This window comes from Micromonospora sp. NPDC049359 (assembly GCF_044466585.1).
Classification (GTDB): domain Bacteria; phylum Actinomycetota; class Actinomycetes; order Mycobacteriales; family Micromonosporaceae; genus Micromonospora.
Genome location: NZ_JBITMW010000001.1, coordinates 453201 through 565645, shown reverse-complemented (window position 1 = coordinate 565645; position 112445 = coordinate 453201). Strand labels below are relative to the sequence as shown.

The window sequence follows — 112445 nt, the reverse complement described above, 5'->3', positions numbered from 1 at the left end:
TGGCTCGCGGGCAGGCCACGGCGTCGCTCGCGGGCGCCAGAGCAGAGCCGGCGCGCACGGCGACGCCGTGGTCTTCCCCCTGCACCCCCCGCAGGTCTGCCTCCACTCAACGCTGTCCGGCAGCGTTTGTCCCCTTCCCGGGCACGGATTCAACCGTCCGGGCGAGGATCATCGGCACGACGGGTGGCCCGGCAATCGGTCGAGTCGACGGTCATGGATGGAGATGGAGGTATCGCCCGCCGCGTTCTCCGCGGTGATCCGTCGTAGGGTGGGGGGATGGGCATGCTCTGCGCGGTCAGCTTCAACCGGTACGGGCGGCTCTACTACCTGGACCCGGGCGAGCTGCGCCCCCAGGTTGGCGACCGGGTGCTCGTGCCGACCGACGACGGACCCGAGGTCGCCGAGTGCGTCTGGGCCGCCCAGTGGGTGAGCGAGGAGACCGACGGCTTCCCCCGGCTGGTGGGGTTGGCCGGCGACGACGACCTGCGCCGTGACGAGGCGCTGCGCCGTCGTAAGGCCGAGGCGAAGGTGGCGGCCAAACGGCTCATCCGCGCGCACGGCCTGCCGATGAAGGTGGTGGCCGTCGACCATGTGCTCGGCTCCGCCGACGGCGGCGGCGAGCGCAGTACGGTCTACTTCACCGCCCCGCACCGGGTGGACTTCCGGTCACTGGTCCGCGACCTCGGCGCCACCCTGCACTGCCGGGTCGAGCTGCGCCAGCTCTCGGCGCGCGACTCGGCTCGGGTCCAGGGCGGCATCGGCTCATGCGGGCGTGACCTGTGCTGCGCGACGTTCCTCACCGACTTCGAGCCGGTGACCATCCGGATGGCCAAGGACCAGGACCTGCCGCTCAACCCGCTGCGGATCTCGGGAGCCTGCGGTCGACTGATGTGTTGCCTCAAGTACGAACATCCGCTGTACCAGCGCTTCCAGGAGACCGCGCCCGCCGTCGGCAGTCGGGTGACGACGCCCGAGGGCAGTGGTCGAGTGGTCGGCCACAGCGTGCCCCGCGACGCGGTGACCGTACGCCTCGACGCGGACGGCTCCCGCTGCTCCTGCTCCCGCGCCTCCGTCTGCGCCCCCCGCCAAGCCCACGACCAGCACTACACCCCCTAAAACCCCACCCCCACCCCCACCCCCACCCTCACCCCCACCCCGCCAGCCCGCGTTGATCAAGAGGTTTGCGTCAAAATTCGGGCTCCGGATGACGCAAACCTCTTGATCAACTAGTGGTCCGGTCAGGTGAGGACTACGGGGGGTTCGGTTAGGTGGGGGGTTAGGGGGGTTTTGGGGGTCAGCCAGCTTGCGGTGGGGGACTGGTCGGGGTTGACCTGCCAGTCTCGGGACACCCGGTCGACGCCGATGGCGTAGACGGTCAGCGTGCCGTCCGGGTCGATGCGCAGCCGCAGGAACGACTTGGAGTCCTCGATGCCCTGGCCGGCGAACAGTTCGTTGACGTTCACCCCGAAGGCGCCTGCCACCAGCAGATACGCTGCGACCAGCTGACTCGCCACCAGCCCGATGACCGGGCCGTACACCACCACGGCGGCGACCGCCGGCAGCGGCCATGGCCAGTCGTAGAACGGCAGCGCCAACCAGACCCAGGTGCCGCCGGCGGCCAGCGCCACATGGGCCACACCGTGGCCGACGCCGAGGAGCCAGTGCCGGGCGTGCCGCTTGCCGCTGGCGCTGGGCGGCTTGGCGAAGAGGATCGCCGCGATCACCGTCACCAGCACCATCAGCACCAGCGGAACGCTGAACAGCCGTTGGTCGCTGCTGTCGCCCCAGTTGGCCGTCGCGCCCGCCATGGCAAGCATCAGCAGGGTGTGCAGGGTGCCCAGCAGGGTCGCGAAGCCCGGGTTGCGGAACGGTAGTCGGCCGAAGATGCCCCAGCCGTAGCGGCGCGAGCGGGCCGCGTCTGGGTAGCGGGCCACCAGGTCGTACGGCTGGGTGCGGCTGGCCCGCCGGGCCAGCGTGTCGCGCGGTGGTACCTCGAGGCGCTCGGGCAGCTTGTGCGTGGGGTACAGATAAGCCCCACCACCGCCGCAGGTGATCAACTGCCGGTCGTGCCCGGCATAGCGGGCGTAGTGGTGCAGGTCGCCGGAGAGCAGCAGCCGCACCCGGGCACCGGTCGGGTCGATGATCGTCCGTACGAAGTAGTCGACCGAGTCGTACGCCGTCGGGTCGTCGGCGGCCTTGACCCACGTCGGCGACGGCGTCGCGATGATCACCTTTGACTCCGGGGTGAGCCGCCGGGCCACCTCGTCGAAGTAGGCCAACTGCGGATCGTCGAGGTACGAGCCGGACTGGTCGTCCACGCCGAGCAGCCACCAGCCGGCCGGCAACTCCACCGCGAAGTACGACCGTGACTGCCCGGTGCGCCAGCCGGCGAAGTTACGGTCCCGGGAGCGGACGAACAGCCGCAGGAAGGCGGTCAGGCCGTCGTACCAATCGTGGTTTCCCGGCACCGCGAACAGGGTGGGACGGTCGGGCGGCGTCGCCGGCAGCGCCGCCTGGTAGGGACCCTTGCATCGGTTCTCGTACTCGGCGTAGGCCGCCGACGGGTAGACCTGGTCGCCGCCCATCACCAGGGTCCGCGCCCGGGGCAGCCGGTGCCCGTCCACGGTCAGCTCCGGCTGCGCCAGCAGGTACGCGACGGAGTAGGTGGCGTGGAAGCCGTCGCCGAGGTCGGCCACGTAGTCGAGCCAGAGCCCACCGTCCGGCCCGGCCTGGCGGAAGATGTCGTCGCCGAAGGCGTTCTGCAACTCGCGCTTGTCGAGGTACGCGCCGAAGAGGATCGCCAGCAACGTCCGGATGCCGGTGCTGATCAACAGGAACGGCGCCAGCCACGGCACCGGCTTGCGAGGGGTGAAGCCCAGTTCCAGCGGGTCGGTGGAGCGTGGGCGGCGAGGAGCCGGCTCTCCGTCGGGTTGCGCGTCCGCCGGTGCCTGGTGATCGTCGCGTTCGTCAGTCACCCGCCGCAGCGTAGTACCGGTCTGCGTGCGCTGCTGTCTGGTAATTGGCCGGATGGCGGTGCTTGTCCGTTTGGCGGCGGCGGGAGCGTCGGGGTATCCCGCTCGGCCCAGGGGTACGGGGTGCCGTACACTTGCTGATCGTTGCCGCCTTAGCTCAGTCGGCTAGAGCGACGCACTCGTAATGCGTAGGTCGACGGTTCGATTCCGTCAGGCGGCTCGGCACGGAAGCCCAGGTCATCGACCTGGGCTTCCGCCGTTTCTCAAGGTCCAGGACACCGCCGCCGGACGCGCCAGCCCGCACCCTGCGACCGCTCCGTTCAACCGGTTGACGCCCGCTTCCAGGTCGTTATCGAACAGCCCGGCGTACACGTCAAAGCCGCCCGCAAACCGGCCGCGCTCGGACTGCTGGCGACGGAAGAGTCGGCATCGGCCGGCACGCCGGCTGGTTGCAGGTGCTTCCGGCGGTGATCTTCAACGGAGATCGGCTTGAGGGGGCGTGGCGGTACATGTCAGACGAGGAGTCCCTCATCGGCGCCGCGCTCGGGTCGGGCGACGCGGCGGGCGCGCGGGCGCTGGCCCGCCGGATCGGTGTCGCCTCACGGGTGCGGCCTGAGACGGCGGCCGGCGCAAGGATGCCCCGACAAGTTGCCACTGCGCATTTCCCGGCAAACGCCATCCCACCCGAAAATCCACTGAGGATGAATTGGCGTGGATCTCGTAACATTGATGGCGGACGTTCGGTCGAGGAGCGGGGAGTGGTGGCATGAAGTTCGACATGGGGGCTCAGACGCTCGGCAGTCTGACCAAGCAGACGCAGGGTTCCTCCGATGATCTCGGTTCTCTGATCAAGCAACTGATCACCGCGGCCGAGCCGTTGCAGGGCAACTTCAACGGGGCCGGGCGGGTGGCATTCGATTCGTTCAAGGCGAACGCCGATTCGATCACCGCCGAACTGAACTCCTCCCTGGGTGCGATTCTGGGCGGCCAGAGTGGAATGGACTCCTCGTTCGGTCAGGGTGACACCGAGATGTCCGACAATGCGAGGTCGTCCGAGGGCACCGCGAACTTCGACGCCGCCAGGTTCTCCAGCAGCCGCTGACACGGGGAGTGACAGTCATGACAGACCGACGCAGTTTCGATACCGGCACGTCGCAGCAGGTGCAGGGTGACCTCGCCGGCATCATCGGGCGGCTCGAGTCACTGATCTCGCAGCGCAGCTCCGACGTCGCGGCCGCGATGGCCGACTTCCAGGCCGATGGGGTGTCCGAGGAGTACCGGACGGTCGAGGACCGGTGGAACCGGGCAGCGGGCGAGGTCCGCACGATCATCGACCTGGTCAAGACCACCATGACGAAGAACGACGAGACGGCGAACACGACGCTGTCCCGGGCCCGCTCTGCGGTGCAGTCGATCGGTTGAGTCGTTATCCGACGAGTTGTTGACGAGGGAGCACGAGCGTGAGCGCGTGGGATATCTCCCCCGGTGGAGTGCGCGACGTCCTGACTCGTACACATGCCGCGGCCATGCCCTTCGAGGGGCAGATGACGAGCTTGAACTCGGCGTTGGAGGGATCCGCCACTGAGTCCAGTTCGGAGATCGTGGGCCAGGCGCTTCAGGGCTTCGTGGAGTCGATTCGGACGGATCTCGAGTTCGTGTTCACTCGCACGGGGGCGTGCATGCAGGCAGCGGCGCAGGCGACGAACGCCTACGTCGAAGGTGATCTGGAGATGGCCGCGAACGCGCAGCGCAGTGCCGCGGCGGCACCCGACCCGTCGGCCACGATGCCGGGGCCGGGCGGTGGGGCGGTGCCCCGATGATCAATCCGGGGGAGATTCCGCAGATCCCCGGCAACATGGATGCGCTGGCCACCCACGCGCAGACGGTTCGGACCGCTGGCGTCGACTTCGCCAACACCGGCCAGGCGGTCGACAGCACCTGGCAGGGGCTGGCGGCGGTGTACACGGCGCCAGAGGCGGCGCAGCTCTTCGCCGCCACCGGCCCGGTGCGTACGGTGTCGGCCTCGGTGGGCGAGGACATCCAGGCGGTCGGGGCCGCGCTGGCCACGTACGCCACCGAGGTCAAGGAGATCAAGGCTCAACTCGCCGCGCTGAAGGGCCAGGCCGAGGAGTTCGTCGGCTCGATCAAGGACGACGAGGACTGGCGCGAGGACCAGGGCAAGGTCGACAAGCACAACGGCCTGATCACCGCCGTGAACACGCAGGTGGCCGCGTTCTTCGAGGCGCAGCGCAAGTGCGCCAACACCATCAACGCGCTGTACGGCGGCCTCCAGTATCGGGCCGACAACGCCGACGGTCAGGCCGACAACGGCGAGTACGGCTTCACCGCCGACACGCTGAACGCCGCCGCCGGTGAGGACGGCGCCCTGCCCTGGGGTAGCAACGAGGAGCACGACCGCGGCTTCTTCGGCGACGTGGGGGCGTACTTCGTCGGCATCGGCATCAGTTTCGTCACCATGCTTCAAGACCTGGGCGGGCTGATCGGCCGGGATCCCACCACGGGTGAGTGGAGCTGGGGCACCGCCGGTCAGTCGTGGCTGGGGCTCGGCAAGTTCGTGTGGGCGGTCTCGATCTACGTCAACCCGGTGACGATCGTGATCGACCAGACGGTCGGCATGCCGTTCATGGAGCAGCGCGAGGCGGGCAACCTCCTGCTCAACGCGGGCAAGACCATCATCGCGTACGACACCTGGGGCGAGGACAAGTCGAAGGCCGCCGGCATGGCCACCTTCAATATCGTCTCAGCGATCGTGGGTACCAAGGGTGCCGCCTCCGGGCTGCGCGGCGCGGGCGCGGCGGTCAACACCATTCGAGGCAGCGCCACCGCCGCGCGGATCGGCGCCGCGTTGGTCCGTACCGGTAACTGGCTCGACAAGCTGCCCACCGTCGGCGAGGTGGCGATCAACTTCGCCAGGAAGTTCGACATCAAGATCCCGCAGCTCGGGTTGGTTCCGGCGATCGCCGGCGACGTGCCGATCGGGCGTGGCTTCGACGTCGAGATGCCCAACGTTCGCGGTGGCGACGCGATGCACATGGACGGCGGCAACGGGCCGGGCGGCCATCTGCCTGGCGGGAACACGCCGGGCGGTCACGTCCCCGGTGACCTGACGCCCGGTGGGCATATCCCGGACGGCAACGCCCCCGGTGGGCACATCCCTGACGGCAATACGCCGGGCGGGAACCTCCCCGAGGGCAATACTCCGGGCGGCAACATCCCGGACGGTAACGGGCCTGGTGGCAACCTCCCGGACGGCAACGGGCCTGGCGGCAACCTCCCGGACGGCAACGGGCCTGGTGGCAACCTTCCGGACGGTAACGGGCCTGGTGGCAACACCCCCGACGGGAACCCGCCGGGCGGAGGAAACGCCGATCGCGGGCGGGATCTGACGCCGGATGAGCAGCAGCGGTTCCTCGACCAGGCTGGCCGGCTCGATCCCGCAGCGCGGGCTCAGGTCCAGGACCTGCTCTCCCGCACCGATCTTCCGGACGGCATGGCCAACCAGGCGGCGCGGGACTTCATGGACCTCCAGGACTCCGGGCGGCTGGCGGGAGGCGTCGACCGACAGGGAGACATCTTCCGCGACGTGCTGAACAACCTCAGCGGGGACCGGTCTGCCTTCGAGGGGGCCGCGACGGAGCTGCGTGCCGCAAACGAGGTGCTGCAGAGCGGCGATCTGGCGCCCGGCAGCAAGATCGGTCTGAACGTCGTCGCCGGTGAACGGGTCAACCTGGGCAACGGCACGGTCGTCGACACCGGGCGCATCCCCGAAAGCGATCTCGTCTACCAGACCGCCGACGGCAACGTTCACGTGACGGAGGTCAAGGCCACCGCACAAACCGTGGCCAACAAGTTCCGATCCGAGCCTGCTCAGTTGGATCGCATGCTCGACTGGCGTAACGGTGCCCCGGGACGTGAGGTGAGCGTTCGGGTCGGCACCGATGAGGGCTGGACGGGACTTTTCAGCCGCGCTGGCAACGATCCTCCACAGATGGCGATTGAACGGCTCGCCGATCAGAACGTACCGATCAGCATCGGCGGGCGTACCTTGACCCCGCAGCAGTTGACCGCGCTGCAGGAGGCGGTGGAGCGGGCCGCAGCCGACCCGGCGCATCCGATGCGCAAGCCGGGCGCCTGGTTCGGCGAGCACCTGCCGAATCTCGAAGCGGCACGTGACTTCCTCAGGCCCTACGGAGTTGATTTCCTGTGACCGATCCCTGGGTTACCCCCGAAATGCTGGCCGCCGTGCCAGTCCCATGGCGACTGGCGGATCCCGTCGAGCGTGGAAAGGCGACGCGCGAGCTGCCGCCCAGCCCACCACAGCGGGCCGAAGCCCTGCGGGCGTTGGAGACGTGCCTCGCCTATCTGGTGGACGTCCGGGACCGTTACGGCGACGACACCGATTGGGGACTTCCCAAGGCGTTCTTCGACGACTACTGGTTCATTCTGTACACCCGGCTGAAGCAATCGATGCCGACTCTCGCCGACGTCACGCCCGAGAAGGTGCGCGCCTGGGCTGACGCGTACCTGGACTCGGAGGACGTCTTCGGCGTCACGTGGACGACGCCACCGGACGAGGTCATCGACAGCATTGGTCGATCATGGGCCTTCTTCATCCTGCAGGGAGCGACAGAGAGCCTGGTCCGCTGGTTCCGCAACGTGGGGCCCGACCAGTTGGACGATTCGGAACGAGCCCGGGTGGTCAGTCTCCTCAAGGAAGCCACACCTCGACTGCAGTGGCGTCTGACGATCGTCACCATTCCGGCGATTCTCGATCTCGACGGCTCGGCGGAGAAGGGCTACTTCGATCGTCTGGCGAACGATCCGGGCCTCCACGAGAAGACCCGCGCCGAGGCGGAGAGTGTGAGCGCGTTCATCGACCGCCAACACGAGCCGATCTAGTTGTCATGGGGGAAAGGGCGTGAGTGTTTCAAGCTACCTGGTGTGTCCGTCGCGCCAGTTGATGATCGGGCTTGGTAAGCGGCTGAGAGAGCCGAGTGGGACGGTCATCGGATACTCCATCGGTAACCACTTGACCTCCGAAGATCCCCAGCTCACGCAGGCGCTCTGGACGTTTCTCGCCGACACCGCCGGTGCCGGACTTGTCGTTAAATTCAGCGACGACGAGGACTTCGAGGAGATCGCGGGCTATCGCGAGCTCGGCGGGGATGAGCACGGCGACATCACGATCGAGGACTACGTGCGCACAGGCGTCTAGGGTTGCCTCGCCCTGAACCGACGTGTTGACGCGATATGTCGGCGGGGCGTCGGCGATACTGTCGAGGTGGAGTACGTGTCCAGGGCGCCGCGACCGCCGCTGGACGCGCTGATCGACGACCTCTATTACCTGGAGGGTTCGTCGCCGTACGCCCGGCTGATGTTGCCGCCGATGCCGGCGGCGCTGCTCATCGTCAACCTCGGGGCGCCGTTTCGCATTCGTGCCGGTACCGACATCGAGACGGTCGAGTACGCAGACGGCTGTGTCGTCACCACTCCCACCCGCGTCGTGGAGTTCGGGTACCCACTTCGGACCCGGTCCGTCGGCGTGCACGTCAAGCCGTGGGGACTGGCGCCGTTCCTACCGATGCCCGCGGTCGAGCTGTGTGACCGGCCGGTGACGTTGGAACAGGTGTGGGGCCGGCCCGCCATTGCCGAGCTGCGCGACCGGCTGGCTACGGCGGACGGGCCGCACCAGATGCTGACGCTGCTCGAGGACGAGCTCATGCGACGGCTGCGCGAGACCAGCGGCCTGGGGTTGGTTCGTCATACGAGCAGCGTCATCGCCGCGACCAGCGGGGCAGTGGCCATCGACGACCTGCGGGTCTCGGCCGGCGTCAGCAGCACGCACCTGGTTCAGCGGTTCAAGGATCACGTCGGCATTACCCCGAAGCGGCTGGCCCGCACCTACCGCTTCGCCGCCACCGTGCTCACGATCGACCCTGCCGGGCCGGTTGACTGGGCCGAGCTCGCCAGCGGCGCGGGCTACTTCGACCAGGCCCACTTCGGCCACGAGTTCCGAGCGTTCACCGGGCTCACACCGACCCGGTACGTCGAAGTCCGGCGGCGGTTTCTGCGCGAGCACCCCGGCCACGTGTTGGACGGTTGGCCGCTGCCGGTCGATTGATTTTCTACAAGAGCGGCAGCTCACGGCACGCTACCTTGGGGCGTCTCAGAGCAGAGGAGAGCCCGTGGGCAAGGTGGTCATGTACGGCTCGGTGTCGGTGGACGGCTTCGTCGCGGACGACAGCGACCAGCCGGGACCGCTCTTCGACTGGCTGGCGAACGGTGACGTCCCGCTGGACGAGAGCGGCATGGTGAAGGTCTCGCAGACGTCCTACGACTACACCCGGCCGTACTGGGACCAGATCGGGGTGACGGTCGTCGGCCGCCACGTCTTCGATCTGACGGACGGCTGGGACGGGAAGCCGCCGAGCGGGATCGACCACGTGGTCGTCGTGACGCACCGGCCGCCGCCCGAGAGCTGGGACCCCGCGACGCCGTTCCACTTCGTCGGCGGCGTCGAGGCGGCCGTGGCCCGAGCGCGGGAGCTTGCGGGTGACCGCGTGGTCGAGGTCGCCGCTGGCGACGTCGGTGGCCAGGTGCTTGCCGCAGGCCTGATCGACGAGGTACGCATGGACGTCGTACCCGTGGTGCTCGGCTCCGGGAAACGTTACTTCGGGTCGGTCGACGCGCAGCACCTGCTGGAGGATCCGGACGTGGTGATTCAGGGCAACCGGGTGCTCCACCTGCGCTACCGGGTGCGCCGCTGACCGGTGTGGTCAGGCGATCGGCGGGTCAGCCGCCCGAACCGCCGTTCAGGCCGTAGCGACGCAGCACCGCGCCGAGCGTCTCGTACGGCGCGCCCGGACCGCCGTCCAGTCGGTACCACCACGCCCGTCGGGCACCCCGCCCGAAGGGCCGACCCACGACAACCTCGTGCTCGGACTCGACGGGGTTTTCGTGGTGGCCGACGAGGATGCCCCACGGCAGCGCCGGCATGCTCGGTCGGCTCGACCGCAGCCCGCCGGACCGGCCCGGATGCACGGACACGATCAGGCTGCGGGCGCTACCCGCCAACTTCTCGGCGAGTCCTTCGAGCGTCGCCGCGTCGACGACCGACAGGGGCGGGCCGGCCAGCCGGAGTTGTTCGCGGACGCCGACGTCGACCCGTTCGACCGTCAGGACCCCGAGCGTCGTCGTCTCGTCGCCGCCGCCGACGATGGTCAGGCTGGTGGGTGCCGGCGCGCGCGTTCGACAGAATGCGGTGAGTTCGTGGCGTGACCACGGTTCGGTGACCGGTTCCGCGACGCCCCAACCGGTCGGCTCGGCGCCGGTGAGGGCGCGGACGGCGGCCTCGGTGCTGGCGCCCAGCCGCAGGGCCTCGGTGGCGGGGTGCATGGTGACGATCTGGATCTCCAGGCCACCCGTCCACGGTGTGTTCGTGGGCAGTGTTCCAGCGGTCTGCGCGGCGTCGGGTCTGGCGAAGCGGTGACCGTCCCAGCGCAGCGGCAGACCGGTGAGGCCGTCCCGGTACTCCTCGCCCGCCCGCACCACCCACTGGCCCTGCGCCTGGGCGAGCATCGTCTCGAACGGGTACGTGATGACGCCGTCCACCGGCGTGACGACCTGGAGCAGCAGACCGTCGCGTACCGCGTCGACGGCCGCCTGCGCGAGCCACGGTGCCAGGCCGACCACCGCCCGGTCCTGGTGCAGGACGACGGCCCGGTCGGTGATCGTGTCGGTCGCGCCGTTCATCGGCTCTCCCATGTCCGCCCTCCGGTGATCTCGACCAGCGCGGCGGTGAAGCGACGGGCGACGTCCGCGGCCTGCGGGTCCGCGCCCGGCGCCCGGCTCTCCACCCACCACACCGGCTCGGGTACGTCGTCGGCGGGCGCGAGGCCGAGGAGCCGCCGCGCCTCCCCGGGTACGCGCACGAGGCGCGCGGCCTCGACGCTCAGCAGGAGCCGCCCGTCGAGGGGATCGAACAGTTGCACCAGCCCGACCGCCTCGACGGTGTCCATCTTCAGCTCGGAGCCGGCCGCGAGCAGGGCCCCGAGCATCGCGGCCGCATCGGGCTCGGCGCGGCACAGCGCCACCGTGTCGAACGTCATCAGTGCTCCTTCGTCTCACCGGTGAACGCGGTCTGCACCATGCGGGGACCGTCGCCGGGGCGGATCAGTTGCGCGCGGCCGGTCGGCAGGACCATGGGCCGCACGCCGGAGAACAGTTGGCCCTCCGTCCGGTCGCCCGACATCAGCAGGCTGAGGCAGCCGGCCTCCCGTACGGCCAGCGGGAACGGCTCGAACAGGCCGCGTGAGGCACCGGCCACCCGGCGGGCCATCACGACGTGCAGCCCGGTGTCGCGGCCGGCCGCCACGTGCGGCACCAGCGCGCCGAGCGGCTGGGTGGCCGACGCGGCCAGGATGTCGTAGTCGTCGATGAGCAGCACGATCCGGGTACGCGCCGCCTCCGGCGACTGCCGTTTCGCCAGCTCGTCGGAGACCGCCCTGGAGAGTTGCTGGGCGAGCGCCGGGTTCGGGGCGTACCCGCCGCAGTAGGAGTCGGGCACCACGTCGGCGAGGGCACGACGCGGGTCGAACACGGCGAAGACGAGTTCCTCGGAGTCGTACTGCCCCATCAACTCCTCGGCGACCAGCCGCAGCAGGTTCGTCTTGCCCGTCCGGGGGTCCCCGAGCACGAGGAGGTGCTGGTCGCGGCCGAAGAGGTCGAGGGCGGCGGTGGAGAAGTCGTGCTCGTAGCGGCCGAAGGGAACCACCCCGTGACCGGAGGGAGCGCCGGCCAGGTCGGCCACGGGAAGCACGGCGGGCAGGACCCGCACCGGCGGCGGCAGGGCGCCCGTCCAGGCCGCCCGTACCGATCGGGCCGCCGCGACCAGACCGGCGACCGCCGGGTCGGCGACCCCGTCCAGGCGGGGAAGCGCCACCTGGGCGAACAACTTCTCGCTGGTCAGCGCCCGACCAGGCTGGTCCGGTGGTACGGCTCGGGCCTGCCTGCCGTCGATGCTGGATTCGGCGGGCTCGGTGAGCCGCAGCTCGACGCGGTTGGCGAAGGCGACCTGCTGGGCGGCGCGGACCTCGTTCCATCGCCGGGCCGTGCCGACCACGTGGATGCCGTAGCGACCGCCCCGGGCGAGCAGGCCGTGCACCTTGCCTTCGAGACCTTCGAACTCGGCGTTGAGCTGTCCGTACCCGTCGATCAGCAACACCACGTCGACGCAGCCGACCTCGGTGCGTACGGCTTCGTCGGCGTTCCGCAGGTCCTCGACCGTGTCGAACTGGTGGCGGGTGAAGATGCGCTGCCGCCGGGTGAGCATCGCGTGCACCTCGTCGACGACACGGCGAACACGCTCACGGTCCTCGCGTCCCGCGACGCCGCCGACGTGGGGCAGCTCGGCGAGCCCCGACAGGCCGTTTCCCAGCAGGTCGATGCCGTAGATCCCGACGTCGGTGGGACGGCGGGTGGTGGACAGGCTGAGCGCGAGGGTGCGCAGCGCCGTTGTCTTGCCGCTGCCGGGCCCGCCCAGGATGAGCAGGTTGCCGCCGCTCCCCGCGAGGTTCAGCACCCAGGGGCCCTGCCACTGGCGGGCCGGGTCGTCGAGTCGGCCCAGCGGAACCGGCAATCCACCGCCGGACGGCGGCCTCATCCCCAGGCGTACGCCATCGGGTGTGGTGCTCACCCCGCCGGCCATCTCGTCGAGGGTGAGCAGCGACGGCAGGGGCGGTAGCCAGATCGCCGGGACGCGCTGCCCGCTCGCCGCCATCTGCCGTACCACCGTGGACAGCAGGGTCGGTCCGGTGGTGCGCCGGGTGGCCGTCGGCTCGGCCGGCGCGCTCTCGTCGACGTCGGCGCGGGCGGTGCCGAACATCGGCATCGGTTTCGCCAGCGGTCCGACGATCGGGGCGAGCTCGGCGTCCGCACCCTCGTCGAGCGGGCCGGACACGTAGGCGGCCTTGAACCGCTGGTAGATCGACACGTCGACCTTCAGGTACCCGTTCCCGGGCAGCGGCGGCAGGTGGAACGCGTCGACCGTGTCGAGGACGGTGCGCGACTCGATCTCGGTGAGCGTACGCAGGCCGATCCGGTAGGCGAGATAGTTCTCCAGGCCGCGCATCTTGCCCTGCTCGACGCGCTGGCTGGACAGCAGCAGGTGCACGCCGATGGACCGCCCGATCCGACCGATGCGCAGGAACAGGTCGATGAACTCCGCCTTGGCGGCGAGCAGTTCACCGAACTCGTCGATGAGCACGAGGAGGTGGGGCAGTGGGGGTAGGTCGCTGCGCTCACCCTGGGCGCGGAGCATCTGGTACTCGGTGATGTCGGTGACCTTGCCGGCGTCGGCGAGCACCTGTTGGCGGCGCTGCACCTCGCCGTCGAGGCTCGTGTACATCCGCTCCACCAGCGCCGCGTCGGCCGCCAGGTTGGTGATCAGCCCGGCCAGGTGCGGTAGGTCGCTGAACGGCGCGAAGGTGGCCCCGCCCTTGTAGTCCACGAGGACCATCGCCATCCGCTCCGGCGGATGACTCGCCGCCAGGGCGAGCACGAGCGTACGGAGCAGCTCGCTCTTGCCCGAGCCGGTCGCCCCGACGCACAGCCCGTGCGGCCCCATGCCGAGCTGCGCGGGCTCCTTCAGGTCGAGCAGCACCGGACGCCCGGCGGGATCGACCCCGATCGGGACACGGAGAAAGTCTCGCTCGCCACGTGGCCGCCAGAGGCTGGTCAGGTCGAGGTCGGTGAGGTCGGACAGGCCCAACAGATCCTGGAAGTCGGCCGGTGGGGTGCCGGTGCCGTCGTCGTAGGAGTCGGCGGACAGTCGCAGCGGTGCGACGCTGCGGGCCAGTCCCTCCACGAGCGGACCCGGCGCCGCGTCGAGGGTGCCTCGTACGGTCATGGCGGGGGACGCGGTGAGGTCCTCCAGGGTGACCGAGTCGCCGTCGATGGTGATCCGGCGGGAGACGTCGCCGGGCTCGTGCAGCCGGTCGGCGAGCAGGTGGACCACCGTGACGCCGAGGCTGTCCAGTCCGACCGTCGGGTCGGGGCTGGCCAGCACGCGAGCCAGCTCACCGTGCGCGTCGTCGATGACCAGCAGGCGCGGCCGGGCCTTCGCCTCGGCTCGCCCGCCACCGTGGCGGAAGGCCTTGAGCGCGCTGGTGGCCCGCTCCTCCAGGTCGTCGCGGAGCAGTTCCACGAGCGTCTGCGCCGTCGTGACCAGCAGCGGGGTCGGGCCGGACGGGCCGATCGAGGTCCGGTCGAGCAGGTGGGGCAGCCACCGCGCCCACCGCCAGTCCCGGGCCCGTTCGGGAGTGGTGATGATCGCGAGCGTCACGTCGTCCGGTGCGTGGAACGTGGCGACCTGTACGAGGATCGCCCTGGCGACGGCCACCGCCTCCGCGTGGTTCGGCGCTATCACGCTGACGTCCCCGGCGCAGTCGAGGTTCGCCCGCAGGGGCAGCCCGGGTGTCAGCGCGAAGCGGCGGATCAGTGAACGCGCCTCGTGACGCATGAACGGATCGAGCGGGTTGGTGGGCGTGCTCTGCTCGCGCAGCTCGATGGGTCGCACCGGCAGCGCGCCCACACCCAGTCGTACGTGCAGGAAGTCGATGTCGGCGCGTCGGCGCTCCCAGAGCCGGGCGGGGCTGCGGATCACGTCGAGCAGCCGGTTCACGGGCGGGTCGAGGAGGCTGGCCTCCGTACGCATCCGCTGCTCGCTCTCGCGCAGCTGGTCCCGCAGCTCCTCCAGATAGTCCTGGTAGCGCTCGCGCTGCGCGCGGCGCTGTCGGCCGGCCTTGCCCAGCTGGGTGAGGTACATCGCTCCGGCGGCGCCCAGCGCCGCCACCATCACCACCGCGCCGAGGGCCGCGAACCCCGAGCCACGCAGGAACATCATCATGCTCATGGCCACGCCCGCGCCGGCCATCGGCAGCAGCGCCTGTAGCCCCATCGCGGACCGGCCGTCGGGCAGTTGCGGTGGCGGGTCCAGCACCAGCGGGTCCATCGTTGACATCGGGCGGGCCATCCGGGCCGGGCGGTGCACCATGCGCGTCGACATGCGGTCCTCCGGTCAGGTCTGCCGGGCGCGGGTCAGGGCCAACGCGGCCGCGCGGGTCACCTCCACGAGTGTCGCCTCGCCGATCCGTGACGGCGTGATGAGCGCGCCGGCGGCCAGGTGACGGTCGTAGGGCAGCGCCACCACCGGTACGCCGGTCTGCCCGATCAGCTCCCGTGCCGCGCGTTGGTCCAGCGTCGAGCGGCCGTGCGGGTTGCCCGCGCTCAGCACGACGACGACCCGGTCCAGCCACGCCCCGTACCCGTCGTCGACGATCCGACGGAGGGCCTGGTAGGTGCCCCGTACCCCGTCGGGTGTGGCCGCCGCGACGAGCACCACGGCGTGCGCGTCGGCCATCACCCCCGCCGGGGTACGGGCCTCCAGGCCGGGTGGGCAGTCGGTGACGGTGACGGCGAAGAGGCGCGATAGCGCGCGGGTGACCGCGGTGCACAGGTTCGCGTTGGTGGTGCCGCCCGGCAGCACCCAGAGGCCCGTCCCGGTGCGGGGTAGGAGTGGTGCCAGCTCGCGTAGGTCGCCGCCTCGTGCCGCGAGCAGGCCGGGTGCCAGCTGGTGCAGCGACGGCTCGCTCGGCACGCCGAGCCGCCAGGTCAGTGAGCCCTCGTACGGGTCGGCGTCCGCGGCGAGGACCGGATCGGCACGACGGGCCGCGAACACCGACGCCAGCAGCGCGGCGACCGTGGACTTCCCGGCGCCACCCTGCACGGAGGCCACCGCGATGCGCCGGCCGGTGTGTACGGGCGACTGCACCTCGGCCGCCAGGTCGGTGAGTTCCCGGTTCTGCCGGCCGCTGGCGAACATCTGGCTGGCGCTGCGCCAGGTACGCCGTAGCGCGGAGTCGCCGGAGGGGGGACGGCGTGCGATCGGCGGATTGTTCGGTTCGGCCACCGAGGGACCGGCCGGCGGTGCGGTTCGCGGCACCGGAGGAGCGCTCATGCCACCCCCTCTCTCAGAAGGTGTCGAGTAGGCGTGAGTAGAGCCCGAACACCCCTACGGCGACGGGCACCAGCGCCATCACGGTGAGGGCTTCGACGCGGTCAGCGACCTGTCGGCCCCGCGCCAGGATGTGTGGCGGCGGCCGGTACGCCAGGATCGCCAGGGACACCGCGCAGACACCGAGGGCCGCCACGGCGGTGGCCCACCACGTCTCGGGTCGCTGGTGTATCCAGCTCAGCAGCAGGCCACCCACGACGGTCAGCGTGCCGGTCACCAGCGCCACCACTTCGGCCGCCAGCGGGAAGGCGCGCATCCGCAGCAGGAGGGCCGCGGCCACGAGGACTGCCAGCGTCAGTGGCCACGGACCCGGCGTGGCCGCCAGGACGAGCCCGGCGAGCGTCGCCGAGGTCGCCGCCGCGATCGCCGCGACAGCCAGTCCTCTGTGCGCGGAGTCGACGGCGGCCTGTACGGATACGCGGTTCACCGGCTCGTCGTTGCTGCGTCGGTCGTCGAGGCGGGTGAGGCCCGAGGTGATCAGCGCGAACCGGGGTAGCAATCCCAGCACGCCCACCGACGCGATCGCCATCACCGCCGCGGTCCGCTCGTCGGAGACGCCGAACAGCAGCGGGGTGCCCCAGCCCGCGACCAGGAGGAGTGCTGTCCCGCCACCGAGGAGGCCGGCGCGGCCGTTGCCCGTCGCCGCGCCCACGGTCAGGACGGTGCAGCCGATCACCACGGCCCACAGCGCCAGCTGTCCGGCGCCGGTGTCGGTCCAACCGGGCACGGTGGTCGTCACGATCGCGGCGCCGCTCAGCAGCACCGCCACCCCGACGGCCCGCCTGCCCGCCACTCCGAGGAGGAGGCCGGCCAGGGCGACCGCGCCACCGACGACGCTGACCAGGGCGGGACCGAGTCGTGGGCCGGAGAACAGGGCGGCCGTGGTGGCGGCCACCAGGCAGGCGGTGGTGGCGGTCCACGTCCGAGGGACGTCACCCCAGCGGCCGCGTCGACGCGTGAGATCGTCGCCGACCTCGTCGGAGACGTCGTGGACGATCGCCGCGGGTGGTGCCTCCGAGATGGGATCGACCCGGAGCAGGGCGCCGTCGGGAACGGCGGCCTGCCGCAGACTGCCGGCGGGATCGAGCACCGTACCGTCGAGCGTGCTGATCTGGTAGCCGCGCGAATCGTCCGTCGGTGGGTGGCCCACGAGGGCGACGACCTCGGGCAGCAGCAGGCCGAGTGGTTCGTCGGCGGGCAACACGAGGTCGATGCGGCGGTGTGGCCCGGCCAGGGTCACCCGACTGAGGTGGCCGGCGGACGCGAGGGTCTGCGGACCGGTCATCGCTGGCCTGTCGGCTGAACCGCTGCCGGGTTGCGTGCCCGCTGTTGCTCGGCGACGACGTTCTGCAGGAAGGACCAGCCCACACAGACGGCGCAGGCCACCGCCGCGAGCACGAGACCGGCCCGCAGCCAACGGAAGCCGTCACCCGTGGCGCGGACGCGGCGCTGCCTGCCCCACAGCAGCAGCTCCCGCATGCGGGCACGGCGAACCGCGACCGACTCGATGAGCTGGGTGTCGAATTCCCGGGCCACGGCTCGATTCTATCCACGGCCGCTAATTCGATTGGGGGCGACGATCACGCGCTGCCGGTGAGCCTGCCACGCCAACGCGTCGACGATGATCAACCTATGAAGGGCCGGTGGCTCCGAGTGCGGCGGCCACTCGGGCCGCCTCGTGCCGGCCCTGGTCCCGTCCGGCGGCCACGAGCGCGGGTACCACGGACCGGTCCGTCACGCTCGTGCCCTGCGCCCGCTTGGAGGCCGTGTCGCGCAGCAGCAGCTCGACCGGGCGGCCCTTACCCAGGGCGGCGCGCTGCTTCTCGATCCGGGCCCACGGCCCGATGGCGGCGGTGCTGGGCGCGAGGGCGATCACCGGGCCGTTCCCGGGTGCGAGGTCCAGGTTGAGGCTGGATCGCATGCCGCCGTCCATGTACCGGTGACCGTCGATGGCGACCGGAGCGGCGGACTGCGGCATGGCGCAGCTCGCGGCGACCGCGTCCACGAGGGGTACGCCGTCGTGCCGCGTGAAGAGGCGCAGGACGCCGGACTCGACGTCGACGGCGGTGACGCGCAGGTCGGCGTCCTTCCAGTCGTGGTCGGGGAGGCGGGCCTCGGCGATCCGGCGGTGCCGCGACGGGTCGTCGATGGGTGCCGCGAGCGCGAGCTTGCCGAGGCGACGGGCGGCCTGCTCGGGGCTGCGGGCGAACAGCTGTGCCCGGGCGAGCCGCAGGAGGCTGAGCAGGCCCAGCGCGGGCCCGGTCTCGTGGGGTACGCCCTGACGCTGGCGCTCGTACAGCTCGGGCAGGGGTGTGCCGCTGGCGATCTGGGCGCCCACCACCGCGCCGGCGCTGGTGCCGAGAAGCACCGCGTCCGGGCCCACGGTCAGTCCCTCGTCGGCGAGGCCGGCGAGGACGCCCACCTCCCAGGCGATGCCGGCGACTCCACCGCCACCGAGCACCCAGACCGGCCGCGTGTCGTCCGTCATCGCCATCCTCCCGCCATGTTACCGCTAACGCTGTTCGCAGTTTGACGCTAGCAGGGGACCTGGAGGGCCGACAACTGCTGGCTCAGGGCTTCCGTCGGCCGAAGATGATCCCGCCGAGCTTGCTCTCCGGCGAGGTGACCGTCATCTCCGCCTCGACCGCGAAGCCGTTGTCGCGCAGCCAGGCCGTCATCCGGGCCGGCCGGCGACGGTGCACGTGGACCCGCATCGGGTGGCCGCCGTACCCCTCGGTCTTGAGCGTCGTCTCGTCACCCACGTGGAAGCCGACCAGCAGTGGGCCGCCCGGCCGAACCACCCGGCGAAAGTGCGCGAGGACCTGACCGAGCCGTTCGTCCGGAACGTGGATGAGCGAGTACCAGGCGAGCAGACCGGCCACCGAGCCGTCGGCCAGGTCGAGGTCGGTCATCGAGCCCATCTCGAACCGCAGGTCGGGGTTGTCGCGGCGGGCCACCGCCAGCATGCCGGGGGACAGGTCGATGCCGAACACGTCGAGACCCAGCTCGTGCAGGTGGGCGGTGATGCGACCGGTGCCGCACCCCACGTCCGCGACCGGACCGCCGCCCGCGGCGCGGACGAGTTCGGCGAACAGCGCCAGCGCGGCCCGCTCGTAGGGTGCGCTGGCCAGAAAGTCGCGGACGAGGTCGGCGTAGCTGACCGCTACCGTGTCGTACGAGGTGCGCGTGTCGGCCAGCCAGTCGTCCGCGTCCATCATGGAAGATTATCGGCCGACGGTCACCTGTGCCGGCCCCCTGGGGGCTCCACCTCTGTCGGGGGTTGCTGAGCGTACGGTCAGCGCCATGAACGACAGTCGCGCCGCCAGACCTCTTCTTCGCCGAACCTCGGACCTGCCCGCCTGCCCGGCGAACGGGGAGCAACGCGCGGTGGGTTCGGCGTCGGGTGAGCGTCGATGAACCGCCGCCCGGTGCTGTTGGGCGTCATCGCACTCGCCCTCGTGGCGGCCCTTCTGTCCGCGCCCGGGGGAGCACCCGTGACCGCTCACGCCGCAGCGGTCGCCTGTCCCACGCCAGCGCGGCCGACGATGAAGATCCTGACCGTTGGCGACTCGATCACCGAGGGCGCGACGATGGCCGGCTCGGTGAGCCCTGCCTACCGTGCGGAGTTGGGGCGACTGCTCACCGAGAACTGCGTCCCGCACACCTTCGCCGTCGCGGCGGTGGGGGGTACGACCTGCGGCTACTGGACGACACGGATGGCGGACCTCGTCAGCACGCACCAGCCCGACCTGATCCTGCTGAACTGCGGGACCAACAACAATCTGTCGACCGCCACGGCGACACAGATCACCGCTTTCGAGCGCACCTACCGGACACTCTTCGACATCGCACTGGACATGGACCCGGACGTCGTCATGTACCCGGCGTGGGTGCAGTACAGCGCCGGCCATGGCACGACCGGCTGCACGACCCCACCGGGCCCGAGCCCGGCCTGGCTCCCCGCGAGCGAGGCCGTCGTCAACGACGCGATCTACCGCAGCATCAAGGTCATCGACGAGTTCGGCGACCGCGTACCGACGTGGATCGACTACCAGCCCATCCCCGAAGGCTATCTGGACGAGTGTGGGGTGCACCCCACACCGGGTGGCTACGACGTGATGGGCAGGCTGGCTTACAACACCATCGCCCCACGGCTGGGTGTACCGCTCGCGCCACTGCCGTGTGGGCTGGTCGGCCGTCGGCCGGACCATCCGGTCGGTGACTGGACCCCCTGCAGGACGATGAACCTCAACTCGTGACGCGTGTCCGCTCGTCGCCGCCGATTCAGACGTAGATCTTCTTGGCGTACTCCGGGCCGTAGTGCCTCTCCAACTCCTCCAGGCTCTCGACGGGCGCCTCGACCTCCTTGATCAGGCGGGCGCGGGACGGCAGCACGTCGGGCTGCCAGGTCTCCGGCTGCCACAGCGCGGACCGCAGGAACGCCTTCGCGCAGTGGTAGAAGATCTGCTCGATCTCCACCACCACGGCGAGCACCGGCCGGTGTCCCTTGACGACCATGTCGTCGAACCAGGGAGCGTCGCGCACCAGGCGGGCCCGCCCGTTGATGCGCAGCGTGTCGGTGCGGCCCGGGATCAGGAACAGCAGCCCGACGTGCGGGTTGTCCAGGATGTTGCGGTAGCCGTCCGCCCGCTTGTTGCCCGGCCGCTCCGGCAGCGCGATGGTCGTGTCGTCGAGCACCAGCGCGAACCCGGCCGGGTCGCCCTTCGGGGAGACGTCACAGGTGCCGTCCGCGCCGGCCGTCGCCACCAGGCAGAACGGCGCGGCGGCGAGCCACTGCCGGTCGCGCTCGTGCAGGCGGGGGCGGTCCTTGTTGGCGGCCCGGGGGTGCGGCGTCCCGAGCAGCTCGCGTAGTTCCTCGTGCGTGGTGATCTCCACCGTCACGTGATCCTCCCTGAGCCGTTGACCAGGGTGGCGGGCGCGCCACCGTCGCCAGCCTAGGCCCGCGTGGCCATCGAGGTTTGCCCCTGGTAGCCGGGGGTACGGCCTCACTCGACACGCCCGCCGCACGTACCGTCCGCAGGAGCGCCGACCAGTGGAGGCCGGGACATGGAGAGTCGACTCAAGGTGCTGGGTCACCCAGTCCATCCAATGCTTGTCATGTTCCCGGTCGCGTTGCTGGTCACGGCGGTGCTCTTCGACATCATTGACACCGTTGGCGGCCCCGATTTCCTCGGCGAGGTCGCGTACTGGAACATCACCGTCGGTCTGATCGGCGGCCTGCTGGCCGCGGCGGCCGGTTCGTTCGACCTGCTGGCGATCCCGACGGGCACCCGCGCGAAGCGGGTCGGTCTGCTGCATGCGGGCGCGAACGTCGCGGTGATCCTGCTCTTCGCCGCCGTCTGGGCGGTCCGGCTCAACGCGGACTCGCGGGCCGCCGGCGGCGCGCTGATCGCCATCGAGGTGGTCGCGGTGGCGATCCTCGGCATCAGCGCCTGGCTCGGTGGCGAACTTGTCGACCGGCTCGGTGTGGGCGTCGACCCCGACGCCGATCTGAACGCGCCCAGCTCACTGCGACCCACCACCCAGCGGATCGGAGACGCGCGATGACCGAGCAGCAGGCCGGTGGTTTCGGTCGGGGGTGGCGCAGCCGGCAGCAGGGCTGGGACCCGATGGGCGAGTTGCAGTCGCTGCGCGCCGAGCTGAGCCGGTTGGTCGGCGGCCGGGCCGGGGCGTCCGACGTCGAGCTGACCGAGACCGCGGACGGTTGGCAGGTCGTCGTGCGGTTGCCCGGCGTCGCGCCGGAGGAGGTCGCCGTCGAGCTGGACGACCGCGAGTTGTGCGTGCGGGGCCGCTCCGAGGCGGAGGTCAACGCCGACCAGGGCATCCCCGGTGGCTTCGAGACCCGGGGCTTCGAGTACCGCGTCGACCTGCCGTCGCGGGTCGACCCGGAGGGCATCGACGCGGTGATGGACCACGGGCTGCTGCGGGTCCACCTGCCCCGGGCGGCGCGGCCCGCGCCGCGCACCATCACCGTCGGCCGCACCGGGCCGCGCTCCGGCGGCCTGTCCGGGGGTACGCCGGTTCCGGCCGACCCCGCCGCGGACCGGGAGCTGCACCACCCGGACGCGGTCGGCGAGATCGACCGGCCGTAGCGGGCCAGGTGGTCACCCCGTCCCTGCTCGGCCCGACGGCCGGGCGAGTCGACGACGTGCGGCGGATCGCGGTGCTGCGCGCCAACGCCCTCGGCGACTTCATCTTCGTCCTGCCGGCGTTGGAGGCGCTGCGTGCCGCGTACCCCTCGGCGGAGATCGTGTTGCTCGGAGCGCCGTGGCACGCGAAGCTCTGGCGCGACCGGCCCGGCCCGGTGGACCGGGTGCTGGTGGTGCCGCCGGGGCCGGGCATCCGCGAGCCGGTGGCCGACGAGTCGACCTCGACGGTGGACGACTTCGTGGCGGCGGCCCGGGACGAGAGCTTCGACCTGGCGGTGCAGCTCCACGGTGGCGGCGCGAACTCCAACCCGTTGATCAGTCGGCTCGGCGCCCGGGTGACCGTCGGGCTGCGCGCCGAGGACGCGCCCCCGCTGGACCGGTGGCTCCGCTACGTGTACTACCAGCACGAGGTGATCCGCTACCTGGAGACGGTGGCGCTGGTGGGCGCTCCGGCCACCACGATCGTGCCGACGCTGGCGGTCACCGACGCCGACCGGGCGGAGGCGGAGCGGGTGCTCGGCCCGCCGGAGCGACCCCGGGTGGCGTTGCATCCCGGTGCCAGCGACACGCGACGGCGCTGGCCGGCCGAGCGGTTCGCCGAGGTGGCGGACGCGCTGCACGACGACGGCTACGAGGTGCTGGTGACCGGTACGCCGGCGGAGCGGGACGTCGTGGACCGGGTGGTCGCGGCGGCCGGTGCGCCGGTCCGGCCGCAGGTGGGCACGCTCAGCCTCGGCGGGCTGGCCGGCTGCTACGCCGGTTGCGCGCTGGTCGTCTCGAACGACACCGGCCCGCTGCACCTGGCCGGCGCGGTGGGTACGCCCACGGTGGGCATCTTCTGGGTCGGCAACCTGATCAATACGGCGACGCCGCTGCGCGGCCGGCACCGGCCGATCACCTCGTGGATGGTGCACTGCCCGGTCTGCGGGGTGGACTGCACGCCCGGCATCTATCCGCACCGACCGGGCGACGGCGAGTGCCCGCACCGCGACTCGTTCGTCACCGACGTCCCCGTGGCCGAAGTGCGCGAGGCGGCCCGCGAACTGCTCAACCCATAGTTAAGCCCTCGTCGGCGAGGACGACCTCCCACGCCTCCACGTCCCGCTCGGTGACCGTGGTGGGGGTCTCCAGGTGGTAGGCGCCGCTGGGCAGGATGCCCGCCCCGCCGTGCCGGGTCAGCACCGCGAGCTGGGCGGCCACGTCCTCACCCTGGTGCCGCTCCTGCACCCGACGCCAGAAGTCGAACCCGCCGGAGTCGAGGAGCTTGGCCCGGTCGTAGAGCACGCAGCCGCCGATCCAGGACACCTTGTACGCCCGCCACGCGCCCGGCGGCAGCCCCACCGTGGCGGTGACGTGCAGCAGATTGGCCGCCGAGTGGATCCGGGCGCGTTCCCACTCGACGGTGCCCGGGCGGATCCGCTCCGGCGCGGGCGGTCCGGCCCACTCCTCGTAGTGCCCGTGCGTGTCCGGACGGACGTCGTCGACGTACGACAGACCGTGCACGCCGTTGCCCACGAACCCGCAGCCCAGCTCCTCGATCGCGGTGACCAGCCGGCGCAGCGCCCCCGGCTCCAGCCAGACGTCGTCGTCGAGGTTGAGCACGTACCGGGCGGCCGACGCGTCGAGCAGGTACGCGCGGTGCTCGGCCAAGCCCCGACGCGGCAGCCGGCGGGTCAGCAGCACCGGGTGGCCGGCGTGCCGCAGCGCCCGGACCATGGTGGCCGCGGCCGGGTGGGCGTACGCCGGGTCGCCGTCGGACTGGTCGCTGACCACCACGCCGAAGCCGGGCACCCCCTCCTGCGCGGCGAGCCCGGCCAGGGTGACGGCCAGCTCGGTGGGCCGGTTACGGGTCGGGATCAGCACGTCGACGAGCCGGTCGACGCGGAACTCCGCCGGCGTGCCGAGGGCGAGGGGCCGGTTCACGACGACTGGGTACGGGTGCTCAACGACGGATCGGAGGCGTACGACGACGGGTCCTGACCGTGGGACCGGATCCGTTCGATGATCGCCGAGGTGGACCGGTCCGCCACGTATCCGAGGGTCCGCACCTGACCGCCGAGCCGCCGTACCAGCGGCGCTTCCGGCACCAGCTCGGGCGGGTAGTCCCCGCCCTTGACGTAGACGTCCGGCCGGACCGCCTCGATCAGCGCGGCGGGCGAGTCCTCCTCGAAGACCACCACGTGGTCCACGCAGGACAGCGCGGCCAGCAGGGCGCCACGGTCCTCGACCGGGTTGACCGGCCGGTCCGGACCCTTGAGCCGGCGTACGCTGCCGTCCGAGTTGACCGCCACGATGAGCAGGTCGCCCAGGGCGCGGGCCTGCTCCAGGTAGCGCACGTGCCCGGGGTGCAGCACGTCGAAGCAGCCGTTGGTGAACACCACCGACCGTCCCGCCTCGCGGTGTTCGGCGACGATCGCGTCCAACTCGTCGGTGCCGACCACCGCCGGGTGCCCGCTGGCCTCCGGCGGCATGTCGAGCGCGGCGAGCAGGTCGTCGCGCAGGCACACACAGGTGCCGGTGTCGGAGACCGTGATCGTGGCCGCGAGCTGGGCGAGTTGCGCGGCGGTGGGCAGCGGCGCGGCGGCGGCCAGGGCCAGGGTCATCGCCGCCAGGTAGGCGTCTCCCGCTCCCACGGCGTGGCTCGCCGGGACCGGGGTGCTGTGGCTGCGCCGCCGCTCGCCGTCCGCGCCGCCGACCACCGCGCCGTCGGTGTCCAGGGTCACCGCGACCACGTCCGCCCCCGTGTGGGCGTGCAACTCCGCCAGGCGCGACTCGGCCAGCACGGCCCGGTCCACACCCGCTCCGGCCTCGGTGTTCACGGTGACGCCCGTCCCGGTGACGCTCAGACCGTCGCCGGTGAGGGCCACCCGACTCTCGCCCGGCGTGGGTTCGCCGACCGGGCCGGGACGGTCGTCGGCGCGGGCCCCGCCCGGGGCGGCCCCCACGCTCAACTCGGACGGCCCGTCGGCCGGATCGATGTCGGGGTGCTCCAGGTGCAGGTCGGTGCCGGCCGTCGTACGGGTCGCGCCACCGGCGCGGGCCAGCAACCGGGTCGCCTCGGCGAAGCTCGGGGTGACCACGGTCGGCGCGAGCCCCCGCCAGTCGGCGAGGTCGTGGGCGTCCAGCGCGACCGTGGCGTACCGCTCGCGGTTCTCGACCAGCCACGCGCGGACCGGCGCGGGCAGCGCCCCCAGGCCGTAGTCGCAGACCACCAGGGTCGGCGCCTCGCCGTCGGCGGCGGCGCGCAGTTCCTCGGTGGCGCAGTCCAGCGCCGTGAGCAGCCGGGTCACGCCGTCCGGGTCGAGCGCGTCGTCGGGGTCACCCGAATCCTCCCGGAGCAGGATCTGGTTGCCGGCCAGCATCCGCCGCTTCACGGGGGTGGGTCGGCCAGGTTGGTTGACGGTACGGTCCCAGACGCCGGCCCGGTCCAGACAGTCGTGCAGTTCGTCCCCGGCGACGTCCGCGCCGACCGGTGCCACCAGCACGGCCCGACCGCCGAGGGTGGCGACGTTGACGGCGGTGTTCGCCGCCCCACCGGCAGCGGAGATCCGTCGACGCAGGGTCAGGACCGGGGCGGGCGCCTCCCGGCAGAGCCGGTCGGACTCGGCGAACCGCCACTCGTCCAGCATGGCGTCACCGACGATCAGGACCGGACGCCCGAGCCAGCTCTCCACGACGGTGGCGAGCCTGCGCTGTTCCGCTGCTGCTCCTGCCATGCCTCCCCGGGTCCCCAGCGGCCCCCGGGCCAAACCTGGGCCGATGTGACGCCCCTCGTGGGGTGTTTCGGGCGGTAGGGCGCGGGAAGGGAACTGAGGAACCCCGGAGAGGAGATGTACCGAGATGGCAGCGACATTGCAGGGTAAGAGGATCGCCTTCCTGGCCGCCGACGGTGTCGAGGAGGTCGAGTACGTCCAGCCGCGCGAGGCGGTCGAGAACGCCGGCGCGACCGTGGAGCTGGTCTCGCTCAAGCCCGGTTCCATCCAGTCCTTCAACCACCTCGACCAGTCCAAGACGTACGACGTCGACGTCACCGCGGACCAGGCGGACGCCGCCGGGTACGACGCGCTCGTGCTGCCCGGAGGGGTGGCGAACCCGGACTTCCTGCGGTCGGATCCGGACGCGGTGCGGTTCGTGAAGGCGTTCTTCGAGGCCGGCAAGCCGGTCGGGGTGATCTGCCACGGCCCGTGGACGCTGATCGAGGCGGACGTGGTGCGCGGCCGGAAGATCACCTCGTGGCCCAGCCTGCGCACCGACCTGACCAACGCCGGCGCAACCTGGGTGGACGAGGAGTGCGTAGCAGACGGCAACCTGGTGAGCAGCAGAAACCCCGACGACCTCCCCGCCTTCTGCACCCAAATCACCAAATCCTTCGCCGCCTCCTAACCCCCCATTTCCCCGGTGATCAAGAGGTTTGCGTCATCCCGACCGGCGTGTCGTGACGCAAACCTCTTGATCACCGCGGCATAGGTCGGCGGTTGCGCGCATGTTCTGGGGTGTGCGGGAAAGAGGGGCGTATGACTGCCGACGCCTCCGCTGCCCCGGTGCTGAATCGCCAGCAGATCCGGCTGCTCATGCTGGGTCTGATGACCGGCATGTTGCTGGCCGCCCTCGACCAGACGATTGTCGGTACGGCCCTGCCGACGATCGTCGGTGAGCTGGGCGGGATCAACCACTACTCGTGGGTGGTCACGGCGTACCTGCTCGCCTCGACCGCGTCGACGCCCCTGTACGGCAAGATGGCCGACCTGTACGGGCGTCGCCCGGTCTTCCTCTTCTCGATCGGCACATTCCTGCTCGGGTCGCTGCTGGCCGGGCTGTCGCAGAACATGACCCAGCTGATCATCACGCGCGGCATCCAGGGGCTCGGTGCCGGTGGTCTGCTGACGCTGGCGTTCACGATCATCTCGGACGTGGTCTCACCTCGGGAGAGGGGCCGTTACCAGGGGCTCTTCGGCGCTGTGTTCGGCATCGCGTCGGTGGCGGGACCGTTGGTCGGTGGGTATTTCGCCGAGACCGACTGGCGGTGGATCTTCTACATCAACGTGCCGCTCGCGATCCTGGCCATCGTGGTCTGCTACCACGTGATGCGGCTGATCCCGTTCGAGCGGCGGGACCACGCGATCGACTGGCTCGGTGCCGGCCTGCTGGTGGCCGGGGTGAGCAGCCTCCTGCTCGCGCTGAGTTGGGGCGGCAACGAGTACCCCTGGGGTTCCGGGCTGATCATCGGTCTCTTCGTCGCCGGTGCGGTGCTGGCCGCGCTCTTCGTGCTTCAGGAGGCGCGGGTCGCCGAGCCGATCCTGCCGCTGCGGCTGTTCCGCAGCGCCACGTTCGCGCTGGCCAACTCGGCCGGCTTCGTGCTCGGTCTGGTGATGTTCGGGTCGATCATCTTCATCCCGCTGTACCTCCAGATCGTCAAGGGCGCCTCGCCGACCCGCAGCGGTCTGCTGATGCTGCCGATGATGGCGGGCATCATCGTCACCTCGATCGTCACCGGTCGGGCGATGAGCCGGATCGGCCGCTACAAGTGGTTCCCGGTGGCCGGGGCGGCGACCCTGCTGGTCGGCATGCTGCTGTTCACCCGGTTGCAGGTGGGTACGTCGCTCTGGGTGGCGTTCGGTTTCATGGTGGTGATCGGCGTCGGCCTCGGTCTGTGCATGCAGTCGCTCGTCCTCGCGGTGCAGAACGCGGTCTCCGTCCGCGACCTGGGCGCCGGTACCTCGTCGGCGACGTTCTTCCGGTCGCTGGGTGGTTCGTTCGGGGTGGCGATCCTCGGCACGGTGCTCTCGTCGCGGCTCAACTCGCAGCTTGCCGACCGGCTGCCCGCTGCGATCGCCCAGCTCCCACCGGAACAGCGGGCCGCGGTGGCGGCGAGCGGCGGCACGAACATCTCGATCAACGACCCCGCGACGATCATGGCGCTGCCCGGTGCCGTGCGGGCCGCTATCCAGGCGTCGTTCGTGGAGTCGCTGCACCTGGTCTTCCTGACCGCCGGACTCGTCGCCATCGTGGCGGTGCTGGTGACCCTGGCGATGCCCAACAGCGAGTTGCGGGGTGCCGGCCCGCAGGGTGCCAAGGGCGGGGCCGACCCGCTCGGCGGCGAGGCGCCGGCACCGGGCGGTAAGCCGCTGACCCGCGAGTCCAAGGAAGAGGCCGCCGCCGACATGGAGGCCAAGTCCCAGACGATGATCTGACCGCGCGGTCGCCCGGACCGCTCCCCGGCGGCCGGCCGGGTGGTTCGGGGCGGAGAGGTCCGGAGCTCTCCGCGGCGGCCGGCAATTGCCAATGAGCGTGATGCCTGTGAGTCATCAAGATGACTCACAGGCATCACGCTCATTGGCAGGTCCGCGCCCCGACGCATTCGGGTCAGAGCTACTTCTGGAACATCACCGAAGGGTCAGGCGGGGCGGCGGTAGGCGCCGTACCACCAGGTCGCCGCCAGTTCCCGCGCGGCCGCCGCGTCCGTCTCGGGGTCCGCGGTGGTCGTGCTGACGTGGTCGGCGAGGAAGCGGTCGCCGCCGATCACGATCAGCCGGCTGGCCGCGGACACGTCCAGGTCGGCGGGGGTACGTCCGGCCTGCTGCTCGGCCCGCAGGGCGTTCGCGGTGCGCGCGACGAACTGCTCCAGTCCGCCCGACCAGTACTCCCGCACCACCTCGTCGTAGGCGGCCACCTCGCTGACCGCCGCTAGCACCGGGGCATATGTCCGGTAGATTCGGATTACGTCGGTGAAGACCTCGGTCAGGCTCTTCAACGGATCATCGCTACCGGCCGGGTCCCACTGGCCGGTCCGGTCGAAGGAAGTGTCCCGCATCGTGCCGGCGAGGCGCATGAGTAGCTCGGTCTTGTCGCGGAAGTGGATGTAGAAGGTCGACCGGGCCACTCCCGCCTCGGCGGCGATCCGCTGCACACCGAGGTCGGTGAAGCGCACCCCCTCCCTCAGGAGCCGCTCGGTGGCTGCCAGCACCCGCGCCTCGACGGCGGCCCGCCCATCGGGGTTGCGCGGGCGGCGGCGGGTGATCGACGGCATGCCGAAATCCTAGGTGGCCGAGGGCCGGCCCGGCGACGTACGCTCGCTGCCGGACACACTGTCCGACATAGTGACCACGGAGCGCCTGACCTCGGCCTCCGCACCCACCACGAGGAGCAACACAGGTGAAGTACCGACTGCTGGGCACCACCGGGGTGTACGTCTCGGAGATCTCGCTCGGCGCGATGACCTTCGGTGGAAGCGGGCACCCGCTGTGGGGAACCCTCGGCGCGCTGGCGCTGCCCGAGGCGCAGCGAATGGTCGACACGGCTCTGGACGCGGGCGTCAACTTCGTCGACACGGCCGACGGCTACAGCGACGGTGAGAGCGAGGAACTGCTCGGCCAGGCGCTCGGCAAGCGGCGCCGGGACGTGGTGCTGGCCACCAAGGTGCACTCGCGTACCGGGCCCGGTCCGAACGACGTCGGCACCTCCCGGCTGCACATCATGCAGAACCTGGAGGACAGCCTGCGCCGGCTGGGCACCGATCACATCGACCTGTACCAGATCCACAACTTCGACCAGGTCACTCCAATGGAGGAGATGCTGCGCGCGCTCGACGACGCGGTCCGGCAGGGCAAGGTCCGCTACATCGGCTGCGCCAACTTCGCCGCCTGGCAGATCTCGAAGGCGTTGGGTATCTCCGCGCGGGAGAAGCTGGCCGGCTTCGTCTCGGTGCAGGAGTACTACTCGCTGCTGGGTCGGGACGTGGAGCGGGACGTGGTGCCGATGGCGCTCGACGCGAATGTCGGGCTGACCGTGTGGAGCCCGCTCGCCGGTGGTTTCCTCTCCGGCAAGGTGGGCCGGGATGGTGCCGTCGCCGACAGCGGCGCGCGCAGCGCCCAGCCCGGCTACACCAGTTTCACGCCGTTCGACTCCGAGCACGGCTTCGCGGTTGTCGACGTGCTCAAGGCCGTCGCCCAGCGGCACGACGTCAGCCCGGCCCGGGTGGCCATCGCCTGGCTGCTGTCCCGGCCGGCGGTCACCAGCGTGATCGTCGGTGCCCGCAAGCACGAGCAGTTGGTGGACAACATCGCCGCCACCGACCTCACGCTGAGCGAGCAGGATCTCGCCGAGCTGGACGAGGCCACCAAGCTGCCGGTCTCGTACCCGAACTGGATCCAGGAGGGGTTCTTCGCCGGGATGCGCCACCCGCAGTAGGACCTACTTGAGGATCAGTCGGTTCGTCTGCTCGAAGACGTCCAGGTCGGCCAGGGTCTCCAGGACCGACGCGGAGAGTGGGGACGGGAAGCGGTCACGGGCGAAGAAGCCCGCGTCGGTGGTCTCGTCGGTGACCCGGGTCAGTTGCCCGTCCCACTCCTCCACCTTGAACGCCGTGGTGAAGACCTGGTAGGTGTGCCCGTACATGTTGGTGCTGGTCCGGTCCGGGCCGGTGTAGAGCGCGAACGCGCAGACCCGTAGCGCCCGCAGGCCGGTCTCCTCGCGGACCTCGCGTACCGCGCAGTCGGCGATGGATTCGCCCAGCTCCATGGCCCCGGCGGGCATGGCCCACTGGCCGTTGTCGGAGCGTTGGATCAGCAGGATGCGGCCCGCGTTGTCGCTGACGACGGCGCGGGCGCCGACGAACATCAGCGTCCGGTCCCCGGCGAGCGCGCGTAACTGCCCCACGTACGAGTCGGCCCAAGAGATGCTCACCCGCGACAATTTACGGGGGTTCCCAACGTGTGACCGCCGACACTAGCTTGTTACCCATGCGTAGCACGATGATGGACGCTCCCCTGCAGGTCTCCCGCATCCTCGACCACGGCGCGGGGGTGCACGGCACGGCCGAGGTGGTCACCTGGACGGGCGCCGAACCCCGTCGGATGACGTACGCCGAGGTGGGCCGCACGGCGGCCCGCCTGGCCCACGCGTTGCGCGACGAGTGCGGGGTGACCGGCGACGAGCGGGTCGCCACCTTCATGTGGAACAACAACGAGCACCTGGTGGCCTACTTCGCGGTGCCCAGCATGGGCGCGGTGCTGCACACGCTCAACATCCGGCTCTTTCCCGACCAGGTCGTCTACATCGCCAACCACGCGCAGGACCGGGTGGTGCTGGTCGACAGCACGCTCATTCCGCTGCTCGCCCGGGTGATCGGCGAGCTGACCACGGTGCGGCACGTCGTGGTGGTCGGCGGCGGCGACCCGGCCCCGCTGGTGGCGGCGGCCGGCAACCGGATCACCGTGCACCACTGGGACGCGCTGCTCGCCGACCGTCCCGACGTGTACGACTGGCCGGAGGTGGACGAACGCGACGCCGCGGCGCTCTGCTACACGTCCGGCACCACCGGCAACCCGAAGGGCGTCGCCTACTCGCACCGGTCCATCTACCTGCACTCGTTGCAGGTCTGCATGCCGGAGGGCTTCGGTCTCGGACCGACCGACCGGGAGCTGGCCATCGTCCCGATGTTCCACGCCATGTCGTGGGGTCTGCCGTACGCGGCGTTCCTCTCCGGCGCGTCACTGATCATGCCGGACCGGTTCCTCCAGGCCGCGCCGATCGCCGAGATGATCGCCGCTGAACGGCCCACCCTGGCCGGCGCGGTGCCGACCATCTGGACCGACCTGCTGGCCTACCTGGACGACCACGACGTGGACAGCTCGTCGCTCACCGAGGTGATCGTCGGCGGTTCGGCCTGCCCACCGGCGCTGATGCACGCGTTCGACGAGCGGCACGGGATCGACGTCATCCACGCCTGGGGGATGACCGAGATGTCGCCGCTGGGGTCGGTCTCGCGTCCGCCCGCCGGGGTGGCCGGGGACGAGGCGTGGCGCTACCGCTACACGCAGGGTCGCGTGCCCGCGGGCGTGCAGGCGCGGATCGTCGGCCCGTCGGGCGAGCCGCTGCCCGCCGACGGCACGGCCGTGGGCGAGCTGGAGGTCCGTGGGCCGTGGGTGACCGCACGGTACGTCGGTGACGACGCCCCTGATCCGGAGAAGTTCCGCGACGGTTGGCTACGGACCGGCGACGTCGGCACGCTCTCCCCGGACGGGTACATCACGCTGACCGACCGCGCGAAGGACGTGATCAAGTCCGGCGGCGAGTGGATTTCGTCGGTCGAGCTGGAGAACGCGCTGATGGCCCATCCTGCCGTGCTGGAGGCGTGCGTGGTGGGTGTCCCGGACGAGCGGTGGGACGAGCGGCCGCTGGCGACCGTGGTGGTCCGTGCGGGCGCCTCGGTGACCGCCGAGGAGCTGCGGGACTTCCTGGCCGGCTCGGTGGCCCGCTGGCAGCTGCCCGAGCGGTGGGCGTTCATCGACACGGTGCCGAAGACCAGCGTGGGCAAGTTCGACAAGAAAGTCGTCCGTTCGCGGTACGCCGAAGGTGACCTGACTGTCCGGGAGCTGACAGCACCGTAACGTTTGACCGGGCACCGTCGCCTATGGGCAGAGGAGTACTCCTGACATTCCTCCCCAGAGGGCGGCCCCGGCGTTCGCACCGCGCCGGGGCCGCCCGCTCCACGCGGGTGACCCCGCACCGTCATTGTTGCGAAAATTGTTCGCCTCTGTCCCGATGACGGGGAAATCCGGTCCCCGACGACCCGTTCAGGCGTCGCTGGTGGTGATCAGCACCTTGCCGACCGCCGAGTCCTCGACCGCCTGGTGTGCCGCGGCCGTGTCGGCGAGCGGATAGCGGTGCAGCGGCAGACCGGCGTCCGCGCCCACCCGGATGCCGCCCTGGTTGGCGGCCGCCGCCACGTCGACGACACCCTGCGCCTTGGCCGCCTTCGGCTCCGTGTAGACCAGCACGAACTGCCACCGGGCGTTCACCACGTACAGCGGGCGGATCGGGAGCGTCATCTCGGTGCCGCCGTTGTCGGCGTACACGCAGACCGCCCCGCCGTTGCGGATCAGTTGCGCGTCCATCGCCGCGTTCTGGGCGGGCGCGACCTCCACGATCGTGTGGACCCCGTCGGGGGCGATCTTGCCGACCTCCTCGACCACGTCCTGCTCGCGATAGTTGATCACGTACGACGCGCCGGCCGACGCCGCGAGCTGCGCCTTCTCGGCACTGCTCACCGTGGCGATCACCGTGGCGTCGGCCCAGCGCGCGAGCTGGATCGCCGCGTTGCCCACCGCGCCCGCCCCGCCCTGCACCAGCACGATGTGGTCGGCCAGCGCGCCGGCGCGCAGCGCGTCCGGCATGAACTCGCCGGCCGTCAGACAGCGGTGCGCGGTGAGGAACGGAATGCCCAGGCTCGCCCCCAGCTCGAACGAGGCGTCGCCCAGCGGCACCGCCTGCCGCACCGGCACCAGCGTGTACTCCGCGCTGGTGCCCCACGGCCGCTGCCAGGCCGCCTCCCAGATCCAGACCCGCTCGCCGATCAGCTCGCCGCCGACTCCTTCGCCGACCGCCTCGACGACACCCGCGCCGTCCTGCCCCGGAATCTGCCACCCGTCCGGCGCGAACGCCCGGCGCGACTTCCAGTCCGTCGGGTTCACCCCCGAGACCGCCATCCGGACCAGCACCTCGCCCGGCCCCGGCTCGGGCACCGGCCGGTCCACCAGTTCCAGCACCGACGGGTCGCCGGTGCGCTCGTAAACGATGGCCTTCATCAGTGATCCCCTCGCTGGCCGGCGTGGCACGCCGCCGGCGTGCCGTCTGCTGCGGTACCCCGCACCGACCCCGTCATGCCAAACCGTCGATCAGCTGCGGGGTCAACTCACCGACCGACCCGAGCGTCACGGCCGCGAGCGCGGCGGCGTCCGGATCGAGGGGGTACGACGCGTGGGGCACCGCCACCACCCGCATCCCCGCCGCCGCGGCCGACCGTACGCCGTTGGACGAGTCCTCCACGGCCGCGCAGCGGGCCGGGTCGACGCCCAGGCGCTGCGCGACGCTCAGGTACACGTCCGGCGCCGGTTTGCCCCGCTCGGTCTCCTCGGTGGACAGGGTCGCGCCGAACGCGTCGGTCAGGCCGGTGGCCTCCAGTGCCGCGGCGATCAGCCGGGTCGGCGACGAGCTGGCCAACCCGAGCGGCCACCGCGCGGCCAACCGGCGTACCACGTCGACCGCGCCGTCGATCAACGGCACGTGCTCCCGGTAGCGCTGCGCCATCTCCCGCACCACCTCGTCGGCCACCTGCGCGGCGGTGCGCCGCACCCCCAGCTCACCGCTCAGGTAGTGGGCCCATTCGCCGGTGCTCATGCCCATCAGCCGGCGCTGGGTGTCGGGCTGCCAGGCGCCACCGTGTGCCGCCACGTACGCCCGCCGGACCTCCTCCCACACCGGTTCGGAATCCACGATCACGCCGTCCAGGTCGAAGACCACCGCATCCACCACGGACCCATCCTGCCCGACGGCGGGACCCACGGTCAGCCGGCCAGCGCGGGCAGCCCGATCGGGCTGTCGGGCGGGATCACCGTGTGGCAGGACCGGGCCAAGGGTTCCAGCAGCTCCCGAAGGCGGTCGGTGTCGCCTGGGCCGAGCGTCTGCCACGGATGCCCGGCGGACCGGTCGGTGGCGTCCTCGATCGCCTGGAATTCGGCATGGCCGGCTTCGGTGGGGGTGCCGTCCCCGGCCAGCCAGCCGCGCCGCGTCAGCCGCTCGCGGGCGGCCCGCCACTGCTCCTCGGACCAGCCCCGGCCGAGCAGGCTCTGGGCCGACATGTCCACCGCGACGCGCCAGGCCAGTACCTCCACCGGGTCCAGGCCGGCAGCCACCAGGGCGGCGATGTGTCCGTCGCCGCGCAGCTCCCGCAGCGTGGTGGCGGCCTGCCAGAGCCGGGCGAGGGGGTACTCCCCGACCGGCAGCGCCGCGTTGGCCGCCCCGAGCACCCGACCGGCGGTCTGCGCCGCCGAGGCGGCCCGCTCCAGCAGGTCGGCGGCCTCGGCCAGGTGCCCCTCGGGCAGCTCGTAGGTCAGCTCCGCGAGGGCCTGCACCGCGCCGGTCAGCCGGGCGCGCAGCGCCTCCGGCGGGGTGGCCAGCCGCCACACCGCGGGCAGGGCCCGGCTCACCATCGGCGGTGCGAAGCTGAAGAAGGCGGCGACGACCGGAGGGGCCTCGGCGGCGCCCAGCGGCGCGGCCCGGCCGGCGAAGTAGCCCCGCCAGTAGCCGCGCAGCCCGACCGCCTCGTACGCGGCGCGGGCCCGAGGGTGGAAGTAGGTGACCGCATGCACCGGCTCGAAGTACGTCCACATCACCCGGGTGGTACGCCCGAGATCCTCCAGCGCCGTCACAGGTACCTCCACCGTCCCGCGTCCGCGTCGTCACCCCGGACTGCGGCCGCCCGGGGTGACGCCGAACCTACTGCCGGAGGGTGACGGGCAGGAAGCCCCATGTGAACAAAGCCATCGCGCCGGGGTGACAACCGGGGCGATCCGGACGGGTCACTGGGCGGCGAGCACGTCCACCACGAAGCGCAGCGGACCGGTCGGCCGACCGCCTGCTTTGGCCTCGTCGTTGCCGTACGCCAGCTCGCCCGGGATGTCGAGCTGCACCCGGCTGCCCACGGTCACACCCACCAGACCCTGGTCCCAGCCGGGGATGACCTGGCCCACGCCGATCGGGAAGGTGGCCGGCTGGCCGGCGTTCCAGGACGAGTCGAACTCCTTGCCGTCCTTGTAGAAGACGCCCACGTAGTTGGTGGTGATGTTCTGCCCCTTCTTGACCGCCGGGCCGGTGCCCTTGATCATCGGGGTGACCGTGAGCTTCTTCAGCTCGCCCGTGCCCGCCTTCACCGTCGGCTTGCTGCCCAACGCCGGGTCCGCGCCCTCGGGAAGCTGCGGCGCGGGCGGCGCGGGCGGCGCGGTGGGGGCGTCCGGCGCCGCGGCGGAGGCGGACGGGTTGGCGCCGGAGGCGTTGCTGGGCTTGTCGTCCCGGTTCTTGTCGATCCAGACGAAACCGCCGATGAGCAGCGCCATCACGGCGACACCGACGATCCCGCCGGCCCAGGCCTGGCGGCGGCGCTTCGCCTCGGCCGCCTTCTGCGCCGCCAACTGGGCGGCCAGCCGCCGCCCCGCCTTCGTCGCCGGGCTCTGGCCCTCCGACCGGTTCTCCTGCGTGCGCTCGCTCACGTCGTCGACTCCCTGCTGCGAAGGTGTGGCCGGCACCCGGTGCCGGGGGGAAAGCCGACGCACACGGTACCCGCCCGGCGGCCCGCTGTGCCCGCCCCGGACGACTCGGATTGCCCAGAAACGCCGTCTGCGGGACGTTACTCCGGGACCACCATGAAGTCGGTCACGAACGAGGTGACCCTCCCGTCGGCGGTCCGCCCGATCCAGGTGCCGTAGCAGCCGTCGCCCCAGCCCGTGGCGACCGTGACGATGTTCGCGCCGGTGGCCTCGTCCAGCACGGCCGTGATCAGCCCTGGAACCGGCGACGAGGGCAGCCCGGCGGGGATGAAGACGTCCTCGATCCGCTCCTCGTCCCAGCTCTCCAGGGCGGCGAGCGCGGTCGGGTCGGCGAGCGTGCCGGCACCGGCGTCCACGCCGTACCCGAAGTAGTCGTCGGCGCCGAGCGCGGCGACGTCCTGGTCGCCCACCACGGCCTGCTCCCAGCGGGTCGTCGGCTCGGCGCGGATCACCAGTTCCAGCGCGGCCACCCGCCGGTCCACCTCGGCGTCCTCCCGCAAAACCACGGCCACCCAGGCGCGGGCGGGGTACCGCCCCGGCGCGACGGCCACCGTGTACGGCTCGGCCTCCGGTACGACCAGCGGATCGCACCCGACGACCCGACCGGTCGGCAGTACGACGTCGCCCAGCGGATGGGCCTCGACGAGGTACGCGCCGTGTTCGTCGGTGAAACGCGCCCCGGGCGTCAACAACCGGTCCAGGTCAGGGGTGTGCGGCATGGGGGCTCCTCCGGTGGCCGACGGCCGGCGGAGCGTACCCGGTCCGGCGGACACCGTCGGTGCCGCGTACCTCAGGCGCTCTTGCGGGGTGCGGTCTTGCGCGCGGCGGTCTTCTTCGCGGGCTCGGCCTTCTTCGCTGCGGTCTTCTTGGCGGCGGTCTTCTTCGCCGGCTCGGCCGCCTTCTTCTCGGCGGTCTTCTTCGTCGCGGTCTTCTTCGCGGGCGCCTTGGCGGCCTTCTTCTCGGCCGCCTTCTGCGCCGACCGGGCCGACGAGATGGGCGTCGGCTCGCCGCCGCCACCCCGCGCGGGCTGCTCGCCGCGCGCCGCCCGGGCCCGGTCCACCGAGGCCTTCAGCGCGGCCATCAGGTCCACCGCCGCGGCCGGCGCCTCCTCGACCTCCTCCGGCTGGACGACCTCCCGACCCTCCACCTTGGCGTCGATGACCTCCTGCAACGCGGCCCGGTAGTCGTCGGTGAAGACGTCCGGCTCGAACTCCCCGGTCATCGAGTCGATCAGGGAGCTGGCCATCGCCAGCTCCGGCGGACGCACCTTGAGGTCCTCGTCGAGGAATCCGAACTCGGGGGTACGGATCTCGTCCGGCCAGAGCATCGTGTTGAGCAGCAGCACACCTTCGCGGACCCGCAGGGTCGCCAACTGCTCCCGCTGGCGCAGCGCGACCTTGACGATGGCCACCCGCTCCGAGTCGAGAAGCGCGTCCCGCAGCAGCACGTACGGCTTGGTGGCCGTGCCCTCCGGCTCCAGGTAGTAGGCCTTGTTGTAGAGGATCGGGTCGACCTGCTCGGCGGGGACGAACTCCAGCACGTCGATCGCCCGGGAGCTGGTCAGCGGCAGGTCGGCGAAGTCCTCGTCGGTGAGGATCACCATCTCGCCGCCGCCGATGTCGTAGCCCTTGGCGATGTCGTCGTAGGTGACCTCCTCGCCGCAGACCGAGCAGGTGCGCTTGTAGCGGATGCGACCGCCGTCCTCGCGGTGCACCTGGTGGAACCGAATGTCCTTCTCCTCGGTCGCCGAGTAGAGCTTCACCCCGATCGAGACGAGCCCGAACGACACGGCTCCCTTCCAGATGGCACGCATCCTGCGCTCCCTTCCCCGATATCGACCATGCTCGCATCCGCAGGAACTCCACGCGAGGTGTTCGGCCTGCTACTACAGTCGGGTCGTGCCCGGCGCGCCGCTCAAGCCGATGCTCGCGATGACCGGGCCGCTCCCGGCGGGTGACGGCTGGGCGTACGAGTTCAAGTGGGACGGGGTCCGGGCGCTCGCCAACATCTCCGGCGGTGCCCAACACCTGTATGCCCGCTCCGGCGTGGAGATCACCGCCGCGTACCCCGAACTGGCCACCCTGTCCTCGCAGGTCGACGACGCGCTGCTCGACGGCGAGGTGGTGCTGCTGGGCGAGGGTGGGCAGCCGTCGTTCACCGCGTTGGCCGAGCGGATGCACGTCCGGGACCACGCCAAGGCCGCCCGGCTGGCGGCGGTGATGCCGGTGACGTACATGATCTTCGACCTGTTGCGCCTGAACGGCGACGATCTGACCGGCTGGTCGTACGAGCGCCGTCGGGAGGCCCTGGACGCGCTCGCGCTCGGCGGCGCGCGGTGGGCGGTGCCGCCGGTGTTCGCCGACGGCCCGGCCACCTACGAGGCCGCCGGGGAGCACGGTCTGGAGGGCGTGATGGCCAAGCGGGTCGGCGCCGTCTACCGCCCCGGGGTTCGCTCGCCGGACTGGGTGAAGGTCAAACTGGAGGTGACCGGCGACTTCGTCGTCGGGGGCTGGCGGCCGGGCGCGCGGCGCATCGGCGGGCTGCTGGTCGGGGTGCCCGGCCCGGACGGACGGCTGACCTACCGTGGTCGGGTCGGTGGCGGGATCGGCGCGGCGATCGAACGGCAGCTCCTCGCCGAGCTGGAGCCGCTGCGTACCGGCGCGTCACCGTTCGCGGCGGGCGTGCCGCGCGAGGATGCCCGCGGGGCCATCTGGGTAGCACCCCGGGTGGTGGTGGAGGTGAAGTACGGCCAGCGCACCCCCGACGGCCGGCTGCGCTTCCCCCGGGTGCTGCGGTTGCGCCCGGACAAGCCGCCGGAGGAGGTCGACGATGCCGGCTGAGAAGCTGCGGGTGGACGTCGAGGGCCGCGCGTTGGAGCTGTCCAACCTGGACAAGGTCCTCTATCCGGCGGTCGGCTTCACCAAGGGCGAGGTGATCGACTACTACACCCGGATCTCGCCGGTGCTGCTGCCGCACCTGGCCGACCGGCCGGTCACCCGCATCCGCTTTCCGAACGGGGTGGACGACAAGTCCTTCTTCGAGAAGAACAAGCCGGCCGCGACCCCCGACTGGGTACGCGTCGAGACGCTGCCCGCGCCCGGGTCGACGAAGGGCCGGGAGACCATCGACTACGTCGTCGCCGACGACCTGCCCACCCTGGTCTGGCTGGCCAACCTCGCCGCGCTGGAACTGCACACGCCGCAGTGGAAGGTCGACGAGCACCCGGACATGATGGTGGTCGACCTGGACCCGGGACCGCCGGCCGGCCTCGCCGAGTGCTGCCCGGTGGCGGTGCTGATGCGCGACCGGCTCGCCGACGACGGCATCGACTCGTACCCGAAGACGTCCGGCAAGAAGGGCATGCAGCTCTGCTGCCCGATCGCCGGCACCCAGTCGGCCGACGACGTCTCCGCCTACGCGCGTCGGATCGCGCAGGAGTTGGAGAAGGCGCACCCGAAGCTGATCGTGTCGAAGATGGCGAAGAACCTTCGTCCGGGCAAGGTCTTCATCGACTGGAGCCAGAACAACGCGGCGAAGACCACCGTCGCGCCGTACTCCCTGCGGGCGCAGTCGGTGCCGTCGGTATCGACGCCGCTGACCTGGGACGAGGTCGAGGCCGGCGGGCGCGGCCGGAAACCGGCCGTCCGCCAGTTCACCGCCGCCGAGGTCCTGGACCGGGTCGAGGAGTACGGCGACCTGCTGGCCGCGCTGCTCCACGGCGGCCCGGAACTGCCCGACTGAGACCAGGCCTTCAGGACGTCCGCTCGTGGCAGGTCAACATCGGCAGTTCAGTTCCCGTGCGGCGGGTCGGGCTGTCCGCGGATCAGCGCGGCGAGTTCGTCGAACAACCGGCCCTGGGCGGCCGCCTCTGCCGATGCCGGGTCCGTGTTCTGGATGAAGCCGTGCTCCAGGCCGGCCTCCTGCCAGTGCACCACCCGTGCCCCGGCCTGCGCCAACCGGTGGGCGTAGGCATCGCCTTCATCTCGCAGCGCGTCGTGCTCGGCGGTCACGATGAGCGCATCGGGCATGCCGTGCAGGTCTGCTGCCAGCAAGGGGCTGGCGGGCGCGCGATCCACAGGGTCGGGCGTCCACTGCGTAATGGCCCAGGCGAGGAAGTCGGCATCAAGCGCGTGACCGTCGCCCATTTCCACGATGCTGGCCTGTGAAAGCGTCAGGTCGGTGTTCGGGCAGATCAGGACCTGAAGGGCGGGCAGGGGATCGCCCGCGTCGCGCAGCCGCAGGCAGGCCATGGTCGCCAGGTAGCCGCCGGCACTGTCCCCGGCAACCGCTGCCGGGCGCGCCCAACGGAGCACCGACACCACGTCCTCGATGGCCGCAGGGTAGGGATGCTCCGGCGCACGCCGGTAGTCGACGGCCAACACCTCGACGTCGCACGCGTCCGCGATGCGGCGACAGGTTCGGTCATGGGTGTCCAGGTCACCCAGGACGAAGGCGCCACCGTGGGCAAAGACAACCAGCGGCCGCGCCCGCTCGGAGGGCCGGTAGTGGCGCAGAACGATCCCGTTCGGTCCACGGAGATCTTCGACCTTGGTCAACGCGGGACCTGGGGGACGGTTTGCGGCTCGCCGCCGCGCATCTGCGCGGAGTTTCGACACGTCGGGACGGATCATGGAGCATCTCGCTTCTGCCACGGGCCCATCCCGAAGAGAGTGCGGATGAACAGGGCCGTCGGGATGTGGTCAACGATAACGAGGGCTTCGACCGGCCGTTCGCCGCGTGCTCGTGACAACACCGCGCCGCCCGGCGCCCGCCTGATCGAGGGGCGCCGGGCGGTCGGCGGTCACTTTTGGCCGAAGACCTTCCGGCTCGCGCCGAGGCGCAGGAGCACCGTCTCGCCGGTGGCGTCCTTGACCCCGTCGTTGTCGGTGATCGCGTACACCTCGCCGTTGCCGGACACGGTCAGACCCTCCAGCTTCTCCTGGGTCCAACCGTTGGTGGCCCGGAGCGCGGGCAGCACGTCGACGGCGAGTTTCTTCGGGAGCACGGTCAACGGGCCGGTCGCCGCCGCGACCGGCAGCGGCACGGTGTAGATCCGCTTCACCGTGGCGGCCGGGCCGTTGAGCTTGTCCCGCTCGATGACCGCCAACCGGTCGCCGACCACGGTGATCTCGGAGAGCCCCATCCAGTCGCCCGGCACGGTGGTGCTCTCCAACTGGTAGCCGAACCAGCTCCAGGTGCCCGCCGTGACGTCGTACCGGCCGAGACGCACGATGCCGGCCGGGTCGGTGCTCAGCTCCCGCTGCACGGCCACCCAGACGATCTCCCGGCCCTGCCGGTCGGTCGTCGCCGTGACGCCCTCCAGGCCCTGCTTGCCCAGGCCGGCAGCGACCTCGGCGGGCAGCGCGACGCTCTGCCGGGTCACCCCGGCAGCGTCGAGCCGGACCAGCCTGTTCTCCGTGCCCTTGGCACCCTCGACGGCGAGCCAGAAGCCGCCCTGCGGGCGGGCGAAGATGCCCTCCGCGTCGTATCCGACCGGCGTGCCGGCCGCGTCCCGCACCGGCAGCGCACCGGTGATCACGGCGGGCGTGCGCTTCGCGTCGATGGTGAGGATCCGGGTCTGGCTGTACGCAGCGTCGGTGACGCTGTAGAGCTGGTCCCGCTTACCCGGCACCGCGCTCAACGCGCCGAGTGCGCCCCACCCGATCGGAGCGCCTGACTCCTCCGACGCGGAGACGATGCTCGGGAAGGCCGTGGTGCCCCTGCCGATCCGGAAGAGAGACACCGATGCCCGGACGTTGACCGACGCGTCGTCCGTCTCGCTGGAGACGGCGAGCAGGCCGCGCGACGGGATGGGCAGCAGGCCCTCCGGTCCGTTGGTGGTCGGCAGGATCTGCCGGAACACCGGCCGGGTGGGGTCGCCCAGTTCGTACACGGCGACGAAGTTGCTGCGCTCCGAGCCGACGAAGGCGTACCGCACGCCGTCGTACTCGGCGACGGCCACGCCCTCCGGCTCGGTGCCCTTTTTGCCGGCCCGGTCCTCGTTGTGCAGCCCGTACGTGACGGCGAGCCGCTCGAAGGTGTTGCCGGCGTCCCAGGCGACCCGCCCGGTCCGGCTGTCGAAGACCGACCAGCCACGCGTGCCGCCGTGCCAGTCACCCTCGTTGGCCGTGGCCAGGTAACGGTCGTCGACCCAGGCCACCGCGTCCGGCTCGCGCGGAACGTCGGTGATGCTGCCGGTCAGGTCGATGACACCGTCCTTCGTGGTGTCGACCCCGCTGATCGTGGCGGTGCCCGCGCTGAACACCTTGGTGATCCGGCCGGTGGGCAGGTCGATCAGGGCGACGCCGTTGTTCTCCTGAAGCGTCACGGCCAGCTCGTTCCGGCCGTTGATCGAGACGTACTCCGGCTCCGGGTCGGTCGGCGCGGCCAGCCCGGCGTGGACAAGCGGGGGCAGCGCGCTGCCGTCGGCACCGGTGAGCGCGACCGGTCGCAGCCGCCACCCGGCCGGGGACTTCCCGGTCAGGTCGACGACCTGCACGAAGCCGGCGGGCGCCTGGGGAAGGTCGCCCTCCTCGCCGCCCGGCGGGGTGGCCTCCTCGTCGCGCTCGTTCTCGATTGCGATCGCGGCGTACCGCTTGTCCTTGCTGACCGCGATCGAGTCGGGCTGACCGCCGAGGTCGAAGCTCGTCACCCGCTGGCGAGTTGCCAGCTCGATCACGTCGAGTCGGCCGGACGGCTCGGTGTAGCTGCTGCTGGTGTTCACCACCACCAGCACGTACCGGCCGACCACGGTCACCGAGGTGGGCTCGTCCTCGGCGTCGCCGAGCTGCGCCAGCGAGAGCGTGCCGAGGCCCTGTGGCCGGTCCGACCGGGAGATGTCCAGGAAGCCGATGCGCCGGGCCAGCGCATCGGTGTAGATCAGGGTGCGGCCGTCCTCGCTGACCGTCGAGATCTCGGCGACCGTCGCGGTCGCGGGGTCCTCGCCAGCCGGGCGGTTCTGGAAGACCGGGTACGTGGCAACCCGGTCAAAGGCGAGTGCCGGTCCCGGGTGGTGGTGTACGCCGGCCGTGGCGGGGGTGGCCCCGGTCAGGCTGGCGGCAGCCACACCGGCCGCGGTCAGCGCGGTGAGTGTTCTTCTGAGTGTCAAGGACTTCCTCCGTCGGTTCGTACCCGCTCGGAGGCTGGCACTCGCCGGGGAGCGTCAGCTTGCCGCGACGTGAACAGCGGGCGAAGCGCTGAAGCGACGTCAGCCGCTGCGACGGCGTTTAGTCGCCGCTGACCGTGATCATCGTGCCGCCTCCGCCGGATCGGCTGGTACGAGCGACTGGGCCAGCCGGGCGTAGCTGTCGCCTCCGTGGCCCGCCGCGATGGCCCGTTCGATGATCGATTGCACGGCCTGTAGCGGCGTGGGGTCGACACCGCGTGCGGCCGCGGCGTCCCGGACGTGGCCGATCGCCGAGCCGGCCGACGCGATGGTGGAGATGTCGGCGGCGAAGGCCCCGGACGTGAGTTGGTCGGCGAACCGGTCGGCCATGTCGGGCAACAGGCCACCGATTCCTCTGGCGAAGCGAGCGAACGCGGTCGGGGCGATACCTTCGGTGCTGGCCAGGGCGAAGGCGTGCGCGAGCCCGCCGACGGACATGGCGAACAGGTCGAGCAGCGCCATCTCGTACGCCGCCGCCGTGCCGACGTCCGCCCCGAGGTAGGCGCTGGATCCACCGAAGCTCTCCAACCGGGGAAGGCTCTCGTCGAAGAGGGTTCGCGGACCGCTGTAGAGAATCGTCGCGGCCGGTGTGCCGATGGTCGGCGCGGGCGTCAGGATGGCGCCGTCGAGGTAGCTGACGCCCCGCTGCGCGGCCCAGTCCGCCATGTCCCGTGCCTCGGCGGCGTGCCCGCTGCTGAGGTTGACGAATGGTCCGCTCGGCGGGCGTTCGAGCCCCGACAGGATGGCGCGGACCGCTCGGTAGTTCATGACGCAGGCGATGACGACCGATGCCCGTTGTGCCGCGTCGGCCACCGTCGGAGCGAGCACCGCCCCCTGGGCCACCAGCGCGCTCGCCTTGGCGGGTGAGCGGTTCCAGAGCACGGTGGGGTGGCCGGCGGCGAGCGACGCGGCGGCCAGCGCCCGGCCCATCGGGCCGAGCCCCAGCACGGCGACGGTGCCGGATTGATTGTCCAGGTTGGGGTGTGTCACGGCGACGACGCTAGACCTTGACGTTGACGTGAAGGTCAAGCCCTGATCTGCTGTCGGGGTGCGGATCAGCGAACTGGCGCGGGAGGCGGGCACCACCCCCCGCGCCCTGCGGTACTACGAGGAGCAGGGCCTCCTGCAGCCGGCCCGTCTCGCCAGCGGTTACCGCCACTACGACTCCCAGGCGCTGCGGGCGGTGCGGCACATCCAACTGTTGTTGTCCGCCGGCTTGAACACCGCGGCGATCGCCGAGATCCTTCCCTGCATCCCGGATGACGCCACCGTGCTGGCTCCCACCTGCCCCGAGCTCCTCGACGCTCTCGCGGTGGAGCGCGATCGGATCACCACGTCCATCGACCAGCTCGCCGGTGCTCGCGCGGTTCTGGACCGGCTCATCCAGGCCGGCGCCCGGGCCCGCGACCAGTTCTGAGCACCGTCCGGCCTGCGAAGGGTGGCCGCCGCGACAACCTTCTGCGGGCCCGCTGCGTGGTAGGGGCGTGACCGACCAACAGAATCCTCTGTCCGCGACGGACCGGTCCTACGTCGCGTTCGTCGAGGTGGCGTGGGAGCGACATATCCGGCTGGCCATGCTGCTCTGCGGCGACCGCTGGCGGGCCGAGGAGTTGCTCCAGGACAGCCTGGTCCGGGTCTACGAGCGGTGGCGGCGGCTGTCCCGACTCGACGACCCGCACGCCTACCTTCGCCGGGCGCTGGTCAACAACCACACCTCGATCTGGCGGCGCCGCCGCCGCGAGAGCCTCGTCGCGGACGTTCCCGACCGGGCCGCCCCGGGTGGCGGCAGCGACCCCGACGCCGACGTCCTGCGCCGGGCGCTGCTGGCGCTGCCGGCGAAGCAACGCGCGGTCGTGGTGCTGCGCCACTACGAGGACCTGAGCGAGCGCGAGGTCGCTCAGATCCTGGGTTGCTCGCTGGGCACCGTCAAGAGCCAGAACGCCCGGGCGTTGGGCGCGTTGCGACACCTCCTGAACAGATCCTTCGACTCGGTGAGCAGGTGACAGTCATGAACGACATCGACGACCGTCTGGTACGCGGCCTACACGACCTCGTGGACGGCGAACCGGATTCCGCCCCGGACGTGCCGGCGCTGCTCGAGCGCGGTCGGCGGGGTCGCCGCCGTCGGGCCACCGCCCTGGCGGGTACGACCTGCGCGCTGCTGGCGTTGGGTGTCGGCACCGCCGTCACGGTGACGACGAACGCCCCACCCGAGCGTCCCGGCGTCACCGCCCGGGCCGCGCGTCCGGAGCAGGTCTCGCCGGCGCTGCGCCTGGTCTCGGCGGCCACCGCCAGCGAGAACATCAGCTACCGGATGCGCCTGGACAACTCGGGGCCGGGCGGGCTGACCTACGAGGGCGCGTTCGACCCGAGGACCGCCACGGGGTACGTCCGGGTTCCGCACGACGACTCGATCCAGACCGAACTGCTGATCAACGGCACCCGGTACGAGGGCGCGGAACGGCCGCAGGGCGAGCTGCCGCCCGACAAGGGACCGGGCGAGACGTACGGCCGCTACGGGCAGCACCCCGGTAAATACGACCGCCTCGCGCTGCAGGGCGACGGGAACGCCGTGCTGGGCGCCGTCGCACCCGACCCGGCTGCCCTGTTCGCCGCGCTGAAGAGCGCGAACGCGACGGTCACCGAGAACCCGGACGGCAGCCTGCACTTCACGTACACGACGGCGGACCGGGACGGGTCGACCGGCACGACCGGTGACGTCACGCTGGATCGCGACGGCCGGATCGCGACGGTGGCGCTCACCGTCACCTGGGAGTCGACGGCGAAGGGCCGGCTGGACCGGGGGACGGTCACCTCGACGCTCGCGTTGTTCGACTACGGCGTCGAGGTGAAGGTCGACCGCCCGACCGACGTCGTCATGATCTCGGAATAGCGGCGGGTGGCCCGGCGTCCACGATGGTGGACGCCGGGCCGGACGTGGCAGGGCGCAGCCGCCACCACGCGCCGCCGACCAGGGCCAGGGTGACGACGGTGACCGCCACGTCGCCGGCCAGGGCCGCTGCCGGGCTCGCCGGGGAGTACGGCGGCACCAGGTACGCGAACGCGGCGGCGCTGACCACGTTCGCTGAGGCGGCGGCGAGCACGTGCCGCTGCCCCCAGCGCACGCCCCCCGACCAGTACACGACCAGCGCGCCGACCGCTGCCGCGACCGTTAGCGCGACGAGCACCCCCGGCCAGCCGGGCGTCGGGTCGGTGAAGAGGTGGGCGACGACGACCAGTAGGCCGACCCAGAGCGGGTGCGGCACCCGCCGGGCGCGACGCGGACGGGCTTGCCGCCAGCGGGGCAGCAGGGCCGCCGCGACCAGGGCGAGGACGACCGCCGTGGCGAAGCCCAGTTGCAGCGGGCTGGCCAGGAAGTTCTTGCGGCCCTCGGGCGAGGTGAAGACCAGCAGGCTGCCGAGCAGATAGAGCACTCCGACCACGGCGAGCCCGGGTCGCCCGAGCCACGGCCGACGCCGCCGCTTCGCGCCGAGGAACGACTCGACGAACACGATCGGCGCGCAGATGGTCAGCAGGATGTGGTTACCGACGTAGTCGTACGCCTGCCGGAGGCTGAACCCGAGCCCCGGCACCAGCGACGCCTCGGCGGCGGAGCGGGTGTCGGCGTACTGGGTGTCGTCGAGGTAGCCGGGGTTGAACAGCGACTGGTCCACCAGACCGGCCTGCAGGACGCCGAACGCGGCGGCGAGCAGCACGATCGCCGGCCATCCCGCGCCTAGGCGTCGGGCGGCCTCCCGGATCAGGATCGCCGCTCCGCCGTACATCGGGCCCAGGGCGATGATCACCGGGAGGAAGTCGTCGATGGCGAAGCCACCCCACGAGCACTCGGCCGCCCAGGGCGCGAGCAGCAGCAATGCCACCACCGGCACAAGCCGGCGGCGCAGCGGCGGACGGTCGGCACGGTCGGGTTCGGTCGGCACGGATGCTCCTCGGCGGCTCGGTCGGGGGTCGCCGGTCACCGTGCGCGAGCCAGCCGGCCAGCCGCTACGGCCATCGGCCGATGGCGACGGCGACCAAAGTCGTTGCGTAGGGTGGTGCGGACGTCGTCACCACCGGGAGCACGCGGATGCAGCCACACGCCACGGCCGACCTGACGGTCCCGCCCACCGCCATCGAGAGCCCGCTGCTCAGCTACCGCGACGAGGCGACCGGCGAGCGCGTCGACCTCACCGCCCAGCAGGTCGGCGCCTGGTCCGCGCGCAGCGCGAGCCTGCTGCGGGACGGCTGCGGGCTCGGCCCCGGCAGCCGCGTAGCGGTGTTACTGCCTGCGCACTGGCGTACCGCCGCGGTGTTGTTGGGGGCGTGGGCGTGCGGGCTGGCGGTGTCGTTCCGGCCGCGTGCCACGGCGGGCCTGCCGGTGCTGGAGCCCGGCGGCGACCGGCCGTTCGACGCGGTCTTCGTGACGCCGGAGCGCCAGGACGACTGGTTGGAGGACGTGCCGGACGCGCCGCACCGCTACCTGGTCGGCACCGGGCCGGGCCGGCTCGCCGACGTGCCGCTGGGCTGGTTGGACTGGTCCGCCGAGGTGCTTCGCCACCCGGACGTCACGCCCGACCACACCGCCATCCGCCCGTCGGACCAGGCGAGCGCGGACGGCACGACCTACGGGCAGTGGGGTGCGCTCGCCCGGGAGGTCGCCGGGATGCTCGACCTGCGCGCCGGTGACCGGCTGCTGGTGGATGCGGCCGAGCACGAGCAGCCGCTGAAGTGGTTGCTCGCGCCGCTCTCGGCCGGCGCGTCGGTGGTCATCAGCGCCAATCTCGACCCGGCCCGACGGGACGCGGTCGTCGCCGCCGAGCAGGTCACCCGGATCCTCTGACCTGCCTAGATCTGCGTTCTCGCTTCTTCGATCTGCCGCACGACGGCATGGGCGCCGTGCGCCTGCGCGATGGCGTCCGCCTCGTCGAGGGTCGCGAGCGCGTCCGCGTGGCGGTCCTGGGCGGCGGCGACGTAGGCCAGCCCGACCATGTTGGCGGCCACACCGGACAGCGCTCCGATATCTCGGCGCAGCCGTGACGACTCCTCCAGCCGCTCGCGCGCTTCATCCAGCCGGCCGGCCATGTGCGCCGCGATGCCCAGGTGTCGCAGGGCCTCGGCCTCGGTCGACCGGTCGCCGACCTGCGCCGCCAGTTGGCGGGACCTTTCCAGGTGCGGGACGGCGGTCTCGTTGTCGCGCCGGATGATCTGGTGCAGGCAGCCGATCCAGAACAGCGCCTCGGCCTGGCCGCGGGTGTCGGCGAGGGCCTGGTACAGCTCGTTCGCACGCTCGAACAACGGCAGTTCCGCCGGGTCCTCGACGGGGGGCGTGTCGCCCCGGGATCGTTCGTCGAGATACCGGGCGTGCAGGATCCGCCCGCGGGCCAGCGCGGCGTCGGCCTCCACCGCGTCCAGGTCCCGTTCGGCGTCGGCCAGTACGTGGCCATCGCCGCTGTACACGGCCTGTTCGTAGAGCTTCCGGGCCCGTTCGATGCGATCTTCGGCGTTCATCGCCGCCCCCGTCCTGGCATCGCCACTGCGTGCCGGATCAGCAGCCTAGTGGTCGAGGCCTGCACTGTGTGGACGGTCAGCGAGGGGTGGCGCGGGCATGCCCGCAACCGCGCGGAGCGACCCAATCAGCGCTGGCGGATCAGGTTCCGTTACATCGGCATATTCCCTGCTCAGAGGGGCTTTTGTCGATGTCGTCGACGTGTTCTCATACCGATGCGACGGCATCGTCGAACCCGCACCGCTCCCTCACCGAAAGGTGCACCGATGCAGAGCAGATCCCCCTTCCGGCTGGCGGTCCTCACCGCCACCGCCGCCACGTTCCTGGCGTCCGGCGGCGCGTCCGGGGCGCTGGCCACCGCCGCCCCCGTGACCGCGTCCCCGGGTGTCACCGCCTGCGCCAGCGAGCCGAGCGCCGCCCGGGTCACCTCCGGCGCAACGGCCAAAGAGCCGGAGCTGTACTCGAAGAACGAGGCCAACGCCTACGGCGTGATCAAGGACGCGCCGCGGCTGCCCAACGGCAGCGTGACCGTGCCGACGGTCTTCCACATGGTCTCCGACCACCCGTTCACCGCCGCCGAGACGGCCCGCTGGAAGACCCTCATCGCGGCGCAGATGACGGTCCTCAACGACTCGTACGCCGGGCGCACGTCGGCGGACGCCTCGGACACGCCGTTCCGGTTCTCGCTCGTCGACACGACGTGGACGGTGAACAGCGCCTGGTACACGGTCGAGCCGGGCAAGAACGAGCGCGACATGAAGAAGGCGCTCTACACCGGCGACTCGGAGACCCTGAACGTGTACGCGGCCAACATCGGCGGCGGGCTCCTCGGCTGGGCGTACTTCCCGAAGGGCTACAACAACGGCCGCGACTACATCGACGGCGTGGTGATGCTCGACGAGTCGATGCCGGGCGGCACGGCCGGCAAGTACGCCCTCGGTGACACGCTGACGCACGAGGTCGGGCACTGGCTGATGCTGGAGCACACCTTCGCGCACGGCTGCTCGGCGTCCGGCGACTTCGTGGCGGACACCCCCCGCGAGGCCGCCCCGCAGTTCGACTGTCCGATCGGCGCGGACACCTGCACCGCGCCCGGCCTGGACCCGATCCACAACTTCATGGACTACACGCAGGACTCCTGCATGGACATGTTCACCGCCGGCCAGGCCGACCGGATGAGCGACGCCTGGGTGGCGTTCCGCGCCGGCTGACGTCCCGGGGCTGCCGGGCAGCTTGCGCGTGTTGATCAACTTGAGCGTGTTGATCAAGAGGTTTGCGTCACCGGAAAGCTGATCGGTGACGCAAACCTCTTGATCATTTTTGGAAGAGTGCGCGGCGCCGGGGCGCGCGTCGCGAGCAGGGCGCGGTGTGGTCGGGCGGTAGGGCACAACGGCCGCCGGCGGGTAGTCGCTGGTCGCAGAAGACCCAGTGGCGTACGCACTGCTGGTCCTCGGCCGACACGGTCACCCCGCCCGGCTCGACGTGGGCGCTGAGCCGGGCCAGCACGCGGGCGGCGGTACGGGCGAAAATCCGGGCCCGGAACAGGTCGGGCGCGGTCACCGGCAGGTGGATCACCCAGCGCTCGGTCATCGGTCTTGGCTTGCTGCCGTCGGTGGTCTTTCTTCGCGTCGGTTCAGCAGCCGGCGGATCAGGTCGCGCACGGGGGACCGCCCTTCGTCGGGTCGCGTCGAAGTGGAGGGGGCGGCCTCCGCCGGTTGCGGGCGGCGGAGACCGCCCCACCCTGCGACCGCAGCCTCGATCGGCGGTACGGCAGCAGGGCCGCGCCGGGGGAGCGCGGAGGGTGGGGTCTCGGCGGCGATGCGAGACCGGTACGAGAGGCGCCAACCGACCGCAGCAGCACCGCATCACCGACAGTGACGCTATTGCCACCGAGTCACCTATGTCAAGCATGTCTCCGAGTCAGCTACCCACTTATGTCACTCGTGCTACGTGTGTTGCCTGCGTCGAAACGGCTGATCAATACTGGGTGGGCCAACCGACTGCAAGGGGCCCCACGTGCCTATCCCGCCCACGATGGACGAACTGCTCGACGCTCTGATGGGAAAGATCAAGGACGGGACGTACCCGCCTGGGTCGCAGCTTCCTTCTGGTCGGGCGCTGGCGGATGCGTACGACGTCTCGCAGTCGACGATCAGCCGGGCGGTGGCGAGGCTGCGGAAGCAGGGTGTGCTGGTCGGCCGTCCGGGTCGCGGCGTCTTCGTTGCGGAGTCCCGCCGGCGCTGAGCCAGCTCGGGCTCGCCAGTGTGGCGGCGTGTCGGGTCTCAGGACCTGCGTGACAGATCAGTCTCAAGACGTGGGTGACACGTCCGGCTAGACGATCTTGCTTTTCCCTTGATGTTCAGTCGGCCTCTTGGAGGCACTGCACGGGGGTGTGGATGGTGTCGTAAAACTCGGTCTTTGGCCAGGGCGGTGTCTCCGGGGCGCCTTTCCAGGTGAGGTGGATGAGTGCCCAACGTTCGGGGAGCTGAACGAGGATGTCGTCCGACGCCTGCGACCTCGCAACGATCCTCGTGGGCTGGCCGTGCAGCGGGTGGCCGGGTGCCACCTCGATAAGAAGTTCGGTGTGCAGGGCTTTGCGTTGCTGTCGTTCGACGGGCTCGTCGCCGCGTAGGTCCCACCACGGGTCGGCGAAGACGGGTTGCTTTTCCACAGCTTCATCCTTGCGCAGCTCGTGGCGGTTCGGGCTTGCGGACCTTGAAGCGGGTGATGTCCTTGTCGGTGGTGCGGGGAACCTCGGTGAGGAGTTGATCGCCGTCGTGGACGCGGAGAGGTGGTGTCGCCGGCTTCGATGCTGAGTGTTCGGCCGGCGTGGATGTTGCCGACGTGGATGCGTCGACCCGCGACGACGAGAGCTCCTCGGCAGCTGACACGGCGTTCAACCCGCAGAGGTTCGGGTGCTGGGGTTGGTTGGGGTCCGGCGGGGCGGGCGTCGCGGATGCCGGCGATCTCGGCCGATGCCAGCGGGTTGGGCAGGTTGCGCAGAAGGACGCCGTCGGTGGTGATCTGCATGAGACCGCGGTCGAGTCGGACGGTGACACGGCGGCCGGCGAGGTGGTAGCCGACGGGGTGTTGCCGTCCGGCGAGGCTGATCAGGCCGGTGGCGTTCACGACCCGTTCGACTTCGATCGGGGCGCCGGGCTGGACGACTCCGGTGGTGATCGGTGGTGGTCCGGCGGGAGTGCCGTCGTCGGCGACGGGATGGCTAGCCGACGCGGCAGCGGGGAACAGCGGTGGTGTCCCCACAGCCTTGGGGCCACATTAGGGTCGCTCTCTCGGCATGTATCCCACAGCCCGCAACGAACTCCAAAGTGTTTCAGCAATTTCCGGGTGCCTCTCGCTGGTTAGCTTAAGTGCCGTCCGGGCAACCCGCGAGATGTTCGGATGAAGATAGTAGACGGGCTCATCCTTGGCACCTTTCAGCGGAACAAGCAGACGACTTTCTCTGAGATCGAAGATCGCGAAGGCGATGTCCGACTTCTTGTCCGCAAGGGCTACGTATTGTTCACGAGTGAGATGTCTAGAGGTGTTGGCAATGATGCGGAAAAGCTCAAGGCCGCGGGGGTCCAATTGTGCCAAAGTGGAAAGGAGGTAATCGATTTGTTCATTGGGGGTCGTCCTGCTAGATGGTGTTCTCCTATCCTCTTCTTCCCGCTTGCTTAGCTGGAGATGCAATGCCTCAATCGATGCCGTGAGCTGCGCAATTTGCTCTGCGGCGCCCCCGTCATTTGTCGCCTTCTTCAAGTCTTCGAGTTCAGCTTGGATCTCAGCGCTAAGTCCGGAGTTAGCGGTCTCCAGCGCTTGGGTGGATCGTGGTTCCGCAGAATGGGAGACGAAACGGCTAGGTCCTTCGAGTAGCCGGTCCCAGGCCACCTTAATAAGACTCTGCGTGTCGCTGGACGATCGCTCAACTGCAGATTCTATCTTCTGTAGAGATCGAATTGTTTGGTCGCTTACCTCCTTGCTTCGGCGGTCCGTGGTAAGGGCGAACCAAATCGTCACGATAGACAATGCGACACCAAAAACACCCGTAATCAAACCGACCCATGTACCGACTGCTTCGACTTCGGACAACTCAACCTCGCTTCAAGGGCATGAGCGCAAATCAGCCCCGTCAGGATAGATGGGCGTAGCAACAACACCCCTGCGCGACGCGACCAAGGCAAGCGCAGCACGAGTGATCGCCGGCTCTCAAGTGGAGCGGCGGCGCAGGTGTACTGCGGCGCGATCAACCGGAAGCGTGGCGGCGCTGTGGAGTTCCGCCGCAACAACTCAACCGGCCTAGTCATGGGCTGTCACCTTCGACAGCACAAGTGGCAGAAGTTCGGGCGTGACTGGTGGTGTCTGGGCTGGCGCGAGAGGTCGAAGGGCATTTGGACCGGGGCCTCCGCGAAGCTGGCGACGGTCAGTGGCCTCGTCGGCACGGTCACCGGAATCATTGGGGTCTTCAAGTAGGTGTGGCCTGCCGGGCGGGCTGGACAGCGGGCATGACCGGCAAGATCATCGGGCACAGATCCGGCACAACTGAGCCCGACAAGAACTGTCAACCACTGTCAGACAACGGAATAGTTCACCCAGCTCAGCCGGCCGATCCGCCCGGTTCGCCATGATCCATTCGGCACGAGAAGGATTCAGGGGTCAAGTCCCTGGCGAACCGCCCTTCCGCAGGTCAGCGGCCCTGGCGGTCGTTGCTTCTGCCGATATTCGGGAGTGCTGCGGCTAGGAGATTGGCCACCTGGGCACGAAGTGTCGTGCCTACGACAGTCTGGCTTTGGGGCACCTGCGGCGGATTGACCAGATCATCGAGGGCGTCCTACGTTGGCCGGCCAGCCAGAAAGGACCCTCGCCCCGCCATGACGACGCGATACAACCCACCCCCGAATTGGCCTCAGCCCCCAGCAGGCTGGATACCGCCAGCCGGTTGGACTCCGGACCCGGCATGGGGTCCGCCCCCTGCTGGGTGGCAGCTCTGGGTCGACGAGAGCATCCCCTTGTTCGGAGCTCGCGGCAAGGCGCGGGAGCTTGCCGCCGAGAACGGGGAGCTGCAGAAGAAGCTCAACGCATGGCATGCCGAGGCCACCAAGCTGCAGGGGCAGCTGGATCAGCGCCAAGGCGAGGTCGCCCAGCTACGCGCCGAGCTAGATCGTCTGCGGTCCGAGATGAAGCGACTCGGGGTGATGGACGCCATCGAGTTGGAGCAGTACCGCGACCGGTTGACACAGCAGACCGCCGAGCTCAATCAGCAGATGACGGGCCTGAAGCGGCATGTGGTCGTCACCGAGGAGATTGCGTTGCTGCAGGAGGTGGGGGTGTACGAGTACCAGCACCCGCTAACTGACGCCGTCGCCTACCAGGGCAAGCTCGCCACCATCCAGGATCAGATCAAGGCCATGGCCAGGAAGGACGGCGGTGCCGTCCAGGTGAGCGCCAACTGGACTGTCAGCGGCTCCGAGGCAAAGGGTCGCGCCATGGTCAGGGACATCTCCAAGCTCATGCTGCGCGCCTACAATGCTGAAGCAGACAACCTGGTCCGGGGCCTCAAGCCCTACAAGCTGGACTCGGCCAAAGAACGCCTGAACAAGGTCGCCGAGACGATTGCCCGCCTGGGCGTGCAGATGGGCATCCGCATCTCCGACGACTACCACCGCCTGAGGATCAAGGAGCTCCGGCTTACCGCGGACTACTTGGCGAAGGTGGCCGAGGAGAAAGAACGGGAGCGGGAGGAGAAGGCCCGCCTACGCGAGGAGCGGAAGGTCCAGCAGGAGATCGATCGCGAACGCGCGCGCCTTGAGAAGGAGCGGCAGCACTACGCTAACGCCCTTGCCGCCCTTCGGGCCAAGGGTGACGTCGAGGGCGTCGCGGACATGGAGGAACGCCTGGCCGAGGTCGAGGCGGCGACCGAGGCCGTGGACTACCGGGCCGCGAACGTCCGCGCTGGGTACGTCTACGTGATCTCCAACATTGGGGCGTTCGGCGAGCACATGGTGAAGATCGGCATGACCCGGCGCCTGGACCCCTTCGACCGGGTGCGAGAGTTGAGTGACGCCTCGGTACCGTTCAACTTTGACGTGCATGCCCTGTTCTTCGCCGATGACGCTGTCGGTATCGAGGCCCAGATGCACGCCCGCCTGGCGGACCGTCGGGTGAATCTCGTCAACCAGCGCCGTGAGTTCTTCCGCGTCACCCCGGCGGAGGCCAAAACGCACCTACTCGCTTTGACGGGAAACCTCCTGCAGTACGAGGAGGTGCCCGAAGCTCTGGAATACCGACAGAGCATCACCGACGCGAACTGACCGGCCCACTTTCCGCGCAGCAAGGGAGCATCAAACGCCTTGCTTGAGGGCAACACAGGATGGCAACAGGCAGGGCCGTGGCAGAGCTCAGCAACACGGAATGGCAACCGTTGGAAGCAAACGATGCGCTGCGACGGTGTTCGGGACTAAGCGGCCAAGCGGCCAATCGGCTGGGGAGTCAGGACGGTGCAGCCGACTACGGATCGATGGGCCTGCTCCACGGTCACCAATCCGGTGCTTCTCGGTTCCCACAAGTTAGACACTGCGTGCCGTTCCAAGGGCCGTTGCCGCAGTGCGAGCAAACATAGCTGGGATGGGAACCGATCACGCCGATTCGGTCGCCGCCCGAAAACTAGTGCAACGGAAGGAGTCAGCGGCTTCACAAGCGTCCAACCGCCAAGGTCTACCTTGGTCTACCTTTATCTGGAGGTTCGGGTGTAGGGCAAGGCCTCCGGCCTCTTGCACTTCGGGCAGGGCGGCGACCACAGGAGCAATCACTTTCGCTGCCGAGCGCGCGCGAGTCCATTCCTTGCCTGCTTGCTTCAGCCTGGCGAGGTCAAGGCCTTGGTTAGAGAAGATATCTGTGAGGAGATTGAAGGCTTCGTCAACCTTGCGGTCAGCCTTGAAGTTTGCTGCCCTAGTGCTGACCCTTTTCGCCCGTCTCTCCGCGCTTTGCAACAAGATGCTGATAATAGGCGTGTTGGGTGCAATCCGCGCACTCTTGATGCTGTTGCAACGTCGGCAACTCGGGAGCAAGTTCGGGGGTGCCTGCACGTCGTAGTCATGCGAAAGGCCGTGCAGGCATAGCGCTTTGCGTAGATCCTTCCCAACCAGAGACTGCGGGATGATGTGATCGACTTCCATCTCGCTGAACGTCAGCTGCTCACCACACCAACCACACTTCTGATCCCAGACCATCCACAAAGCCCAGCGGACCTCCACTTGGCGTGCAGGAATCACACCCGGGCTCCCTCGGCCTAGTGTTGTGGGGCGAGCTCAAGATACCCATCACGTGTTGCTGCCGTACAGCGCGCCGTGCAGCACCGCTGCCGGGCTGCAAGCCTCCGTCCAAGGCCACGCTCACTGACCCACCGCCCGCGCAGGTGGCCGGCAAGGCGGCGAGGCAGCAAGAAGGCGGAGTGAGCCTTGATGCCCGTTGGATCCAAACGCCAACCGACGGGGCCCGCACCTGTTCGTCGACGCAGCTCGACACCAGCTGGCAGCAGCCGACAGCTTGAGACCGCATCCCCCCCGGCTGAGGTCGGCTTGGGCCGCTGGCGGTATGGCTGCCGACAGCAACGCTGACAGCAACCGCGCCGAACGGCGGCACACAGACGAGGACCGGCATGGACAAGACTCCGAGCGTGCGGCCGTTTCCGGAGGTGTGCGGATGCTGTGCACAGAGCTTGTAAGCGAGGCGTCGGGCATCTTGAGGCATGTGAATCCGGGGTGCCGGGCTAGCGCACCCGGCCTACCCCGACTGTCGGCACCAAGTTTCCCGGCAGCAGTTCAGGAAATCACGTTCCCCGAGCCCGCAGGGACATGGGCCGAATGGGTCCAACTCCGACCATGGTGTGGCCTGAGGTTCACTGAGCCATGGCTCTAGCCACGGATGCTCCTCAAGTGAATCGTAATAATCGCCTGCAAGATACCTGTGCTGTTCAATGTTGCCCACCAGGACTCGCCATGGTTCACGGTGGCGCAGAAAATACTGTGATAGACGCGCGTCCCTGGCGGCGCCGGAGGGTGATCCGATGACTATGGACCACGACCATCCTCCCATGAACAAGTCAAATATTTTGGGCCCGCCTCCTAAATCTTTGAGTTCCGGGAACATTACTGCCTTCGGATTCCCCAGCTTTCCCTCGCCTGCGAGCCACTTTGTGGCATAGATGAAAAGTGAGTGGGTAGGGTAATCATCCGAAATGAGGCGACGTTGTAGTCGATCAATCAGCTTGCTGTCAAAGCTGAACTTCCCAAAGGGTGGAGAGGGTGCATAGTGAATCTTGTACAGGATTCCTAGCAGTCCGCGCATTACGAGATGGAATTCAACTCCTTGAAGCGTGGGGCCAGGAAGAAGGTCGACGTGGATACGTCGAAGATCGGCATCTGTGCCGCGTGCGAGGAGGCTTAAGTACCGCTCGGCATCACCCAAGTAGGTCTCGCACTTGGAGCAGAGTAGGTAATGCTTGGACCCGTCTTGTTCGACGTATTTGATAGTCCAGTTATTGGCAGTGCCGATTGGGGTGCCTTCCTGCTTCATCCATCGATAAGCCCATCTTGGGACTATATGGCTAAGCTGCAGCGGACCTTCAGTGCGGCACAGGCGGCATGCTCCGCGAACGCCCTTACGCCTCTCATCACTGCCCAGCAGCGTAACGCTCTTATCACCTTCAACTATGCGTAGCCGCTGGCGAGGAATGACCACTTGTTCGATCTCGGCCGGCGGCTCTCCTAGGCCCACTCCAATCCTTTCTACTGCAAGTATGGCCGGTGCAACCCTTCCTGCCCGGACTTTGCGCGTTCGTGTTGGCGACGGGGAGTCAGAGCGAGTCTCCCTAGGCGCCAGGATGGAAGGGTACGGTGGTGGCTCTAGCTTTCGCGACCCTTATCCGTGCGGTTTGTTCTTGCCGGCACAGTTCTTGGACCACGACGTGGGTCGGGTTGTTGGCGCGATAGGGCAAGGAGTCAACGCTCGCGGGCAGCGACAGCGGCTTTGGTCTCCCGGTCACACCGCGCTGTCAGCGCGGGTTTCCTTGCTCTGCTGCCTGGGCCGGTGTCGTGCTAGAGCAGCCAAGCGAGCAGCCAAACCAGCGAGCATTGGCGGACGAGCACGGACCGAGTTGCCGCATTGGGCGCGTGCGCCAGGCGGTGGACCAGCACGCGGGGACGGACTACGGCGAGAGGGCGATAGCTTTGCTCTGAGACACGGGAGTCCCGTCTGGCTCCCGCCAATACCCAGGACCTGCTGCGCGAAGTGATCGCGGACATGGAGGAGCAGGGCGAGGCGGTGCCGGAGCCGTTAGCGGAGCGCAGCTACTCGGGCAAGTTCAACCTGCGCGTCGGCGAGAGCCTGCACCGCGAGCTGGCCATCCACGCCGCCGAGGATGGGATGAGCCTCAACCAGTACGTCCTGCGGAAGCTCAGCGCCGCCTGAGCAGAGCCAGTTGATCAACTAACTGTTCACCCTCGCTGCGCCCGTTTCTCATCAAGCTCGCCTGGTGAGTTCGCCAACGGCCGGCAGGGTCACTGAACGGCCGCGCCCACCGGCGTGCCACAGCACCTGTAGACCGGAGCGCTGGCATGCCCGCAACCGCTCGGTGGCCCCGCCGTGTCGTGATCTCGGCGGCGTTCACCCTCACCCTGCTCGCCCTGGTGGTCCCCGCTGATGCCCACCCGTACGGCTATCCGCAGACCGTCACCGTTGCGGCGGACGCGGCCCGCCCCGACGTGGTGCACCTGACGTGGAAGCCCGGCGGCGTCGACGAGCTGACAGTGCTCGGCGTCCACCTCGGCCTGTTGCCGCAGGACCGTGTCCTGCTCGACGGCGCGGTCGACACCCGGGACACGGACGCGACAATCCTCGCCTCCTCCCCGCTGTTCGCGAACTACCTGCTCAAGCAGATGACCGTCAGCAGCGACGGGCACGGGTGCACCGGCGTCGTCGGAAAGGCGAGCGACTCTGGTGTGGACGTCAACTACACCTGCCCCGGCCCGCTCGGCGTCGCCCGCATCGAGATCCGGATGCTGAGCGACCTCGACCCCGCGTACCGCACGGTGGCGACCGGACCCGAGGGCAAACGCCAGGTGTACGGCACCGACGAGTACTCCCACGACTGGCTGCTCGGCGACGTGCCCCCGCCAGCGGCTGCCACCGGCGGGACGGGCCACGCCCAGAGCACCACCCGGCGGCTCGTCATGAGCGTCGGTCCGCTGCTGCTGCTCGGGGCCGTCGGGTCGTTGCTGCGACGCCAGGTACGTCGTCGACGGGTCGCCCGCGCCCGACCGTCGTCCTGATACCGGCCGCCATCAGGGCGGCCCCTCTGCCCGCCGCAGTCGGCACCCACGGCGTCGGCGGTTCCTCGCACCCAACAAAGGAGAAATCCCGCCATGACGCACGACCACCGTGCGCGCCGGAAGCGAACACGCGGACTGCTGTCCGCGATGGCGCTCGTCCTCATCGCCGGACCGGCGACGACCCTGCATCCGGCGTTGGCCGGAGCGGAGGCCGTGCCGGCCAGCGCCACCACGCCGCTGATCAACCTGAGCGACGGGCAGAACGTCGAGGGCAAGGTGCCCGTCGTCGTCGAGCCGGTCACCGAGAACGACTCGGTGACCATGCTCGCCGTCGACGGCGACAAGATCAGCGCCGAGAAGACCGCGGGCACCGCCCACTTCGCGTTCGAGATGGGCGGCAACGGCACCGAGGCCCGCTACCGCAACTACCTGACCGTCAACGGGCACACGGCCGAGGCCGACCGGGTCTACTTCCCGGATGTCCCGGGCGGGCGGGTCGGCACCCTCGACTTCCCGGGCGACTGGCTCAAGCCGGGCGCTAACACCGTTTCGGTCCACGCCGGAGCGAACTGGGTCGACACCACCACGAAGACCGCCGTCGGCTACCAGGAGCTGCCGAACGGTGAAGGTGGCCGCTGCCCCAACTACGACGACTACGCGCTGAGCAGCATCAGTCTCAGCCTGCTCGGCGTGGTCGCCGACGGCGAGCAGAACCTGTTCAGCTACAGCTTCGGCGACGGCACCTGCGGCAGTTCGGCGAAGCTGCTCAACCAGGACCTCACCTTCGTCATCTCCGGCGAACCGGGCAGCACATCCGGCCTGCGTACCGACCTCGACACCACGAAGCTGACCAACGGTACGCACACCGTCAGCGCGACGAGCCTGTCCGGCGCGAAGACGAGCGTCACGGTCGACGTCAACAACGCCCCGGCCGGCGCGGCGGTGGTCACCCCCGGTGACGGTGCCCGCGTACGCGGAACGCAGCCGGTCATCGCCGCGCTCGCGTCCGCCGGCAAGGACAGCGTCGAGTCGCTCGCGATCGACGACAAGCCGGCCGAGAACGCGGAGATGCTGGCCGCCGGCACCGCCACCCTCGGCCTCTCGGTCGAGGCCGGCAACTCGATCGAGGCGCGCTACCAGAACTACGCGCTGGTCAACGGCCACCGCGTCGACCTCGGCGGCGATTACGGCGCGCTCGGCGCGGAGGCCGTGAAGCTGGCGTTCCCGAACCGGTTCCTGCACCTCGGCGACAACGTCTTACAGGTGCGCACCGGCGACTACAACGGCACGCTCAACGGTGCTACCTGCGCCAACCACGACGACTTCAAGCTCACCCGGGAGGCCACCAGCCTCACGCTGAGCACGGCGGGCACGGTGACGGCCGGCACCACGTACCTGGTCACCACCAGCGGCACGACCGTGACGAAGGCGGAGACGACCGCCGCGTCCCTCGCGCTGGGCGACGGCACCTGCGGCGCGAACAAGGACGCCGAGTTCCACTTCACCATCGGGGACGCGCCGACGACGCGCACCGTCGACACCCTCCCCGCGGCCGGCGACGCGCACCTGAAGGTGTTCGTCGGCGGCAACGGCAGCGACAACGGGTACGACAACAAGGTGCTGGTCAACGGCATCCCGCTGGAGATCGGGATGTGGGAGAAGGAGGTCGCCGACCTGGCCTTCCCGAACGAGTGGCTGGTGCCGGGCGTCAACGCCCTGGAGTTCGTCGCGGGCAGCGACCACGGCAGCGCCAAGCCGGCCGGCTGCGACAACTACGACGACTTCACGCTGCGGGACTTCGAACTCCTGCCCAGCGGCGCGAAGGCCACTCAGCTGACCCGCTCGGTCGCGCAGACCACGGTCACCATCGGCTCGGCCACCTACCCGGCCGGCTCGCCCGTGACCACGTACCTCGGTGATGGCACCTGCGGCAGCAGCTTCAACGGCGTCCTCACCACGATGGTGCTGTTCGACGTCACCGCCCAGGACGGCTCGGCGCTGCCGGCGCTGGGCAAGCGCGCCGACGTGGACACTACGACGATCGCGGACGGCGCCCACACCATCAAGGCGGTCGTCGGCGACAAGACCTCCACCCGGCGGTTCACCACCGACAACACCGCTCCGGAGATCGCCAGCAGCGTGCCGGCGGCCGGCCAGCGGCTGACGTCGACGGTGGCGCTCGACGTCAGCGTCAAGGACGCCAGCGGCGTGGTCGGCACGCCGGCCATCACGCTCGACGGCGCGGCCGTGAAGCAGGGCGACCAGATCGGTCACGGTCTGCCGGCCGGCGAGCACACCATCGCGATGACGGCGACCGACACGCTCGGCAACACCGCGACCCGCGAGGTGCGCTTCAGCAGCGCGAGCATCCCGGACGTCCCGACCGAGCTGAACGCCACGGTCAGGAACACCGACCCGCTCTCGGCGGAGCTGTCCGCCCGGATTCCCGGCACCGAGGGCGTCGGGCTGACCGCGACCTTCACCAAGGCCGACGTCGTCCTGCCGACCAAGGGTTACCAGGGCGAGGCGGCCGACGTGCCGACCACGCTCGACGTCCAGCACGACCGGAGCGTGGACGTCACCTCGCTGCGTCCGCTCGACGGTTCGACCATCGACAGCCCGTCCAGCCGTGGGGTGGTCTTCCAGCGGTACGACCTGCCGTTGGCCGCCAGCAAGCAGGAGCCGACGCTGCGCTGGTCGGGCAGCATCGACCCGGCGCGGATCGTGGCGCTGCGGGCCTGGAACCCGGCCACCGGAAAGTGGGTGGTGCTGACCAGTTCCCGTGGGCGGGCCGGGCAGGACACCGTCCTCACCGCGTCGGTCGAGGCCGGCTACCGCGACGGCGGTGTCGTGCACGTGCTGGTCACCGGCGAGGACCCGTTCGCCGATGATCTGTCGCCGCGCGACGCGACGGCGCAGAACGACAAGGACCGCTTCGAAGACCCCGCGTCGTACGACTTCTCGTTGGCGCACTTCACCGACACCCAGTACGTCACCGAGGGCGCGGCCGGCGGCACGTACGACGACTTCGACGGCAACGCCGAGCCCTCGGACGTCGAGACCGCCGAGGAGCAGGCGATCTGGTCGGCCGCGTACCGCGACCAGATGCAGTGGATCGCCGACAACGCAAACAGCCGCAAGATCGCGTACGCGGCACACACCGGTGACGTCATCGAGAACGACTACTACGACCCGCTGGCGAAGAACCCGGACGGCTCGCTGAAGCGGCCCGGTCTGCACGAGCAGGTGCAGAAGGAACTCGCCACCGCCTCGGGCTTCCAGAAGATCCTCGACGACAACGGTGTCGTCAACCAGGTCATCGCGGGCAACCACGACGACCAACTGGGCGCCGAGACCGGCCCCGACTCCCGGTTCAGCCGCACCTTCAGTGCCGACCGGTACTACGGGACGGCGAAGGCCTGGCCGAAGGGCACCGAGTACCACGCCTGGGACGAGCGGACGAACGCCGACGGCTCGGTCACGCCGGGTAAGGACAACCAGAACAACTACCTGCTGTTCTCCGCCGGTGGCCTGGACTTCGTGGCGGTCGGCCTGTCGTACGGCGTCACGCCGGCCGAGGCCAAGTGGGCTGACTCGATCTTCAAGCGGTACAAGGACCGCAACGGGATCCTGCTCTCGCACGACTACCTGAAGCCGTCGGCCAACCCCGACGGTCGTGGCGCGGACTTCTCCGCCCCGGACGGCTCGCCGCTGTTCAAGCAGGTCGTCGAGGCCAACCCGAACGTGTTCCTGGTACTCGCCGGGCACGAGCATGGCGTCGGCACCAACCTGAAGTCGAAGATCGGGGTGACGGTCAGCCACGACGTCGTCGAACTGCTGGCCGACTACCAGTTCTACACGGTCGCCGCCGCCGAGCTGTGGCCGAACCAGGTCGCCGCCGACGGCACCATCGATGTCAACGGCGACGGCACGCCGGACCACAAGGCCACCGACCGGTTGCAGTTCGGGGCGAGCTTCCTGCGGCTGCTCCAGTTCGACGTGGACCGGGCCGAGATGCACATCGACACGTACTCGCCGTTCCTGAAGAACTTCGGGGCGACCGAGTACGACATCCGCCAGGACGGCAGCCAGCCCAAGCCGCGCTACAACGGCGCGGAGGACAACCTGACCCTGCCGGTGGACCTCACCACCCGCAAGACGTCGTTCACCACCGACTCGCTCGCCGCGTACGTGCCGGCCGGCACGATCGGCACCGACGAGGTGACCTCGAACGACGTGGCCACGACGACGTGGGACAAGCTCCTGCCGGGCACCTCGTACGGCTGGATCGTGTCGGCGAAGAGCGCCGACGGCGGCGAGGCGGTGGCCCAGCCGGCGGTGTTCACGACCGCCAAGCGGGTCCCGACGATGACCGTCACCACCACCCCGACCGCCTGGGGCACAGCGGCGACGGTGACCGTCAAGGTCGCGGCCGGCAGCACGCCGGTCACCGGCGCGGTGGAGTTGCGCGAGGGTACGACCGTGCGCGGCTCGGCCACGCTGACCAACGGCACGGCGACGTTCACCCTGCCGGTGGGGTTGGCCGGCGGCCAGCACGCGCTGACCGCGTCGTACCCGGGTGACGACCACCTGACCGCGGTCGAGGCCACCGCCACCCTGACGGTGAACCTGCCGGCGCAGTGGAGTTCGTCGACGGTCTACAACGACGGCGACCGGGTGACCTACCAGGGCCGGGTCTTCCGGGCCTCCTGGTACACGAAGAACCAGAAGCCGGGCGCCGACGCCAACGGCGCGTGGCAGGAAATCGCCATGACCGAGGACGGCACCGCGATCTGGACCGCGTCGCGGATCTTCAACTCGGGTGAGTTCGCCATGTACGACGGTAGGAAGTGGCGGGCCCAGTGGTACACCCGCAACCAGAAGCCGGGTGACCGCAACGGGTCCTGGGAGGAGATCGCCCCGACCCCGCCGGACAACAGCCCGGCCGCCTGGACGCTGACCAAGGTGTACACGGCCGGCGACCGGGTGTCCTTCAAGGGCCACGTCTACGAGGCGAAATGGTGGACGCGCGGCCAGGAGCCGGGCGACCCGAACGGCCCCTGGAAGCTGATCAAGTAGGCAGGGTTCGCGTGAACACCGGCCCGGGACCGATTGCTGGTCCCGGGCCGGCGTGCGCGTTGATCGACTCGGGTTCCTGGAAGCCGGGGTGTCCCGAGCGCCCCGACACCCCGCCTTCCTGCAACACGAGTTGACCAAGGCCCGGGGCGCCTCGCTCACCGGGAGGAGCAGTTCTCGCTGACGTCGGGTCGGAGCCGGCGGAGCTGGTTCGCCAGCGTCCCGATCAGGGCCGCAGGGTGCGTCACCCGTCCGGTGGAGGCCATCCGTTCCGCCCGTTCTCACGTTTGCCCTGCCCCTACGCTTCGCCGGAGGCGGGCGCGGGCGGGGCGTCGGCCACTGTCGACACTGACGGAGGGCTGATGGCGTCGAGGCGTACACCTCGGGTTGTGGTTGCGGCGGTGGCCGGCGCGCTGTTGGCCCTCGGCGTGGTCGCGCCCGGCCCGGCCGCCGCGCCGCCGCGCGCGGCCCGGGCGGACGGTGACGTGGTCCCCGTGCCGCGCGAGCCGCGCCCACCGCTGCTCCCGGCCGACTTCCGGGGCACCGGCCGGTACGTCGTGCGGGACCTCGGCATCGACGTGCCGTTCAGCTGGCAGGGCCGCGACGGCAACAGTCAGATGGTCGCCGGCGGCCCCGAGCACCCGATCTGGTTCACGAACCTGATCTACGAGAACACGCTCTACACGCTCACCTACAAGTGGCCCAACATCCCGCTGTTTCCGCCGCGCCCGTGCAGCAAGGTGCCCGGGTTCTTCAACCGGCAGATCTTCAACGACAAGCTGAAGACGTCCCGCTATGTCGGGCCGGAGATCCTGCAGGGTGCGGACGACCGGCACGTGGACCACTGGCGGGTGGGAGTGGTCGGCGGCTCGACCGTGCCGGGGGAGTTCTTCCGGTTCCCGCTGGCGCTCGGCGACATCTACGTCGACCAGCGCGACCCGAGCCGGTGGTGGCAGGTGCTCCAGTTCGGCCTGCAGAACCTCTTCGACCCCGAGCTGGACGAGTGGTTCACGCTCAACACCTTCGACCACCACCCGGGCGAGGTGACCCTCCCCGACCGCTGCCCACCCCCCACCCCCTAACCCCACCCCCACCCCCACCCCGACCGGCCCCCGCCGGCCCCCGGCCAGCCCGGTGATCAAGAGGTTCGCGTCACCGATCGGGCGGAATTTGACGCGAACCTCTTGATCAACAGGGCCAGCCTGGGGGCGAGCCCTGGGGGTTACAGGGCGAAGAGGAGGGCGGCGTTTAGGAGGACCACTACGGCCGTCGCGAAGTGGATGCCGAAGGCCACGGCCTTCGTTCCGCCGTTGCGCAGCACGATGAGGGTGTCGCCCAGGGGGACGAGCGCGACGATCAGCATGTACCACGCGACCGCGTCGGCGGTGGTGAAGGCGATCAGGGCGAGGCCGAGCAGCCCGAAGGTGACGTCCTTGAGCCCTTTGACCGTCAGGTAGGCGATATCGCCGTCCGGCCGCACCGGTACGCCGTACCCGGCGGCTGCGGCCCGCGGTACCAGCAGGAACCGTGCGCCGATGAAGAGGACGAAGAGACTGAGTACGACGGCGAGTCCGTAGGCCAGGGGTGACAACATGATCCGCTCCAATTGCTAGCGCTGCTAGGTATAAGAGCGACGCTAGCAGAGCGCGGACAGATTCGCTAGCGGTGCTAGCATTGCTGTCATGTCGACTCAGACGCGCCGGGAGCGCGAGCGGGCGGAACGGGAACGCGCCATCGTCGCCGCCGCCCGGGAGTTAGCCCTGGCCGAAGGCTGGGACGCGGTGACGACCAGGCGGCTGGCCGCCGAGATCGAGTACAGCCAGCCCGTCCTCTACAGCCACTTCAAGGGCAAGGACGCCATCATGGCGGCGGTCGCCGTCGAGGGCTTCGCTGAACTGGCGACCGCGCTGGTGACCGCCCGTGCGGCCGCGGCCGACCCACGGCAGGCGGTCGCCGACGTCGCTGCGGCGTACGTCGCGTTCGCCGACCAGCGACCCGCCCTCTACGACGCGATGTTCACCCTCGCCGTGGACCTGCCGTTCGCCAGCTCGGACGTCCCGACCGATCTCGCCCGGGGTTTCGCCGAACTGGCCGAGACGGTACGGCCGTTCGCCGGCGACGCCGACCTGGAGATCTTCACCGAGACGTTCTGGAGCGGCCTGCACGGTCTGGTCACGCTCATGCGCAGCGGCCGCCTCCGCCGGGAAGGCCACGACCGCCGGCTGGCAGCGCTGGTCGACCGCTTCTCCCGCTGACCGAGGCCGGGTTCCAGGAAGGCGGGGTGTCCGGGCGCTCGGGACACCCCGGCCTCCAGGAAACCGAGTCGATCAAGCCGACAAAGCAAAAACGCAGGTCAGTCGAAGGACGGTAGGGACGGGCCGAGGACGTCGTCGGCGTCGACGATCGTGTACGCGTACCCCTGCTCGGCGAGGAAGCGCTGCCGGTGTGCCGCGTACTCGGTGTCGATCGTGTCCCGGGAGACGACCGTGTAGAAGTGCGCCTGCCGGCCGTCGGCCTTCGGACGCAGCACCCGACCCAACCGCTGGGCCTCCTCCTGCCGTGACCCGAACGTGCCGGACACCTGGATCGCCACCGCCGCCTCGGGCAGGTCGATGGAGAAGTTGCCGACCTTGGAGATCACCAACGTGCGTAGCTCGCCGGTGCGGAACGCGTCGAACAGCCGCTCGCGCTCCTTGTTGGTGGTGGAGCCCTGCACGATCGGCGCGTCCAGGTACTCGCCGATCTGGTGCAACTGGTCGATGTACGCGCCAATCACCAGCACCTGGTCGTTCGGGTGCCGGTCAACGAGGGCCTTGACCACGGGCAGCTTGGTGCGCGCGGTCGCCGCCATCCGGTAGCGCTCCTCGGCCTCCGCCGTCGCGTACGACATCCGCTCCGCGTCGGTCAGCGTCACCCGGACCTCGACACACTCGGCCGGGGCGATCCAGCCCTGCGACTCGATGTCCTTCCACGGCGCGTCGTACCGCTTCGGCCCGATCAGGCTGAACACGTCGCCCTCGCGGCCGTCCTCGCGTACCAGAGTGGCCGTCAGGCCCAGCCGGCGGCGGGCCTGGAGGTCCGCCGTGAAGCGGAAGATCGGCGCGGGCAGCAGGTGCACCTCGTCGTAGACGACCAGGCCCCAGTCGCGGGCGCCGAACAGGTCCAGGTGGGTGAACACGCCCCCCTTTCGGGAGGTGAGCACCTGGTACGTGGCGATGGTGACCGGGCGGATCTCCTTGCGCTCGCCCGAGTACTCGCCGATCTCCTCCTCGGTCAGCGACGTGCGGGCGATCAGCTCGCGCTTCCACTGCCGGCCGGCGACGGTGTTGGTGACCAGGATCAGCGTCGTCGCCTTCGCCTCGGCCATCGCCGCCGCGCCGACCAGGGTCTTGCCGGCCCCACAGGGCAACACGACCACGCCCGACCCGCCGGCCCAGAACGCCTCGACGGCCTCCCGCTGGTACGACCGCAGCGTCCACGGCTTGCGCCCGTCCTTGCCGGCCTCGGCCAGCTCGATCGGGTGCGCCTCGCCGTCCACGTAACCGGCCAGGTCCTCCGCCGGCCAGCCCAGCTTGAGCAGCGCCTGCTTGAGCCGGCCCCGCTCGGACGGGTGCACCCGGATCGTGTCGTCGTCGATCTTGTCGCCGAGCATGCCGGCGAGCTTCTTGCTCTTCGCCACCTCGATCAGCACCAGCCGGTCCAGCGCCCGCAGCACCAGCCCGTACGCGGGATCGTTGGCGAGTTGGAGCCGGCCGTACCGGTCCATCGTCTCGGCCACGTCCACCAGCAGCGCGTGCGGCACCGGGTAGCGCGAGTACTTGATCAGCGAATCCACCACGCCCTCGGCGTCGTGCCCCGCCGCGCGGGCGTTCCACAACCCGAGCGGGGTCAGCCGGTACGTGTGCACGTGCTCCGGAGACCGCTCCAACTCGGCGAAGGGCGCGATCGCCATCCGGCAGGCCTGTGCGTCGGGGTGGTCGATCTCCAGCAGCAGCGTCTTGTCCGACTGCACGATCAGGGGTCCACCACTCACGCCAGCGTCCTCTCCTCGGTTGGCCGTCGGGACCGCCGCGGTCACACACCCGCCGCTGCCCGACCATCCAGTGTTGCACGACGGGAAACGTCCCAAGAAAGATGCTCACCGGATGCAACCAGGACGGCACTTACGAACGTCTAGGAAAGGGACAACTGTCCAGGGGAGGTGCCATGCGGCGTGTCCGGCACACTTCTCGGCTGTTTGCCCTGGTGGTGGTCGTGCTGGTCGGTGCCGGCGCGTGCACGTTCGATCCGCGGTCCGGCGGGAGTGGTGGCGGGGGAGCCGCTCCGGTCGGTGCGGCGGAGCAGGCATCGGGGGCGAGCGGCACGTCCGGGCCGGCCCAGCACGGCCGGCCCACCACACCGTCGTCCGCCCCGAAACCCTCTCGAAAACCCACGCCGAAGCCGACCCGCGCGGCGTCGACCCCGAGCACCGGCGCGCCGACCGCCGCCGGCTGCCCACAGGGCCAGCACCAGCGCGCGGTGGAGACGTACCTCGCCCGCCTCGGCGGGTTCGGGGCCGTCACCGTCGACGGGCGGCAGTCCGCCGCCGACTGCGCCGCCATCAAGAAGTTCCAGCAGAGGTACGGCATTCGCCCCGTCGAGGGTCGCGCCGGACCGACCACCCTCGACGTGGCCCAGCGCCTCGCCACCACCGACACGAACCGCTGCCAGGCCGGCGCGGGCACCACGTTCTGCGTGGACCTGACCCGGCAGACCGTCTGGGCGATGCGGGGCGGCAAGGTGGTCATGGCGCCGACCGTGACCCGCACCGGAATGTCCGGCTTCCGCACCCCTTCCGGCACGTACACGGTCAACTTCCGTAACCCGAAGGAGTGGTCCGACCCGTACGAGGTGTGGCTGCCGTACTGGCAGCACTTCACCCAGGGCATGGGCTTCCACGAGACCACCACCTACCTGCACGACAAGTCGATCGGCTCGCACGGCTGCGTCAACCTTCTGCACGCCGACGCGGTCCGGATGTGGGAGCTGGGCAAGGTCGGCACCCGCGTGGTGCTGATCGGTCGCCGCCCCGGCACCTGAGCGACACGCCCTCCTTTCCGGGTTTTATCCCCTGTCGGACCGGTCACCGGAGTGTCACGCTGGGAGTCCAGGGCCGGATCGGGCGGGGAGGCTGGGTATGACGGTCGACCGTGAAGTGGTCGCGCAGTACGAGCAGGCGCCGCCCGACGAGGTGTCCCGCGCGACGGTGTTCGCGTACGCCTTCGCGGCGGCGCTGCTCTTCGGGTGGTTCCTCTTCGGGTGGCTGGTGCTCCAACAGGGCTTCGTCGACTCGGTCGGCGAGTCGGCCGGGGCCGGCTTCGCCCTCCTGCTGCTCATCTCGGTGGTCGGCACCGTACGACGCAGCCGCCGCTGAGCGACCACGGGAGAACGGAGCCGATCAGTCCGCCAGCACCGCCGCGGTGATCCGGTGCAGCGCGAAGGTGTGCAGCATTTCGGTCCGCTCGTCCTCGGCGCGCAGGTAGCCCGCCCCGATCGAGACCGGCTTCACCAGCCGCGACGCGGTCGCCCCGTGGGCGTCCACATACCCGACCCAGACCAGCGCCCGGTCCCGGACCGCCTGCTGGAGCACGGCGAGCGCCTCGCTGTGCGTGTGCGCCGGCACCGGGCCACCGCCCAGCCCCGCCGCCCCACCCCGGACCACCGCCGGGGCGCGACGGGCCGCCCGCGCCGCCGCATCACCCCGCCGGATGTGCTCCACCACCCCGAGCAGCCGGGGCATCGGCAGCTTCGGGGTAACCAGCGGGTCCAGCGTCCTGGTGGTCACCCCTACCCGCGCCGGAGCGCGCCGGACCCGTGGCCGAATCAGCATCGTGCTGCCCATGCCGTCCTCCTGCACCGGCGCGTAGCCCGCCTCCCGCAGCGCGGTGAGCATCCGGCTGACCTGGTACGGGGTGGTCAACACCGTCGGCGCCAACCGACGCAGCGTCAGCGACTCCAGCCGCCGGTCGGCCAGCACCTCGGTGAGGAGCGCCTCGTCGTCGCTGCGCAGGTACGCCCCGGCCGAGCCGGCCCGCAGCCCGCCGTGCTTACGGGCCACGTCGTCCACCAGGTAGCTGAGCCCCTGCGGCACCGGGGTACGCGACCGGCGACGGAACAACTCGTGCAGGTCGTCGGCCGTGTAACCGGCGTCCAACGCCCGCCGGACGCTCGCCGTGGTGACCCGGTGCACACTCGCCCCGCCGGCCGACTCGAGTTCCGTCGTCGCCTCCAACTCGGCGGCGAGCGCCGGCTCGGGCGGGCCGGGCACCACCACGGTCAGGTCGGCCTGCACCAGGAAGTGGTCGACCGGGGCGGGCAGCAGCGCGTCCAACGCCCGCGCCGCACCGGACGGATCGCCACTCTCGGTGTCCGCGTGCAACCCCAGCGGGTCGCCGCCGGATTCGTCGGTCGACGTCAGCTCGCCCAGCAACAACCGTCCGTACGAGGTGAGCGCCCCCAGCCCGGTCATACCGAGCTGCGCCGCCTCGGCCAGCACCTCCCGGTGGGCGGCCTCCCGACCTCGGCTGCGCCGTGGCGTCCGCCAGTCCAGCAGGGCCTGCAACTCCTCCGGGGTGGGCGCGGTCGCCGGCTCCAGGTCGGCGAGCACCCCGAGCACCGCCCGGCGGGTCGCCGGCGCACCGGCCCGCTCGGCCTCCGCCGAGAGCGCGGTGATCGGCCGGTCCCGGTCGTCACGCCGCCCGACCAACCCCACCTGCCGGGTCATGGTCATCCAGGCGCGGGCCAGGTGCTCCCACCGTTGGGCCAGTGATCCGGCCCGCCACACCTCGTACCCGCCGGTCGGCAGCACCTGCTGGTCCGCCCCGTACCGACCGGTGGTCGCACCGGGCAGCTCCATCTCACCGGCGAGCCCCGCCGCGTACGCCACCTCGAGCAGCAGCGCGGTGGTCGGCTCGTCCAGGCCGGCGGTGCGGGCCAGCCGGCGCAGGTCGCGGACGCCGATGCCACCCGACCGCAGCACCGGGGCGGGTTCGGCGGCGAGCTGTTCCAGCAGTCCTTCGGTGTGCCGGACCACCTCCATGGTCTGCCCGGCGCCGGCCGAGTCGACCATCTTGGGCTCGCGGGGAGCGGCAGCCACCGACGGCGGGCTGGTCTGCAACGGCCCGAGCGGACCGCTGTCGCGCCGCAGCAGGAGGCCGACCTCGCGGGGCAGCTCGACGGTGCCGCCAGCCGTCCCCGAGCCGGCCGAGACGGTCACCAGCAGCCGATTGTCGACCAGCCAGCGCACCGGTGAGCCGGTGGGCGCGCCGCCGTTGATCGGGTCGGCGAGGACGGCGTCCTGCGCGCCGATCGCCGGTGCCTGCAACGCGCCCGGGGGCACGCTACCGACCGGCGGCCCGGCCGCCAGCCGGTCCAGGATCGCCCGGGCCGACGGGGGCGCCGCGAGCAGCGTCCGGCGCAGTTTCGCCGGGTCCGCGCAGAGGGCGGCCGCGCGAACGTCCAGGTCCGCGGCGGGCCGACCAAGTCCAGCGGGGTACGGGGAGACCTCGTCGACGGCGGCCGCCACGTACATGGCGTGCTCGGGGCCGTACAGCAGGAACAGCGCCCTCAGCCGGCCCACGGCGGCCCGGACCGCGGTCGGCGCCGGTGGGTGCGGCCCAGCGGTCGCCATGGCGAGAATCGTGTCGATGGCGGTCGTGCCCTCGTCCGGGTGCCGGGTGAGCCGGCCGGCGTCCAGGATCAGCAGGGTGAACTGGTCCAGCCCGTCCAGCGCGCGGGCCACCGAGACCCGGGACTGGGCGCGGATGGCCAGAGCGGAGATGTCGGCCGGCACGGGCACGACGAGGTCCGGCCGCAGTTGCAGGAGTGCGGCCAGGGACTCGTCGGGCAGCGACCGCAGATGGTCGGCGAGTGAGGTGGTCATCGTCTTTCCACGCTAGCCCGGGGTGGGCCGGTCGCGCCCCTCGGACGTACGGCCGGCTGTGCGTCGGCGAGTAGGTTTCTCGGCATGTCTGCACCGACCGTCGGATTCGACCTCGACATGACCCTGGTGGACTCCCGCCCCGGCATCGCCGCGGCCTACCGGGCGCTGACCGCGAGGACGGGCGTTCCGGTGGACGCCGACCTGGCGGTGTCCCGCCTCGGCCCGCCGCTGCGCACCGAGATCGCGCACTGGTTCCCACCGGAGCAGGTCGAATCGGCCGTCCTGCTGTACCGCGAGCTGTACCCGGCGTACGCGATCACCCCGACGGTCCCGATGCCCGGCGCGCGGGAGGCCATCGACGCGATCCGTGCCCGGGGCGGAAGGGTGCTCGTCGTCACCTCCAAGATCGCCCGGTTGGCCCGGCTGCACCTGGACCACCTCGGCCTGGTGGTGGACGAGCTCGCCGGTGACCTGTTCGCCGAGCAGAAGGCGACCGCCCTGCGGGAGCACGGCGCGACCCACTACGTGGGCGATCACGTGGCGGACATGGTGGCGGCGGGGGTTGCCGGCGTGCCCGGAATCGCCGTGGCGACGGGCCCGTGTTCCCCGGATGAGCTGCGTGCGGCGGGGGCGAGCGTCGTGCTGGACGATCTCACCGGATTCCCAGCGGCGCTCGACGGCATGATCCAGCTAGCCTTGGAGCAGTAGCGGCTCAAGTGAAGCAGGGGTTTTCAGGTGCCTACGGGTCGAGTGAAGTGGTACGACACGGCCAAGGGATACGGCTTCGTCACCAGTGACGAGGGCGGTGACGTGTTCCTGCCCAAGGGCGCGTTGCCGGCGGGCGTCACCGACCTCAAGGGTGGTCAGCGGGTCGACTTCAGCGTGGTGGACAGCCGCCGTGGCGCCCAGGCCATGGGCGTGAAACTGCTGGACGCGCCGCCGTCGATGGCGGAGCTGCGGCGCCGGCCGGCCGAGGAGCTGCACGGCCTCGTCGAAGACATGATCAAGGTGCTGGAGGCGAAGGTCCAGCCGGACCTGCGTCGGGGCCGGTACCCGGACAAGAAGACCGCGCAGAAGATCGCTCAGCTGGTCCACGCGGTCGCGCGCGAGCTGGAGGTCTGAGGCACCAGCCCGGCGGTGGCGGCGCGGTCGAGGAGCGCCGTCACCGCGGCGAAGCCGGCCTCACCCAGGTCGGCCGTGAACTCGTTGACGTAGAGGCCGATGTGCCGGTCCACCACGTCGAGTTCCATTTCCTGGGCATGCGCGAGGACGTACTCCCGGCTGACCGTCGGGTCCGCCCAGGCCTGCCGGACGGACTCGCGGATCCAGCCGGCGGCGGCCTCCGGGTCGACCGCGCCGCGACGGGCCAGGATCGCGCCGAGGGGAATGGGCAGGCCCGTGTCGGCCTCCCACCACTCGCCGAGGTCGACGAGCGCGGTCAGGCCGTGCCGGTGGTAGGTGAAGCGGGCCTCGTGGATGACCAGGCCCGCGTCGTAGCGGCCGGCCGCGACGCCCGGCATGATCTCGTGGAACGGAACCACCTCGATCCGAGCTGGCGGCCGTCCGGCTGACCAGAGCCGGAACAGCAGGTACGCCGTGGTCCGGTCGCCCGGCACGGCCACCGTGGCGCCGGTCAGGTCGGCGCGGTCGCCCCGGGTGAGCACCAGCGGCCCGCACCCGCGACCGAGCGCGCCACCGCAGGGCAGCAGGTGGTAGTCGTCGAGCAGCCACGGCAGCGCCGCGTAGCTCACCTTCACCAGGTCGAACGCGCCCCGCTCGGCCGCCGTGTTGGTGACGTCGACGTCGGCGTAGGTCACCTCGACCGGCGGTGCGCCGGGCACCCGCCCGTGCACCAGGGCGTCGAACACGAACGTGTCGTTGGGGCAGGGCGAGATCGCCAGGGAGAGCGCCACGCCCTTCACGTTAGCCCCGCCCGCGCGGCCGGTCGGTGCGACCCCGTGCCTGGTGATCCGCGACAAACCAGACCGGCGCCGACTCCTGCCCCTCCGGTGCCCCCGTCCAGGTGCGAGAGGTCACGTCGCTCGGTGTCGAGCTGCCCCGGATGTGGGGCGAGGGGCACTGATGGCGGTGGTGGCGGGTGGTTAGGTCGGTCCCTGTCGAGCTGCCCCGGATGTAGGGCGAGGGGCACTGCTGGCTGTGGTGGCGGGTGGTTAGGTCGGTCCCTGTCGAGCTGCTCCAGATGTGGGGCGCAATCGCGCCAGCGGCGGCGGGTCGTGGCGATGTTTGATGCCTATGGCGTGCCCGCCCGTGCCCGTGCTCGTGCGGTGCCAGTGCTCGTGCGGTGCCTGTGCCGTGCCTGTGCCGCTCGTGCGGGTGCCCTGCCTGTGCGCGCTGTGGCCGTGGCGGTGGGGGCGTTCGGTGGTCGCGGTGGTCAGTGGATCCGGGTGGTCGTGGTGGTGGGCGGGGGCGATCCGGGGTGTACCGCCCTTCGGGCGATCGGGCGCGCCCCACTTCTGGGGCAGCTCGACAGGGGCCGACCACCACAGGGATACCCACAGCCCAAGCGCGTTGTCCACATGGTTATCCACAGGCGTAGGGCGCGCTGTTGACGACGCTCGCCGTGCGGAAAACCATGGACGGGTGGGGATCAGCGGGGATGCGATCGACGTGGGGGCGGTGCTGCGCGATCTTCGTCGACGTGCAGATCTGAGCCAACGGGAGTTGGCCGATCGGTCCGGGGTCCCGAAGAGCACACTGGCCCGGATCGAGGCGGGGCGGGGCGGCGAGCCGGCGTTTCGCACGGTGGCGCGGCTCGTCGGAGCGGCAGGGAGCGAGCTGGCGATCCGGCTGCACGACGAACCGCCGCTCGACAAGTTCGCCGATTCGGGCGGCGTGCCGCTGGGCATGCCTGTCGACGAGCCACGGGACGAGGCCGACCGTCGGTACCCGGCGCACCTCGATGTCCGCCGGGTACGGACCCTCAAGGACTGGCCGGGCGCGTGGTGGGCGCATTCGTACACTCTTCCGCAGAGATCGTGGCCTCTGCGCGTGCCGGAGCTGACCTACGACCTCGACCGGGCTCGGCGGGACCGGCGGCGGTGGCGGCAGGAGGCCCGCGCACGGGTGACTCTCCGGCGTACGGGCGAAGACGTGCCGGCCACCTCTTGGCGGTTCGTCGCCGAGCTGCCCGGAGCGGGACCGGTCGGCGAGCTGCGGGCTCATGAACGGAGTGTCGACCTCCTCCTCGGCGACGAACTGGACGACCGGCGTGAGGTGGTGCTCGAGGGTGTTGTCGTCGCTCCGGACCTGCGGTTTCTCGGTATCGGACGGCGGCTGGTCGAGCTGTTGGCCAAGGAGATGGCGCGGGCCGGCCTTCGTGCCGCCCACGCGGTCGCCGAGTTCGGCAACGTCGATTTTCTCCTCGCCTGCGGATTCGAACTTCGAGCGAGCAGACCGTCGGCGCTGATGCTCGACGTCCGAGGCGCGCCCGGGGTCAGCCCAGTGCCGCAGCCGCCTTCGTCAGCGCGGTGAGGGCCTCGCGCAGCCGCCAGGCGTCGCGGTCGCGCGGGCCGATCGGGTTGGAGATGGTGCGCAGCTCGGCGAAGGGCACTCCGGCCTGGGCGGCGGCGACGGCTACCCCGTACCCCTCCATGGCCTCGGCCACCGCCTCCGGATGCCGCCGGCGTAGCTCCTCGGTGCCGGCGGCGGTGCCGGTGACGGTGCTGACCGTGAGCACCGGGCCGATCGTGGCCATGGGTAGGGCGGCTCGCAGCGTTGCCAGTAACGCCGGGTGTGCAGGGACGATGCTGCCGCCCCCGAGCAGCGCGGGTGGCATGCCCAGATCCTCGATGCCGATGAAGCCGTCCGGTGAGTCGGCGCCCAGGTCGGCCGCGATGCTCGCGGTGCCGAGCACGGTGTCGCCGACCGCTGCGCGCCCGGTGAAGCCGCCGGCCACGCCGGCACTGACCACCGCACGGTACGGCCGACCGGCCGCCTCGGCCAGGGTCAGCAGCCGCGCGGTGGCGGCACCCGCGACGGCCGGGCCCACCCCGACCGGGGCGACGGTCACGTTGGTGGCGGTCAGCCCGGCCTGTACGGCGTCCGCCTCGGCCGGCACCGCGGTCACCACCAGCAGACCGCTCACGAGAGCGAGCCGGGGGACTCGCGGCGGGTCTCGTCGTCCGCGCCCCCACCCGGGCCGCCGACCGACGAAGAGGGCCGGTAGATGTGGTAGCCCGGCGGCGCGAGCCCCGCTTCGTCCTGCCGCTGCGACGTGGCCTGAGGTGGCGCCGGCGAGGTCGGTGCGACGGTCTCGGGCGCGACGGTCTGGGGCGCGACAACCTCGGGCTCGTCCTCGGCCAGTTCGTCGTCACCCAGCGGCCGGCCGGCCAGCTTCTCGGTGCGTAGCCGAGCGGCGACCAGCACTCCCCGGACGGCGGCCACGATGCCCACCCCGGCGGCGACCGCGATGCCGGTCCGGCCGGCGAACGGCACCAGCCCGAGCCCGCCACCGGCGACGAAGGCGAGCATGAGCACCGTCTCGGAGTGGGCGAAGGAGCTGGCCCGCAGCCGCTCCGGGATGCGCTCCTGAATCGAGGCGTCCACGGCGAGTTTGGCCACTCCGCTGACCAGCGCGGTGACCAGGCAGAGCAGGGCCACCATCAACAGCGAGAACTGGATGACGGCGAGTACCCCCACCCCCGCCACGATGATCATGCTGCTGGACTGGATGGCGGTCGGCCGGTGGATACGCAACCGGGTGCCGACCGCGGTCGCCAGGAAGCTGCCGACGGCCAGGGCGCCGCCGATCAGCCCCAGCGCCCACTCCGCGCCCAGGTCCCGCCCGAACACCCCGGTGGTCAGATCGCCCTTCTTGATGGCGAACGCGAGGAAGAGCAGCAGAAAGCCGTACACGGCCCGCAGGGTTGCGGCGCCGATCAGGGTGGCGATCACCAGCCGTCCGGCGGGCCGACCCCGGCCCAGCGGCCGGTCCGCGCGGCGGCCCAGGGCGCGTAGCGCGCGAGGGACGCGCTCGGGTGGCTCCGAGTCCGCCTTCGGGGGCAGCCGCAGCGAGATCACCATGCCGATCAGGAAGATCACCGACGCGACCCGCAGCGGCCACTGCGGCCCGAACCAGAAGGCGGCCAACCCGATCGGGGCCACCAGCGCGCCCGCCACCGTGCCGTACACGCTGGCCCGGGCACCCACCTGGGAGAGGCCCAGCCCTTCCGGCAACAGCCGGGGTACCGCCGCCGAGCGGGCCACGCCGTAGGCGCGCGACAGCGCCAGCACACCGAACGCGGCCGGATAGAGCCCGAAGCCGTGGATGTAGTCCGAGATCAGCCAGGCCAGGAACGCCCGGCCGAGCATGGTGGCGGCCAGCGCGTACCGCCGGCCGTGCCGGAAGTGGTCCAGCAGCGGCCCCACCACGGGCGCGAGCATCGCGAACGGCACCATGGTCACCAGCAGGTAGAGCGCGACCTTGCTGCGGGCCTCACCCAGCGGCACGTTGAAGAAGATCGTCCCGGCCAGGCCGATCGCGATCAGGGTGTCACCCGCGCAGGAGAGCGCGTGCAGGTCGAACAGCCGGACCATGCCGACCTCGCCGCCGGCGCCCCGCGCGCGGGCATGACCGGCCCGGCGGGTCACCCAGCGGCCGCTGCCCACCGAGCCGCGCAGGAGCAGACGGATGGCCCGAATGCCGGTGCCGACGGTCCGCCCGAGGAGGGAACGCCCGGAGTGGGAGTACGGCGGCATGTGCACCATCCTCGCCCATCCGACGCAGGTGTGCCGCATCAGTCGCGGCGAAAGGTTCCCCGGGAGTCCCTGTCACCCCTGCGGGGAGCATGGGGAACAATGGTCTGGTGACCAGGCCCGCCTCCACCCGTGCCGCCCGTCTCGACCAGGTCTGCGCCGCCGCCGTCGAGGTGGCCCGTGCCGGCATCACCGAGGTGGACGCCGACGACGTCGGCGACCACCTGCAGGTCGTGTCCGAGGGCGATCGGCTGGTCACCCACTACTTCGAGTGTCGCCTCGCCGGCTACCGCGGTTGGCGGTGGGCGGTCACCGTGACCCGCGTCCCGCGCAGCCGTACGGTGACCATCTGCGAGACGGTGCTGCTGCCCGGTCCGGACGCGCTGCTCGCGCCCGGCTGGCTGCCCTGGCAGGAGCGGCTCAAGCCCGGTGACCTCGGCCCGGGTGATCTGCTGCCGACCGCTCCGGAGGATGAGCGGCTGGTCCCCGGCTACCTGCTCTCCGACGACCCGGCGGTCGAGGAGACGGCCTGGGAGCTGGGTCTCGGTCGGGCCCGGGTGCTCTCCCGGGAGGGTCGGGCCGACGCGGCGCAGCGCTGGTACGACGGCGACCACGGCCCGACGGCCGCCATCTCCACGGCCGCGCCGGCCGCCGCCCGCTGCGGCACCTGTGGCTTCTACCTCCCGTTGGCCGGGGCGATGCGGGCGGCGTTCGGCGCGTGCGGCAACTTCTACGCACCCGACGACGGTCGGGTGGTCAGCGCCGACCATGGTTGCGGCGCGCACTCCGAGACGCTGATCGAGGCCGCCGAGACCGCGGTCGAGGACCTACCAACGGTGTACGACGACAGCGCCGTGGAGGCCATGTCGGTCAGCCGTGCGCCGGGTTCGGTCGAGGCGGGGGAGCCGGCGGAGCCGTACGGGCACCCCTGAGCGGCGCTCCGGCGCGGGCCGGCGCGTTCAGATCGCCCGGCGGCGGCGTCGGTTGGCGTCGTGCCGCAGCATGACGGCGAGCCCGGGGAAGCCCCACAGGAAACCGGCCAGGCAGGTCCAGAGCCAGTTCTCGTGATGGTGCTCGGTCAGCCAGCCCCGGAAGAACACCAGCAGCACCAGTCCGACGACCGCCCACGCGATCAGGCCGGCGACGGCGAACGGCACCATCGGCGGGTCCAGCGGCGCGGGGCGCGGTGGCTGGTCGTTCGGCATCGGGCAAGCGTACGCGATGCACTTCCCCTGCCCGCCAGCGATCTGGGACGATGCGCGCGACAACCGGAAGATCACCTGTGAGGTCCTCATGGCAGTAGCGCCGCCCGAGAACGACACACCTCCCAACCCCGCTCAACCGCGTAACGGCTTCGACCGGTTCTTTGAGATCTCCGCCCGCGGCTCAACGTTGAGTCGTGAGGTACGAGGTGGCCTGGCGACCTTCTTCACGATGGCGTACATCGTCGTGCTCAACCCGCTGATCCTGGGCGGCGCGGTCGACGGTGACAACAAGACTCTCCCGATTCCGGCGCTGGCCGCCGCGACGGCGCTGGTCGCCGGCCTGATGACCATCCTGATGGGTGTCGTCGGCCGGTTCCCGCTGGCGCTCGCCGCCGGTCTGGGCGTCAACGCCCTGGTGGCGTACGAGATCGCTCCCGAGATGACCTGGGCCGACGCGATGGGCCTCGTGGTGATCGAGGGTGTGATCATCGCGCTGCTGGTGCTGACCGGTCTGCGTACCGCGGTGTTCCGGTCGGTGCCCACGCAGATGAAGACGGCGATCGGCGTCGGCATCGGCCTCTTCCTGACCATCATCGGTCTGGTGGACGCCGGCTTCGTCCGGCGGCTCCCGGACGCCGCCAACACCACAGTTCCGGTCGGCCTGGGCGTCGGCGGCAAGCTGTTGAGCTGGCCACTGCTCGTCTTCGTGGTGGGCCTGCTGCTCACGCTGGTGCTCGTGGTGCGCCGGGTCCGCGGCGCGATCCTGATCGGCATCCTCGCGTCCACCGTGCTGGCGGTGATCGTGGAGGCGATCGGCAACATCGGCCCGTCGTTCGTCGACGGCAAGCCCAATCCGAAGGGCTGGGCGCTGAACGTGCCGGAGTTGCCCAAGACGGTTGTCGACGTGCCGGACCTGTCGCTGCTCGGCAAGTTCAACGTGCTCGACTCGTGGGGTCGGGCCGGCTGGGTCGTCGTGCTGATGTTCATCTTCACGCTGCTCATCACGGACTTCTTCGACACCATGGGCACGATGGTGGCGGTCGGCCAGGAGGGTGGCCTGCTGGACGAGCAGGGCACCCCGCCGAGGGCCAAGGAGATCCTGCTGGTCGACTCGATCGCGGCGGCGGCCGGCGGTGCGGCCAGCACGTCGAGCAACACGTCGTACATCGAGAGCGCGGCCGGTGTCGCGGAAGGTGCCCGGACCGGCGTGGCCAACCTGGTCACCGGCGCCCTCTTCCTGCTGGCGATGTTCCTGGCGCCGCTGGTGGTGATCGTGCCGTTCGAGGCGGCCTCGACGGCGCTGGTGGTGGTCGGTTTCCTGATGATGACCGCGGTACGGACGATCGACTGGTCGGACTACGAGATCGCGATTCCCGCGTTCCTCACCATCGTGCTGATGCCGTTCACCTACTCGATCTCGAACGGGATCGGTGCTGGTCTGATCACCTTCGTGGTGGTCAAGCTGGCCCGGGGCAAGGCCCGGGAGATCCACCCGCTGCTGTACGGGGTGGCCGCCCTCTTCGTGCTGTACTTCCTGCGCGGGCCCATCGAGTCGCTGGTGCTCTGACAGGTGTCGTCCGGGCGGGGAGTCGATGGTGACTCCCCGCCCGGAACTGCACAAACATCCCCGTGAGCCTGGTCATAACAGATGTCGTTAGCCAGGCTCATTAGTTAAGCTAACTAATGTGACGGAGCGGACGGTGACGGCGGAACGCGTGCCACCGGCGCAACTGGCTCCCCAGTTGCGAGATGCGATCACCCGACTCAACCGGCGGGTCCGACGGGCCCGGCCGGTCGGCGACCTCACGGTCACCCAGGTCTCCGCGCTCACCAGCCTGCGGCTGGCGGGCGGGATGACGCCCCGGGAACTGGCCGAGATCGAACGGGTGCAGCCACCGACGATGACCAAGATCGTCGCGAAGTTGGAGGACCGTGGCCTCGTGCGGCGGACCCCCCACCCGACCGACGGCCGGCAGGTCATCCTCGCGGCGACCGAAGGAGGGCAGGCCGTGCTCGACCAGTTCGAGCGGGCCCGCGACGAGTGGCTGGCCCACCGGCTGGCCGCGCTCGACGAGGACGAACGGGAGACCCTGCACAGGGCCGCCGAGATTCTCCAGCAGCTCGCTCGCGCCTGAGCCCGCGCCCGCGCCACCGGGCCGTGCCGTCACCTGACGATGACGCGTACGTCCTTGAGGAGGCGCACCGAGAGTGCAGGCCAAGCTGAGCACGATGTTCCAGTCCCTACAGGTCCGCAACTACCGCCTTTTCGCATCCGGGCAGCTGATCAAACTGATCGGCGTCTGGATGATGTTCATCGCCCAGGACTGGCTCGTCCTCGAGCTTTCCGACAACTCGGCCACCGCGCTCGGCGTGGTCACCGCCTGTCAGTTCACGCCGGTGCTGCTGCTCACGCTCTTCTCCGGCCGCCTCGCCGACCGGTACGACAAGCGGGTCCTGCTGTTCGCCGCGAACGCCTTCTGGAGCGTGCTGGCGCTCGGCATGTCCCTGCTGGTCCTCACCGACCTGGTCCAGCTCTGGCACGTCTTCGCGTTCGCCGCGCTCCTCGGCACGGCCAACGCCGTGGAGACCCCGGTCCGCCAGGCGTTCGTCTCGGAGCTGGTCGGCACGCCGCTGCTGCCCAACGCGCTGTCGCTGAACGCCGCCGTCTTCAACTCCGCCCGGATCGTCGGTCCGGCAGTCGCCGGTCTGGCGATCGCCGCCTTCGACGTCGGCCCGGTCTTCCTGTTCACCGCCGTCAGCTCCATCGCGCCGCTGGTGAACGTCGTCCGGATGCGGACCGCCGACCTGCACCGCGACGCGCTCCTACCGCGCGACGAGCGGGCGTCCGCGAAGGTCGTCGACGGGCTGCGGTACGTGTGGCGGCGGCCGGACCTGCTGCTGCCGATGGCGGTGATGTCGGTGATCGGCATGTCGCTGTTCAACTTCCAGCTCACCCTGGCCGCGCTGGCGAAGACGGTGTTCAACACCGGTGCCGCCTCGTTCGGCCTGTTCAGCACCGCCCTTGCCGTGGGCGCGCTGGGCGGCGCGCTCAGCGGCACCGGCCGGCGCAGCCGCCCGTCGGTGTGGCTGGTGCTCGGCGCCGCGATCGGCTGCGCCAGCTTCGGCACCCTGGTCGGCTTCGCGTCGGCGTACTGGCTGGTCGTCGCGCTGCTGGTGCCCACCGGCTTCTTCATGGTCTTCTTCGCCCAGGCCGCCAACCAGCGCGTCCAGCTCGGCGTGGACGCCGCGTTCCGGGGACGGGTGATGGCCCTGTGGGTGCTGGTGTTCCTGGGCACCAACCCGGTCGGCGCACCGCTGATCGGCTGGGTGGCCGAGCGCTTCGGCGCCGGCGCGAGCATCTGGATGGGCGGGCTGATCTCGCTGGCCACCGCGCTGATCGCGCTGACCTGGCAACTGCGCCGCTCCGGTGCGCGGCTGCGCTTCCGGGTGCTGCCCATGCCCCGCTTCTACGTCACTTCCGCCGACTGCTGAGCCGCGCGCTCGGGCCCCCGCCGACCGCCGGGCAGGGGCCCCGAGCGTGGTCCCGATCGACGGATAGCGCGGATGCGGCCAAACCGCTGGCGAGGTGGCACGCCGGGGCTTAGCGTCGATACGTGGGAGTCGGACGCGCGCTGATGCTGGCCCTGGCGTTCCTCGCCATGGCCAGCATTCCGGCGGTGTTCGCCCTGCTCTTCTGCTACGACGAGATTCTCGACCGGGTGGTCTGCGGCTGGGCCGAGTGGCGGGAGCGCCGGCGGGAGCGACGCACCATCGCCCGCCTCGACCGGGCCATCGAAGCCGACGCGCTGACCCGGGACATCGACCTCAGCGAGTTCGACCGCACCGACCGTCGTCCCCTGGAACAGCTCGCGGCCGACCTGCGCCGCCTCGGCGGTCAGCGACTCGGCGGCATCGGCCGGCCGATGGTCTGGCACGGCGCGGTGGTCCAGGCGTACGACGACCGGCTCCGGCTGGCCTGCCGCGCCCTGGGGATCAGCGAACACCTGGCCGAGCTGACCGGCGTCGACCAGGAGATCGAGCGGGTACGGGTGGAGGGCCTGCTGCACGCCGCCGGGTTGACCCTGCCGGCCGCCCGAGCTGGCCACCGGCAACGCCACCGTTGACAGGCCCCCGAATGCGGCTGTTCGTCGCGGTCAACCCGCCCGTGGAGGCCGTCGACCATCTCGGCGCGCAGATCGCCCGGTTGCGGGTCGGCGCGGCGGCGGCCGTTGGTGCCCGGGTGCGGCTCGCCGACCCGGCGGACCTGCACCTCACCCTGGCGTTCCTCGGTGACGTCGAGGCCGGCCGGCTGGTCGACGTGGAGAGTGCGCTCGGGCTCGCCGCCGACTCGTTCCGCGCCGGCCTCGATGCCCCGCCCCGGCTGCGTCTCAGCGGTGGTGGCGTGTTCGGTGACGGTCGGCGTACGGTGCTCTGGGTGGACGCCCAGGGCGATGTCGAGGCGCTGCACGGCCTGGCCCGGCTGGTCCGGGACCGGCTGCGGCTCGCTGGGGTGGCGTACGACGAAAAGCCCTTCCGCCCGCACCTGACCGTGGCCCGGCCCGGGGACCGGATGGACCCGGCCGCCGTCGAAGCCGACCGCACCGCGCTGGACGAGTACGCGGGACCGGAGTGGCCGGCGACCGAGCTGCTGCTGATGCGCAGCCACCCCGGGTCGGGACGCTCGCGCTACGACCGGCTCGCCGCCTGGCCGCTCTGACTCGGCGCGCCCGCGTGAACGGCCTTGATCGACTCGGGTTCGTGGAAGTCGGGGTGTTTTACGGGTGCTGACAGCGCGACTTCCGTGAACCCGAGTCGATCAAGCGCGAAGCGTCAGGAGGACTCTCGGGCGGCCGGACCGCTGCCGAAGAGCACGTCGTCCCAGCTCGGCAGCCGCTTGCGCGGCTTGCCGCTGGCGTCGGTGGACTCGCCGCCGGCCGCCGCAGCGGCCGCCGTGCCGGTGCGTCGGGGCCGCAGCACCGCCAGCGACGGCACGGCCGGGACCTCCTTGGGCGCGTCCGAGTCGTCGTCGAAGGCCGACCCCTGGCCGCCGCCGAGCAGCGCGGCAGCGCCACCGCCGACCGGCCGCTGCCGGGGCGCGTCGGACCCGGCCAGAGCCGCCGGAGTACGCGGTTCGAGCCCGCGACCCGACGAGCTGCCGAGTGGACGGTCCAGCGAGGCGAGCAAAGCGTCCCGGCCGGCCCGGATCGGATCCCGGCCCGGTCGCGGGTGCTCGGACGCCGCCGGCAACCCGTGCCCACCCCGACTCGGCTCACCGCGCGACGGACCGGGCAGGCCGTGCCCGCTCCGCTCCGGCGCCGGCTCCTGGCCGAGGATCGGCGTGGGCCGCTCGGCGCACAGATATTGCGCCATGTCGTCGTGCGGCGTGACCACCTGCCGGGCCTTGTCCATGTCCCAGATGGCCTGCGCGGTGGCCTTGCCCGACGGCCAGGTGGCGATGATCCGCCAGGTGCCGTCGTCGCGCCGGTACGCGTCCCAGGAGATCTTCTCGGTGTCGATGCCGTGCTGGCTCAGCCGACCGTTGACCACCTCGGCGAGCGGGGTGGGCTTCTCCGCGCCCTTGAGGCGGGTGCGACGGGCGTGCTGGGCGAGCATGGCCCGCTCCTGGAGCACCGGACCGGCGTAGCGCAGGACCCGGTCGACCGGCACTCCGGCGATCCGGGCGACGTCCTCGGCCGACTCACCGGAACGGATGCGGGCCTGGATGTCCCGGGGGGACAGTGAGGGAATCGGGTCGACGGTGCTCGGTGCCACCGCGAGCGGCGGGGCACCCGGCTCGGGGTGCATCACACCGGCGATGCGCTCGTCGATCGGCAGGGCGAGCAGTCGCCCGACCTCGTCGGCGAGCACCAGGGCCTGGCCGTCCTCGGAGAGGGCGACGAAGCGTACTGGGCGCATAGCGTTGCCTCCGTCCCGCTTCGCTGGCCGCACGCCACGAGTCGGCCACCCAGGCGTCTCGGACCACCGTACGCGCATCTGTCTCAGGGTGGGGGAAGCGACACCCGCATGTCGTGACTGAGCTGCGGCAACGATCACGGTGGGTGTCCGTCGAGGCGTCAACGGACACCCACCGTGACGAAGCTCAGAGGCGCTCGACCACGTAGTCGATGGAGGCGGTCAGAGCCTCGACGTCGGACGGCTCGACGGCCGGGAACAGCGCCACCCGCAACTGGTTGCGGCCGAGCTTGCGGTACGGCTCGGTGTCGACGATGCCGTTCGCGCGCAGCGCCTTGGCGATCGCGGTGGCGTCCACCCCGTCGGCGAAGTCGATGGTCGCGACCACGTTGGACCGCAGCGCCGGGTCGGTGACGAACGGAGTGGCCACCGTGGACCGCTCGGCCCAGCCGTACACCGTGGCGGCGCTCTCCGCCGTGCGCTTCGCCGCCCACGCCAGGCCGCCCTGCGCGTTCATCCAGTCGGTCTGCTCGGCGGCCAGGAAGATGGTGGCCAGTGCCGGAGTGTTGTAGGTCTGCTCGAGCCGCGAGTTGTCGATCGCGGTCACCAGGTCGAGGAAGGCCGGGATGTAGCGCCCGGACGCCTTGACCTCGGCGGCCCGGTCCAGCGCGGCCGGCGACATCAGGGCCAGCCACAGGCCACCGTCGGAGCCGAAGCACTTCTGCGGCGCGAAGTAGTAGACATCGGTCTCGCCGACGTTGACCTCCAGGCCACCCGCGCCCGAGGTGGCGTCGACCAGCAGCAGCGACCCCTCGTCCGCGCCGGCCACCCGGCTGATCGGCACGGCCACGCCGGTCGAGGTCTCGTTCTGCGGCGTCGCGTACACGTCCACGCCGGCCTCGGCGACCAGGGCCGGGGCGCTGCCCGCTTCGGCCTTGCGGACCGTCGGCTCGCCCAGGAACGGGGCGTCCTTGACCGACTTGGCGAACTTCGCGCCGAACTCGCCGAAGCTGGCGAACTGCGCCCGGTCGCGGACCAGGCCGAAGGTGGCGACCTCCCAGAACGCGGTGGTGCCGCCGTTGCCGATGACGACCTCGTAGCCCTCGGGCAGGGAGAAGAACTCGGCGATCCCGGAGCGCAGCCGGGCCACCTGGTCGCGGACCGTCTTCTGCCGGTGCGACGTACCCAGGTAGCTGGTCGCCACCTCGGCGAGCGCGGACACGGCCGCCGGACGGACCTTGGACGGGCCGCAGCCGAAACGGCCGTCGGCGGGCTTGATCTCGTCGGGAATCCGGATGATCGGTGCGTCAGCCACGGTTCTGAAGATCCTTCCGCAAGGGCGAGGGCGGGCCCGGCGACACTGCCGGCCCTCATCCTCGCACCCGTCGCGATCAGTCCGGCCGCTGGTCCCACGACCGTCCATGAGGCGTGCGCCACAACGCGCCCTGCCGAAAGGAAGGGCCCCTTCCTATACGCGAGGCGTTAAGAAGGTGCCCTTCCTTACACCTCAGACGCCGTGCGGGACGGCGCCCCAGCCTTCGACGTCGGACGGCTTGCGGGTTTCCGGGCCGACGTAGCGGGCGGACGGCCGAACCAGCCGCTGGAGGCGCTTCTGCTCCAGGATGTGCGCGCTCCAGCCGCCCATCCGCGCGCAGGTGAACATCGACGTGAACATGTGCGCCGGCACCTCGGCGAAGTCCAGCACCACGGCCGACCAGAACTCGACGTTGGTGGCCAGCACCCGGTCCGGGCGGCGGGCCTGCAATTCGGCCAGGGCGGCCTTCTCCAGCGCCTCGGCGATCTCGAAGCGCGGCGCGCCCAGCTCCTTGGCGGTGCGCCGGAGCACGCGGGCGCGCGGGTCCTCGGCCCGGTAGACCCGGTGGCCGAAGCCCATCAGCCGCTCGCCACGGTCGAGGACACCCTTGACGTAGCCCTCCGCGTCGCCGCTGCGCTCCACCGCCTCCAGCATGGTGAGCACGCGCGACGGCGCGCCACCGTGCAGCGGGCCGGAGAGGGCGCCGATGCCGGACGAGATGCAGGCCGCCGCGTCGGCGCCGGTGGAGGCGACGATGCGGGCGGTGAAGGTGGAGGCGTTCAGGCCGTGCTCGGCGGCCGAGATGAAGTACGCGTCGACGGCCTTGACGTGCCGCGGGTCCGGCTCGCCGCGCCAGCGCTTCATGAACCGCTCGACGATGGTCTGCGCCTTGTCGATCTCCTTCTGCGGCACCGCCGGCAGGCCGAGGCCGCGAGCGGACTGGGCGACGAAGGAGAGCGCGGTCACCGACACCCGGGCCAGGTCCTCGCGGGCCTGCTCGTCGGAGATGTCCAGCAGTTGGCTGAGGCCCCAGTACGGCGCCAGCATGGCGACCGCCGACTGCACGTCGACCCGGATGTCACCGGAGTGCACCGGCACCGGGAACGGCTCTGCGGGCGGCAGGCCCGGCCCGAACCGGCCGTCGACCAGCAGCGCCCAGACGTTGCCGAATGAGACCTGGCCGATCAGATCCTCGATGTCGACCCCGCGATAGCGCAGCGCGCCACCCTCGCGGTCGGGTTCGGCGATCTCGGTCTCGAAGGCGACGACGCCCTCCAGACCGGGTTTGAAGTCGGCCATGTCGCTCTCCTGGATCTGGTCGGTGCGCCCGATCAGCTGATCCGGCCCGGTCGGCCGAGCGCCTTAGGCGACCCTCAGGGATGTGTTCGGAACATCTTGCCTGCTGGGTAACCGGATACGCGACCCAGTGCGACTGTGCTGCACGCGACATCTCAGGGCGCGCATTCTCCGCGCCGGTCGGTGAGACTGGGCGAAGCGGTCTGGCCAGCGCGGGAGGGTGCCGGTCAGCACGCCGAGAAGGAGTGGGGACGTGACGGGCGACACACCAGCCCCGGCTGCGATGCGTAACGAGTACGCCGCGGACCTGGGCCTGACCGAGGCTGACCTGGCCGCCGACTGGTACACCCAGTTCGACAGGTGGTTCGCCGACGCGGTGGCTCACGGGCTGCCCGAACCCAACGCCATGGTGGTGGGCACGGCCGACGCCGCCGGCCGACCGAGTGGGCGGACGGTGCTGCTCAAGGGGTACGACCCGGAGGGCTTCGTCTTCTTCACCAACCACCTGTCCCGCAAGGGCGTCGAGGCGGCCGGCAACCCGTACGCCAGCCTGGTCTTTCCGTGGTTTCCGATGCAGCGGCAGGTGGTGGTCGCAGGAGTGATCGCCCCGGTCGAGCGGGCGGTGACCGAGTCGTACTTCGCGAGTCGGCCGCGCGGGTCACAGGTGGGCGCGTGGGCCAGCCCGCAGTCGTCCGTGGTGCCGGACCGGGCCACGTTGGAGGAGCGCTACCGCGAGGTGGCCGAGCGGTACGCCGACGAGAGCGCCATTCCGCCACCGCCGCACTGGGGTGGTCTGCGGGTCCGGCCGGACTCGGTGGAGTTCTGGCAGGGCCGGTCCGGTCGGTTGCACGACCGCCTGCGCTTTCGTCGCGTCGACGGAAGCGACTGGATCGTCGAGCGGCTGGCGCCGTGACCGGTGTGCAGGAGGCCCGGCCGCGCGGAGCGCGCCGCTGGGCGATCGACGTCCGCCCGCTGGGCGTCCCGGCGTACCGGCGGCTGTGGCTCGGCAACACCGTGGCGATGTTCGGCTTCCAGTTCACCGCCGTCGCGGTGCCGGTGGAGATGTACGCCCTCACCCGGGACTCGTTCTGGGTCGGCCTGCTGGGCATCGCCGCGTTCGTACCCCTGCTGATCTTCGGGCTCTGGGGTGGCGCGGTCGCCGACGCCCGCGACCGCCGTGCGGTGCTGCTCGGCGGCTCATTGTTGCTCTGGGCATCCACCCTCGGGCTGCTGGTCCAGGCGCTGCTGAACGTGGGCAGCCCGGTGCTGCTGCTGGTGTTGATGGCGGTGCAGTCGGTGGCGTTCGCGATCACCTCGCCGGCCCGCAGCGCCATGCTGCCCCGGCTGGTCCCCGACGACCTCGTCCCGGCCGCCAGCACCCTCAACTACACGACCTTCACCGCCGCGTCGGTCGCCGGCCCGCTCGCCGCCGGCCTCATCCTCGCCGCCTCGTCGGACACCCGGGTGGTGCTGCCGATCGCGTACGGGCTGGACGCGGTGCTGTTCACGGCGATGCTCTGGGCGGCGCTGCGCCTGCCGGCGCTGCCGCCCGAGCCGAGCGCCGACGGTCAGGTCCGCCGCGCCGGCCTGGCCAGCGTCATCGACGGTTTCCGGTACCTGGCCACCACGCCCGTCCTGCTGCTCTCCTTCGGCGTGGACCTGATCGCGATGATCCTGGCCATGCCGAGGGCCCTGTTTCCGGAGATCGCCAACGAGCGGTTCGGCGGGGGCGGCTCGGTCGGCCTGCTCTACAGCGCCATCGCGATCGGCTCCATGATCGGCGGGCTGACCTCCGGCTGGATCGGTCGGCTCCGCCGGCAGGGGGTCGGCCTGGTCGTCGCGGTGGTCGGCTGGGGAGTCGCGATCGCCGCCGCCGGGCTGGCCCAGCAGCTCTGGCTGATGGTCCTGCTGCTCGCCGTTGCCGGCGCCGCCGACCTGGTCAGTGCCGTACTCCGCCAGTCCATGCTGCTGGTGTACGCGCCGGACCGGATGCGCGGCCGACTCCAGGGCGTCAACACGGTGGTGGTGGCCGGTGGGCCTCGCCTCGGCGACCTGCGGGCCGGCACCATGGCCGCCGGGTTCGGCGGCGGGGTGGCCTGGGTCGCCGGCGGACTCGCCTCGGCGGTGCTCGTGGTGGTGCTCGCGGTCGCCTTCCCGGCGCTGCTGCGCTACCGGGCCACGACGGCGTCGAGCGGCGACCGGTCGTGACCGGTTAGGGTCGCCGGCATGGACAGCCCTGAGCAGCGCCCCTTCTCCGGCGCACAGTGGACCATCGCCGCCGCGGGCCACGAGGCCGTCATCGTCGAGGTGGGCGGCGGGCTGCGGACGTACCGGCACGACGGCGTCGACCTGCTCGACGGGTACGGCGTCGACGAGGTCTGCCCCGGCTGCGCCGGACAGGTGCTCGCTCCCTGGCCGAACCGGATCCGGGACGGGCGCTACGTGTACGGCGACCGGACGCACCAGCTCTCGCTGACCGAGCCGGAGCGGCATGTCGCCATCCACGGGCTGGTCAACTGGGTGCCGTGGCGGCTGTTGGAGCAGTCCACGGACGCGGTGACCGTCGGCTACGACCTGCCGCCGCAGCCCGGCTACGAGTGGCCGCTGCGGCTGGTCAGCCGGTGGAGCGTGAGCGCGGACGGTCTGCGGGCCGAGCACGAGGTGACGAACGTGGGCACCGAGGTCGCCCCGTTCGGCTTCTCCGTGCACCCGTACCTGCAACTGCCGGGTGTCGCCGTGGACGACCTGGTCATGCGGCTGCCGGCGCGTACCCGGATCATGGTGGACGGCCGGTTGCTCCCGGTCGGCGCGACGCCGGTGGCCGGCACCGAGTACGACTGGACCAGCCCGCGCCGGATCGGCGACGCCGAGTTGGACCTGTGCTTCGGCGAGGTCGTCCGTGACGCCGACGGCGGCTCATCGGTGAGCCTCGCGGCGCCGGACTCCTCGTCCGGGGTGAGCATCTGGGCGGACGCGGAGTTCGGCTGGTGGCAGGTCTTCACTGGCGACGCGCTCACCGGCGAGCGACACCGCCGGTCGGTGGCGATCGAGCCGATGACCTGCCCGCCGGACGCGTTCCGGTCGGGCAAGGACGTGCTCGCGCTGGGGCCCGGCACGACCTGGCGGGGTGCCTGGGGCATCCGTCCCGGGGCCTGATGGAGTTCGCCGAGGTCGTCCGCCGTCGACGGATGGTCCGCAACTACGACCCGGACCGTCCGGTCCCGCCCGACGTGGTGGACCGGCTGCTGGACCACGCCGTGCGCGCCCCATCGGCCGGCTTCGCCCAGGGCTGGGGTTTCCTGGTGCTGGAGGAACCGGCCGACCGGGAGCGGTTCTGGGCGGCCACCACGCCGGACGGCGGAGGCCGGGAGCGCTGGCTGGCCGGGATGCGCCGCGCGCCGCTCATCGTGGTGCCGCACGCCAACGAGTCGGCCTACCTGACGCGGTACGCGGAGCCCGACAAGGGCTGGACCGACCGGTCGAAGGACCGCTGGCCGGTGCCCTACTGGTACGTCGACACCGGCTTCGCCGCGCTGCTCATGCTGCTCACGGCGGTGGACGAGGGGCTGGGGGCGTGTTTCTTCGGGATCCCACCCCAGCGGCTGGCCGCGTACCGGGAGAGCTTCGGCGTGCCCGAGGAGTACCAGCCCATCGGCGCCGTCACAATCGGTTACCGGGCGGCGGACCATCGGTCACCATCGTTGCGTCGCGGTCGGCGCGGGATCGACGAGGTGGTGCGGCGCGGCCGGTGGAGCTGAGCGTGGCGTCCCGTTCGTCGGGTTGAGGATCGGACGAGCGATAGCGAAACTGACATCAGGGAGCAGAACGTCGCGTGCGCGGGGCCGCTAGGCTGGCACGGTCATCGGCGCCGCGCCGCGCGGCGCCCGCCGCGGCCCGGCTCGGCGCCGTCGGTCCGTCCGGTCTCGGGGAGGGGAGCGTGCCGTCGTGATCTTCAGAGCGGTCCGGGACGGGCGTCCCTACCCGGAGCACAACCTGACGCTCAAGCAGTGGGCGGAGATCCCGCCCCGTCCGCTGCGGCTGGATCAGTTGATCACCACCAAGCGCGAGTTGGCGCTCGACAAGCTCCTAGCGGAGGACTCGACCTTCTACGGCGACCTCTTCCCGCACGTCGTGCAGTGGAGCGGTGGCCTCTATCTGGAGGACGGGCTGCACCGCGCGCTGCGCGCCGCGCTGCAACAGCGCAACCAGATCCACGCCCGGGTCCTGGTGCTCTCCGGTACGGGCGATCCCGCCTGAGGCTTCGTTAAGGTGGCGGCATGACTGCCCTCGATCTGCTCGACCTGGACCCGTCGCTCAGCGAGGAGGAGCGGCAGATCCGCGATGTCGTCCGCCGGCTGGTCGACGACCGGGTCCGCCCGCACGTCGCCGACTGGTACGAGGAGGGTCGCGTGCCGGCCCGCGAGCTGGCCCGGGAGTTCGGCAAGCTCGGGCTGCTCGGCATGCACCTGAGCGGGTACGGCTGCGCGGGCGCGTCCGCCGTCGCGTACGGGCTGGCGTGTCAGGAGTTGGAGGCCGCCGACTCGGGTGTCCGTTCGCTGGTCTCGGTGCAGGGCTCGCTGGCGATGTACGCCATCTGGCGCTTCGGCAGCGAGGAGCAGAAGCAACGCTGGCTGCCCCCGATGGCGACCGGCGAGGCGATCGGCTGCTTCGGCCTCACCGAGCCCGACCACGGCTCCGACCCGGGGTCCATGGCCACCCGGGCCCGCCGCGACGGCGACGACTGGGTGCTCACCGGCGGCAAGATGTGGATCACCAACGCGCCGATCGCCGACGTCGCCGTGATCTGGGCGCGAACCGACGACGGGGTACGCGGTTTCGCCGTACCCATGGACACGCCCGGTGTCACGGCGCGCGAGATCAGCCGCAAGATGTCGCTGCGCGCGTCGCTGACCGGCGAGATCGTGCTCGACGACGTCCGGCTTCCGGCCGACGCGCAACTGCCCGGGGCCGTCGGGCTCAAGGCCCCGCTGAGCTGCCTTACCGAGGCCCGCCACGGCATCGTCTGGGGCGCCGTCGGCGCGGCGCGCGACTGCCTGGAAACCACCCTGGCGTACGCCACCACGCGCACCCAGTTCGGCCGACCGCTCGCCGGGTTCCAACTCACCCAGGCCAAGCTCGCCGACATGGCCGTCGAGCTGGTGAAGGCGCAACTGCTCGCGCTGCACCTCGGCCGGCTCGCCGACGCCGGCCGGCTGCGCCCCGACCAGGTGAGCGTGGGCAAGCTGAACAACGTGCGGGAGGCGCTGGCCATCGCCCGACAGTGCCGCACCATCCTCGGTGCCAACGGCGTCTCCGGCGAGTACCCGGTGCTGCGGCACGCGAACAACCTGGAGAGCGTGTTGACGTACGAGGGCACCTCGGAGATCCACCAGCTGATCGTCGGCCAGCGGCTCACCGGGCTTTCCGCCTTCGCCTGACCTGCCCGTTTACGCTTTCCGGCCGCTCGCCGCGCGGCTGTCGTACGGGGGCCGTACCGTCATTGACAGACGACGTGTCTGACGAGGACGGTGAGTGTGATGGCTCGCGACGCTGACATCAACGAGCCCACGAGGGAGTTCCCCGGTTACCCGACCGGCGACGACCTCAGGGAGCGCTCGGCCGCGACACCCGACCCGACTCCGGGCGGGCCGGAGGGCACCGATGGTCCCGGCACCGGCGGGGGTGGGGGTGCGGCGCGCGGGTTGCTCCTGCTGCTCGGCGCCGCCGCGCTGGCCGTGGTGGTGCTGCTCGGCGTGCAGGCGACCGGCTTTCTGCCGGACTTCCGTAACCCGTTCGCCAAGGAGCAGACCGACCGCAGCCAGCCGCCGCTGCTGAAGTCGATCCAGGATCTGAGCCGCTACGTGGCGGCCGAAGGCAACTTCCAGGTCGTGGTCGACACCCAGAACGACCGGCGCAACGTCCCGGACTTCCTGCTCAACGAGCGCACGCTGTTCGTCGGAGCCGGCAGCATCGAGGCGTACGTCGACTTCACCAAGATCGGTGAGGGTGCCGTGGTGCAGTCCGCCGACGGCAAGTCCGTCGAGATCAAGCTGCCCGCGCCGCAGCTCGGCGAGACCAACCTCGACATGGAGAAGAGCTACGTCTTCGCCGAGCAGCGTGGCCTGCTCAACCGGCTCGGTGACCTGGTCGGCAACGACCCCAACCGGCAGCAGCAGATCTACCAGCTAGCCGAGGAGCGGATCACCGCCGCCGCCCGGGACAGCGGGCTCTCCGCCCGCGCCGAGGAGAACACCCGCAAGATGCTGGAGGGGCTGCTGCGCTCACTGGGCTACCAGCAGGTCACGGTCACATACACGGCCCCCTGACCCAGCGCCTCGGCGCTTCGGTCTTCAGCGCCCCGGCGTTCTGGCTTACGCAGCGCCCGCCCCGACGATGGTCGAGGCGGGCGCTGCCCCGTCCGCCGCGCCGTCGCCCGGTCCGCCTCCGCTGCCGCGCCGTCGCCCGTCCGCCGCCGCTGCCCGGTCTGCCGCGCCGTCGAACGGGTTGATCCACTCCACATCGCCGATCTCGGCCCTCGGAAAGCCCCACATCGGCGATGTGGAGTGGATCAAGGACCGATAGAGCGATGGGCCGCCAAGATCCGCGCAACTTCGAGGATCCTGCTGCCTCCGACGATCGGGAAGCAGCAGTATCCCCGAAGTTGTGACCGGCTGCGGCCGGTCTGCACCGAGGCCGGGGGTGGGGTCAGTGGCCGGTGGAGGCCAGGTAGCGGTCCTCGTTGGGCATGAGGACCCAGAGGATCAGGTAGACGATCACCTGGGTGCCGGGCAGCAGCAGGGACAGCAGGAACAGCAGCCGGACCATCCCGGCGGACATGCCGAACCGCTGACCGAGGCCGGCGCAGACACCGGCGAGCATGCGCCCCTGGCGGGGTCGGACCAGTTTGCGACTCATCGTCGTACTCCCACTCTGCGGCGGTGTGCCGCGTCTGCAATCCACGGTAGAAAGGGGCGGCCGCTCCGCCCTCGGTCCCGAGGAGGATCGGCGACCCGTGGACCCGTAGGTACTTACCCGTGCGGCCCCCGCCCGACGCCCCGCGACCCGCGCCCCCGCCCCCGCGCCAAGGTCGTGCTCGATCCTGGATGTAGTGGCCTCCGGCCGAGCGTGAGGCCACTACATCCAGGATCGAGCGCGATCATGCGGGCGAGCGCGATCATGTCGCCGGTGTTCACGCGGGCCGGGCGATCACGCACGCCGCCCGCGGGTGGAGGAGCGGGGGGCTGCGGCGCTCGGGTAAGGGGTGAGCAGGGCAGGTAGGCTGACAGGTCGGGCACCCGCACCCCGGGTGACCGGCGGCCACCCGACCGGGCGGTCACGAGCGGGGCTGCCGATCGGCGGCCACGACCGGGCGGAAACCCGACCACGGGAGCACGCCGAGGAAGCGCAGCCATGATCAGTGTTTTCGACCTCTTCAGCGTCGGCATCGGGCCGTCCAGCTCGCACACCGTGGGGCCGATGCGGGCGGCGCGTACGTTCGTCGCCGGGCTCAAGGCCGACGGGCTGCTCACCGACACCGCGCGGGTGCAAGCGGAGCTGTTCGGGTCGCTGGGCGCGACCGGGCACGGGCACGGCAGCGGGCCGGCGGTGCTGTTGGGGCTTGCCGGCGAGTCCCCGGAGACGGTTGACACGGACACCGTCGGTCCTCGCGTCGAGCGCATCCACGCTGAGCGGCGGATCAGCCTCCTCGACGCGCACGAGATCGACTTCGACCCCGATCGGGACCTGACGTTGCACCGTCGCCGGTCGTTGCCGTACCACCCGAACGGGATGACCTTCGCGGCCTTCAACGCGGCCGGGGAGCAGGTCAGGACCCGCACCTACTACTCCGTCGGTGGCGGTTTCGTGGTGGACGAGGCGGCGGCGGGCGCGGACAAGATCAAGCCGGACACGACGCGGGTGCGGTACCCGTTCCTGACCGGGGCGCAGCTCCTCGACGTCACCACCCGTACCGGGCTGTCGATCAGCGAGGTGATGCTGGCCAACGAGCGTTCGTGGCGCAGCGAGGCGGAGATCCGGGCGGGCCTGCTGGAGATCTGGCGGGTGATGCGGGAGTGCGTGCAGCGCGGTTGCGAGCGGGACGGCGTACTCCCTGGGGGTTTGAAGGTCCGGCGGCGCGCGGCGGAGCTGCGGCGCGGCCTGGAGGCGGACGCCGGGACGGCCGACCCGTTGCACGCGATGGACTGGGTGACGCTGTTCGCCCTGGCGGTGAACGAGGAGAACGCGGCCGGAGGTCGGGTGGTGACCGCCCCGACGAACGGCGCGGCGGGGATCATCCCGGCGGTGCTGCACTACTACAGCCGGTTCGTCGAGGGCGCCGACGACGACGGGGTGGTGCGGTTCCTGCTCGCGGCCGGCGCGATCGGGGTGCTGTTCAAGGAGAACGCGTCGATCTCCGGCGCGGAGGTCGGCTGCCAGGGTGAGGTCGGCTCGGCGTGTTCGATGGCGGCGGCGGGCCTGGCCGAGGTGCTCGGCGGCACGCCGGAGCAGGTGGAGAACGCGGCCGAGATCGGGATGGAGCACAACCTCGGGTTGACCTGTGACCCGGTGGGTGGCCTGGTGCAGATCCCCTGCATCGAGCGCAACGCCGTGGCTAGCATCAAGGCGATCACGGCCGCCCGGTTGGCGCTGCGCGGCGACGGTGTGCACAAGGTGTCGCTGGACAAGGTCATCAAGACCATGCGGGAGACGGGCGCCGACATGAAGGTCAAGTACAAGGAGACGGCGCGTGGCGGTCTGGCCGTCAACGTGATCGAGTGCTGAAGCTGGTCGATTCAGGGCATTCGTTCACCGACTGCTAACCTGGCGTCCGTTTGCGGGAGGCGGGAGGCGGCGGTGACCTCTGGCGTCGCGGCCCTGTGGTCGCACCGCAACTCGCTGCGCATCCTGGTCCGGCGGGACCTGGCGGTCAAGTACCAGCAGTCGGTGCTGGGCTACTTCTGGTCGCTGATCGAGCCGCTGGGCATGGGCGCGATCTACTGGTTCGTCTTCGGCGTGCTCTACTCCCGCGACACCGGCCGGCACCTCGGCGAGGCCGCCGGTTCGTACCCGCTGTTCCTGATCACCGGCATCTTCGCCTGGATGTGGACCAGTTCGGCGCTGAGCGAGGCGACCAACGCGCTGACCGGCCAGTCCCGGCTGATCACCACGATGAACGTGCCCCGGCAGGTCTTCCCGATCGGCCGGGTCAGCGGACGGTTCGCCGAGTACGCGGCCGGCCTGCCGATCCTGGCCGCCATCGCGGTGATCTACGCGGCGCACGGGCGGATCCACCCCGGCTGGTCGCTGCTCGCCCTGCCGCTGGCGGTGGCCGTGCAGGCCGTGCTGCTGGTTGGGCTGGCCCTGTTGCTGTCGGCCTGGAACGTGCTGATGCGCGATGTGGAACGGCTGATGCGGCTGATCATCCGGGTGCTCTTCTACGCCACGCCGATCATCTATCCGCTCAGCCTGGTCCGGGAGTCCGGCCTGCCGCACTGGCTGAAGGTGGTGTACGAGCTGAACCCGCTGGTCGGGATCTTCCAGCTGCACCACGCGATCTGGTACCCGGACGAGTTTCCCGACGCCCGGCTGCTCGCCACCACGATCGCCGGCAGCCTGCTGGTGCTGGCCGCCGGCTGGTGGTCGTTCCGCCGGCTGGAGCCCGCCGTGCTCAAGGAACTCTGACGTGGCCGCGCCGATCATCGAGGCGGACGGTCTGGGCATCCGGTTCGTCCGCAACCGTCGCCGCCAGCTGCGGCTGCGGGAGCTGTTCATCCATCGGGGTGGGCGCGGTGCCCTGCCCGGCCAGTTCTGGCCGTTGCGCGACGTGTCGTTCACCGTCGAGCCGGGCGAGACCGTCGGCGTGATCGGCCGCAACGGCACCGGCAAGAGCACGCTGCTGCGGCTGATCGCCGGGGTGCTCATTCCGGACGAGGGCGACATCCGGGTGCACGGCGCGGTGGCGCCGCTGCTGGAGTTGTCCGCCGGTTTCTCTAACGATCTGACCGGCCGGGAGAACCTGCACCTGGTCGGTGGGCTGCACGGACTGTCGACGAGCTACCTGAAGCGGCACTTCGACGAGATCGTCGAGTTCGCCGGCGAGCAGGTGGAACGGGCCATCGACACGTCGGTCCGGCACTACTCGTCGGGGATGAAGGTGCGGCTGGGCTTCGCGATCATCTCGCACCTGCCGCACCCGATCCTGCTGATGGACGAGGTGACCGCGGTCGGGGACGCGGAGTTCCGCAAGAAGTGTTACGCGACGATTGACCGTCTGCTCGGGGAGGGGCGCACGCTCGTGCTGGTGTCACACAACGAAAAGGACCTGACCCGGTTCTGCCGTCGGGGGTTGTACCTCGACGCGGGCCGGTTGACGCTCGACGGCACGATCGCCGAGGCGCTCGACGCGTACCACGCCGCGGTCCCGCGGTGACGCTCGCGATCGTGCTCGCCGCCGGGAGTTCCGCGGCGGGCCTCACCACCTCCAGCGGCGAGCCGCTGGCCGACCGGCTCGCCGACCAGCTGCGCCGGGCCGGTGCGGCCGAGGTGCGCTTCGCCGCCACCCTGGACGAGCTGGCCGCGCTGGCCGACACCGCCACCGGTCCGCTGCTGGTCACCGGCACCGACCTGGTGGCGCACACCGCCGTGCTGCGGCACCTCGCCACCAGCCCGGTGGGACCGACCGTGGCTCTGGTGCTGGGTGACCCGCCGGTCCCGGGCCGGACGGCCGTGCGCGAGGAGCGCGGCCAGGTGGTCGACGCGGGCCCGCTGGGCGAACTCGACGGCGACGCGACCGGCGTGTTCGGTGGCGCGCTCCGGGTCGGCGTGGACGACCTGCCGACCCTCGCCGCCGCCGCCCGGGCCGCCGCCGTCGGCGCGCGGCCGGTCGCCGCCCCGGTCGGCCCGGCGGGCGACGTGTCGCCGCTGCCGGCGACCGGGGGCGCCGGCCACGAGGACCCCGGGTCCGCCGTGGACCGGCTCGTCGCGGGTCTCGCGGCCCTCGGCACCCTGATCTTCGCCCAGCGGGTACGTCTGCTCGTGGCGCACCGGGTCGAGGACGGTGCCGCCCTGGTCGCCGCCGAGGCGGCGGTGACGTCGGTCGACGAGGACCGGGCCGAGCTGCGGCTGTCGGTGAAGGAGCGGGACGACTTCTTCTCGACGTACTTCGTCAGCACCTGGTCGCCGTACGTGGTGCGGTTGGCGGCCCGGCTGCGCCTTACCCCGACCGGGGTGACGGTGATCTCGGTGCTCTTCGCGCTGGGTGCCGCGGTGCTGTTCGGGGTCGGTGGGCGGCTCGCGCTCGTCAGCGGCGCGGTGCTGCTCTACCTGGGCTTCGTGTTGGACTGCGTGGACGGCCAGTTGGCCCGCTACACCCGGCACTTCAGCGCCTGGGGCGGCTGGCTGGACACGATGGCCGACCGGGCCAAGGAGTACCTGGTCTACGCCGGGCTGGGCTTCGGCGTGAGCCACGCCGGGCTGGGCAACGGCTGGGCCCTCGCCATCGCCGCGATGACGTTGCAGACCGTCCGACACATGACCGACACCTGGTACGGGGCGCTGCACGACGAGGCGGCCCGCCGACCGCGGACGACGACGGGCGCCAGCGGCGGGATCGGTGACCGGCTGAACGCCGCGTCCACCCGGGTGCAGGCGGACACCGGCTCGCTGTCGTACTGGCTGAAGCGGACCGTCGTCTTCCCGATCGGGGAGCGGTGGGCGTTGATCGCGCTGACCGTGGCGCTGTTCAACCCGCTGGTCAGCCTGATCGCGGTGCTGGTGTGGGGTGGACTGGCGTTCGCGTACACCGGTGCCCTGCGGACGCTGCGGGCCCGCTGGATGTGGGTGCCGGTGCTGGACACGGTCGACGCCACCCTGCACCGCGACGACGGTCCGTTGGCCCGTCGACTGCCGGTGGTCCGTCCGATGGGGCCGCTGACCCTGGCGGTGATCGCCGCGCTCGGCCCGGCGGCGCTGCTGGTCGCCGCCGGACTGGGCGACGCGCCGGACGGGCTGCGCTGGGCGGTGCCGGTGGCGTTGCTGGTGCTGCTGGCCGGCGGCCTCGGCGCGGGGGCCGCGCACAACGGGCCGCTGGACTGGCTGGTGCCGGCCGCGTTGCGGGCCGCCGAGTACCTGTTCGCCATCGCGGTCGGTGTGGTCGGTGGCGCGCCCGGATGGCTGATCTTCGGGTACGTCTTCGTGCTCACCGTGCACCACTACGACCTGACCGCCCGGTTGGAGAAGCGGCAGGCGGCGCCCCCGCTGCACGCCGCCACGCTGGGCTGGGACGGACGGTCGGTGCTGCTCGCCCTCCTGGCGATTGCCGGTGTCGTGAGTATCGGCATGGCTACACTCGGTGCGTACCTTCTCGTGGTTTTCGTGGTGAGCGTCGTCCTGGCCTGGTTCGTCCGGCCGGCCCGTGGCGCGCGGGCGTCGGCCGCGCCGGTGGGCGCGGGAGGTGTCGCGCCGCGCTGACGAAAGGGGCGGCCGGATGACCCTGATCAGTTTCGTGGTGCCGGCCTTCCGGGTGCAGGGTTATCTGCGCGAGTGCCTGGACTCGATCCTGGGCCAGTCGGAGACCGACCTCGAGCTGATCGCGGTCGACGACTGCTCGCCGGACGCCAGCGGCGAGATCATCGACGAGTACGCGGCCCGTGACCAGCGGGTCCGGGCCGTCCGGCTGTCGGAGAACGTCGGTCTCGGTCCAGCCCGCAACATCGGGTTGGACCGGGCCGTCGGCGAGTACGTGTGGTTCCTCGACGGGGACGACTGGCTGGCGCCGGACTGCCTGTCGGAGGTGGCCGCCCGCCTGCGGGCGACCCGGCCGGACGTGCTGCTGGTGGACCACGTCCGGACACACTGGAACGACACCGCCACCCGCAGCGCGATGGCCGAGGTGTTCCCCGAGTCGCCCGGTCCGGAGACGTTCGCGCTGCGGGAACGGCCGGCGGCCATGCGGCTGCTGCACACCGCCTGGAACCGGTTGGTCCGCCGGGAGTTCCTGGTCAACCTGGGTCTGCGCTTCGCGGCCGGTTGGTACGAGGACGTCTCGTTCAGCTACCCGGTGCTGATGGGGGCGCGTCGGATCGGCGTCCTCGATCGGGTGTGCGTGAACTACCGGCAGCGCCGCTCCGGCGCGATCACGAAGACCCGGGGGGACCGGCACTTCGAGGTCTTCGCCCAGTGGCACCGGGTCTTCCTCCTGATGGATGCCTGGTCGCCGGCCGTGGACGCGCTACGGCCGGCGGTCTTCGAGCGGATGATCTGGCACTACCTCACCGTGCTCGGCAATGGTCAGCGCATCGCCCCCGAGCTGCGGCCGGTGTTCTTCGCGCAGATCACCGCGGACTACGCGCGGTGGCTGCCGGTCGGGGGGTACCCCGTGCCGGAGGGCGTCGAAGGGGTGAAGCACCGGCTGGTCGCGAGTGGCCGGTGGCGGACGTTCAGTGCCCTGCGGGCCGCCAGCCGGGCCCGGGACACGGCCCGCCGGCAGGCGCGTACCGCCCGGCGTCGGGTCGCCCCGGTGGCCCGGCGCGGCGCCCGGCTCACCCGCGACGGCCTGCTGCGCGAGTACTACCGGGCGGAGCTGCGCCGGCCCGTGGACCCCACGCTCGCGGTGTACGCCGCCTACTGGTTCCGGGGATACTCCTGCAACCCGGCGGCGATCTACGAGGCCGCCCGTCGGCTGGCCCCCGAGGTGCGCGGGGTGTGGATCGTGCGCCGCGACCGGGTGGACGCCGTGCCGGACGGAGTGGAGTACGTGGTCGCCGGCACGCCGGCCTACTACCGCGTGCTGGCCCGCGCCCGCTGGCTGGTCAACAACGTGAACTACCCGGACTTCGTCCGTAAGCGGCCGGAGCAGGTACACGTGCAGACCCACCACGGCACGCCGGTCAAGGTGATGGGGTTGGACCAGCAGCGCTATCCGATCGGCGCGGGCCGGATGGACTTCGCCGGCCTGCTGCGCCGGGTGGACCGCTGGGACTACAGCGTCAGCTCCAACAGCTTCTCCACCCAGATGTGGGATCGGGCCTACCCGGCCACGTACGCCACGCTGGAGGTGGGTTATCCGCGCAACGATCGGCTGGTCGCCGCCGGTCCCGACGAGGTGCGCCGGCTGCGCGCCGAGTTCGGCCTCGCCCCCGACGAGCAGGTGGTGCTGTACGCCCCGACGCATCGCGAGCACCTGCCCGGTTACCGGCCGCCGTTCGACCCGGACCGGCTCGTCGACGCGCTGGGTGACTCGGGCCGGCTGCTGATGCGCAGCCACTACTTCCACGACCGGGATCGCCGGCCAGGTCGTCCGGCGGAGTTCCACCGGGTCCGCGACGTCAGCGGCTACCAGCGGGTGGAGGACCTCTACCTGATCGCCGACGTGCTGGTCACCGACTACTCCTCGGCGATGTTCGACTACGCGGTGCTGGACCGGCCCATCGTGCTCTACACCCCGGACTGGGAGGCGTACCGCCTGGCCCGGGGGGTCTACTTCGACGTCACGGCGGAGCCGCCGGGCGCGGTGGCCGCCACGTTCACCGACCTGCTCGATCTGTTCCGGACCGACGCGGTGCGCTCGGACGCGGCGAACAAGGCCCGCGAGCGTTTCCGCAGCCGGTTCTGCGGGCTGGACGACGGGCGGGCTGCCGAGCGGGTGGTGCGCCGGGTTTTCCTCGGCGAGCTGCCTGACCAGCCGCAGGGCTGCTGACCGCGCGCACTCCCGTACGCCGTGTAATGGTGGCGTCATAAGCCGAACATGAGACGTTTACCCGATGTGCGGGACCAATGATCCTGGTCACAGTCATCAGGAGTTCGGCCGAGAGACGTGGGGGACCTGACGGTGAGTACCGTCGCACTCAAAGATGTGACCAAGGTTTTCAAGGACGGCACACTCGCCGTCGACAGCATAAATCTGGACGTGAACGACGGCGAGTTCATGGTGTTGCTGGGCCCGTCCGGCTGCGGCAAGTCCACAGTGCTGCGCATGATCGCCGGTCTGGAGGACCCGACGCAGGGAGCGGTGCTGCTCGACGGGGAGCTCGCGAACGACCTGCCGCCACGCGACCGCAAGATCGCCATGGTCTTCCAGGATTTCGCGCTCTACCCGCACATGACCGTCGGCGACAACATCGCCTTTCCGCTGCGGCTGGCCGGGGTGGAACCGGAACCGCGCGGCGAGCGGGTAACCGACGTGGCGAGCGCGCTCGGCATCAGTGACGTGCTCGGCCGCAAGCCGGGCCAGCTCTCCGGCGGCCAGCGCCAGCGGGTCGCCATGGGCCGCGCGATCGTCCGGCGGCCGGGGCTCTTCCTGATGGACGAGCCGCTGTCGAACCTGGACAGCGGGCTGCGCGCCGAGCTGCGGGCGGAGATCTCCGGGCTGACCCGGGAGCTGGGCGTCACCACCGTCTACGTGACCCACGACCAGGCCGAGGCGCTGACCATGGCCGATCGGGTGGCCATCATGCGCCGGGGTGTGCTCCAGGACGTGGGCACGCCCACCCAGGTGTACGGCCGTCCGGCGACGCTCTATGTGGCGGCGTTCCTGGGTAGCCCCCGGATGAACCTGCTGGAGGCGTCGGTCTACGTCCACCTCGACCGGTACATCGCGCTCAACCTCGGTGAGCAGTCGCTCTACCTGCCGTGGAACGACATCCGCAGCCGGGCGGTGGCGCACTACCACGGCGAGCGGATCGTGGTCGGCATGCGGGCCGAGGCGCTCACCCCGGTCGCCCCGGACAGCCCCGGTGATGTGCTGCGCGGCCGGATCCGTTACCTGGAGCACCACGGGCACGAGTCGCTGGCGTTCCTCGACATCGGGGCGACCGCGATCATGGTGGACGAGATGGGCGCGCCGCTCGACCCGCCGCCGGTGGGCCAGCGTGGCCTGCGCCGGTTCGGCGCGGTGATGCAGCGGCTCACCGGCAAGCCGGTGGAGTCCGAGGAGGAGCCGAGCGGAGCGTCGCGGACGACCAGCGTCCTGCCCGACCCGGGTCGGCACCACCGCCGCCCGGCGGAGCTGGCGGTGCGACTCGCGCCGTACCCGGCCGTCACGGCCGGGCATCCGCTCGCCGTGTCGGTCCGGATGGACGCGCTGCACTTCTTCGACGAGCGCGGTGCGCGTATCGACGTGGGGTGGCGGTGACGCCACGCCGGAGCGGGGTGGCGGCCCGCCTGTCCGGTGCCCTACCGTCTGCCCACCTAGTCCATTTCGTGCCTGACCGAGAGGGGTGCGCCCGTGTCGGGTGACCGTCCCAGTCCGCTCGTCATCGAGCGCATCCTGCGGGACCGCCAGGGCATCTGGCAGCAGATCGTGGCCGAGGGCGACCTCAACGCGCTGACCGGGCGGATGCTGGCCAGCTCCGCCATCGCCCTCGCCTGTTACGGGGCGGTGCTCGGCGCGTTCCACAGCCCGCTGATGGCCCTGACGTCCGCGCTGAAGCTGCCCCTGCTGTTCCTGGTGACGCTGGCCATCTGCCTGCCCACGCTGTACCTGTTCAACCTGGTGTTCGGCGCCCGGCTCTCGGTGCGTCAGTCGTTGGCGCTGGTGATGGTGGCGATCACCGTCACCTCGATGCTCGCGGTGGCGTTCGCGCCGATCAGCCTCTTCTTCCTGATCACCGCGCCCGACTACGGCTTCTTCAAGCTGCTCAACGTCGCGATCCTGACGCTGTCGGCGCTGGTCGGGCTGCGCTTCCTGACCGGTGGCATGCAGGTGCTCAACGACCACGGCCTGCTCGCCCCGGCGACGACCACGGCCACCGTTCCGGCTCAGGTCAGCGTCCCGGCGGCGGCCAATGCTCCGGCCCAGGTCGACGCTCCGGTCGCGGTGCCGGTGGGCGGCACGCCGGGCGCCGCCGAGCCGGTAGCGGTTCCGGCCGGCGCGGCCGTCGCGTCGGCGGCGAACGGTGCCGCGCCCGAGGGCGCGAGCGCCACGACCACCACGCCGGCCCCGGCGGCTGTTCCGACGCAGTGGGGTGGGCAGCCCGGCACCGCGTTCCCGCCCGGCATGGTGCCGCCGGGTTACCCGGCGCAGCAGCGCCACTGGGGCAACCCGCCGGTGCGGCGGGGCGAGCCCACACAGCGCCCGGCCAGCATGACGCTGCTCTACATCTGGATCCTGCTCTTCGGCTTCGTGGGCACCCAGTTGGCGTGGACGCTGCGCCCGTTCTTTGGCGATCCGGGTCAGGATTTCTCCCTCTTCCGGAGCATCGACGGCAACTTCTACGCCGAGATCCTGCGCACGATCGCCAACCTCTGACGGTTGTCGTAGTCGGGGAAAACCCTGGTTGCCGCCCTGGTTACCGAGAAGTAGCGTCGGGTCATGACCATCGACTCCCGCCAGGTGGCGGCCGGCATCCTGCAATCGGTGCCGTTCGCCCGCACGCTCGGCATCGAATTCGTCGAGGTGGCGCCCGAGGCGGACGGCGGGGTGCGGGCCGTCGTCCGGCTCCCCGACACGCCGGCCACCCACAACCACGTCGGCGGCCCGCACGCCGGGGCGATGTTCACGCTCGGCGAGACGGCCTCCGGCGCGGTCGTGCTGGCCGCCTTCGGGCAGCTCCTCGACCGGGCCGTGCCGCTCGCCGTCCGAGCCGAGATCGCCTACCGCAAGCTGGCCCTGGGGTCGGTGCTGGCGACCGCGCGGCTGGGGCGTCCGGCGTCGGAGGTGGTCGCGGAGCTGGAGGTCGGTCAGCGGCCCGAGTTCGACATCGAGGTGGAGATCGCCACCGAGGACGGCACGCCCACGTCGACCATGACGGTGATCTGGACCCTGCGGCCGAACTGAGCGGCCCGGCGGCGGCTCAAAACGGGTTTGCGCACCCAGCCGGGTGGTTAGATTCGTACCGTGCTGGGCCTACCTGCTCATGTGACCGCCTGTCTCTTCGATCTGGACGGTGTGCTGACGCAGACCGCCCGGGTGCACAACGCCGCCTGGACCGAGACGTTCGACGAGTTCCTGCGTAAGCGCGCCGCAGCGACCGGGCAGCCCTTCCAACCGTTCGACCCTGGCCCCGACTACAACCGCTACGTCGACGGCCGACCGCGTGCCGACGGCGTCCGGTCGTTCCTCGCGTCCCGGGGAATCGTGCTTGCCGAGGGCAGCCCGGACGATCCGCCGGACGCCGACACGGTCAACGGCATCGGCAACCGCAAGAACGTCCTGCTGCTGGATCGTCTGCGCACCTCCGGCGTCGAGGTCTATCCGGGCTCGGTGCGCTATCTGCGCGCGGCGACCGACGCCGGGCTGCGCCGAGCGGTGGTCACCGCGAGCGCCAACGGGCGCGAGGTGGTCGCCGCCGCCGGCCTGGCGGACCTGCTGGAGGCCCGAATCGACGGGCTCGTGGCCCGGGAACAGAAGCTGCGCGGCAAACCCCACCCCGACACCTTCCTGGCCGGCGCCAAGGTCCTGGGCGTCGATCCGGCGCAGGCCGCCGTCTTCGAGGACGCGCTCTCCGGGGTGGCCGCCGGCCGGGCGGGCGGATTCGGGTACGTGATCGGCGTCGACCGGGTGGGACAGGCCGACGAACTGCTCGCGCACGGCGCGGACGTGGTGGTCAAGGACCTCGCGGACCTGCTCGACGCGGGCGACGCCGCCCCGCCGGCACCCCGCCCCGCCGGCGAACGGGACCGCACGTGATCCGGGAACGGGCCTATCCCGTCGAGCCCTGGCACATCCGGGAGACCCGCCTGGACATGGACGTGCTGGCCCAGTCGGAATCGGTCTTCGCGCTCTCCAACGGGCACGTCGGTCTGCGCGGCAACCTCGACGAGGGCGAGCCGCACGGGCTGCCCGGCACCTACCTCAACTCGTTCTACGAGCTACGTCCGCTGCCGTACGCGGAGGCCGGCTACGGTTTCCCCGAGTCGGGGCAGACCATCGTCAACGTCACCAACGGCAAGCTGATCCGCCTGCTCGTCGACGACGAACCGCTCGACGTGCGCTACGGCGAGCTGCTGTCCCACGAGCGGATCCTCGACCTGCGGGCCGGCACCCTGCACCGGGAGCTGCACTGGCGCTCCCCGGCCGGCCGCGAGGTCAAGGTCCGCAGCACCCGGCTCGTGTCGTTCACCCAGCGGTCGGTCGCCGCGATCAGCTACGAGGTGGAGGCCGTCGACGGCCCGCTGCGCTTGATCGTGCAGTCCGAGCTGGTGGCCAACGAGTCGCTGCCCGCGCAGAGCAAGGACCCCCGGGTCGCGGCCGTGCTGGAATCGCCGTTGCTGGCCGAGGAGGAGCTGACCACCCCGGACGGCGGCCAGCTCATCCACCGCACGAAGGTGTCCGGGCTGCGCGTCGCCGCCGCCATGGAGCACGAGGTGCACGGCCCGGACCACACCACCATCGAGTCCGAGGGGTACGAGGACTGGGTGCGCACCACCATCGGCTGCGTGCTCAAGCCCGGCGAGAAGCTGCGGGTGGTCAAGTATCTGACGTACGGCTGGTCGAGTCGACGTTCGTTGCCCGCGCTGCGCGACCAGGTCGGCGCGGCGCTGGCCGGCGCCCGGTTGGACGGTTGGGACGGGTTGCACCGCGAGCAGCGCGCCTACCTGGACGAGTTCTGGGACGCGGCCGACGTGCTGGTCGAGGGTGATCCGGAGATCCAGCAGGCCGTCCGCTTCGGGCTGTTCCACGTGCTCCAGGCGGGGGCCCGTGCCGAGCAGCGGCCGATCTCGGCGAAGGGGCTGACCGGCCCCGGCTACGACGGGCACGCCTTCTGGGACACCGAGATGTTCGTCCTGCCGGTCCTCACGTACACCCAGCCCAGCGCGGTGCGCAGCGCCCTGCAGTGGCGGCACAGCACGCTGGAACAGGCCCGGGAACGGGCGGCGACGCTCAACTTCAAGGGCGCCGCCTTCCCCTGGCGGACCATCGAGGGGCCGGAGTCGTCCGGGTACTGGCCGGCGGGTACGGCGGCGTTCCACATCGCCGCCGACATCGCCGACGCGGTCCGACGGTACGTGCTGGTCACCGGGGACACCGCCACCGAGCGGGAGATCGGGCTGGAGCTGCTGGTGGAGACCGCCCGGCTGTGGCGCTCGATCGGGCACCACGACCGGCACGGCCGGTTCCACATCGACGGGGTGACCGGTCCGGACGAGTACACGGCGGTGAAGAACGACAACATCTACACCAACCTGATGGCCCAGCGGAACCTGCTCACCGCCGCTGACGTCGTCATGCGCTACCGGGACGACGCGTTCCACCTCGGCGTCACCGACGAGGAGGCGGCGAGCTGGCGGGACGCCGCCACGTCGATGCACGTGCCGTACGACGACGAGCTGGACGTGCACCAGCAGGTGGAGGGGTTCACCCGGTTGCAGGAGTGGGACTTCGCGCACACGCCCGCCGAGAAGTACCCGCTGCTGCTGCACTATCCGTACTTCGACCTGTACCGCAAACAGGTCGTCAAGCAGGCCGACCTGGTCCTGGCGATGCACTGGCGGGGGGACGCGTTCACCCCCGAGCAGAAGGTTCGCAACTTCCTCTACTACGAGCGTCGGACGGTGCGCGACTCGTCGCTGTCGGCCTGCACCCAGTCGGTGCTCGCCGCCGAGGTCGGCCATCCCGACCTGGCGCACATCTATCTCCGCGAGGCCGCGCTGATGGACCTGCACGACCTCAACGAGAACACCCGCGACGGCGTGCACATGGCCTCGCTGGCCGGCGCGTGGCTCGCTTTGGTCAGCGGGCTGGGCGGGCTGCGTGACCACGACGGCGAGCTGTCGTTCGCGCCCCGGCTCTCCAGCCGGCTGAGCCGCCTGGAGTTCTCCCTTCAGTGGCGGGGTCTGGCGCTGCGGGTCGACGTCCGCCCGCACCAGACGACGTACGCGCTGCGCCACGGTGGCCCGGACGACGTCGTCGAGTTGCGCCACCACGACCAGATGGTGCGGGTCACCTGCGACGAACCGGTGACGGTGCCGGTGCCGCCGGCCGAGCCCTCGGGGCCGCCGCCGGAGCAGCCGCCGGGGCGCTCGCCCCTGCTCCGGCTCCCCGAGGCCAAGCAGCAGTGACGGCCGGGGCGGGAGTGTTCCCGCCCCGGCCGTCGCGCGCGTACGTCAGACCGGCTCGCCGGTCGAGGGGCGTCCGATCGCGTCCCGCGGCGCAGCCGCCTTGGGATCGTCGGGGAGGCGGGCCGAGGCTGCCTGGTCACCGAAGTCCTGGTCACTGACGTCCTGGTTGCGCGCGGCGTCCTGTTCACGCTGGGCGCGTTCGGTCATCTGCTGCTGCCGGGAGATCTGCTGCTTGGCCATCATGATCCTCGCGATCCGTCGGGGCGCGGCTGCGCCTACACGGTCTGCGGTCTCCTCGTCGCGTACCCGGCGACCCACCCGGCAAACGCCGCGCTCCGGTCGCCTGCACCGGTCGCCTGCACCGGCGCCTGCACCGGCCGCCTGCACCGGGCGCGTGCGACGCGTCGGGCGGGGTAACCCGACCGTAGGCGAGCACGGAGGTGCGGCATGGACGAGCAGCACGACACGGTGATCATTCCGGTTCGGGACGCCCAGCTCCCCGCCGATCTGCTGCTACCCGCCCAACCGGTGGGCGTGGTGCTGTTCGCGCACGGCAGCGGTAGCTCCCGGCACAGTCCGCGCAACGTCGCGGTGGCGCGGGCGCTGAACTCCCGTGGCCTCGCGTGCGTCCTGGTCGACCTGCTCACTCCGGACGAGGAGGAGGTGGACACGCGGACGGCCGAACTCCGGTTCGACATCGGGATGTTGGCCAGCCGGCTGGCCGGGATCGTCGACTGGTTGGTGGCCGAGCGTCCGGCGGGTGACGTACCGATCGGTCTCTTCGGTGCGAGCACGGGTGCCGCCGCCGCGCTGGTGGCGGCGGCGTCCCGCGCCGACCGGGTGGGCGCGGTGGTCTCCCGGGGCGGCCGGGCCGACCTGGCGGGCACCGCGCTGGGTCAGGTGCGGTCTCCCACCCTGCTGCTGGTCGGCGGCCTGGACGAGGAGGTGCTCGCGCTCAACGAGCGGGCGCTCGCCGAACTGGGGGACGTGGGCGAGCTGTGGGTGGTGCCGGGCGCCACCCACCTCTTCGAGGAGCCCGGCACGCTCGACCAGGTCGCCGAGCACGCCGGCACCTGGTTCACCACCCATCTGACCCGGACGACAACCGCGCCCCGCCGCGGGTGAGGGCCCTGGCCCGGCGTCGGCTCTACCCCGCCGCCGGCAGGTGTGAGGTGGACCGGCGGCGTTGGACGGTGTCGACGACGCGCCACAGGACGGCGGTGATCGGAACGCTGACGAAGGCGCCGGCGATGCCCGCGATGAGGGTGCCGGCGGTGACCGCCACCAGGATCACGGCGGGGTGCAGGCGGACCTGGCGCTTCATGACCAGCGGCTCCAGCAGGTTGCCCTCGATCTGCTGCACCGCGACCACGGCGGCGAGGGTGAGCAGAGCGGTCGTCGGCCCGTTGGCCGCCAGGGCCACCAGAACCGCGACCGCGCCCGCGACCGTCGCCCCGATGATCGGCACGAAGCCGCCGAGGAACGTGATCAGCGCCAGGGGCAGGGCCAGCGGTACCCGTAGCACGACCAGGGCCAGGCCGATGCCGATCGCGTCGATGGCCGCGATGATCATGGTCCCCCGGCTGTACGCGCCGAGGGTCTGCCAGCCGTTCCGGCCGGCCTCGGCCACCAGGGGTCGGTTCGGGCCGGCCATCCGGGACAGCGTCCAGTGCCACATCGACCGGCCGTCCTTCAGCAGGAAGAAGAGCAGCACCAGGGCGAGCAGCGCGGAACCGACGACCTCGCTGGCCGTCCGGGCGCCGGACACCGGGTCCGGCGAGCTGCCGCTGAGCCCCTCCCGGGCCTGGTCGATCAGCTTGTCGAGTTGGGCCTCGCTGACCGGCAGGGTGGACGTGACGAAGTCGCGGCTCCGGTCGAGCCCCTGGGTCAGTTGCTGACTGAGCTGGTCGAACTGGCTGGCGGTCAGGTTCCACACCAGCGCTCCGACGCCCACGAGGATGCCGAGCAGCAGCAGGACGGTGAGCAGCGCGGCCAGCGCCGCTGGGAGGCGCAGGCGACGCAGCCGGAGCAGCACCGGGTCCAACAGCGCGGTGAGGAAGATGGTGGCGGCCAGGGCGATGGCGAGCGGGGCCAGCAGGACGGCGATCCGGCCCAGCAGGTAGAGCCCGGCGACGATCACCACCAGGCAGGCGCTCCAGAGCACCGCGGTCCGTACCAGCCAGGGCAGCCCCGCCCACGCGTGCCGCGCCCCGGCGTCTCCGGGTGCCGCGGTGCCCCCGGCCGTCGCCGCCGTGGTACCGGTCTCCTGCGTTCCGCCGGTTGTCGGCGCGACGTCCGCCCCGGGTTGGTCTGCCGTCATGTCGGCCCTCCTCGATCTCGGCGAGGTCGGTACCCGGCCGGCCGTGCGCCGACACCCGGTCGTCCGCGCGGATCGTACGCCGGTCGGGGGAGCGCTGGTCAGGCCTTCGCGGAGTACGCCCGAACGGAAGGCGTTTGCGCTCTCGGGACGAGGGAACCCGGGAGGAACTACCCGAGGAGGAGGAGCGCCGTGGGTGACTTCATGGACAAGGCCAAGGATTTCGCGGACAAGCACGACAAGCAGGTCGATCAGGGCATGGAGAAGGCCGGCGACATGGCCGACAAGCGCACCGGCGGCAAGTACGGCGACCAGATCGACAAGGGCGTCGACCAGGCCCAGGCGCGTACCGGCGAGGGTGATCAGGTCCGCTGACGTAGTGGACGTGTCCCGGGCCGCCGAGCGTTCGGCGGCCCGGGACTGTCGTGTGCGGAGCGTACGGCGATCAGCGCTGCTGCTGCTCGCGTAGCTCGTCCATCGAGGTCGGCCGGTCACTCAGCGCGTCACGCATCCGGTCGATCATCCCCGTGCCGGGGGCGAGCAGCTTGTTCGCCGGTGGGTGGTCCGGTGCGCTCGGGTGCGGGCGGGTCGGCGCGATCTTCTTGAACGCCGTCACCTTGCCGGCCAGCTCGACCATCTCCTCCCGGGCGGTGGCGGCGCGCAGCCGGGGGAAGAGGTCCTTCTCCTCGTCCTGCACGTGGTGACGGATGGTGCTGGTCAGCTGGGCCAGCAACTCGTCGAAGCGAGGGTCGGACGGGTCGACCGACTCCAGGTCCTTCATCGTGCGCTCGGCGTCGGCGTGCTCGGTGATCTCGTGGTCGGCGATCTGGTCGCCGTCGGGCAGCGCCTTGCGGGCCGTCGGGTAGACGTACGCCTCCTCGGCCACGGCGTGCCGGACCAGTTCGGCGATCACCACGTCGGCGAGCTGACGGCGGTACTCGGGCGTACCCTGTCGTGTTTCCAGCTCGACGAAGAGGGTCTCGACCGCACGGTGGTCGGCGACGAGGAGGTCGACGACATCCTGCTCCCCGGTGCTGTGTGGACTGCTCATCTGGGCCCCTTACCGGTTGCGGATCGGTGGGTGTGCGGCCCCTGGTACCCCCCAGCGATCGAGCAAACCTACGATCGCCGATGAATCCGCCCCCCGGTGACGGCTGGTGCCGCCGGGGCCGCTGGGAAGCGCGGGGCACGACGGCACGATTGACCGCGCTTCCCGGGGGTAACCGCCGCCATGACCGACGACCGTCCAGCCGCCGACCGCGACCAGTCGCGGCTCGACGAGGCCGCCGAGCGCAGCGGCCGGGCGGTCGAACGGGTGCGGCACCGCAGCGGCCAGGCGGGCCGGGTCCGTGCC

Annotated in this window: 105 protein-coding genes and 1 tRNA gene (1 of these 106 only partly in view); 63 read left to right on the top strand and 43 right to left on the bottom strand. The window is 70.9% G+C overall.

The window, feature by feature from the left end:
- The first annotated feature begins 276 nt into the window (after positions 1-276).
- A complete protein-coding gene (locus tag ACIBTX_RS02615) occupies positions 277-1116 on the top strand; it encodes a regulatory iron-sulfur-containing complex subunit RicT (protein WP_357123709.1) in 840 nt (279 codons plus the stop codon).
- A 122-nt stretch (positions 1117-1238) separates the two neighbouring features.
- Here ACIBTX_RS02615 and ACIBTX_RS02610 read toward each other — a convergent pair whose 3' ends face one another.
- Entirely contained in the window at positions 1239-2975 is a 1737-nt protein-coding gene (locus ACIBTX_RS02610) for a metallophosphoesterase (protein ID WP_357172014.1), read from the bottom strand.
- 143 nt (positions 2976-3118) lie between these two features.
- On the opposite strand from ACIBTX_RS02610, the gene ACIBTX_RS02605 reads away from it, so the two are divergent.
- From ACIBTX_RS02605 to ACIBTX_RS02565, 9 genes are all read left to right on the top strand, one after another.
- Positions 3119-3192 (top strand) — tRNA-Thr (locus ACIBTX_RS02605).
- A 546-nt stretch (positions 3193-3738) separates the two neighbouring features.
- Positions 3739-4074 (top strand): hypothetical protein, encoded by a 336-nt coding sequence (locus ACIBTX_RS02600; RefSeq protein WP_357123716.1) that lies wholly within the window; start codon positions 3739-3741, stop codon positions 4072-4074.
- A 17-nt stretch (positions 4075-4091) separates the two neighbouring features.
- A complete protein-coding gene (locus ACIBTX_RS02595; RefSeq protein WP_355049252.1) occupies positions 4092-4394 on the top strand; it encodes a pore-forming ESAT-6 family protein in 303 nt (100 codons plus the stop codon).
- Positions 4395-4432: 38 nt separating this feature from the next.
- Positions 4433-4792 (top strand): DUF6507 family protein, encoded by a 360-nt coding sequence (locus ACIBTX_RS02590; RefSeq protein ID WP_355049251.1) that lies wholly within the window; start codon positions 4433-4435, stop codon positions 4790-4792.
- Entirely contained in the window at positions 4789-7200 is a 2412-nt protein-coding gene (locus ACIBTX_RS02585; RefSeq protein ID WP_396831954.1) for a hypothetical protein, read from the top strand. Before ACIBTX_RS02590 ends, ACIBTX_RS02585 begins: the two co-directional genes overlap by 4 nt.
- A complete protein-coding gene (locus tag ACIBTX_RS02580) occupies positions 7197-7892 on the top strand; it encodes a hypothetical protein (RefSeq protein ID WP_357123723.1) in 696 nt (231 codons plus the stop codon). Before ACIBTX_RS02585 ends, ACIBTX_RS02580 begins: the two co-directional genes overlap by 4 nt.
- A gap of 19 nt (positions 7893-7911) precedes the next feature.
- On the top strand, positions 7912-8208 hold the full coding sequence (locus tag ACIBTX_RS02575) for a hypothetical protein (RefSeq protein WP_363661015.1): 297 nt from the start codon (positions 7912-7914) through the stop codon (positions 8206-8208).
- Positions 8209-8283: 75 nt separating this feature from the next.
- On the top strand, positions 8284-9114 hold the full coding sequence (locus ACIBTX_RS02570; RefSeq protein ID WP_396831953.1) for a helix-turn-helix domain-containing protein: 831 nt from the start codon (positions 8284-8286) through the stop codon (positions 9112-9114).
- Between the two features lie 64 nt (positions 9115-9178).
- Complete coding sequence (locus ACIBTX_RS02565; RefSeq protein ID WP_357123732.1) at positions 9179-9760, top strand: dihydrofolate reductase family protein; 582 nt, start codon at positions 9179-9181, stop codon at positions 9758-9760.
- Between the two features lie 25 nt (positions 9761-9785).
- Here the strand turns inward: ACIBTX_RS02565 and ACIBTX_RS02560 are convergent, their stop codons facing one another.
- The 8 genes from ACIBTX_RS02560 to ACIBTX_RS02525 form a co-directional block, all read right to left on the bottom strand.
- Complete coding sequence (locus tag ACIBTX_RS02560) at positions 9786-10745, bottom strand: DUF6177 family protein (protein ID WP_357123735.1); 960 nt, start codon at positions 10743-10745, stop codon at positions 9786-9788.
- Positions 10742-11101, bottom strand: a complete 360-nt coding sequence (locus ACIBTX_RS02555; RefSeq protein WP_357172009.1) for a hypothetical protein — start codon at positions 11099-11101, stop codon at positions 10742-10744. Before ACIBTX_RS02555 ends, ACIBTX_RS02560 begins: the two co-directional genes overlap by 4 nt.
- Positions 11101-15057 (bottom strand): type VII secretion protein EccCa, encoded by a 3957-nt coding sequence (gene eccCa, locus ACIBTX_RS02550; protein ID WP_396831952.1) that lies wholly within the window; start codon positions 15055-15057, stop codon positions 11101-11103. The genes ACIBTX_RS02555 and eccCa overlap by 1 nt, the downstream gene beginning before the upstream one ends.
- 12 nt (positions 15058-15069) lie before the next feature.
- Complete coding sequence (locus ACIBTX_RS02545; RefSeq protein WP_357123745.1) at positions 15070-16008, bottom strand: hypothetical protein; 939 nt, start codon at positions 16006-16008, stop codon at positions 15070-15072.
- A gap of 13 nt (positions 16009-16021) precedes the next feature.
- Positions 16022-17350 carry a type VII secretion integral membrane protein EccD gene (eccD, locus tag ACIBTX_RS02540; protein ID WP_357123749.1) on the bottom strand — a complete coding sequence of 443 codons (1329 nt, stop codon included), beginning with the start codon at positions 17348-17350 and terminating at the stop codon, positions 16022-16024.
- Positions 17347-17601, bottom strand: a complete 255-nt coding sequence (locus ACIBTX_RS02535; RefSeq protein ID WP_355049238.1) for a hypothetical protein — start codon at positions 17599-17601, stop codon at positions 17347-17349. Before ACIBTX_RS02535 ends, eccD begins: the two co-directional genes overlap by 4 nt.
- A gap of 94 nt (positions 17602-17695) precedes the next feature.
- A complete protein-coding gene (locus ACIBTX_RS02530; protein ID WP_396831951.1) occupies positions 17696-18553 on the bottom strand; it encodes a patatin-like phospholipase family protein in 858 nt (285 codons plus the stop codon).
- An 82-nt stretch (positions 18554-18635) separates the two neighbouring features.
- The gene (locus tag ACIBTX_RS02525) at positions 18636-19280 is read right to left on the bottom strand and encodes a class I SAM-dependent methyltransferase (RefSeq protein WP_357123756.1); all 645 of its coding nucleotides are present in this window, start codon (positions 19278-19280) and stop codon (positions 18636-18638) included.
- Between the two features lie 279 nt (positions 19281-19559).
- Between ACIBTX_RS02525 and ACIBTX_RS02520 the strand changes: the two genes are divergently transcribed.
- Entirely contained in the window at positions 19560-20324 is a 765-nt protein-coding gene (locus tag ACIBTX_RS02520) for an SGNH/GDSL hydrolase family protein (RefSeq protein WP_357172007.1), read from the top strand.
- Positions 20325-20349: 25 nt separating this feature from the next.
- Here the strand turns inward: ACIBTX_RS02520 and ACIBTX_RS02515 are convergent, their stop codons facing one another.
- Entirely contained in the window at positions 20350-20967 is a 618-nt protein-coding gene (locus ACIBTX_RS02515; RefSeq protein ID WP_357123763.1) for a pyridoxamine 5'-phosphate oxidase family protein, read from the bottom strand.
- A 165-nt stretch (positions 20968-21132) separates the two neighbouring features.
- Between ACIBTX_RS02515 and ACIBTX_RS02510 the strand changes: the two genes are divergently transcribed.
- From ACIBTX_RS02510 to ACIBTX_RS02500, 3 genes are read left to right on the top strand one after another with little or no spacing between them, the layout of a single operon-like run.
- On the top strand, positions 21133-21633 hold the full coding sequence (locus tag ACIBTX_RS02510) for a DUF2231 domain-containing protein (protein WP_355049234.1): 501 nt from the start codon (positions 21133-21135) through the stop codon (positions 21631-21633).
- Positions 21630-22178 (top strand): Hsp20/alpha crystallin family protein, encoded by a 549-nt coding sequence (locus tag ACIBTX_RS02505; RefSeq protein ID WP_357172006.1) that lies wholly within the window; start codon positions 21630-21632, stop codon positions 22176-22178. The genes ACIBTX_RS02510 and ACIBTX_RS02505 overlap by 4 nt, the downstream gene beginning before the upstream one ends.
- 8 nt (positions 22179-22186) lie before the next feature.
- Positions 22187-23293: a glycosyltransferase family 9 protein gene (locus tag ACIBTX_RS02500; RefSeq protein ID WP_363661011.1), complete on the top strand. Its 1107-nt coding sequence runs from the start codon at positions 22187-22189 to the stop codon at positions 23291-23293.
- Here the strand turns inward: ACIBTX_RS02500 and ACIBTX_RS02495 are convergent.
- Entirely contained in the window at positions 23283-24158 is an 876-nt protein-coding gene (locus tag ACIBTX_RS02495; protein WP_357172004.1) for a glycosyltransferase family A protein, read from the bottom strand. The genes ACIBTX_RS02500 and ACIBTX_RS02495 overlap by 11 nt on opposite strands.
- The gene (rfaE2, locus tag ACIBTX_RS02490) at positions 24155-25951 is read right to left on the bottom strand and encodes a D-glycero-beta-D-manno-heptose 1-phosphate adenylyltransferase (protein WP_357123775.1); all 1797 of its coding nucleotides are present in this window, start codon (positions 25949-25951) and stop codon (positions 24155-24157) included. Before rfaE2 ends, ACIBTX_RS02495 begins: the two co-directional genes overlap by 4 nt.
- Positions 25952-26075: 124 nt before the next feature.
- Here rfaE2 and ACIBTX_RS02485 point away from each other — a divergent pair, with 124 nt between their 5' ends.
- Complete coding sequence (locus ACIBTX_RS02485) at positions 26076-26618, top strand: type 1 glutamine amidotransferase domain-containing protein (protein WP_363661009.1); 543 nt, start codon at positions 26076-26078, stop codon at positions 26616-26618.
- A 131-nt stretch (positions 26619-26749) separates the two neighbouring features.
- Positions 26750-28426, top strand: a complete 1677-nt coding sequence (locus ACIBTX_RS02480) for an MDR family MFS transporter (protein WP_357123781.1) — start codon at positions 26750-26752, stop codon at positions 28424-28426.
- A gap of 203 nt (positions 28427-28629) precedes the next feature.
- Here the strand turns inward: ACIBTX_RS02480 and ACIBTX_RS02475 are convergent, their stop codons facing one another.
- A complete protein-coding gene (locus tag ACIBTX_RS02475; RefSeq protein WP_357123785.1) occupies positions 28630-29262 on the bottom strand; it encodes a TetR/AcrR family transcriptional regulator in 633 nt (210 codons plus the stop codon).
- Between the two features lie 125 nt (positions 29263-29387).
- Here ACIBTX_RS02475 and ACIBTX_RS02470 point away from each other — a divergent pair, with 125 nt between their 5' ends.
- Positions 29388-30422 carry an aldo/keto reductase gene (locus ACIBTX_RS02470; RefSeq protein ID WP_357123788.1) on the top strand — a complete coding sequence of 345 codons (1035 nt, stop codon included), beginning with the start codon at positions 29388-29390 and terminating at the stop codon, positions 30420-30422.
- A 3-nt stretch (positions 30423-30425) separates the two neighbouring features.
- On the opposite strand, the gene ACIBTX_RS02465 is transcribed toward ACIBTX_RS02470, so the two are convergent.
- The gene (locus tag ACIBTX_RS02465; RefSeq protein ID WP_357123791.1) at positions 30426-30917 is read right to left on the bottom strand and encodes an NUDIX domain-containing protein; all 492 of its coding nucleotides are present in this window, start codon (positions 30915-30917) and stop codon (positions 30426-30428) included.
- A 71-nt stretch (positions 30918-30988) separates the two neighbouring features.
- Between ACIBTX_RS02465 and ACIBTX_RS02460 the strand changes: the two genes are divergently transcribed.
- The gene (locus ACIBTX_RS02460) at positions 30989-32623 is read left to right on the top strand and encodes a fatty acid--CoA ligase (RefSeq protein WP_357124652.1); all 1635 of its coding nucleotides are present in this window, start codon (positions 30989-30991) and stop codon (positions 32621-32623) included.
- 186 nt (positions 32624-32809) lie between these two features.
- Here the strand turns inward: ACIBTX_RS02460 and ACIBTX_RS02455 are convergent, their stop codons facing one another.
- The 6 genes from ACIBTX_RS02455 to ACIBTX_RS02430 all read right to left on the bottom strand — a co-directional run bounded on the left by ACIBTX_RS02455 (position 32810) and on the right by ACIBTX_RS02430 (position 38150).
- Positions 32810-33820: an NADPH:quinone reductase gene (locus ACIBTX_RS02455; RefSeq protein WP_357123794.1), complete on the bottom strand. Its 1011-nt coding sequence runs from the start codon at positions 33818-33820 to the stop codon at positions 32810-32812.
- Positions 33821-33893: 73 nt separating this feature from the next.
- Positions 33894-34547: an HAD family phosphatase gene (locus ACIBTX_RS02450; RefSeq protein WP_357123798.1), complete on the bottom strand. Its 654-nt coding sequence runs from the start codon at positions 34545-34547 to the stop codon at positions 33894-33896.
- A gap of 32 nt (positions 34548-34579) precedes the next feature.
- Positions 34580-35404 (bottom strand): hypothetical protein, encoded by an 825-nt coding sequence (locus ACIBTX_RS02445; RefSeq protein WP_357393114.1) that lies wholly within the window; start codon positions 35402-35404, stop codon positions 34580-34582.
- Positions 35405-35593: 189 nt separating this feature from the next.
- Positions 35594-36316 carry an FKBP-type peptidyl-prolyl cis-trans isomerase gene (locus ACIBTX_RS02440; protein ID WP_357124659.1) on the bottom strand — a complete coding sequence of 241 codons (723 nt, stop codon included), beginning with the start codon at positions 36314-36316 and terminating at the stop codon, positions 35594-35596.
- 101 nt (positions 36317-36417) lie between these two features.
- Positions 36418-37056: a DUF4241 domain-containing protein gene (locus tag ACIBTX_RS02435; protein WP_396831948.1), complete on the bottom strand. Its 639-nt coding sequence runs from the start codon at positions 37054-37056 to the stop codon at positions 36418-36420.
- 71 nt (positions 37057-37127) lie between these two features.
- Positions 37128-38150: a Ku protein gene (locus ACIBTX_RS02430; RefSeq protein ID WP_396831947.1), complete on the bottom strand. Its 1023-nt coding sequence runs from the start codon at positions 38148-38150 to the stop codon at positions 37128-37130.
- Between the two features lie 85 nt (positions 38151-38235).
- On the opposite strand from ACIBTX_RS02430, the gene ligD (ACIBTX_RS02425) reads away from it, so the two are divergent.
- Both ligD (ACIBTX_RS02425) and ligD (ACIBTX_RS02420) read left to right on the top strand, forming a co-directional pair.
- Positions 38236-39177, top strand: a complete 942-nt coding sequence (gene ligD / locus ACIBTX_RS02425) for a non-homologous end-joining DNA ligase (protein ID WP_357171998.1) — start codon at positions 38236-38238, stop codon at positions 39175-39177.
- Positions 39167-40078: a non-homologous end-joining DNA ligase gene (ligD, locus tag ACIBTX_RS02420; protein ID WP_396831946.1), complete on the top strand. Its 912-nt coding sequence runs from the start codon at positions 39167-39169 to the stop codon at positions 40076-40078. Before ligD (ACIBTX_RS02425) ends, ligD (ACIBTX_RS02420) begins: the two co-directional genes overlap by 11 nt.
- A gap of 47 nt (positions 40079-40125) precedes the next feature.
- Here ligD (ACIBTX_RS02420) and ACIBTX_RS02415 read toward each other — a convergent pair whose 3' ends face one another.
- The 3 genes from ACIBTX_RS02415 to ACIBTX_RS02405 all read right to left on the bottom strand — a co-directional run bounded on the left by ACIBTX_RS02415 (position 40126) and on the right by ACIBTX_RS02405 (position 44492).
- Entirely contained in the window at positions 40126-40893 is a 768-nt protein-coding gene (locus ACIBTX_RS02415; protein WP_357171996.1) for an alpha/beta hydrolase, read from the bottom strand.
- 245 nt (positions 40894-41138) lie between these two features.
- On the bottom strand, positions 41139-43445 hold the full coding sequence (locus ACIBTX_RS02410) for an esterase-like activity of phytase family protein (RefSeq protein WP_357171995.1): 2307 nt from the start codon (positions 43443-43445) through the stop codon (positions 41139-41141).
- Positions 43446-43583: 138 nt separating this feature from the next.
- A complete protein-coding gene (locus ACIBTX_RS02405) occupies positions 43584-44492 on the bottom strand; it encodes an NAD(P)-binding domain-containing protein (protein WP_357171994.1) in 909 nt (302 codons plus the stop codon).
- 58 nt (positions 44493-44550) lie between these two features.
- Between ACIBTX_RS02405 and ACIBTX_RS02400 the strand changes: the two genes are divergently transcribed.
- The 3 genes from ACIBTX_RS02400 to ACIBTX_RS02390 all read left to right on the top strand — a co-directional run bounded on the left by ACIBTX_RS02400 (position 44551) and on the right by ACIBTX_RS02390 (position 46395).
- Positions 44551-44919 (top strand): MerR family transcriptional regulator, encoded by a 369-nt coding sequence (locus tag ACIBTX_RS02400; RefSeq protein WP_357123822.1) that lies wholly within the window; start codon positions 44551-44553, stop codon positions 44917-44919.
- A gap of 67 nt (positions 44920-44986) precedes the next feature.
- Entirely contained in the window at positions 44987-45505 is a 519-nt protein-coding gene (locus tag ACIBTX_RS02395) for a SigE family RNA polymerase sigma factor (RefSeq protein WP_357123825.1), read from the top strand.
- 5 nt (positions 45506-45510) lie between these two features.
- Positions 45511-46395, top strand: coding sequence for a hypothetical protein (locus tag ACIBTX_RS02390; RefSeq protein WP_357393044.1), 885 nt, complete (start codon positions 45511-45513; stop codon positions 46393-46395).
- Here ACIBTX_RS02390 and ACIBTX_RS02385 read toward each other — a convergent pair.
- Complete coding sequence (locus tag ACIBTX_RS02385) at positions 46379-47443, bottom strand: hypothetical protein (protein WP_396831944.1); 1065 nt, start codon at positions 47441-47443, stop codon at positions 46379-46381. The two genes, ACIBTX_RS02390 and ACIBTX_RS02385, sit on opposite strands and share 17 nt — an antisense overlap.
- Positions 47444-47589: 146 nt before the next feature.
- On the opposite strand from ACIBTX_RS02385, the gene ACIBTX_RS02380 reads away from it, so the two are divergent.
- Positions 47590-48342 carry a TIGR03089 family protein gene (locus ACIBTX_RS02380; protein WP_357171991.1) on the top strand — a complete coding sequence of 251 codons (753 nt, stop codon included), beginning with the start codon at positions 47590-47592 and terminating at the stop codon, positions 48340-48342.
- Between the two features lie 5 nt (positions 48343-48347).
- On the opposite strand, the gene ACIBTX_RS02375 is transcribed toward ACIBTX_RS02380, so the two are convergent.
- Positions 48348-49010, bottom strand: coding sequence for a tetratricopeptide repeat protein (locus ACIBTX_RS02375; protein ID WP_357171990.1), 663 nt, complete (start codon positions 49008-49010; stop codon positions 48348-48350).
- 264 nt (positions 49011-49274) lie between these two features.
- On the opposite strand from ACIBTX_RS02375, the gene ACIBTX_RS02370 reads away from it, so the two are divergent.
- Complete coding sequence (locus tag ACIBTX_RS02370; RefSeq protein ID WP_396831943.1) at positions 49275-50219, top strand: zinc metalloprotease; 945 nt, start codon at positions 49275-49277, stop codon at positions 50217-50219.
- A 103-nt stretch (positions 50220-50322) separates the two neighbouring features.
- Here ACIBTX_RS02370 and ACIBTX_RS02365 read toward each other — a convergent pair whose 3' ends face one another.
- The gene (locus tag ACIBTX_RS02365) at positions 50323-50598 is read right to left on the bottom strand and encodes a hypothetical protein (RefSeq protein ID WP_357393054.1); all 276 of its coding nucleotides are present in this window, start codon (positions 50596-50598) and stop codon (positions 50323-50325) included.
- 444 nt (positions 50599-51042) lie between these two features.
- Between ACIBTX_RS02365 and ACIBTX_RS02360 the strand changes: the two genes are divergently transcribed.
- Complete coding sequence (locus ACIBTX_RS02360) at positions 51043-51252, top strand: winged helix-turn-helix domain-containing protein (RefSeq protein ID WP_396832128.1); 210 nt, start codon at positions 51043-51045, stop codon at positions 51250-51252.
- A 115-nt stretch (positions 51253-51367) separates the two neighbouring features.
- On the opposite strand, the gene ACIBTX_RS02355 is transcribed toward ACIBTX_RS02360, so the two are convergent.
- On the bottom strand, positions 51368-51679 hold the full coding sequence (locus ACIBTX_RS02355) for a hypothetical protein (RefSeq protein WP_396831942.1): 312 nt from the start codon (positions 51677-51679) through the stop codon (positions 51368-51370).
- A gap of 608 nt (positions 51680-52287) precedes the next feature.
- On the bottom strand, positions 52288-53100 hold the full coding sequence (locus ACIBTX_RS02350; protein ID WP_396831941.1) for a hypothetical protein: 813 nt from the start codon (positions 53098-53100) through the stop codon (positions 52288-52290).
- Between the two features lie 917 nt (positions 53101-54017).
- Between ACIBTX_RS02350 and ACIBTX_RS02345 the strand changes: the two genes are divergently transcribed.
- Positions 54018-55319: a DUF4041 domain-containing protein gene (locus tag ACIBTX_RS02345; RefSeq protein WP_396831940.1), complete on the top strand. Its 1302-nt coding sequence runs from the start codon at positions 54018-54020 to the stop codon at positions 55317-55319.
- Between the two features lie 324 nt (positions 55320-55643).
- Here the strand turns inward: ACIBTX_RS02345 and ACIBTX_RS02340 are convergent, their stop codons facing one another.
- Entirely contained in the window at positions 55644-56279 is a 636-nt protein-coding gene (locus tag ACIBTX_RS02340) for an HNH endonuclease (protein ID WP_396831938.1), read from the bottom strand.
- A gap of 2029 nt (positions 56280-58308) precedes the next feature.
- Here ACIBTX_RS02340 and ACIBTX_RS02335 point away from each other — a divergent pair.
- The 4 genes from ACIBTX_RS02335 (at position 58309) to ACIBTX_RS02320 (ending at position 65494) form a co-directional block, all read left to right on the top strand.
- Entirely contained in the window at positions 58309-58476 is a 168-nt protein-coding gene (locus tag ACIBTX_RS02335) for a toxin-antitoxin system HicB family antitoxin (RefSeq protein ID WP_396831936.1), read from the top strand.
- A 146-nt stretch (positions 58477-58622) separates the two neighbouring features.
- Positions 58623-59336 carry a hypothetical protein gene (locus tag ACIBTX_RS02330; RefSeq protein ID WP_396831935.1) on the top strand — a complete coding sequence of 238 codons (714 nt, stop codon included), beginning with the start codon at positions 58623-58625 and terminating at the stop codon, positions 59334-59336.
- Positions 59337-59429: 93 nt separating this feature from the next.
- The gene (locus ACIBTX_RS02325; protein WP_396831934.1) at positions 59430-64415 is read left to right on the top strand and encodes a carbohydrate-binding protein; all 4986 of its coding nucleotides are present in this window, start codon (positions 59430-59432) and stop codon (positions 64413-64415) included.
- Between the two features lie 386 nt (positions 64416-64801).
- Positions 64802-65494: a hypothetical protein gene (locus ACIBTX_RS02320; RefSeq protein ID WP_396831933.1), complete on the top strand. Its 693-nt coding sequence runs from the start codon at positions 64802-64804 to the stop codon at positions 65492-65494.
- A 140-nt stretch (positions 65495-65634) separates the two neighbouring features.
- Here the strand turns inward: ACIBTX_RS02320 and ACIBTX_RS02315 are convergent, their stop codons facing one another.
- Positions 65635-66006 carry a DUF4267 domain-containing protein gene (locus tag ACIBTX_RS02315; RefSeq protein ID WP_355049204.1) on the bottom strand — a complete coding sequence of 124 codons (372 nt, stop codon included), beginning with the start codon at positions 66004-66006 and terminating at the stop codon, positions 65635-65637.
- An 88-nt stretch (positions 66007-66094) separates the two neighbouring features.
- On the opposite strand from ACIBTX_RS02315, the gene ACIBTX_RS02310 reads away from it, so the two are divergent.
- Positions 66095-66667, top strand: a complete 573-nt coding sequence (locus tag ACIBTX_RS02310) for a TetR/AcrR family transcriptional regulator (RefSeq protein ID WP_357393070.1) — start codon at positions 66095-66097, stop codon at positions 66665-66667.
- 98 nt (positions 66668-66765) lie between these two features.
- On the opposite strand, the gene ACIBTX_RS02305 is transcribed toward ACIBTX_RS02310, so the two are convergent.
- A complete protein-coding gene (locus tag ACIBTX_RS02305) occupies positions 66766-68445 on the bottom strand; it encodes a DNA repair helicase XPB (RefSeq protein ID WP_357123874.1) in 1680 nt (559 codons plus the stop codon).
- A gap of 173 nt (positions 68446-68618) precedes the next feature.
- Here ACIBTX_RS02305 and ACIBTX_RS02300 point away from each other — a divergent pair, with 173 nt between their 5' ends.
- Both ACIBTX_RS02300 and ACIBTX_RS02295 read left to right on the top strand, forming a co-directional pair.
- Positions 68619-69491, top strand: coding sequence for a L,D-transpeptidase family protein (locus ACIBTX_RS02300; RefSeq protein ID WP_396831931.1), 873 nt, complete (start codon positions 68619-68621; stop codon positions 69489-69491).
- Between the two features lie 97 nt (positions 69492-69588).
- Positions 69589-69825: a hypothetical protein gene (locus ACIBTX_RS02295; protein ID WP_357123881.1), complete on the top strand. Its 237-nt coding sequence runs from the start codon at positions 69589-69591 to the stop codon at positions 69823-69825.
- A gap of 24 nt (positions 69826-69849) precedes the next feature.
- Here ACIBTX_RS02295 and ACIBTX_RS02290 read toward each other — a convergent pair whose 3' ends face one another.
- Positions 69850-72333: a helicase-associated domain-containing protein gene (locus ACIBTX_RS02290; RefSeq protein ID WP_357123885.1), complete on the bottom strand. Its 2484-nt coding sequence runs from the start codon at positions 72331-72333 to the stop codon at positions 69850-69852.
- Between the two features lie 84 nt (positions 72334-72417).
- Between ACIBTX_RS02290 and ACIBTX_RS02285 the strand changes: the two genes are divergently transcribed.
- Positions 72418-73041: an HAD family hydrolase gene (locus ACIBTX_RS02285; RefSeq protein WP_357123888.1), complete on the top strand. Its 624-nt coding sequence runs from the start codon at positions 72418-72420 to the stop codon at positions 73039-73041.
- 27 nt (positions 73042-73068) lie between these two features.
- Entirely contained in the window at positions 73069-73455 is a 387-nt protein-coding gene (locus ACIBTX_RS02280; protein ID WP_088986676.1) for a cold-shock protein, read from the top strand.
- Here the strand turns inward: ACIBTX_RS02280 and ACIBTX_RS02275 are convergent.
- A complete protein-coding gene (locus ACIBTX_RS02275) occupies positions 73416-74246 on the bottom strand; it encodes a 1,4-dihydroxy-6-naphthoate synthase (protein ID WP_355049197.1) in 831 nt (276 codons plus the stop codon). The two genes, ACIBTX_RS02280 and ACIBTX_RS02275, sit on opposite strands and share 40 nt — an antisense overlap.
- Before the next feature lie 688 nt (positions 74247-74934).
- On the opposite strand from ACIBTX_RS02275, the gene ACIBTX_RS02270 reads away from it, so the two are divergent.
- The gene (locus tag ACIBTX_RS02270; protein WP_357171979.1) at positions 74935-75825 is read left to right on the top strand and encodes a GNAT family N-acetyltransferase; all 891 of its coding nucleotides are present in this window, start codon (positions 74935-74937) and stop codon (positions 75823-75825) included.
- Here ACIBTX_RS02270 and ACIBTX_RS02265 read toward each other — a convergent pair.
- Together ACIBTX_RS02265 and ACIBTX_RS02260 are read right to left on the bottom strand one after the other, a co-directional pair.
- Complete coding sequence (locus ACIBTX_RS02265) at positions 75788-76438, bottom strand: futalosine hydrolase (protein WP_357171978.1); 651 nt, start codon at positions 76436-76438, stop codon at positions 75788-75790. The two genes, ACIBTX_RS02270 and ACIBTX_RS02265, sit on opposite strands and share 38 nt — an antisense overlap.
- Positions 76435-78051, bottom strand: a complete 1617-nt coding sequence (locus ACIBTX_RS02260; protein ID WP_357123898.1) for an MFS transporter — start codon at positions 78049-78051, stop codon at positions 76435-76437. Before ACIBTX_RS02260 ends, ACIBTX_RS02265 begins: the two co-directional genes overlap by 4 nt.
- Positions 78052-78140: 89 nt before the next feature.
- Here ACIBTX_RS02260 and ACIBTX_RS02255 point away from each other — a divergent pair, with 89 nt between their 5' ends.
- Positions 78141-78980 carry a DUF3027 domain-containing protein gene (locus tag ACIBTX_RS02255; RefSeq protein WP_357123901.1) on the top strand — a complete coding sequence of 280 codons (840 nt, stop codon included), beginning with the start codon at positions 78141-78143 and terminating at the stop codon, positions 78978-78980.
- Between the two features lie 27 nt (positions 78981-79007).
- On the opposite strand, the gene ACIBTX_RS02250 is transcribed toward ACIBTX_RS02255, so the two are convergent.
- On the bottom strand, positions 79008-79253 hold the full coding sequence (locus tag ACIBTX_RS02250; RefSeq protein ID WP_357123904.1) for a DUF2530 domain-containing protein: 246 nt from the start codon (positions 79251-79253) through the stop codon (positions 79008-79010).
- Positions 79254-79341: 88 nt separating this feature from the next.
- On the opposite strand from ACIBTX_RS02250, the gene ACIBTX_RS02245 reads away from it, so the two are divergent.
- The 5 genes from ACIBTX_RS02245 (at position 79342) to thpR (ending at position 83970) form a co-directional block, all read left to right on the top strand.
- Positions 79342-80820, top strand: a complete 1479-nt coding sequence (locus ACIBTX_RS02245) for an NCS2 family permease (protein ID WP_357123907.1) — start codon at positions 79342-79344, stop codon at positions 80818-80820.
- Between the two features lie 118 nt (positions 80821-80938).
- Positions 80939-81388 (top strand): MarR family transcriptional regulator, encoded by a 450-nt coding sequence (locus tag ACIBTX_RS02240; RefSeq protein WP_355049191.1) that lies wholly within the window; start codon positions 80939-80941, stop codon positions 81386-81388.
- Positions 81389-81461: 73 nt separating this feature from the next.
- Positions 81462-82745 (top strand): MFS transporter, encoded by a 1284-nt coding sequence (locus tag ACIBTX_RS02235; RefSeq protein ID WP_357123912.1) that lies wholly within the window; start codon positions 81462-81464, stop codon positions 82743-82745.
- Between the two features lie 122 nt (positions 82746-82867).
- The gene (locus ACIBTX_RS02230) at positions 82868-83377 is read left to right on the top strand and encodes a hypothetical protein (RefSeq protein ID WP_357171977.1); all 510 of its coding nucleotides are present in this window, start codon (positions 82868-82870) and stop codon (positions 83375-83377) included.
- Positions 83378-83388: 11 nt separating this feature from the next.
- Positions 83389-83970 carry an RNA 2',3'-cyclic phosphodiesterase gene (gene thpR, locus ACIBTX_RS02225; protein WP_357171976.1) on the top strand — a complete coding sequence of 194 codons (582 nt, stop codon included), beginning with the start codon at positions 83389-83391 and terminating at the stop codon, positions 83968-83970.
- Between the two features lie 113 nt (positions 83971-84083).
- Here thpR and sepH read toward each other — a convergent pair whose 3' ends face one another.
- The 3 genes from sepH to ACIBTX_RS02210 all read right to left on the bottom strand — a co-directional run bounded on the left by sepH (position 84084) and on the right by ACIBTX_RS02210 (position 87780).
- The gene (gene sepH, locus ACIBTX_RS02220) at positions 84084-85169 is read right to left on the bottom strand and encodes a septation protein SepH (RefSeq protein WP_357123921.1); all 1086 of its coding nucleotides are present in this window, start codon (positions 85167-85169) and stop codon (positions 84084-84086) included.
- A gap of 184 nt (positions 85170-85353) precedes the next feature.
- The gene (gene serC, locus ACIBTX_RS02215; protein ID WP_357123924.1) at positions 85354-86481 is read right to left on the bottom strand and encodes a phosphoserine transaminase; all 1128 of its coding nucleotides are present in this window, start codon (positions 86479-86481) and stop codon (positions 85354-85356) included.
- Between the two features lie 192 nt (positions 86482-86673).
- Positions 86674-87780, bottom strand: coding sequence for a citrate synthase 2 (locus tag ACIBTX_RS02210; protein ID WP_357123927.1), 1107 nt, complete (start codon positions 87778-87780; stop codon positions 86674-86676).
- 280 nt (positions 87781-88060) lie between these two features.
- On the opposite strand from ACIBTX_RS02210, the gene pdxH reads away from it, so the two are divergent.
- The 7 genes from pdxH to ACIBTX_RS02175 all read left to right on the top strand — a co-directional run bounded on the left by pdxH (position 88061) and on the right by ACIBTX_RS02175 (position 94103).
- Positions 88061-88690 (top strand): pyridoxamine 5'-phosphate oxidase, encoded by a 630-nt coding sequence (gene pdxH, locus ACIBTX_RS02205; protein WP_357172036.1) that lies wholly within the window; start codon positions 88061-88063, stop codon positions 88688-88690.
- On the top strand, positions 88687-89985 hold the full coding sequence (locus tag ACIBTX_RS02200) for an MFS transporter (protein ID WP_357171975.1): 1299 nt from the start codon (positions 88687-88689) through the stop codon (positions 89983-89985). Before pdxH ends, ACIBTX_RS02200 begins: the two co-directional genes overlap by 4 nt.
- A gap of 18 nt (positions 89986-90003) precedes the next feature.
- Positions 90004-90933 (top strand): aldose 1-epimerase family protein, encoded by a 930-nt coding sequence (locus tag ACIBTX_RS02195; protein ID WP_357123933.1) that lies wholly within the window; start codon positions 90004-90006, stop codon positions 90931-90933.
- A complete protein-coding gene (locus ACIBTX_RS02190) occupies positions 90933-91535 on the top strand; it encodes a nitroreductase family protein (protein ID WP_357123936.1) in 603 nt (200 codons plus the stop codon). The genes ACIBTX_RS02195 and ACIBTX_RS02190 overlap by 1 nt, the downstream gene beginning before the upstream one ends.
- Before the next feature lie 187 nt (positions 91536-91722).
- Complete coding sequence (locus tag ACIBTX_RS02185; protein WP_357123939.1) at positions 91723-92034, top strand: type II toxin-antitoxin system VapB family antitoxin; 312 nt, start codon at positions 91723-91725, stop codon at positions 92032-92034.
- Between the two features lie 20 nt (positions 92035-92054).
- Positions 92055-93215 carry an acyl-CoA dehydrogenase family protein gene (locus ACIBTX_RS02180; RefSeq protein WP_357171974.1) on the top strand — a complete coding sequence of 387 codons (1161 nt, stop codon included), beginning with the start codon at positions 92055-92057 and terminating at the stop codon, positions 93213-93215.
- A gap of 99 nt (positions 93216-93314) precedes the next feature.
- Positions 93315-94103 carry a DUF4230 domain-containing protein gene (locus tag ACIBTX_RS02175; protein ID WP_357123945.1) on the top strand — a complete coding sequence of 263 codons (789 nt, stop codon included), beginning with the start codon at positions 93315-93317 and terminating at the stop codon, positions 94101-94103.
- Between the two features lie 379 nt (positions 94104-94482).
- Here the strand turns inward: ACIBTX_RS02175 and ACIBTX_RS02170 are convergent, their stop codons facing one another.
- Positions 94483-94692, bottom strand: coding sequence for a PspC domain-containing protein (locus tag ACIBTX_RS02170; protein WP_234589045.1), 210 nt, complete (start codon positions 94690-94692; stop codon positions 94483-94485).
- 495 nt (positions 94693-95187) lie between these two features.
- On the opposite strand from ACIBTX_RS02170, the gene ACIBTX_RS02165 reads away from it, so the two are divergent.
- The 10 genes from ACIBTX_RS02165 to ACIBTX_RS02120 all read left to right on the top strand — a co-directional run bounded on the left by ACIBTX_RS02165 (position 95188) and on the right by ACIBTX_RS02120 (position 108774).
- Positions 95188-96558 carry an L-serine ammonia-lyase gene (locus tag ACIBTX_RS02165; protein WP_396831929.1) on the top strand — a complete coding sequence of 457 codons (1371 nt, stop codon included), beginning with the start codon at positions 95188-95190 and terminating at the stop codon, positions 96556-96558.
- A gap of 72 nt (positions 96559-96630) precedes the next feature.
- Positions 96631-97458, top strand: a complete 828-nt coding sequence (locus tag ACIBTX_RS02160; RefSeq protein WP_357123952.1) for an ABC transporter permease — start codon at positions 96631-96633, stop codon at positions 97456-97458.
- A gap of 1 nt (position 97459) precedes the next feature.
- Positions 97460-98206 (top strand): ABC transporter ATP-binding protein, encoded by a 747-nt coding sequence (locus ACIBTX_RS02155; RefSeq protein ID WP_355235253.1) that lies wholly within the window; start codon positions 97460-97462, stop codon positions 98204-98206.
- A complete protein-coding gene (locus tag ACIBTX_RS02150; RefSeq protein ID WP_396831926.1) occupies positions 98203-100245 on the top strand; it encodes a DUF5941 domain-containing protein in 2043 nt (680 codons plus the stop codon). The genes ACIBTX_RS02155 and ACIBTX_RS02150 overlap by 4 nt, the downstream gene beginning before the upstream one ends.
- A 16-nt stretch (positions 100246-100261) precedes the next feature.
- Positions 100262-102472, top strand: coding sequence for a CDP-glycerol glycerophosphotransferase family protein (locus ACIBTX_RS02145; RefSeq protein WP_396831925.1), 2211 nt, complete (start codon positions 100262-100264; stop codon positions 102470-102472).
- 132 nt (positions 102473-102604) lie between these two features.
- A complete protein-coding gene (locus tag ACIBTX_RS02140) occupies positions 102605-103906 on the top strand; it encodes an ABC transporter ATP-binding protein (RefSeq protein WP_357123960.1) in 1302 nt (433 codons plus the stop codon).
- Between the two features lie 93 nt (positions 103907-103999).
- Positions 104000-105022: a hypothetical protein gene (locus tag ACIBTX_RS02135; RefSeq protein WP_357123962.1), complete on the top strand. Its 1023-nt coding sequence runs from the start codon at positions 104000-104002 to the stop codon at positions 105020-105022.
- Between the two features lie 63 nt (positions 105023-105085).
- Positions 105086-105550, top strand: a complete 465-nt coding sequence (locus ACIBTX_RS02130; RefSeq protein ID WP_396831924.1) for a DUF4442 domain-containing protein — start codon at positions 105086-105088, stop codon at positions 105548-105550.
- Positions 105551-105610: 60 nt separating this feature from the next.
- Complete coding sequence (locus tag ACIBTX_RS02125; protein WP_396831923.1) at positions 105611-106402, top strand: HAD family hydrolase; 792 nt, start codon at positions 105611-105613, stop codon at positions 106400-106402.
- Complete coding sequence (locus ACIBTX_RS02120; RefSeq protein ID WP_357123971.1) at positions 106399-108774, top strand: glycoside hydrolase family 65 protein; 2376 nt, start codon at positions 106399-106401, stop codon at positions 108772-108774. Before ACIBTX_RS02125 ends, ACIBTX_RS02120 begins: the two co-directional genes overlap by 4 nt.
- 45 nt (positions 108775-108819) lie before the next feature.
- On the opposite strand, the gene ACIBTX_RS02115 is transcribed toward ACIBTX_RS02120, so the two are convergent.
- Complete coding sequence (locus ACIBTX_RS02115) at positions 108820-109014, bottom strand: hypothetical protein (protein WP_357123974.1); 195 nt, start codon at positions 109012-109014, stop codon at positions 108820-108822.
- A gap of 207 nt (positions 109015-109221) precedes the next feature.
- Here ACIBTX_RS02115 and ACIBTX_RS02110 point away from each other — a divergent pair, with 207 nt between their 5' ends.
- Complete coding sequence (locus tag ACIBTX_RS02110; protein ID WP_357393091.1) at positions 109222-109899, top strand: alpha/beta fold hydrolase; 678 nt, start codon at positions 109222-109224, stop codon at positions 109897-109899.
- A gap of 22 nt (positions 109900-109921) precedes the next feature.
- Here ACIBTX_RS02110 and ACIBTX_RS02105 read toward each other — a convergent pair whose 3' ends face one another.
- Entirely contained in the window at positions 109922-111094 is a 1173-nt protein-coding gene (locus ACIBTX_RS02105; RefSeq protein ID WP_357123980.1) for an AI-2E family transporter, read from the bottom strand.
- A gap of 201 nt (positions 111095-111295) precedes the next feature.
- Between ACIBTX_RS02105 and ACIBTX_RS02100 the strand changes: the two genes are divergently transcribed.
- The gene (locus ACIBTX_RS02100; protein ID WP_396832127.1) at positions 111296-111466 is read left to right on the top strand and encodes an antitoxin; all 171 of its coding nucleotides are present in this window, start codon (positions 111296-111298) and stop codon (positions 111464-111466) included.
- A gap of 70 nt (positions 111467-111536) precedes the next feature.
- Here the strand turns inward: ACIBTX_RS02100 and ACIBTX_RS02095 are convergent, their stop codons facing one another.
- Complete coding sequence (locus tag ACIBTX_RS02095; RefSeq protein ID WP_357123986.1) at positions 111537-112142, bottom strand: hemerythrin domain-containing protein; 606 nt, start codon at positions 112140-112142, stop codon at positions 111537-111539.
- A gap of 180 nt (positions 112143-112322) precedes the next feature.
- Here ACIBTX_RS02095 and ACIBTX_RS02090 point away from each other — a divergent pair, with 180 nt between their 5' ends.
- On the top strand, positions 112323-112445 hold the beginning of the coding sequence (locus ACIBTX_RS02090; RefSeq protein WP_357123989.1) for an FUSC family protein. Its footprint extends 1200 nt past the window's final position; the window shows 123 of its 1323 coding nt (coding positions 1-123); its start codon is at positions 112323-112325; the stop codon falls past the right edge of the window.

Excerpts from the sequence above, each read along its gene's own strand:
- ACIBTX_RS02250 (WP_357123904.1), bottom strand. The coding sequence starts at position 79,253 with ATGCCGAACGACCAGCCACCGCGCCCCGCGCCGCTGGACCCGCCGATG.
- ACIBTX_RS02505 (WP_357172006.1), top strand. The coding sequence starts at position 21,630 with ATGACCGAGCAGCAGGCCGGTGGTTTCGGTCGGGGGTGGCGCAGCCGG.
- ACIBTX_RS02530 (WP_396831951.1), bottom strand. The coding sequence starts at position 18,553 with ATGACGGACGACACGCGGCCGGTCTGGGTGCTCGGTGGCGGTGGAGTC.
- ACIBTX_RS02370 (WP_396831943.1), top strand. The coding sequence starts at position 49,275 with ATGCAGAGCAGATCCCCCTTCCGGCTGGCGGTCCTCACCGCCACCGCC.
- ACIBTX_RS02360 (WP_396832128.1), top strand. The coding sequence starts at position 51,043 with ATGGACGAACTGCTCGACGCTCTGATGGGAAAGATCAAGGACGGGACG.
- ACIBTX_RS02365 (WP_357393054.1), bottom strand. The coding sequence starts at position 50,598 with ATGACCGAGCGCTGGGTGATCCACCTGCCGGTGACCGCGCCCGACCTG.
- ACIBTX_RS02510 (WP_355049234.1), top strand. The coding sequence starts at position 21,133 with ATGGAGAGTCGACTCAAGGTGCTGGGTCACCCAGTCCATCCAATGCTT.
- ACIBTX_RS02170 (WP_234589045.1), bottom strand. The coding sequence starts at position 94,692 with ATGAGTCGCAAACTGGTCCGACCCCGCCAGGGGCGCATGCTCGCCGGT.
- ACIBTX_RS02545 (WP_357123745.1), bottom strand. The coding sequence starts at position 16,008 with ATGAGCGCTCCTCCGGTGCCGCGAACCGCACCGCCGGCCGGTCCCTCG.
- ACIBTX_RS02255 (WP_357123901.1), top strand. The coding sequence starts at position 78,141 with ATGGGGAACAATGGTCTGGTGACCAGGCCCGCCTCCACCCGTGCCGCC.
- ACIBTX_RS02375 (WP_357171990.1), bottom strand. The coding sequence starts at position 49,010 with ATGAACGCCGAAGATCGCATCGAACGGGCCCGGAAGCTCTACGAACAG.
- ACIBTX_RS02245 (WP_357123907.1), top strand. The coding sequence starts at position 79,342 with ATGGCAGTAGCGCCGCCCGAGAACGACACACCTCCCAACCCCGCTCAA.
- ACIBTX_RS02430 (WP_396831947.1), bottom strand. The coding sequence starts at position 38,150 with ATGCGTGCCATCTGGAAGGGAGCCGTGTCGTTCGGGCTCGTCTCGATC.
- ACIBTX_RS02100 (WP_396832127.1), top strand. The coding sequence starts at position 111,296 with ATGGACAAGGCCAAGGATTTCGCGGACAAGCACGACAAGCAGGTCGAT.
- ACIBTX_RS02485 (WP_363661009.1), top strand. The coding sequence starts at position 26,076 with ATGGCAGCGACATTGCAGGGTAAGAGGATCGCCTTCCTGGCCGCCGAC.
- ACIBTX_RS02115 (WP_357123974.1), bottom strand. The coding sequence starts at position 109,014 with ATGGCCAAGCAGCAGATCTCCCGGCAGCAGCAGATGACCGAACGCGCC.
- thpR (WP_357171976.1), top strand. The coding sequence starts at position 83,389 with ATGCGGCTGTTCGTCGCGGTCAACCCGCCCGTGGAGGCCGTCGACCAT.
- ACIBTX_RS02145 (WP_396831925.1), top strand. The coding sequence starts at position 100,262 with ATGACCCTGATCAGTTTCGTGGTGCCGGCCTTCCGGGTGCAGGGTTAT.
- ACIBTX_RS02380 (WP_357171991.1), top strand. The coding sequence starts at position 47,590 with ATGCAGCCACACGCCACGGCCGACCTGACGGTCCCGCCCACCGCCATC.
- ACIBTX_RS02190 (WP_357123936.1), top strand. The coding sequence starts at position 90,933 with ATGGAGTTCGCCGAGGTCGTCCGCCGTCGACGGATGGTCCGCAACTAC.
- ACIBTX_RS02105 (WP_357123980.1), bottom strand. The coding sequence starts at position 111,094 with ATGACGGCAGACCAACCCGGGGCGGACGTCGCGCCGACAACCGGCGGA.
- ACIBTX_RS02435 (WP_396831948.1), bottom strand. The coding sequence starts at position 37,056 with ATGCCGCACACCCCTGACCTGGACCGGTTGTTGACGCCCGGGGCGCGT.
- ACIBTX_RS02445 (WP_357393114.1), bottom strand. The coding sequence starts at position 35,404 with ATGTGGACGTACTTCGAGCCGGTGCATGCGGTCACCTACTTCCACCCT.
- pdxH (WP_357172036.1), top strand. The coding sequence starts at position 88,061 with ATGCGTAACGAGTACGCCGCGGACCTGGGCCTGACCGAGGCTGACCTG.
- ACIBTX_RS02110 (WP_357393091.1), top strand. The coding sequence starts at position 109,222 with ATGGACGAGCAGCACGACACGGTGATCATTCCGGTTCGGGACGCCCAG.
- ACIBTX_RS02330 (WP_396831935.1), top strand. The coding sequence starts at position 58,623 with ATGCCCGCAACCGCTCGGTGGCCCCGCCGTGTCGTGATCTCGGCGGCG.
- ACIBTX_RS02130 (WP_396831924.1), top strand. The coding sequence starts at position 105,086 with ATGACCATCGACTCCCGCCAGGTGGCGGCCGGCATCCTGCAATCGGTG.
- ACIBTX_RS02195 (WP_357123933.1), top strand. The coding sequence starts at position 90,004 with ATGGACAGCCCTGAGCAGCGCCCCTTCTCCGGCGCACAGTGGACCATC.
- ACIBTX_RS02455 (WP_357123794.1), bottom strand. The coding sequence starts at position 33,820 with ATGAAGGCCATCGTTTACGAGCGCACCGGCGACCCGTCGGTGCTGGAA.
- ACIBTX_RS02290 (WP_357123885.1), bottom strand. The coding sequence starts at position 72,333 with ATGACCACCTCACTCGCCGACCATCTGCGGTCGCTGCCCGACGAGTCC.
- rfaE2 (WP_357123775.1), bottom strand. The coding sequence starts at position 25,951 with ATGGCAGGAGCAGCAGCGGAACAGCGCAGGCTCGCCACCGTCGTGGAG.
- ACIBTX_RS02460 (WP_357124652.1), top strand. The coding sequence starts at position 30,989 with ATGGACGCTCCCCTGCAGGTCTCCCGCATCCTCGACCACGGCGCGGGG.
- ACIBTX_RS02095 (WP_357123986.1), bottom strand. The coding sequence starts at position 112,142 with ATGAGCAGTCCACACAGCACCGGGGAGCAGGATGTCGTCGACCTCCTC.
- ACIBTX_RS02585 (WP_396831954.1), top strand. The coding sequence starts at position 4,789 with ATGATCAATCCGGGGGAGATTCCGCAGATCCCCGGCAACATGGATGCG.
- ACIBTX_RS02600 (WP_357123716.1), top strand. The coding sequence starts at position 3,739 with ATGAAGTTCGACATGGGGGCTCAGACGCTCGGCAGTCTGACCAAGCAG.
- sepH (WP_357123921.1), bottom strand. The coding sequence starts at position 85,169 with ATGCGCCCAGTACGCTTCGTCGCCCTCTCCGAGGACGGCCAGGCCCTG.
- ACIBTX_RS02480 (WP_357123781.1), top strand. The coding sequence starts at position 26,750 with ATGACTGCCGACGCCTCCGCTGCCCCGGTGCTGAATCGCCAGCAGATC.
- ACIBTX_RS02335 (WP_396831936.1), top strand. The coding sequence starts at position 58,309 with ATGGAGGAGCAGGGCGAGGCGGTGCCGGAGCCGTTAGCGGAGCGCAGC.
- ACIBTX_RS02180 (WP_357171974.1), top strand. The coding sequence starts at position 92,055 with ATGACTGCCCTCGATCTGCTCGACCTGGACCCGTCGCTCAGCGAGGAG.
- ACIBTX_RS02615 (WP_357123709.1), top strand. The coding sequence starts at position 277 with ATGGGCATGCTCTGCGCGGTCAGCTTCAACCGGTACGGGCGGCTCTAC.
- ACIBTX_RS02300 (WP_396831931.1), top strand. The coding sequence starts at position 68,619 with ATGCGGCGTGTCCGGCACACTTCTCGGCTGTTTGCCCTGGTGGTGGTC.
- ACIBTX_RS02525 (WP_357123756.1), bottom strand. The coding sequence starts at position 19,280 with ATGGACGCGGACGACTGGCTGGCCGACACGCGCACCTCGTACGACACG.
- eccCa (WP_396831952.1), bottom strand. The coding sequence starts at position 15,057 with ATGTCGACGCGCATGGTGCACCGCCCGGCCCGGATGGCCCGCCCGATG.
- ACIBTX_RS02210 (WP_357123927.1), bottom strand. The coding sequence starts at position 87,780 with ATGGCCGACTTCAAACCCGGTCTGGAGGGCGTCGTCGCCTTCGAGACC.
- ACIBTX_RS02595 (WP_355049252.1), top strand. The coding sequence starts at position 4,092 with ATGACAGACCGACGCAGTTTCGATACCGGCACGTCGCAGCAGGTGCAG.
- ACIBTX_RS02315 (WP_355049204.1), bottom strand. The coding sequence starts at position 66,006 with ATGTTGTCACCCCTGGCCTACGGACTCGCCGTCGTACTCAGTCTCTTC.
- ACIBTX_RS02165 (WP_396831929.1), top strand. The coding sequence starts at position 95,188 with ATGATCAGTGTTTTCGACCTCTTCAGCGTCGGCATCGGGCCGTCCAGC.
- ACIBTX_RS02310 (WP_357393070.1), top strand. The coding sequence starts at position 66,095 with ATGTCGACTCAGACGCGCCGGGAGCGCGAGCGGGCGGAACGGGAACGC.
- ACIBTX_RS02175 (WP_357123945.1), top strand. The coding sequence starts at position 93,315 with ATGGCTCGCGACGCTGACATCAACGAGCCCACGAGGGAGTTCCCCGGT.
- ACIBTX_RS02560 (WP_357123735.1), bottom strand. The coding sequence starts at position 10,745 with ATGAACGGCGCGACCGACACGATCACCGACCGGGCCGTCGTCCTGCAC.
- ACIBTX_RS02390 (WP_357393044.1), top strand. The coding sequence starts at position 45,511 with ATGAACGACATCGACGACCGTCTGGTACGCGGCCTACACGACCTCGTG.
- ACIBTX_RS02555 (WP_357172009.1), bottom strand. The coding sequence starts at position 11,101 with ATGACGTTCGACACGGTGGCGCTGTGCCGCGCCGAGCCCGATGCGGCC.
- ACIBTX_RS02325 (WP_396831934.1), top strand. The coding sequence starts at position 59,430 with ATGACGCACGACCACCGTGCGCGCCGGAAGCGAACACGCGGACTGCTG.
- ACIBTX_RS02285 (WP_357123888.1), top strand. The coding sequence starts at position 72,418 with ATGTCTGCACCGACCGTCGGATTCGACCTCGACATGACCCTGGTGGAC.
- ACIBTX_RS02295 (WP_357123881.1), top strand. The coding sequence starts at position 69,589 with ATGACGGTCGACCGTGAAGTGGTCGCGCAGTACGAGCAGGCGCCGCCC.
- ligD (WP_396831946.1), top strand. The coding sequence starts at position 39,167 with ATGCCGGCTGAGAAGCTGCGGGTGGACGTCGAGGGCCGCGCGTTGGAG.
- ACIBTX_RS02475 (WP_357123785.1), bottom strand. The coding sequence starts at position 29,262 with ATGCCGTCGATCACCCGCCGCCGCCCGCGCAACCCCGATGGGCGGGCC.
- eccD (WP_357123749.1), bottom strand. The coding sequence starts at position 17,350 with ATGACCGGTCCGCAGACCCTCGCGTCCGCCGGCCACCTCAGTCGGGTG.
- ACIBTX_RS02260 (WP_357123898.1), bottom strand. The coding sequence starts at position 78,051 with ATGCCGCCGTACTCCCACTCCGGGCGTTCCCTCCTCGGGCGGACCGTC.